Genomic DNA, 85,887 nt, shown 5'->3' with positions numbered 1-85,887 from the left:
ATAATAATTCACAATTGCCAAGTATTCAGTTCCAGGTTCAAGAGTTAGCAGGCTTATACCGAACAAATCTCACTACTAAATACTAAACCATTGATAATTGTTAAATGTTAATTGATCACTGAAAAAAACTGCCCACTGACAACTGATTACTGAATACTATAACTCCAAAGCCCGTAATGTTTCTCCCCTATTTACTTTACCGCTGCCTGTTTCAACAAAATTGGGAAGGGTGTAGATTTGCTTAGGCATTTCATATTTATCGAGGGAAGGAATCTTTTTTATTTTCTCTTGTAATATGGAAATATCCTCCTCACCTTCTACCACCAAAACCAATTTTTGTCCCAAAGTGGCATCTGGGATTCCGGTTACAAAGAATCGCTTCGTCAATAGAGTGGATAACTTGAATTCAATTTGTTCCGGCATCAATTTAATCCCACCAGAATTCACCACATTATCAAAGCGGCCCAACCATTCAAATTCGGATTTAGAAAAAAGTCTAACTATATCATTGGTAACAACCTCCTGCTCCGAAACATGGGGTGCTTTTATCACCAAACACCCGCGTTGATCTACAGAAAAGGAAACTTTGGGAAGGGCTTTAAAATTATTGGTTAGATTAGATTCACCCTCATTGACTTTCTTCGTAGTTACTCGCTTTGCGGCAATATGGGTAATGGTCTCCGTCATCCCATAGGTTTCATAGACATGTGTAGGAATTCCGGTCAACTTGGATTTAAGTTCCCCAGACATGGGAGCTCCTCCCACAATTAAAGTGCCTATTCTATCTAAGCTGACCAAAGAGTTTTCTACCTGTAGCGGTACCATGGCCCCAAAATCGTATGCTCCCTTAACGGATTGCATGGGTTGGGCATTGGGTGCTACCAACTGTATCTCCCACCCCAAGACCATGGCTCGGACCAGCATCATTTTACCTGCAATAAATCCTGTGGGCAAGCAATGTAATGCCTTGGTTCCTTCTTCAAGATTAAAGAAAGCACCGGTGGCCAATGCAGAATTGACCATGTGTTTTTTTTCTAGATTTATTTTTTTAGGAATTCCTGTAGATCCAGAGGTATTCACTTGCACAACATTGGAGGCATCCAACCAATCCAGCAAAAAATCACCTATTGCAATTTCATAATCCTCCCCTTCCTTCACCAGGCAATAGGCCTGCTCCAAAAGATCCCGGTGACCATAATGCTTCCCGTTGAGTTTAAACTTAGGGTGAATATTATAATAACTTGGATTCATCTGCTTCCACTAGTTGTAAAATTTCCTTAGACCTCACGTCCCCTGCTAATCGATCCTTCCAATTGGTCCAGCCATATTTCTTGGCAAACACATATAAGAGGATAGGGTAAATCACTAACACCGGCACCAACACATCCCAGCCCAATTCTGGTTCGGAGATATCTCTATAGATAGATTCTGTCTGAAACGCGGTCCAATCTGCCGTCACCAATAAAGCCGTTAGTAAATTATTGGCTGCGTGAAATCCTATAGCCAATTCTAGCCCTTCATCCATCAAGGTGATTATTCCCAAGAAAAATCCAGTCCCAATATAGTAGACCATAATTCCGTAACCCAGTTTTTCCACTTCAGGATTAAAGAGGTGCAAGAGACCAAAAATTAATGAAGTAACCACTAAAGGCACCCACCTCTTACCTGCCAATATACCAATCCCCTGCATTAAATACCCTCGCATAAAATACTCCTCAAAACTGGTCTGCAAGGGAATAAGGAGAATGGCAATAACAGATAGGATTAAAAAAGGTTTGAGGTTAAAATTGAATTCATAATCCTCCGGACTAAGAAAAATATCCAGCCCCAGTATAACGAGTGTAATGCCAGCCCATATGGCAAACGCATATATCACCCGGCTCCAATCTATTTTACTCCTGCTGGTAGTAAGGGATACGATGGATTGTTTATGTAATACTTTCGTTGTAACCAAGGTAGCGACCATCCCGAATGCGAAGGACAATAGCATTAAAAATAAAAACAAGTTACTCCCAAGCAGCTTAGCCATTTCCCCTATATCCGTAGGCATAGTATCTGCTTCCAAGGATTTTAAGATTAAAGCAAATAATAAGGGGATCATCCCAATAACCTGCCAACCAACAAATATGATCAAAACGCCAACTACATACCGCCAAGACTCATGTTTTCCCTTATACCCTTGCTCTATATACATATTTTCTCCAATAATTTTTCGTCCCACTTTACACCTTGCATATATCCTAAATGCCCGTTTTCAACCTTTAAAGGGCTTGGGAAGTTGTTGGTAAATAGACTCCCTGTTCCCAAACCTTGAAGCATACTGCTACCCAAGGTATACGTCCATTGTGCAATAGCATTTAATCCAACATTACTCTCTAGTGCACTCGTAACCCACCATTTAACATTAAGCCTATCGGCAATGGCTATCCACTCTTCACTACCTTTAAATCCGCCTATTAAACTCGGTTTTAAAATTATATACTGCGGACGAATAGTTTGTAGTAATTCTTCTTTCTTTGTTACATCATTAACCCCAATAAGTTCTTCATCCAAAGCAATTGGAATGGGCGTATTACTGCACAATTCTCTCATTTGGACCGTTTGTCCTGCTTTAATGGGCTGCTCTATGGAGTGGATACCATAGGATGCCAATTTTTGCAACTTCTCCATAGCCTGGGAAGGAGTAAATGCTCCGTTTGCGTCTACCCTTAATTCTATTTGATTTTGATCATAAGTCTCACGGATAGAAGCTAGAAGGGCCAATTCCTTCTCGAAGTCAATAGCCCCAATCTTCATTTTAATACATCGGAAACCCTCTTTGAGCTTTTGGGCAATCTGCTGGTGCATAAAGTCCTCATTTCCCATCCAGACCAGTCCATTAATGGGAATAAGCTGCTCTCCTTTGGTAAATTCTGAAGGAAACAAGCCAAACCTGTCGTTAGATTCCAGAGTGAGAAACGCTTGCTCCAATCCAAACTGTATACTGGGGTAGTCCCTAAGGGCTTCCCACAACGCATCTTTTCCTAGGTGGATATTGTTACAGGTCCATTTTAACTTCTCTTCATAGTTAGGAAGGTCGTCCACACTTAATCCCCTTAAGAGGCCGCATTCCCCAATACCAACCTGGCCGTCTTTTTCCAAAATTAAAAACCAGGTCTCTTTTTGGGTCATTATGCCTCTAGAGGTGCCACTGGGTTTCTTAAATTCTAGAATGTATTTATTGTAAGTTGCTTTCATAATCGATAAAGCCAAAATTAACTATCTTTTTCCTATTAGGAGGGAATTATAAGCAGAATCAAAGCTATAGAACCAACGCACCTTTCCTCTCCCCCTCTAATAGATTGATATTGAATTTAATCCCCTTATAAACCAGAACTACAAAGATCTTTATATAACGGTAGGCCAAAACTAAAAGACGGCTTTCCTCCTTAAATCTTCCATAAAAGATTCTTGACTTGCCACTTTATAAGGTAATGACAAAGGTAAAACCGGGGGACAAAACGGAATATTTTTAAGATCTTGTATAGGCATGATTGCAATAAAATAAAAGAACATCCCTAGAGCGTATTGATAGCTATCTCTAAATGGGATGTTCCTAAAAGTTTTACTGAAATGTTGGCGTGTGAAAAAAGTTCTTAAGAACCCTACACACAAATTATACCGAAAGCTCCTCTCCTATTTTTAACAACACCAGTTCTTTTCCTGTATCGGCAAAAGCCTTTTTTGCTTTTTCATGGTCTATTTCGATAAAACCAAAGGTGTCATAGTGATAACCCAGAACCTTATCACAGCCAACATAGTCTGCAGCAATCACGGCATCTTTGGGTCCCATGGTAAAATTATCACCTACTGGTAAGATGGCAAGATCTAGTTTGGCAAATAATGGGATTAGTTTCATATCCATAGTCAAGGCTGTATCTCCCGCAATATAAATGTGCTTATCTTCTGAAGATAATACAAACCCTCCTGGCTGTCCGCCATAAGTTCCATCGGGGAATGAAGAAGTGTGGATTGCATTTACATATTTTAAAACACCGAAATCAAAGTTCCAACTACCACCATGATTCATAGGGTGAACAGCAATGCCTTTGTTCTCGTAATAAGTGGCTATTTCAAAGTTACTAACCACTACGGCCTTGCTTCGTTTAGCAATGGCCTCTACATCCAAAATATGGTCTTGATGAGCATGGGTAACCAGGATATAATCCGGATTTAGCTCATTTACATCAATAATCCCTTTTGCTTTCTCGTTTCCAGATATAAATGGATCCACTAAAAGTGTTTTCCCTGCCACCATAATTTGCAGGGAAGCATGACCTAAAAAAGTAATTTGCATATTAAAGTTGTTTTCATCCAAAGTTATTTAAAATTGAACCAAAAACGAACTCCTTCCGTAGTTTTATCGATATTTAAGGTAGACTGCAACTGATTAACCAGTCGATTCATCAATCGTATTCCCATTGAGGTGTTTTTCTCTAAATCCGTATCCTCTGGCATACCTATCCCATTATCGGAATACTCAAAGTATCCTTGGTCGCCATTTTTGTTTAAATGTATATAGATTTTCTCCCCCTCTCCGTTTATCCCGCCATTGGGAAATGCATATTTAAAGGAGTTGGAAACCAACTCATTTAAGATTAATCCAAACGGAATGGCCCTATCAATATCTAGCTCTACCCCCTCGGCATCGATGGTAATATTGATCGTATGTCCGCCTTTTTTATAGACAGATTGTACACTATTGATAAGACTTTCTATATATCCCTGCATTTCAATAACGGAAAGGTCATCATTTTGATAGAGTTTTTGATGTATCAATGCCATAGCCTTTACCCTACTCTTCCCCTCTTCCAATGCTAGGATTGCCGACTTGCTTCTAGTGTTTTTGGTTTGCAGACTAAGTAGACTTGAGACCATTTGCAGGTTGTTTTTCACTCGATGGTGTATTTCCTTTAACAAGGAATCCTTCTCTACTAGGGAAGCCTCTATAATTTGCTTTTGATCTGCTATAAGCCGCTGATTTTTTATACTTTTTATATAAGCATAAACCAATCCTGCAAAGCCCATTAAAGTGAATATCAGCGAAATAAAGACAATATTAATCCGTTCTTCCTTTGCCTGAAGATCTATTTTGGATTTTTCCAGATCCCGCTTCTGCTCCTCCATCATCTTTTTGGAGTACTCTATTTCCTGCCCGGCAACGGCCGCCAATTGTTGCTTTTTCATGGAAGATTCATTCTTTTTCAACGAATCCCTAATCCTTACATTTCTTTTCAGGTAATCTACAGCGCCTTTATAATCCTTGGTTCGGTCATAATAAGCGGCCAAGAGTCCGTTTCTTCTTAATACATTTTCTACGCTAACTGGTGCAACTACTTTTAGCAGTAATTCTTTCGCTTTTTCAAATTCTTCCTTTTGCAGAAAACAGTCAGATAACTCCAGAGTGTTCATCACTAGTTCCGTGGAATAATTCCCTGTGTTGTACTTTTCAATGGTAGCTATAGAATTTTCCAATAAAGGAATCGCAAGATCAAACTCTTTTAGTCTAGCATAGCACTTCCCTATGTTCCCGTTAATGATTCCTTTTAGTAATTTTCCCTTGTTTAATTCCTGCTCTGTTTTTTGTCTAGTAATATCGATTAAAAAAATCGTTATAAAGCCCTCTGCCTTTTTATAATAGGTGAGCGCTGTGGGAGTAGACATATCTAACATTAAATAGGTCCCTACATTATTATGATACTCTGCCTGACCATAATAATCGTGCTCCTCTAGAGTTTTCAGGGTCTCCTTTATATAATCGTCCATCGCCTTTCTATGCAAGCCCAAATTGGAATAGATATCGTAAAACACTACCTTATCGGAAAGCCCTAACTCCCTTTTCTCGTTCCGAATATCAAATTGACGATCGTATAAGCCTAGTTTCGCATAGTTATCGTCTATTAAACTGAGCAATACGCTTTTAAATTTAACATCCATCCCTTCCCACTCCTCATACAGTTCATGGGCGATTGCCACACTTTTACTATAATCGCCTAGATCATAAAATAACTGCGCCTGCATTATTCGATACTTCATGAAACTTAGGGAATCATTGACCTTTAGGGCATTGCTTTGGTACTTATTCACCATTGCCTGCCAGTCATAAGCAGAATTCTTTACGTAACGATTAGAGGTATTGAAAAAGTACTGAAATCTTTCATCGGCTTTTTCCAATTCCTGAAATTCCTTGAGAAAATGGGGCTCTGCCACTGTATCTTGTGCCATGGCCAGCCACCCATTTAGGAAGCACAATGTAAAAACCAACAATTTATTACTTACAGACTTTATCATTTTCAAAGTTGAGCATCTCACTAAATTAATCCATACCCACACCCTCCTTAATCAAGGGAATGTTACTAAAGCATGAAGTTATATACCAACGTAAAAGTAGAAGCATTGTTGCGAAGATGAAGTCCACAATAACAAATCTATTATCTAGAACCTAGTTGCACTAAGCAATTATGGCTGAAGTCTTTGGCTGCTGTAAAGTATTAAAAAATCACCTGACCCACAACACAGGTCCCACAACTCACCAAAATATAGTTAACAACCTAATAATCATCCGTGCTAACAATGTAAAAAAAGGCAATACAAATAATTTGCAATGCCTTTCGATATAAGTAACATGATAAGATTTGGGATCTTTTATCGGTAGCTAATTTAAACTTTTTGGTTTATACAGCTTTTATATTGTTGTGTAATCCCAATAATTTGTGGTGTATGCCTTATTTGGCATATTTTAAGGGGTTTGGACTGCATTTAAAACGGAAGGTCAAGTAGCATTTTTCCATTAATTATTCACCCTTCTAATCTGACTTTTTAATTCCTCCATGGATTCCTGTAATTGTCGCAGCAGTCCATTTTCGGAGGTAGCGTCTACACCAAAGGTTATTTTACTGCCAACCTGCCACAATTCCTGTATCTGATTGGTCTTAACACGATAGGGAGGATAATTTTCATTTAAGGAGATAAGGGCCATCTCTGTGGGATCTGGAGTTCTTTCGAGTTTCTTAACCAAAACGGCATCATACAAGACCACCACATAAATTTTATTTGGACTAACATCTTCCAGGCCTTCAACGGCTTTTGCGAGCACCCACTCCCCTGGTCTTAAATTAGGCAACATACTGTCCCCTTCGACTTGAAAACCTCGATAGGTTGCGTTTCTGAATTCGGGAAGAGGAATGTCAAAGGCCGGTAGCTGCTTATACCAACTTGTATCCTGTATGTTTTGAGGGTAACCTGCGGCAGCTTTTGCATTTACCAATACCATATTTTCATTATCTGAAGCATCAACGGTCACAACTTTTGGCATAACACTACTGTTGGCAGGAGATAAATGCCTGTTATTGCTTTCTCCAAACAACCACAATGGATTAACGTTGAATTGTTTAAGGAGTTGAGCCACCACGGTCCCTGATAACTTGGTTCTACCACGTTCTATATCGGCAGTGGTATTGGAAACTCCCAATAACTTGGCAAATTCTGCCTGGGTAAAGCCTAGTTCCCTACGTAATTCTGTAAATCGTTTTATAGCAATCTCTGCATTATCGTTCATATCCCAAGATTTTAATTAACACTCCCACAAAGGATTATGCTTCCTAGGCGGATCTATTATTTTCAAATATACATAATTTGGAGTATATCCAATAGAATTTTTGGATTATTTCCATTTTTAGGAAAAATTCCATATATTTGGAATAACTGCAACATTATGGAGCTTATAATTTTGGAGATTTCAATAAAGATATGGATGCTATACCCTTCCGTAAAGGAAGCCCACTCCTAAGAAGATAGCCCTAAAAGGGTCTTGTGATTAGCCAAGAGGTAAAGTAGATTCAATACAAGGAAATGAAAGATAATTATAAATCAATATATTGGAACAAGTATGGAAAATGCAAAAATCTTACGATACGATGGAAGCTTCAATGGATTCCTATGTGCCATATATCGGGCCTTTGAAACGAAGATAAAGGTCATCGACATTCAAACAGCCAACGAATCGCAAAATGGGTTGTTTACAGAAACCGTAACCATTGTTACAGATTTGGATATAGCCCAGCGTGTATGGACCGGAATACGGAACAAGAACAATGGGGCCATCAAAACCGTTTATTTTTCTTTTTTAAGCGAAATTAAGGGGGTAGAACTGCTACTTTACAAGTATATCTGTTCACTCTACCGAACGCTTTCCAAGGAGGAGCTGGAAGAATTACATGCCATAAATGTAAAGCTCTATCAGTATACAGGGATGGTTGCTAGGGAGAAACTCCGAATTGAGTCTAGCGCAAAATTCGGAGTTTCTAAGGATTCAGTTTACTTCTCTGTAGTGGAGCCACACTATAATGTAATACCCTTGATTTCTAGATACTACCGATTAAAGTTTCCGCAAACAGAATTTGTTATCTACGATCGCAAAAGACAACTTGCCCTCTACAACAATCTGGAAAAAACACAGATTCTTCAGCGAGATCTTTCACAACTCCATTACAAAGGATCCCTTCCTAAAACCAACCTAAGATCCCTGCTCAACAACAAACTTTTTGTACAAGAAAATACGCCCAGCACCACTTCTTATATCCGGGCAAAAACTGCCGTCTAACAAGCTTCTGTAAGGTTGGTACCTACAATTCCTAAATTATGCTAGGACCATTGTAATATTTCCGTTGTTTTAGCCATACGAAACTATTTACTTTTAGCTCCCACAAATTGATCGCTTTGATTCTTAAACAATACATTAAAAGTTGTTAGACTACCATAAATACGGGTGATATATTGCTGTAGATCTATCTTTTCCTGATCATGCAATTTGGAATTACTATTGATTTTCTGCTCCATAACCCTTACACGATCTCTTACCATCACTATCTTATGAAAAAAAGTATCCATGGGAATTTCTTTTTCCGATAAGTTGGCATCCCCTGGTTTTAATACGATAGATCCACCTTTCCATTTATCCGCAATTGGGGTTACCGAACTTATGTCGCTCCATTTTCTAAGAATCTGAATTAACGATTGCTCCACTTCTGAAAAACTGATGGAATCTACTTCCCCCTCTAGTGACTCAATAATTTCGAAATCTGAATCTATGGCTATAGTTTCCAATCCGCTATCCATAAATGTCACCCAATAATGCTGGGAGGTGACGTTGGTCACCACTCCTTTCCCATGTTCCTTATGATTTATTCGCGATCCTATACCTAGTATTTGCATATGCTATTTTGTTTTTATTTGACACGCTAATTTATGGCTAAGCCCTTACATAACAAAAAACTAAATTAGTGCGTCTTCATTATTAATGGTCATTGTCGTAACTTCGCGTTTTGATTATACGAATGATGGCATACGAAGAAAATATTGAGGTTCAGGGAGCTCGGGTGCACAACCTTAAAAATATAGATGTTACTATCCCAAGGGAAAAACTGGTGGTAATTACCGGTCTCTCGGGCAGTGGGAAATCATCCTTAGCCTTCGACACCATTTATGCGGAAGGACAACGAAGGTATATAGAAACGTTTTCTGCTTATGCACGACAATTTTTAGGGGGACTGGAGCGACCGGACGTGGATAAGATTGACGGACTTTCACCTGTTATCGCCATAGAGCAAAAAACCACTTCTAAATCTCCTAGGTCTACAGTTGGCACCATTACCGAAATTTATGATTTCCTGAGACTGCTATATGCAAGGGCTAGCGACGCCTATAGCTTCAATACTGGGGAAAAGATGGTGAGTTATGATGATGCACAGATTAAAGATCTCATTATAAGCACCTACATGGACAAGCGAGTTAACATTCTAGCTCCAGTAGTAAGATCTAGAAAGGGGCATTATAGAGAGTTATTTGAGCAAATTGCCAAGCAGGGCTTTGTAAAAGTAAGGGTCAATGGGGAAATAAAGGATATTGTAAAGGGTATGAAAGTAGACCGTTACAAGACCCATGACATCGAAATTGTAATAGACCGACTTAAAATTGTACCCAGTCCAGATTTAGACAAACGGCTTTCCGAATCCATTAATACGGCCATGTACAGTGGGGACAATATTTTAATGGTTCTGGAGGAAGGCACCCAAGAACCTCGTTATTTTAGCAGGGATCTAATGTGCCCCACCACAGGAATTTCTTATCCTGCGCCTGAACCAAACACATTTTCATTTAACTCCCCAAAGGGAATGTGTCCGGATTGCAATGGTTTGGGCAATGTTTATGAGGTAAACGAAAATAAAATTTTCCCTAACAAAAAGCTATCGATTATCGCTGGAGGTATAGCCCCCTTGGGACCTTATAAAAAATCATGGGCTTTTAAACAGATAGAGATTATTGCACAACGCTATCAGTTTAAGTTGGACGATCCCATTGCAACCATACCGGAAGAAGCTATTAAAATATTACTCTATGGTGGCAAAGAGAGTTTTGAGGTAGATTCTAAAGCACTTGGTGTAAAAAGACAGTACAAGATAGATTATGAAGGGATATCGCATTTCATAAAAAATCAATTCCACGAAGCCAGTTCCACCAGCATTAAACGGTGGGCGAAGGAGTATATGGATAAGATTAAATGCCCAACATGCGAGGGAACACGGTTAAAACAAGCTTCCTTAAATTTTAAGATAGACAACAAGAATATTTCCCAGTTATCTAATTGGGACATTTCTGAGTTAGCGGAGTTTTTCCAGAATTTAGAATCTAGACTCACAAACAAGCAATTAAAGATTGCCGAAGAGGTAATTAAGGAAATTAGAGTCAGGATTCAATTCTTATTGGATGTAGGCCTAAATTACCTTTCCTTAAACCGAAGTAGTAAGTCATTATCCGGAGGAGAGGCTCAACGTATCCGATTGGCCACCCAAATTGGGTCTCAGCTGGTGGGCGTACTCTATATATTGGACGAGCCTAGCATTGGATTACACCAAAGGGACAATGAACGCTTAATACAATCCTTGGAATCCCTAAGAGATATTGGGAATTCGGTTATTGTAGTAGAACACGACCGGGACATGATAGAACGTGCAGACCATGTAATAGATATTGGTCCAAAGGCGGGGAGACACGGGGGTGAAATAATTTCCGAAGGAAGCCCTGCAGACCTTAAAAACCATCATACCCTCACAGCTTCCTACATTTCTGGAGAGCTAAGCATAGCGGTTCCTGGGACTAGGCGACCTGGCAATGGAAAGTCAATCAAACTTACGGGATGTACTGGGAATAATCTTAAAAACATTTCGGTTGAATTCCCCTTGGGAAAAATGATAGGCGTTACCGGAGTTTCGGGAAGTGGGAAGTCTACCCTCATCAGTGAAACCCTATATCCCATCCTAAACGCGCATTATTTTAATGGGGTAAAAAAACCAATGCCCTATAAAAAAATTAGTGGCCTGGAGCATATAGACAAGGTGATAGACATAAACCAGTCTCCCATAGGCCGTACCCCTAGATCTAATCCTGCTACCTATACGGGGGTGTTTAGCGAAATTAGATCCTTGTTTGCCAAGACACAAGAAGCTGCCATAAGGGGCTATAAGCCAGGCAGATTTAGTTTTAATGTGAAAGGCGGGCGTTGCGAAACTTGTAAGGGTGGAGGATTGCGTGTCATTGAAATGAACTTTTTGCCAGACGTTTATGTAGATTGTGAAACATGCTATGGCAAACGTTTTAATAGAGAGACCTTGGAGATTAGATACAAGGGAAAATCCATTGCAGATGTCCTTGAAATGACAATCAATGAATCGGTAGACTTTTTTGAAAACATTCCTAAAATCCATCGAAAATTAAAAACAATTCAGGATGTAGGCCTAGGTTATATTTCCTTGGGCCAACAATCTACCACCTTGTCTGGAGGAGAGGCGCAACGGATAAAGTTGGCTACGGAGTTATCCAAAAAAGATACCGGAAATACGTTTTACATCTTAGATGAACCCACTACCGGATTACATTTTGAGGATATCAGGGTACTGATGGATGTTTTAAACAAGCTAGTAGACCATGGCAATACCGTATTGATTATAGAACACAATATGGATGTTATAAAAATGATGGACTATATTATAGACATAGGCCATGAAGGAGGCAAAAAAGGAGGAATGGTAGTCGCTAAAGGAACCCCGGAAGAAGTGGCGATGGATAAGAAAAGTCATACTTCCAAGTATCTTAGAAAAGAATTAGGTTTGTAATTTTAACAGGTTTACCGGCCACAAAATTCGCCTTCCCAACAAAAGTTTGCTTGGGCTAGGGATTTTTAGCACATTTGGTAAACTATAACACAGTTTGATTTATTAAATATTATGAGAAAAGAACAACATCATAAAGGGTGGAATGAAATAAAGACCAACGATTCATGGGCCCTATTTAAAATAATGGGCGAATTTGTAAATGGATTTGAAAAAATGAGTGCGATTGGCCCATGTGTTTCCATTTTTGGATCTGCCAGAACAAAACCAGGGGATCCCATCTACGAGTTAGCCGTTAAGGTATCCAAACGGATTTCTGAGGCTGGTTATGGAATCATCACTGGAGGTGGCCCTGGGATTATGGAAGCCGGGAATAAAGGTGCTCATTTAGCCGGTGGTACTTCGGTGGGATTAAATATTGATCTTCCCTTTGAACAACACGACAACCCTTATATTGATAATGATAAAAGTTTAGATTTCGATTACTTTTTTGTTCGCAAAGTGATGTTTGTAAAGTATTCTCAAGGATTTGTGGTTATGCCAGGCGGATTTGGCACCTTAGACGAGCTTTTTGAGGCCATCACCCTAATACAGACCAATAAAATTGAGAAATTCCCAATTATTTTGGTCGGAAAAGAGTTTTGGAGTGGATTAATCGATTGGATTAAATCTTCCATGCTAGAAATAGGAAATATTAGTCCAACCGACCTAGATCTGATTAAAATTGTGGACACGGAAGAGGAAGTAGTAGATATTATTGATGCTTTTTACAAAGGCAACCTACTTACCCCCAACTTTTAAATTCCACCTTGCTTGAAGAATTTGTCAAAGAATACAACATATGCCCTTGTGATTGTATTATTATCCTGGTGCTATCTGGGGTACTCCCAGCATAGCAACAGGATAATAGCATCGTTGGATGAAGCAACAAATGTAATCAGCATCCAGCAAGAAATTAATTATTACAATCAATCCAAAGACACTCTAAACACCCTTTATTTCAATGATTGGGCAAGTGCTTATGCCGACAAGAATACGGTATTGGCCAAAAGATTTGCTGAAGAGTTTAAAAAAAGCCTGCATTTGGCAAAAGCGGAAGAACGGGGATACACTACCATCATCAGTGCGGTAGATTATGACCATCTGGGGTTAACTTGGGAGCATTCACCTGCCCGAGACATTGTAAGGATAGATCTAAATACCCCCTTGCCACCAGAAACGTCGCTTCAATTTTTTATTACCTACAAGGTTAAATTACCCCCCAATAAATTTACCCCATATGGGTATAGCAACCTCCGGGAATACTTTTTAAAAGATTGGTATTTAACCCCAGCAGTATATGATGGGGAATGGCATCTGTATTCCAACAAAAACTTGGAAGATCTCTATACCGAAATCACCAATACTACCATTACATTTACTTTTCCCAAGGATCTCTATCTAGTCTCCAATTTTCACACTTCCCAAAAATCCACCCAAGGCAATATGCAAACGCATACCCTAATAGGTACGGATCAAAAGGGTGGTGAGCTAATTATTGTTCCAAACCGACGTTTCACCAAGCATGTAACCCCAGGGCTAACGTTTATTACGGATTTAGAATCTATTAATTACGATGAAATATCCGCTGGAATTTCTATCAACCGCATCTCCAGTTTCCTTCAGGAAAGTCTCGGGGAATTTCCCCATAAACAATTATTGGTTAGTGAATGGGATTATGACAAGGAACCCCTATATGGTATAAATCAATTGCCAAAATTTATCAGACCCTACGAGGAGCAGTTTCAGTTTGAAATGAAATTTCTGAAAACAGCCCTCAACAGCTTCCTAAAGGAGACCATGTACCTTGATCCCCGAAAAGAAAAATGGGTAACAGACGCCATTACGAATTATCTGATGATTAATTTTGTAGAGCAACATTATCCAGATCAAAAATTACTGGGAAAACTATCGGGAATTTGGGGTATTCGAAACTTTCATCTAGCTAAGATGGGATTTAACGAACAGTATCCGTTATTGCATATGTTATCTGCCAGAAGAAATGTAGACCAAGCATTAACCACCCCCAATGATTCCCTAATCAAATTCAACCAAAAAATAGCGAACCGGTACAAAGCAGGTTTAGGTTTGGCCTATTTAGCGGATTATACCGGTAAAAAGAAAGTAGACCAAAGTGTTAGAGAATTTTATGAATACTATAAGTTAAAGGAATCCACCGCAGCCGATTTTAAATTTATGGTAGTAGAAAATTCGGATAAGGATATCAATTGGTTTTTTGACGAATATGTGTCCACCACCAAAAAAATAGATTTCAAGATTAAAAGGGTCAACAGAAGTGGCGACAGCTTAGCGGTGACCTTAAAAAACAAACAAGGGACTAATGTCCCCATTTCCTTATTTGGCATTAGAAATGATTCCGTAATCTCACAATATTGGTTTACCGATATCACCGACGAAAAAACGCTGTATATTCCCTATAAGGCCGAAGAGCGTTTGGTATTAAACTATGACCAAACCATTCCAGAATTTAACCAACGCGATAATTGGAAATCCCTTAATGGCTTTTTTTCCAGCAATAAACGGTTAAAACTTCAATTCTTTAAAGATGCGGAAGACCCGTACTTTAATCAGGTGTTTTATGTTCCTGTAATAGGATTCAACAAATATGACGGACTCTCTCCGGGAATGCGCCTTCACAATAAGACTTTATTAGAGCGACCCTTTGTATTTGATGTAGCTCCTTCCTATGCTCCCAACGAAAAAACCTTTGTGGGGTACGGAAGTTTTAACTTTAGACAATATCACGGGAAAAGTGGACTATACGTTACCAATTACTCCTTAAGGGGATATACCAGCCACTACCAAAAAAATTCGCGCTACACCACCCTAAGCCCCAGCATAGGCTTTGGATGGAGGCCAGATAACTTACTACTAAACAAACGCAACACCCTAGTATTAAGATCCGTCAATGTGTTTAGGACCAGAGACAGCAGTCTGGACAATATAGATTTTGAGACGGATCCAGATTACAATGTACTGAATGCAAAGTATACCCATACTACCAATAACATTCTTAACTATCTATCGTGGTCCCTAGACGCACAGCAATCCAATCTGTTTACCAAGTTGGCCTACGAAATGGAATACCGCAAGCTATTTCAGAATAACACACAATTTAATATACGATTCTTTGCAGGGAAATTTTTGAGAAACAAAACCGCTGGCAGCTCAGATTTCTTTAGTTTTTCATTGGATCGGCCTACAGATTATCTTTTTGACTATAATTATTTGGGAAGATCTGAAGGGACGGGGATTTATAGCCAACAAATCATTGTTGCTGAAGGAGGGTTTAAATCAAAATTTGAGAATCCATTTGCCAATGATTGGATGGCCACCATAAATTCCAGTGTCAACCTTTGGAGATGGGTAGAGCTCTATGGAGACCTTGGTATGTTAAAAAACAGAGGTATAAAAGAACAATTTGTTTATGATACCGGCGTGCGGCTAAACCTGTTAACCGATTACTTTGAACTCTATTTCCCTGTATACTCTAGCAATGGATGGGAAATTGCCCAACCCAATTACGATCAAAAAATAAGATTCGTCATCACCTTTAGTCCGCGTACACTAACCGGACTATTTACAAGGAAATGGTTTTAAATCATTGCCATATTCTTAGTTTGAGCGAATTTTATTGAGATATTGATAACAAATATTTTTACAATTCCCTAAATGTTAGGGAATTATTAAGAGGTATCGAATTTTATTGGTTGCAAAACCCATAATGATTTGATACTTTTGCGTAAAACCATGTATATCCAAAATGAAGATAGATTCCGAAACCAGCAGCGATATTTCTTTTGATGATTTTCAAATTCAAATTCTAAAGGATTACGAAATTGCAATTACCAGCAGGGAGTGTAGCTTATTGGGAAGAAGGGAAGTACTGACCGGAAAGGCCAAGTTTGGTATTTTTGGTGATGGGAAGGAGCTACCGCAACTCGCCATGGCGCGTTCCTTTAGGGATGGTGATTTTAGAAGTGGATATTACCGGGACCAAACGTTTATGATGGCCTTGGGACTTCTTTCCCCAAAACAGTTCTTCCACGGTCTTTATGCCACTACCGATATCACCAAGGACCCCATGAGTGCTGGAAGGCAAATGGGCGGACACTTTACTACCTTCAGTTTAAATGAAGATGGTACTTGGAAAAACCTAACTCAACAAAAAAATAGTAGTGCGGATATATCTTGTACCTCGGGCCAGATGCCCCGCCTATTAGGTTTGGCACAAGCCTCTAAGATCTATAGGAATGTTAAAGGCATCAATAGCGATCGGTTTTCAGTAAATGGAAATGAAGTTGCATGGGGTACCATAGGAAACGCTAGTACCAGTGAGGGAGCTTTCTTTGAAACAATAAATGCTGCAGGGGTATTACAAGTACCCATGGTGATTAGTATTTGGGATGATGAGTACGGTATTTCCGTCCATGCCAAACACCAAACAACCAAAGAGGACATCTCCAAGATTTTAGCTGGTTTCCAACGAGATAAGAAGGATGATGGATATGAAATTATCAAGGTAAAGGGTTGGGATTACACCGCACTGATTCACGCTTATGAAAATGCTGCGGATATAGCTAGGGAACAACACGTTCCTGTGATTATCCATGTTACTGAACTTACCCAACCACAGGGACATTCCACTTCCGGATCTCACGAACGATATAAAAGTGAGGACCGATTAACCTGGGAAAGGGAAAACGATTGCAACAAGCGATACCGTGAATGGATCCTTGCCAATAAGATTGCCACAGAAGAAGAATTACAGGCACTTGAAAAGAATATTAAAAGACAGGTGCGGTCTGCGAGAAAGGAAGCATGGGAAGAATTCCTTTCCCCACACAAGGAACATAAGAAAACCTTGGTAAACCTATTAAACAATGTTGCCAATACTAGCCCCAATAAAAACTTTATAGCCAAGCTAAAAAACGATTTGATTGCCAAGGAAGAGCCCATTAAAAAAGACTTGGCATCTACGGCAAGAAGAGCCATGCGCTATTTGTTAGGTGAAACAAGCGAAGAGAAGGAAGCTTTAGCTAGATGGACCGACAGTTTTCTGGAAGAATCCCAGGCTAAGTTTAGCACCTTCCTCTACAATGAGCAAGAAAATAGTGCCCTTCATGTTCCTGAAGTAAAACCCACCTACGATCCAGACCCTATAGCGGTAGATGGCCGGGTTATTCTACGGGACAACTTTGATCACTTGTTTGATAAATATCCGGAAGCATTGATTTTCGGGGAAGATACTGGAGCCATTGGGGATGTAAACCAAGGCTTGGAAGGTCTACAGAAAAAATATGGCAAACTTAGGGTTGCAGATACCGGCATTAGGGAGGCAACCATAATAGGCCAAGGAATAGGAATGGCCATGAGAGGACTACGTCCTATTGCCGAGATTCAATATTTAGATTATATATTCTATGCCCTTTATACCCTAACGGACGACCTAGCCACCCTACTTTACCGAACCGTGGGCAAACAACGCGCTCCGTTAATTGTTCGGACTAGGGGACATAGGCTAGAAGGTATATGGCATTCTGGGTCACAAATGGGCGGATTGATCCATTTATTAAGAGGCATGTATATTCTAACACCAAGGAACATGACCAAAGCGGCTGGCTTTTACAATACCTTAATGAAAGGTAATGAACCTGCCCTATTAATTGAAAGCCTTAATGGGTACCGCCTAAAGGAGGACAAACCCAACAACCTAGGAGAACTTTGCACTCCCATTGGCGTGGTGGAAACCGTAAAGGAAGGAAACGATATTACCCTACTCTCCTATGGATCTACCTTGCGTATTGTTATGCAAGTTGCCATAGAGCTCCAAGAGGTAGGAATAGATGCCGAAGTGATAGATGCACAAAGCTTACTGCCTTTTGATCTGGGCCAAGACATGCTTAAAAGTATTAAAAAAACCAATCGACTATTGGTGATCGACGAGGACGTCCCAGGTGGTTGTTCTGCCTATCTAATCCACGAAATTGTAGAGAAGCAGGGGGCTTATCAATATTTGGACAGTGCCCCACAAACTCTCACTGCTAAGCCCCATAGGCCGGCATACGCTACGGATGGGGATTATTTCTCCAAACCAAATGGGGAGGATATTTTTGAAAAGGTCTATTCCATCATGCGGGAAACCAACCCTAATAAATTTCCGAAATTAAGATAGTCATCCCTTGTTTGGGATAATTTTAGAAGAAACCTTAGTTTTTTATGAACATTTAATTATTTTTAGTCCGAAATAACCTAAACTAAAGTCCCCCAATGAAAGATTTTGGCCTATTACTATTACGAGTTGGTTTCGCTGTATTAATGCTAACTCACGGAATCCCTAAATTTCTTAAACTTATTCAAGGTAATTTTGAGTTTGGTGACCCCTTGGGAATCGGAGCTGCCCCCTCCCTGGTTTTAGCCGTCATCGGGGAGTTTATTTGCCCTATTCTAGTTATTATAGGTATTAGAACCCGTTGGGCCACCGTACCTACCATAATAACTATGTTGGTAGCCTTATTAATTGTGCACGCCCAAGATCCCTTATCGGTAAAGGAAAAAGCACTTCTCTTCTTGGTAGGCTTTGGCAGTATTTTACTATTGGGTCCGGGGAAGTTCAGTTTGGATAAAAGATAGCCATATCGCTATCGAAAAATCTTAACCAACAATTCTTTTAAAAGGTCTTGTTGGGAGATGCTAGCGCCTACTCCTTTCCCTTTTAGATCTAGCTCCCTGAGTTCGGATATAATTCCACTAACCCTTCTCATCGGGAAATTTCTGGCTGCGATCTGGATTTCCTCCACAAAATAGGGTCTTATTCCCAAGGCCTTGGAAACATTTTTTGGGGATTGGTCATTTAATCCATGATAGGTTAATAACTGATTAAAAAAGGAATAAAGCAGGGTAATGGTTAACACAAAGGGATTGTCTTTAGGATTTTGGCCAAAATAATTGATAATCCTTGTGGCCTTCACCACATCGCCTTCCCCAATGGCCCGCTTTAATTCAAAATTATTATAATCTTTACTAATTCCTATATTCACTTCAATGGCCTCTGGTGTAATCTGCGAGCCCTTGGGTACAACCAGACATAACTTCTCTAACTCCTTGTCTATCTTCCCCAAATCTGTTCCTAGGAACTCCACCAACAGATTGGATGCCTTAAATGTGATATCGTACCCCCTGGATTTTAGCACATTCTTAATCCAGTCTGCCACCTGGTTCTCGTAAAGCTTTTTACTTTCAAGAACTACTCCAGATTTTTTAATGGCCTTGTATAGTTTTTTACGCTTGTCCAGTTTATTGTACTTATAACAAAGCACCAATACGGTAGATGGTTGTGGATTGGCCGCATAAGAAGTTAAATTTTCAATAGTTCTAGACAAATGCTGTGCCTCCTTAACCACCACCACCTGTCTCTCGGCCATCATGGGATATCGCTTGGCATTACCTACAATATCTTCCACGCTTACCTCCCTACCGTAAAGGACCACCTGATTAAAACCGCGTTCCTCCTCGGTAAGGACGTTCTTTTCTATAAACTCCGAAATTTTATCGATATAATAAGGCTCCTCCCCTGTTAGTAAATATATGGGGGCTATATTTCCTCTTTTTATATCACCTACTATCTTTTTAACCTCATCCATTTAAAAAATATCCTCAACTTTGCATTATGGTGCCATTAAACTTTCCAACATATTCGTTTCGCTTCAAAAATAGGGAAAATAAAATCTATATTTTTGATGTCATCCGCAAAAAATTCGTGCTCCTTCAACCAGAAGAATGGGTGCGACAGCACGTGGTCCATTATTTGTTAAATGAGAAAAATTATCCCTTGAGCCACATCAATGTTGAAAAGCAACTTTTGGTCAATAATTTAAAAAAGCGCTATGACGTGGTGGTGTTTCGCCCCAATGGCGATATCCTGCTGCTGGTAGAATGTAAAGCTCCACAAATCAACATATCCCAAGATGTTTTTGATCAAATTGCCCGATACAACCTTCAGCTCAATGCAAAATACCTCATGGTTACCAACGGCCAAAATCATTATTATTGCCAAATGGATTTGGAGGATGAACTGTACACTTTTCTTAAAACCATTCCTAATTATACCCCCTAGGAGGGTAGGGCAAGCATTTATTAGGAAAAATGGGTGCCAGGGTAACACCTTTGACAGAGAAACCACTCACTTATAAAAAAATCCTTTATTTTGCGCCCTTAATCAAACCTAAAAAATCCCCTAACGTACACTGGGAGTCCTTACATGTTAAAAATTGCAGTTGTAATACTAAATTGGAACGGGGAAGCACTTCTGGAGAAGTTTTTGCCTTCAGTAACCTCATTTTCAAAAGAGGCAGATATTTATGTGGCAGACAATGCCTCTACCGATAATTCCATAGCCTTCATTAAGGAGAACTATCCGGAGATTACCATTATTCAAAACAGTAGCAATGGTGGATATGCAAAGGGTTATAACGATGCCTTGCGTCACGTAAAGGCCGATGTATATTGTTTGCTTAATTCCGACATAGCGGTAAGCAAGGACTGGTTGAAGCCCATTATCAGCGAATTTTCAAATAATCCAAAAGCCGCTATCATTCAACCTAAAATCTTAGACTATAATAAAAAGTCCTATTTTGAATACGCAGGAGCAGCAGGTGGATTTATAGATAAATTTGGATATCCTTTTTGTAGGGGACGCATTTTTCAGGAACTAGAGGAAGACCGTGGCCAGTACAATGATACCATAGAGATTTTTTGGGCAACGGGTGCCTGCATGTTTATTAAAAGCGAGGTGTTTCATCAGCTGAAGGGTTTTGATGAAGCTTATTTTGCACATCAGGAAGAAATAGATTTGTGTTGGAGGGCCAAAAACAATGGACATCATGTTTATTATGTAGGCAGTTCCGAAATTTATCATTTAGGAGGATCTACCCTAGGTAATATGAACCCCAAAAAAACGTTTCTTAACTTTAGAAACTCCTTATTTTCCATTCTTAAAAACTTACCTCCCCACAAAAGCTTTCCCATCATCTTTTTACGGTTTATATTGGATGGAATTGCTGGGATACGATTTGTGTTACAGGGAAAACCAAAGCATTGTTGGGCCATTGTACAAGCACATTTCAGTTTTTACAAGAACTTTAATAGTATGTTCAAAAAACGTGAACGACATTCGTTTATAGAGGGATATTATAGCACTACCTCCATTGTTTGGTCGCATTTCGTTAAACACATTAAATTCTTTAACATTTTAGTAAAAGATTAACTAAAATAGCCTATTAAATGTGGACTTTTTATATATTTTTGGCTTCGACTACAACCGCAGTAGAATAGTATCATAAAACCATTAATAATTATTAGAATCACTATGAAGAAAATTATTTTAAGTTGTTTAGGAGCAACGTTATTGTTATCCTCCTGTGTTTCACAGAAGAAGTACGCTAATCTAGAGGCAAAGGCAAAAGAAACACAAGATTTGCTTAACTCTGCCACCGTTAAACTTAATACTTGCTTGGAGGATAAGGCTGCGGCTCTTTCTAAAATGCAGACCTTAGAAGAACAAAACGCATTCTTGAAAGCGAACAATCAAGATTTGATCAACAATATGGGTAATCTTACCACCCTTACTACTAAAGGAGCCGATAACTTAGAGAGATCTTTGGAGAGCTTAAGGGAAAAAGATCTTACTATTAGAAAATTAAACGACGCACTTACAAGAAGGGATTCTGTGAACCTTGCCTTGGTACAAAGCTTAAAAGGTGTTCTTGGAAACTTGGATGATGAGGATATCGAAATCAGTGTTGAAAAAGGAGTTGTATTTGTTTCTATTTCAGACAAGCTATTGTTTAGAAGCGGAAGCTATACCGTTACCAACAAAGCTAAAGAAGTATTAGGAAAAGTTGCTCAGGTAGTAAACAATAAGCCAGATTTTGAGTTTATGGTTGAAGGACATACTGACCCTCGCTCTTACAGAAGTGGTGTGTTATTGGATAACTGGGACTTAAGTGTTAAGCGTGCTACCTCTGTTGTACGTATCCTACAGAACGATTACAACGTAGACCCAAAACGTATGACTGCTGCTGGTAGATCTCAGTACCTACCTGTATCAGCTACTGATAATGCCAAGAACAGAAGAACTCGTATAGTAGTACTTCCAAAAATTGATCAGTTCTATAGCATGATCGAAGAAGGAATGAAAGATCCTGCAATTAACTAAGCAGAATAGTTATAAAATTAAAAAGCGACCAAATTGGTCGCTTTTTTTTTGACTATTATTTTGATTAGTTCAAGCTGAAAAATATACCTCCCACTTAATTAATTATATGACACCGTACCCAACAGAAGTAGACACTAAAATTAACGGCTGTTGATAGCAAAAGAAACCACCAAGCGCCACCACTTATAAAACATCTAAACTCCCCTTTCCTTCCCTAACGATAATTGGTTCGTCTTGGGATAAATCTATTACTGTAGAAGCTACGTTGTCCCCATAACCTCCGTCTATAACAATATCCACTAGGTTCTTCCACTTTTCAAAAATCAGTTCTGGATCGGTGGTATACTCTAATAGCGTATCTTCATCCCTAATAGAGGTAGAAACTATTGGGTTGCCTAGAGCCTCCACTAGAGTCCTAGCTATGGAGTTGTCTGGAACCCTAATCCCCACTGTTTTCTTATTCTTAAAAGCCTTTGGCAGGCTATTGTTCCCTGGTAAAATAAAGGTATACGGACCAGGCAATGCCCTTTTTAGTATCTTGAAGGTAGCGGTATCAATTTGCCTGACATAGTCTGACATATTGCTTAAATCCGCACAGATAAAAGACCAATTTGCCTTGGCCAATTTCACCCCCTTTATCCAGGCAATCTTTTCCAAAGCTTTGGTATTGGTAATATCACACCCCAAACCATAAACAGTATCCGTTGGATAAATAATTAAGCCTCCTTTGCGAAGCACCTTCACTACCTTGTTAATTTCCCTAGGATTGGGATTCTCTGGGTAAATTTTAATGAATTCAGACATATTAAAATTAGAATAGACGTTTTGGTTTATAAAGATAATTAATTTAAATATAGACCAGTGATGTGTTCTAACATCCCTAACCAGTGGTATATACCTGAGCATGACTCCCACTTGGTGCCACAGGATGCTACCAATACTAGGAATTGGATTCCATAGCATTGCGAAGGCCTCATAAAAGGGACAATGCCTAAACTCTCAAATATACATCCGCCCTTTACCTCTTATTTATTGCCTGCTTATATAACCACCCCATTTAAAAGTAGTGGCTGCTAAAAAATTAGAACATAAACACCTACAGCGTTCCCCACGAGAGTCGTACCAGCTGTACTCTCTCATGGGGAAATATTAATATACAGCGTTATTTTCTAAAAGCAGCTTTTTCCCCGAAGAAGACCTAAAAAGCGAGGTCTAACAGCAATGGATTAAAGTAATTCTAACTTAGCAAAACGGAGCAGCAGCTTTTTTACATCGCCCTTATCAAACTTTATTTCTGCCTTTTTATCATTGCCAACTCCTTCTATTTTAATAACCTGCCCCCTACCAAACCTGGTATGGTTTACCCTTGCCCCCTCTACCAGCCCAGGATCTACCTGATTGGTGTTTCCTACAGGGACGTCTAACGTTGGTTTTAACTTGCGTAGCTTGCGCAATTGGTTCTCATTGGGAGCATTCCCTTTTGGCGGAGTCCCCTGCACCGGCTTATGCTGGCGCAATTTACTTTTATCCACATCCCCAAAAATATCAACATCTATTAACGGGGTATACCTATTACTTTTAATGGGAGTTAAGTTCTCCACATACTTCTCGTCTATCTCCTCAATAAATCTACTTGGCTCTGCATCTATTAACTTCCCCCAACGGTATCGGTTCTGGGTAAAGGTGAGATAAGCCTGCTTCTCTGCTCTGGTAAGGGCTACATAAAACAATCTACGCTCCTCTTCTAACTCACTCCTAGTACTCATACTCATGGCGGAAGGGAAAAGATCTTCCTCCATTCCTACAATATACACATACGGAAACTCCAATCCTTTGGCGAGATGTATGGTCATTAATGCCACCCTATCATCATCACCAGTATCCTTATCCAAATCGGTCGCCAAGGCTACATCTTCCAAAAACTCCCCTAGATCTCCCTTGGCATCGGCTACTTCTTTCTGACCCTCTACAAAATCTTTAATACCGTTCAGCAGCTCTTCAATGTTTTCCATTTTACCGATTCCCTCTGGAGTACCGTCTTTTTTATACTCTAGCAAGAGACCAGTTTTTTTAGCTACATTTTCTGCCAATACAAAAGCATCCTCGCTCTCGTTCATTATTTGAAAGCTTTTAATCATGCTCACAAAATCGGCCAATTTTCTCTTTGTCCCAGAATTTATCTTTAGATTTATACGATCTAGATGCTCTATAACCTCAAAAATGGATCGGTTATAGTGATTGGCGGCCACGGTGAGTTTATCCATCGTACTTTGACCTATCCCCCTAGCTGGAAAGTTAATGACCCGCTTTATAGCCTCTTCGTCCTTAGGGTTTATTACCAAACGCAAATAGGACAGTACATCTTTTATCTCTTTACGCTGATAAAAGGAGAGCCCTCCATAAATTCTATAAGGAATATCCCTTTTTCTAAGAGCGTCTTCAATAGCCCTGGATTGGGAGTTGGTTCTATATAGTACTGCAAAATGCCCATTAGGCAGCTGCTCTTGCATTTTATGCTCAAAAATAGAGCCAGCTACAAACCTACCTTCCTCCGCATCGGTGGGGCTTTGATGCACCTTTATCAAGGGTCCGTCGTCATTAGACGTCCATACCACTTTCTCCAATTGATTCTTGTTATTGGCAATGATGGAGTTGGCGGCATTTACAATATTTTTGGTAGACCTATAATTCTGCTCCAATCGGTACATGCCCACATTGTCGTAATCCTTCTGGAAGTTAAGGATGTTACTAATGTTGGCCCCCCTAAAGGAATAAATACTTTGGGCATCGTCTCCTACCACACATATATTTTGAAATTTATCGGATAGGGCTTTAATGATCAAATACTGGGAGTGATTGGTATCCTGGTACTCATCTACCAATATATACCGAAACCTATTCTGGTATTTAGACAGCACTTCGGGGAATCGGGTAAGCAACTCATTGGTACGCAATAATAAGTCATCAAAATCCATGGCCCCAGCCTTAAAGCATCGATCCACATAATTCTGATATATCTCTCCCATACGCGGCCGCTTGGCCATAGCATCGGCCTCCATCAGATCGGGATTATTATAATATGCCTTTACGGTAATTAGGCTGTTTTTATAGGAGGATATCCTATTCTGCACCTGTTTATACTTATAAATATCCCTGTCTAATCCCATCTCTTTAATGATTGCAGCGATAAGTCGCTGGGAATCTTGGGTATCGTAAATCGTAAAATTACTTGGGTAACCCAGTTTATCACCGTCGAAACGTAAAAGCTTTGCAAAAACCGAGTGGAAGGTACCCATCATCAAGTTTTTTGCTTCGGACGAACCTACAATTTGGGAAATACGACTCTTCATTTCCCGTGCTGCCTTATTGGTAAAGGTTAGGGATAAAATATTAAACGCATCTACCCCCTGATTCATAAGATAGGCAATGCGATAGGTAAGTACCCTTGTCTTTCCCGAGCCAGCACCTGCAATCACCATTAAGGGTCCATCTTTATGAAGGACAGGGGCTTTTTGGGCCTCATTCAACTCATTTAAATACTTCTCCAACTGTCTATTTAATTTTAGTCCTTTAAGGATCGGTGAAAGTAACCATTATTGGCCTTATCCAAAAGTTGATGGTTCAATAAAAAATCCAACCACTACCAAATCCTTGGCAAATTTCGATATATTTATACAATTTAAACAATAAATATTACCTATAACGATACCAGTTTTGATAAATTTAGGATTCTAAGAAAAGGCAAACTGTATTTGCACAGATTTAGTGGAAAAATATAATTTCCTATAGCAATAGGTAGTTTGCGACAGTTAGGCACCTACTTAGATTCTACCTGTTTAGCACATAATAAATCACGATAACAAAAAGACCCTTTATGAAACATTTATTAATTGCCACCATGTTCCTTGGCTGTTACAGCCTTACGGCACAAAACTATAAATTAGATAAAGAATACTCAGCAATTGAAGAACAGGTAATTGAGTGGAGGCGCGATTTTCATCAGTACCCTGAGCTCTCCAATAGAGAATTTAAAACTGCCGAGAAAATAGCCACCCACCTGCGTTCTTTAGGAATAGAGGTAGAAACAGGGGTCGCCAAAACAGGCGTCGTGGGCGTACTAAAGGGAAATAAGCCCGGAAAGGTAATCGCACTTAGGGCAGATATTGATGCACTCCCTGTAACGGAACGAAACGATCTACCCTTTAAATCTACCGAAGTCTCAGAATTTCTTGGTCAGGAAGTGGGCGTAATGCACGCCTGCGGTCATGATACCCATACTGCCATTCTAATGGGGGTCGCCGAAATCTTATCCAAAAACAAGGACAAGATCAAGGGTAGCGTAAAATTCATCTTTCAACCCGCAGAGGAAGGTCCGCCACCAGGGGAAGAAGGCGGGGCGCTATTGATGGTAAAAGAGGGGGTCCTTAAAAATCCGGATGTGGATGCCATTTTTGGCCTTCATATTAACTCCCAAACCCCAGTTGGTGTTATTCGCTATAAGTCTGGAGGTACCATGGCCGCCGCACAAAGTTTTGAAATTAAGGTAAAAGGGAAACAAAGTCATGGTTCCCAACCCTGGGCAGGGGTAGACCCCATATTGATAAGTGCAAAAATTATTGATGGGTTGCAAACCATCATCAGTAGGGAAGCGCAGCTTACCAATGAGGCCGCAGTTATTACCGTCGGCAAAATCAATTCTGGAGTGCGGTTCAATATTATTCCAGAAACTGCTGAAATGATCGGTACCATCCGTACCTTGGATTACGACATGAAGGATCTAATTAATCGCAGAATGAAGGAAATGGTTCCCACCATTGCAAAAGCCTACGGTGGGGAAGCTACGATCGAGATAAAGGAGGCCACAGAAATCACCTATAACGACCCTGACTTGGTAACCCGGATGCTACCCACTCTTAAAAGGGTCGCTGGCGAAAACAATGTGCAAACACAAAAAGCGGTAACCGGAGCCGAGGATTTCTCCTATTACCAAAAAGAAGTGCCTGGCTTCTTTTTCTTTCTGGGTGGTATGACGCCTGGAACAAAGGATTCTTTTCCGCATCACACGCCTGATTTCCGGATAGACGAAGATGGTCTATTATTGGGCGTGAAGGCGATGACAGAATTGTGTCTCGACTTTTTAAATCAATAATGGATCTACCTCATGGAAAGAGGCAGGGAATAGTGGTTAACCATTCCCTGCCTCTTGTTAATTTCCCCCGTATTTGCATCAAAAGCCAGGGGTATTCCTATCCATTTTCCCCTATTAAACTTCTTTAACTTGGACTAGCGTTAAATTAACTATATAGATTTGAACTATTTGGTTAAATTTGCTGATTGAACTATCGGAATCCGATTGAAAAAACTACCTATATAAATGAGAAAAAATATTATTACCGCCCTAATCTTATTAATGACCGTTACTATCTCCTATTCCCAAAACAGAAGGGAGTTAATGCAAGAAGTGGAAGATCTAGAATCGCGCTTACGGGAAACTGAAACCACCTTGTCTGAGGTAAGGCGACTAGAGCGAATGAGTTCTGCTAAAGTTAAATCGTACGAAGCCCAGTTGGAGGAGTTAAGGGTTACCAATAACAACCTACTACAGAGCTTAAACAATTTCACCGAAGCATCTACCAAAAGGTCCGAATATATCAATAGTACCTTAGCCAGTCTTCAGAAGAACGAAGGGCAATTAAGGGCTATTAGCGATGCTTTAACCAGCAGGGATTCTGTAACCTTTGCAACTTTAACCTTATTTAAGAAGAATCTAGGCCCAGATACAAAAATTGCGATCAGCAAAGGGGCTATTACGATTTCCTTAGACAATGCTTTCTTATTTGGAGATCCAACCAAAAGCAACAAAGTAACCCCAGAAGGTGAGGCTGTTATCAGTAAAATTGGCAGTATATTAAAGGCAGATCCCAGCTTGGACATTACCATTGTAAGCAATAGTAATTTAGTGAACAATGCACAGAAAAAGCACGACAACTGGAAAATTAGCACCCAACAAGCAGCTACCATAGCATATCTCTTGGAAGATAAATACGAAGTGGAGGCAAAAAGAATGCTTGCCACCGGCAAATCCGAACTGGGACTTTATAGCATAGACACCGCAACGGAAATTATAGTTCAGCCTAAGTTTTATGAGTTCTATAATATGGTGAAGGAAAATATGAAATAAAAATGGCGGGGCGCTAGGGCTTTAAGGGAATTGGATCGCTTAGGGACCGATTTAGTATTACCCCTTATGACTTGCAATTATTAAAGAAATTCTATAATTTTTTTGGGATTAGTCCGTTTATTCAACTATCAACCTAAACACAAAGACGATTATGACCGATGATGGAATTTTACAGCTTTTTGCCTATCTCTTACCTGCAGTGGTTACAGGGGTAGTGGCCTTTTACTTTTTTAGGCTACATACCAGGAACGAGGAAGGAAGAAGAAGATTTCTATTACATAAGGATTCACAAAAAAACACCCTGCCCATCCGGTTACAGGCTTATGAAAGAATGGCATTGTTTCTGGAAAGGATCTCCATCCCCAATTTAGTGGTGCGTGTTTCGCCTGTATCCTCCAACAAGAACGATTATGAGAAGTTGTTGATCAAGACCATTGAAAATGAATTTGACCATAACCTTTCCCAGCAGATTTATATGACAGATGAGTGTTGGAATATAATAAAGGCGGCAAAGAGCGCTACCATACAAATGATCCGTAAAGCGGGTATGAGCGAATCCGATTCTTCGGATAAATTTAGGGAGGATATCCTAAGTGCTAGTATGGACAAAGCTTCCCCATCTGCTACAGCACTTTCCTATGTAAAAAAGGAGATTAGTGACCTGTGGTAAACTTTAAGAAGACCATGGAACTTGGACAATGTATAGCTGGGTAGCGGCTTAGTTCCTTGTAGCCTTTATGGGTTGCTCTGGGGAGGCTGCAAATTTCTCCTCAGCATAACTAAAGCCCTGTTGCCACCATTTGGTCATTAGTTTTTTATTAAAGACCAAGGAGTTTTCCGTTAATCTAGTAGGTGTATAATATAAGTTTAATTGAACACCACGATGTTTTGCTGCCAAGACCCCTTCCGAAATATCGTGGTATTCTATCTGATCTAACACAAACCCGTAAATACTAAGCATTAGTGAGAATGGGTTTTTACCCAGCACCTTATTGCGTTCCATTTTCTCCGATTCCAAAACAATAGCATCTACTTCGGTTGCTCCCCGCTTAATGGCTTCCCTAATGGGCACTACGCAGCCTAGTCCCCCATCCCCGTATTCAAACCCATCTTTTTTCACCAAAGACATAAAGGGGATGTAATTGCAAGATATCCATATCCAATCACAGAATTCGGCATAGGTAAAATCTTTTATCGATTTATATTCCACCATGTTTTTAGACAGATTAGAAACGGTGACCACCACTTCCTTGCCAGATTCTCTAATCTCGTTAAAATCTTGTACGGAGAAGTTTTTCTTAATAGTTCGTCGTAAGGATTTACTCTCACCAAAGGTTCGTTTCCTTTTAATGAATTGGAGAATTGATGTTAGAAAATTAATAGATACATATTCCCTTCCTTCCTTTTTCCGTACCACGAATGGGTTTAGGCTAAAAATAGCATGTTGATTAACATTGGTGTATATCTCATGAAGTTTATCAATTTTGTTCAAGGCCAATTGTGGAATCAAAAGACTGCCGGTAGAGGTACCCACAAAAATATCATATTCACGTTTTTCCACTTCCATGAGGTACTGTGCTACGCCCCCGGCAAAAGCACCTTTACTACCCCCACCACTAATTACCAATGCTCTCATACAACTGCGCTTTCTATTTGATTGGTTTCTGCATTTTTATATTTCGCAAAATTAAAGCCACTTTCCCACCAGAGGGACATTTTTTCCTTTTCAAAAATAAGCGAGTTGGTTGTTAAAACTGTAGGTGTGTAATAAAAATTAATGATTGCGTTGTTATGGGTAGCAGCATACTTCCCAATTCGTATGTTTTGATGCTCTATTCTATCCAGCATAAAGGAAAACATATTGGTAAGTAATGAAAATACATTCTTAGAAGGCAATCTATTTAGCTGAGTCACCTCGGTTTTTAGAATAATTGCATCCACTTCCGTAGCTCCTCTTTTGATAGCCTCCTCTATAGGGACCATACTACCCAGTCCCCCATCGGCATATTCACAACCATTTCTATATGCCAAGCTCATAAAGGGGGTATAGTTACAAGAAATCCAAATCCAATCGCAAAACTCCTCATAGGTACAATCTTTAATGGATTTATATTCTACCTGATTCAAGGATAGATTGGAAACCGTGACAATAATATCGGACCGTTCCAATTTTAATTGGTCAAATTCTTTTTGTGTAAGCGTTTTTTTAATCAATTTAAGAAGGTTGTAACTTTCTCCAAACGTTTTACTTCCCTTGTAAAAGTTTTTCAATACGTTCATATGATTTATAGCAATGGTGTCTATCCCATGTTTCTTAGAGGTAACAAATGGACAGTTGCTAAAAATCTGATCCTTATCTACGGAGGTATATACTTTTTTTATTTTTTCAATTTTATTAAGGGCAAGATGTGAGATTAACAAGCTGCCGGTAGAAGTACCCAAAAACATATCATAGTTGTGGTTCATTTCCTCTATAAGGTACTGGGCAACACCACCCGCAAAGGCACCTTTACTACCTCCCCCAGATATTACCATTGCTCTCATCTCTTCTTTAATTTAGTATACATATAACGCCTTTCTTCGTCATTTAGTTTTCCCATTAAATTTTCTATTCTTTTTGGCATCCCTTCTTCTTCCAAAAGGTGATCTATCATCTTCCTGGAAAATTGTCTAAACTGCCAGGAATGATGTTGTGCTGCCTGAATAAGGTCTAGCAAGTTCTTATCGGATAAACCAATCACCTCCATTAACATCCCAAAAGCATTCTGCCTCACCTCAAAGGGGTAGCTAGGGTCTGTATATCCATTGAGTTCCTCATAATAGGACGTACGGTTTTTAGGATTATAATCCTTGGTAACCAACGCTAAGGTTAACCACAAAATCCGCATATTTCTATCCGGAAATCCAATAGTATTTATGGTATGGTTTAAATACTTTTCCCTTGCTTCAGGGAAATATATCCATAATTTATATAATATATGCTCTTGGGTTAGATAACTTTCATCATTCAGGAGCGATTCAAAATCAGCTTTCAATTCCAACGGAATTTTTTTAGCGTTAATTGCGATGGCTTGACGTATTTTTAGATTATTGGTTTCTAGTGCTTTTTTTAGAAATGCCTGGGACAAATCTTCAAAATTGGTTTCAATTATTTTGGCCCTTAGGTACTCCGACTCCGTTTTATTCCAATAATTTTCTATAATCGATTGTCGTTCTTCTTTAGTGGAGATCAACGCATCCTGCAAATGGTAGAATTGTGCCACTTCTGTGGATTCACTTACTAAAATATCCTTTACGTCCTGATAGGGAAAAGTTGTACCAGAAAGCCATTTCTTTTTAAACCAATTAAGATTAGCCCCACTAACCAGCTCCATTTCACGTAAAAATTGTTCTATATCCGCATTTTGATATTTATACCGCTCCAAAAATTGTTTCACACCGGCCTTGTATACTAAATCTCCCAGTTCTTGACGCAGCATGTGAACTGCCCAGGCTCCTTTATCATAAAAAGTAAGACTACTGGCCTTAGGATCTGTTAAGGCTTCTCCCCCATTGAGTAAGGAGTCTTGTTTTAACTTTTGTGCAGTTTCATATAGCTTCCAGTGGAAATAAGCCTCACCAAAGATTTCCTTTTCCGCCAAAAGGGCATAGTAGGTTGCAAAGCCTTCGTGTAACCAATGGGATCTACTATCTGTTTGAGTCACTAGGTTTCCAAACCATTGATGGGCCATTTCATGAGCGTTTACATTCACATAGTTCCTATCATTAAATGCAATGGAGTCCGATAGAAATCCCTCGGAAAATATGGTGAGTCCCGTATTTTCCATTCCAGCATGAAGAAAGTCGCGCACTGGCACTTGATCGTATTTTCTCCATGGAAACCCCAGTCCGATCTCATGTTCTAGAAATTGAAAAATCTCCCGAGTATACCTATAGGTGGGTTCTACTAAGAGTGAATCTCTCGGATGGTAGTAAAGATGAAGTGGGATTCCGCTAGACGACCTAAGTTCTTTTTTATCAAATTCCCCTATGGCAAAGGCCAAGAGATAGCTACTCATGGGCCGATCCATAGTAAAGACCCATTTATTAAGCTCCCCTTTCGTATAGACCCCCATCAGCTTCCCATTAGCTAGAACCTGGTAATCCTTATCAAAGTAAATATTAAGGTTAAAAATCACCTTTTCTTGCATATCATCAAAACTAGGAAGCCAATGACTGGTATATTTCCCCTGTCCCTGTGTCCATATCTGATGGGTGGTAGACAAACTGTCCCATCCTATAAAATATACGGTTTGCTTAGGTTTGGCGGTATAGGAGATTTTTAAGTTGTAGGTGCGGTTTTTACGATACGGTTTATAAACGGTTAAGGTTTTTCCGTTGTTCCTGTATTTCACCTTTTTATTGTTGAGAAGCACGGTGGATATATCCAAGTTTTGGGCATCTAGAAAAATGCTATCCACATCTTGAAGGATACGGAACTTATAGTCTACATCCCCAGCAATACTTTTATTGTAAGCATCGGGATACAATTCTACCGCTGCCTCTGTGAAATTCACCTTATCCTGATGTTGGGCGGCACCCACATAAACAAACAGCAGGAAGAAAGAAATAATGATACGGCTTATAGATGCAGCTCCAAGTCTTCCTAAATTTAGCATTTTAGTTTATTGCAGTTAATTATAGTAAGTCCTATTTTAGTCCAATATATAAAATAGCACGGCTAATACCGGACCTGTAGATACAATCCCTGGCAAAATAATTAATTTAATCCAATGAACCCCAACATACTTCAATCCCCAATAGCCTATTTGAAAGGTGTGGGCCCTAGTAGGGCAGCCACCTTAAAGTCGGAACTTGGGATAGAAACTTGCCAAGACTTGCTGCATTTATTCCCTAATAGATATATAGACAAGACGCAATATTATAAAATAAACCAACTACAACGAACCAGTGCCGAGGTACAGATAGTTGGTAAAATTGTATCTATAAAAACTGTAGAGCAAAAAAGGGGTAAAAGATTGGTTGCCAAATTTACCGATGGACATGGGGAAATGGAATTGGTATGGTTCCGTGGACATAAGTGGATCCGGGAAAATCTTAAAATAAATGTGCCCTATGTGATTTTTGGTAAGTTAAATTGGTTTAATGGCGTCTTTTCCATGCCTCATCCTGAAATGGAATTACTGGAAGAACATAAAAAGGGGTTTAAAATAGGCATGCAACCGATTTACCCTTCCACAGAAAAATTATCCAATTCTGGAATAACCAACAGGGTAATTGGAAAAATGGTGCAACAATTATTTATTGAAACCAAGGGAAGGTTTTCGGAAACACTATCCCCTGAGATTTTAGACAGGTTAAAACTACTTGCAAAAAATGAAGCCCTATTCAATATACACTTTCCAAAAAATCAAGATTTATTGGGAAAGGCGCAGTTTAGATTGAAGTTTGAAGAATTGTTCTACATCCAATTACAGCTAATTGCCAAGAACCTTAGCCACAAGAAACGAATTAAAGGTTTTACATTTGACAAGGTAGGAACACTGTTTAATGAATTCTACAAAAACCACCTTCCATTTGACCTCACCAATGCCCAAAAACGGGTTATCAAAGAAATTAGGGCAGACCTAGGGAGCAATGCCCAAATGAATAGGTTATTGCAAGGCGACGTAGGCTCTGGAAAAACTATTGTAGCGTTAATGACCATGTTATTAGCTATAGACAACGGCTTTCAAGCCTGTTTAATGGCTCCAACAGAAATACTGGCTAATCAGCATTATATGGGAATTAAAGAGCTTTTAAGCGATATAGGGGTCAACATTGCTCTATTAACCGGTTCGGTCAAGAAAAAGGATCGAAAAATAATCCATGAACAGCTAGAAAGTGGAGACCTTCATATTTTGATAGGAACGCACGCACTGTTGGAAGATAAGGTTCAATTTAAGAACCTAGGATTAGCCATTGTAGATGAACAACATCGGTTTGGCGTTGCCCAACGAGCCAAATTATGGCATAAGAACGAGATACCGCCGCATATTTTGGTCATGACCGCTACCCCCATTCCCAGAACCCTTGCTATGAGCTTATATGGGGATTTAGATATTTCCACTATTGATGAACTACCCCCAGGGAGAAAACCCATCAAGACGGTTCACCGCTACGATGCCAACCGATTAAAGGTGTTTAGATTTATAAGGGATGAGATTGAAAAAGGCCGGCAAATATATGTAGTATACCCGTTGATTCAGGAATCCGAAGCGTTGGATTATAAGGATCTCATGGATGGCTATGAAAGTATTGTACGTGATTTTCCTATGCCGAAATACCAAATCTCCATTGTTCATGGACAAATGAAACCCGCCGACAAAGATTATGAAATGGACAGATTTGTACGGGGTGAAACCCAAATAATGGTAGCTACCACGGTAATAGAGGTAGGCGTAAATGTTCCCAATGCCTCTGTAATGATCATAGAGAGCGCAGAGCGATTTGGTTTGTCTCAGCTTCATCAGTTAAGGGGAAGGGTTGGCCGTGGTGCAGATCAAAGTTTTTGTATATTGATGACCGGACATAAATTATCCGCAGATTCCAAAACCCGGTTGGAAACTATGGTAAGAACCGCCGACGGTTTCGAAATTGCCGAGGTAGACTTAAAGCTAAGGGGCCCCGGAGATCTTATGGGTACTCAGCAAAGTGGGGTTTTAAACTTAAAGATCGCGGATATTGTTAAGGATAATGAGATTTTAAAGATCGCTAGGAGTTATGCCCAAGCCCTCTTAAAAGAGGATGCTCACCTAGAACGGCATCAGGTTATTAGACAAGCCTATGCCCAGATTGTAAAACATAAGAATATTTGGAATTATATTAGTTAACATCAGGGGATCCTCCAACGATCTCTTATTCCCTACGCGGATTACCTTGAAGTAGGAAACATACTTCCTGCTCACTATCCCTCTACCTTTGACTTATTGAGGATCAATCTCAAAGTCTGGGTCTAGGAGTAATTAACTAATACCACTCTTGAGACTTTAAATAATGAAATTTTCTCGCTAAGCATTCCTTAGGACCACTTCACTTTAGGCCACAAAAAAAGCCCTATTCATTAAGAATAAGGCTTGTTATTTTTGGGTGGAAGACCGGGTTCGAACCGGCGACCTCTGGAACCACAATCCAGCGCTCTAACCAGCTGAGCTACAACCACCATTTGTAAGCGGTGGCAAAGATAGATTTTTTGTTTCATCAGACAAAATAAAATCGACCTTATTTTTCAGATATGTTGAATAATCTTACCTTTAGTGTTTAAACTTAGCTATTTACTTATAAATCCTCGATAAAAGGTGTATTTTTATGGTTGAAACAACAAGAAAGCTATCATTCACAACATTTTTTACCTAGTACATTGAAAGAAAAGTAGTTTTATCCAGCATTGAAACAAGAAAATACCCCCATGTATACCCAGCCATTAAATCACATAAAGCAGAGACGAAATGTAGTGTTCATCGTTCTGTTTCTATTTTTTAATTTTAATGGAGCGTTACTATATGGAAAGGAAAACATTGTTGCCCATCTAAAGGCATCCATTAAGAAAATTAAGGAGGACGGTAAAATAGTAAAGGATGAAGAACTATATATCGGACTTTTAAACGACTTGGCGCTTGAATTGCGGTTTGTTAATCCAGACAGCTTGTTACTGCTGGCCAAGGAGGCCGAATTGTTGAGCAAAGAAATTAATTATAAATCAGGCCAAGGCGAAGCACTAAAGAATATAGGAGACTACTATTCCGATAGAGGTAAACACACCGAGTCCATCTCCTATTTCCGAAGAGCCTTGGTATTGGCAAAATCCGATGATAACACGGATTTAATTCTGAGAATTACCAACAATTTGGCCTCCGAATATGTCTATACCGGAAACTACTCCCTTGCCTTAAAAAGATATTTGGAAAGTTTAGAACTGGCTCAGGCCCATGGAGACAAATTAATAGAAGCTGTTATCAACGAAAATTTAGCCAGTATATATGTCTACCATAAGGACTACGAACAGGCTTTATACTTTTTTCAAAAGGTAGAAAACCTCAATAAAATTGTTGGAGATCCAATTAACTCTGCCCAAACCATGAGCAATTTGGCGAATATCTATACGGAAACACAACAATATGAAAATGCACTCACACATATTGATAAAAGCATCGCCATCTTTAAACAAAATAAGGTTCAAGATTGGCTTGCCTATTCGTATATGGTAAAAGGCAGGATTTACCTAATGCAAAAAAGGCATTCCTTGGCGCTATTTTGGTATAATAAAAGTAATGAATTACATAATGAACTCCAGGATCCAAGAGGCAGCATAGACTTATATAATGGAATGGCAGAGGCGTATTTAGCACTCAATAATGACGACGCAGCTTTAAAGTACGCCCAAAAATCCTATGATATAGCCTCTAAAATAAAATCCATGGAGGGCATAAAAAGCGGATCCAAAACACTTTATAAAATATACAAGGACGAAAATGACTATGCGAAAGCTTTGGAGTACCATGAAATATTTCAAAAAATATCGGACACCTTAGCTAGGGATGAGAATAGAAACAGTTTAACCCTATTAAAAACCGAAATTGCCCATAAAGATCAGCAAGAGGCTTTAATTGAAGCGAACGAAAAAGCCTTGGCTAGGCAACAATATTATATCTACATTTCCCTATTGATAATTGCCATCATGGGAATAGTTGGATTCTTTGTGGCAAGGGCCCAGAAAATTCAGAAAAACTTAAATCATAAGCTTCAACAGCAAAAGGAAGTTTTAGAGCAAGGAAAATTGGAGTTACAGGCATCCAATGAAACAAAGAACAAACTATTTTCCATCATTGCGCACGACCTACGCGGGCCTATTGGGGCTTTGGAAAGTGTGTTGACAATGCTAAATAGTGGACAGATGGAACGGGAAGACTTTATGGCATTTGTCCCAAAGTTAAAGAATGATGTAAACAACCTATCCTTCACCTTAAATAACTTACTTAGCTGGGGTCAGTCGCAAATGAAGGTGTCTACCACTACACCATCCAATGTTATGCTTTCCAATCTGGTTCAACGAAACATTAACCTCTTAAATGAAATAAGCTCTAAAAAATCTATCGAAGTAAAAAATTCAGTTTCTGATGATATCTGGATTTATGCCGATGAAAACCAAATGAGTGTAGTGTTGCGCAATTTATTGAGCAATGCTATAAAGTTTACACCCAACCAAGGCTGTATTACCTTTGGGGCCGTGGAAAATAAGGATTATATAGAAGTATTTGTTAAGGATACCGGTCAGGGAATCCCAAAAGATATTCAAGAGAAAATCCTTCAAAAGAATTCCAATTACACCACCTATGGCACCAATAATGAGAAAGGAACCGGTTTAGGATTGTCTTTATGTAAGGAAATGATATTAAATAATGGTGGAAAGTTGTGGGTACAAAGCGAAGTGGAGAAAGGCTCCATCTTTTACTTTACCGTACCCCGTGGTAGACAGCAACAGAAAAAATCGGCTTAGATTAGACTATCCAGGTTTCTAACTGCTAAATGTCTTTCTGCGGTAAATCCTTCCCCGTACTCCACTCCTATTAATCTACCCAAGTCTCGTGCCCTGTACTCCACACTATCGGTAAAGTTTTTACTACTAATTGGTGTTTCTGGCTCCTTGCTGTTGGGATTATAGAACTGAGAACCATAGGCCATAATGGCTTTCATTTTTATGTCTAAAAATCCGGATACATCCACGATAAAATCTGGTTCCAAATTTTTCCATTGTATATAATGGTACACCCATTTTGGTCGCCAAGCATCCTGGGACTTGGAATCACCCGCCATAGAAGTCACCACTTTGGGCAATCCGCTTAAAAAACAGGCATCACTTACCAATTTACTCCCTTTGGCGTGATCTATATGGCGATCCTCAATGGCATTGCACAATACCGTATCTGGACGATATTTTCGGATCACTTTAATAACCTCTAGCTGATGTTCCTTATCGTTGGTAAAAAAGCCATCGGCAAAACCCAAATTTTCCCGAACGCTAACCCCCAATATTTTAGCAGCTTCAGCAGCTTCCTTATCCCTAATTTCCGCAGAACCACGTGTTCCCAATTCTCCACGTGTTAAATCTATTAATCCTACTTTTTTACCGTTGGCAACCTCTTTTGCAATGGTAGCACCAGCGCCTAATTCTGCATCGTCCGGATGTGCTCCGAACACTAATATGTCTAATTTCATTACTTCTTATTCTAATCCTATGTCTTGGAAAATATATGCTACTGAGCAAAAACAGTTTCCCAATTATTCAATGATAACTACCTCTTGTAACCATGGAACGATTCCCAATTAAAAACATCAACTTGCTATCGCAGTGCGACGTAATGGGTAGTTCATTCTATGCTTTGGCAGTTTTAAAAGCTTGCTCCATATCCTGTATTAAATCGGCTGTTTCCTCTATTCCCACTGAAAAACGGATTAAGCCATCGGAAATACCCTGTCTCTTACGTTCTTCCGCACTTAACAGGGAATGTGAGGTGAGTGCTGGCGATAGTGTAGTACTTTCTACCCCTGCCAGACTCATAGAGGGTTTTATCAATTTTAAAGATTTTTGAAATTGGGAGGCACAATATCCAGTTTTAAGCTCAAAAGAAAGCATTCCGCCAAAACCTTTCATCTGCAATTTGGCTATTTCATGGTCTGGATGGGATGGTAATCCCGGGTAGTAAACGGCATCCACTGCCTCATGGTTTAACAGATACTGAGCCATTTGCTGAGCATTGTCGTTTTGTGCCCGCACCCTTATACCCATTGTTTTAATACTCCTTTCTAGCAACCATACCGTGTAATCGCTTAGACTTCCGCCCAAGTTTTTTGCCAAATGGAAGATTCGTTTCATATTATCTTCAGAAGCGGCCACTGCCCCTGCACAGATGTCCGAATGCCCTCCCATGTATTTAGTAGCACTATGGATTACGATATCAATTCCAAAGTCTATGGGATTCTGATTTACTGGACTGGCAAAAGTATTATCTATCATAGATACAATTCCATGCTTTTTGGCCGTCTCCGCCACCGCTGCGATATCTGTGATGGTCAACAAAGGATTGGAAGGAGTCTCTATATACAACACCTTGGTATTCGTTTGAATTTTAGCTTCAAAGTCGCTCGCTTTCCAACCCTCCGTAAAGGAATAGGAGATACCGAATTTTTCAAATTCCTCTGTAACCAAGTTGTAAGTCCCACCGTATAAGGTGTTTTGCAGAACTATATGGTCACCGGCCCTTAAAAAAGCTAATAGGGACGTACTGATGGCCGCCATGCCACTACCAAATATTAAAGCTCCCTCGGCGTTTTCCAAGGCCGCAATTTTCTTTGCCAATCCTTGTTGATTGGGCGTATTAAAATACCGAGGATAACGCTTTACATCTACATCTTCAAAGGCATAGGAGGTAGCCATATACAAAGGGGAAATGGCCCCCTTATAAGTAAGGTCTTCCAATTCCCCTGTATGTGTACATATCGTATTTAAGCCGTTTTTATGTTGATTCATTTTTTGTTTTTAGGGATTTAAGTCCTTAAAGTTACAAAAATTGCTTACATACCATTTCATGGGAATCTATTTTCCAAACTCCCACAAAAATTACTAATGGCACATATAATCCACCATAGATAGCCAATTCCCAAGAAATATTCAACTATACCTGTAAATACTAACCGGCTTTAGGCATCGCTCCTTTCACAACCATATTCGGTCCGGCAACTATTACTTCACGTAAAACTTCTTATAACGCCAGTAACTAACAGCTCCCAAAACAAATACTCCAAATACGGTATAGTAAATAAAGGTAGGCGTAATCACCTGTGCTCCACTGGCATAACTATGCAAGCCCACCAAATAAAAGTTCACTCCAAAATAGGTCATCATAATACTGGCAAAGGCAACAACGCTTAAAAAGTTGTAGGTCCATCTCCCGCGTAGTCCCGGAACCAAGCGTACGTGTAGAACAAAGGCATATACCATAATGGAAATCAGAGCCCAGGTCTCTTTTGGATCCCATCCCCAATAACGGCCCCAACTTTCGTTAGCCCATTGTCCGCCCAAGAAGTTACCAATTGTCAACATGGCCAATCCAACGGTAAGGCAAAGCTCATTGATAATGGTCAACTCTTGAATGTTCAATTTCATTCGTTCCAAATTTCTTTCGTTGGTAACGGTCATAAGTATCAAACTCACCACCCCTAGAATCATACCTACGGTCAAGGGTCCATAGCTTCCAACAATTACCGCAACATGCACCATTAACCAATAGCTATCCAGTACCGGTTGTAGGTTGGCAATAGATGGGTCTACCCAACTCTGATGGGCAATCCATAATAGCATAGCCGTTACAAAGGTAGAAGCGGCCACGGTCATATTACTCTTTTTGGTGAATAACAGTCCCATTCCTACCGTTGCCCAGGATACATATAATATACTCTCATAGGCATCACTCCACGGGGCATGTCCTGAAATATACCAACGTAGGCCCAAGCCAATGGTGTGGACAATGAAAAACAAATACACAATCCACTTTAAGCCTTTAACACTATAACGAAGTACCTTTCTATCCTTAATAATTTGGAATACCAACAAGGTGAACATCACTAGTCCTACCAACGCATAGTACTTATAAAGTCTATTGTATATATCCGCTTTATTATAAAAGATTTCCGCTTTTATTTTACTCTTGCTAGGCAACACTTCGCTACCGTGATTCTCCTGATTCTTCTTAAAGGCCGCCAATAATTTATCTGCCTCAGTGTAATCTCCCGTCTGCACCGCCTTTTCTAGGCTCATTAAATAGAAGGGAACGGCATTTTTTACAAAGTTAGCATAGAGGGAATCTGCAATTGGGTATTGCCCTCCCCTATATTCCACGGCCGATATCCACTTATTATTTTCATGGTTTAAGAGCGGGAAAATCTTTACAATATCGCCTCCCAGCGCCCTATTCAATAAAATTAGTCGCTCATCTATACTCTTAAAGTCTTTTTGAAACTGGTTTGGCGTATTGGTACTATAGGCATCTTTTAAGTAAGGTGCCAATTTATAACGTCCTTGTGCATCAAAAAAATCGGTTGCCTTTACATACTTCTGATCATGGGGAACCCCAATAATATTCCTAAGGCTATCATTTTGCCCCTTCTTATCTAATGCAATGAACTCTGCGTTATACCAAGCCGGTGCGTTTAACATCATCGAAAGAAATACCTGGTCCGAGTTAAAGTCGGTGTACTTATCGCGTAGGCTTAACTTTCGCAATAATTCTGAGGAGAAGGTGTTAATAGGCTTCATGCGCCCTCCCTCATCTTGTATAACCAATCTGGCAAACTTTGCTGCATGTTCCTTAGAAGGCGTAATAGCATGTAGCAGCGAGTCAATCTGCTCGGCCGTTGGAGTATTGCTATGAGCATGGATGGTTACACCATCGGCATCCTGTGCCGTCATGGTCAATGCTGCTCCAAGCAACAAGACGGTTGTCAGTTTCGCCTGTTTATTTTTCAATTTTTCCAAGGCCACCCCAAGGTCCTTAAACCTTGTTTTTCCAAAGAACATAATCCCCATTAGACCCGTATACAGTAAAAAGTACCCTATATAGGTAATCCATGTTCCCCAGAAATCGTGGTTCACGGACAGTACGGTTCCCTTTTCGTCTGGATGGAAACTAGCTTGGAAAAAGCGATATCCCCTATGGTCTAAAATATGGTTCATGTATATATCGTAATCAAATGGTCTATCGTCTACAACGGTTACCTTACTCATAAATGAAGAGTAGCTATTTTCCGTCCCAGGATATCTTTCTGCAATAAAATCATTCAATTTAATACCAAATGGCAATTCGTATACCTTGGACCCGTAACTCATATGAAATTCCAGTCCGCCAACCTCAAACTTACCAGAAAAGTTAGACGTCCCTTTACTTCCCAATAATTTCTTGCGAACGGTCTCCCCATTACTGGTAATATCCAATACCAAGGCATCTAAATCGTTCTCTGTTCTATCTTCTTCAGGAATTGGTACAATCCCTTCTTCTCCTTTCACTAAAGGATCGGGGATTACAAATTGCATTCCCGCCATATTGTACAAGGATCTGAGCTGAAATTTCTGCACGCTGTCCTTGGCAACCTCTCCCTCCATCTGATCGGCCATTCGCATAAACTGACCTTCAAACGGGGATTCTATGGTATATTCATCCCCGGTAGTAGAAATATTGATAGCTCCAGGGGTATGTTTATTAAGGGCAAATAACACATTATGAATACTGGCTACAGTCCCATTCTCCAAATAGTGTTCATGTCGCTGCCCCTCACCAGATTCCACTATTTTCAGATATTCCTTTCCGTTGGGATCTTCAATCAGACCTTCCTTTGCACCCTCAATAAAACCTGCATAAGAAATGGTAAAAGGCTGTCCATTAAAATCGGAATTCCATGGTAGGTTAGATTTTTTTCCCTGTGCCGTTACTAGAATGGCATCTTGCAAAACCTTACGTTTCCGTTCTTGGTTAATTTCCCCGTCTACATAAACGGTTAAATATGTTTTGTCCGAATAAAACACATTCTCGGTCTCTCCTTCCCTGATGGGCATCATTCCTTCGTAACTGATATATCTTGTAACAAAAGCTCCTACAATAATCAATATCCAAGAAAGGTGCAACATTAAAACCGCCCATTTTTCTTTTCTCAACAATCTATATCGGGCTATGTTGCCAATAAAGTTGATTACAAAAAACCCCATTATTGCCTCAAACCACGTAGCGTTGTAAATATAGATCCTCGCAGTATCGGTACTATATTTGCTTTCGACAAAGGTTCCGATCCCCATGGCAGTGGCAAAAACAATAAATAAAATGGACATCAATCGAGTGGAAAAGAAAAACTTCTTTAAAAATTCGGTCATCTTGGAAAGATAAGGTTTGATTTAAAATCGCAAAAATACATATTTCTATAAGTTAAATAAGTGAATGTTATGTTAATTGACTCCCTATTTAAAATTCCCAAAATCAGCATAAAACTCCCATATACTTATGGATTCCAAAACATAGAACTAAGGGAACCCTATAAAATTAACAATGGATCCCAACGGGACCTCACTCCTAGCTAAGAAAGTTAAAATTACCCTTTTGGAAATGCCGTTATCCATTAGATAGATTATTCACCCCAAGGTTACATTTTAAACCCTAGCCCACCTTTTAGTAAGGGTTCAATTTCTCAAAAAATGGCGGTTACAACAATTCTTTTAGGGCAAAGCGGAGAAGTTTTCACAGATTGGTTACTTTTGATCATGATTTCTTTAGTAATACTGGGGTCGGGCAATGTAGCCAAACATATGTTCGATACTTTTATGGATGTGGAAGACGTTGAAATTCGCCAAGTAGTTGCGCGAAACAAGGAGCAACTTGCTTACTTTAAAAAAGCAGGTGCCATAGGTACCGATTTCCATAACATTGTAGATGCAGACCTATATTTGATTGCAGTTAGCGATGATGCCGTTCCTGAAGTAGCCAAATATCTCATTAACAAAAGTGGGCTAGTTGCGCATTGTTCTGGAAGCGCACCCTTAACGGCTTTGGATCCAAGAAATAGAAGAGGCGTTTTTTATCCGCTTCAAAGCTTTAGTGTAGGAAGAAAAATTGATTTTAAGTCGATTCCCCTATGTTTGGAGGCAGAGAGCGAGGGCGATTTAGAGTTGCTGAAAAAACTAGGGAACACTATTAGTGACCAGGTACAGGAAATATCCTCGGACCAACGGAAAACACTCCATTTGGCAGCTGTTTTCGTCAATAATTTCACTAATCACCTATATGATATAGGCAATGAGATTTGCAACGATCACAATATTCCTTTTCATATTTTACTCCCATTAATTAGGGAGACGGTGCAAAAGCTAGATTATATGACTCCCCATAAAGCCCAAACGGGTCCCGCACGAAGAAATGACATGACCACCATTGAAAACCACCTTAATCAACTAAAAAACAAAAATAATAAGGATATTTACAGCTTGTTAAGCAAATCGATCAGTAAGAAATATGGAAAAGAGCTATAAGGAATTATTACACAACATAACTACCTTTATATTTGACGTGGACGGTGTCTTTACCGATGGTAAAGTTGTTATTACCTCTGAGGGGGAACTATTACGGACCATGAGCGTAAAAGATGGGTATGCTTTAAAAGTAGCCATAGAGCAAGGTTATAATGTATGCATTATTTCTGGAGGTACTAATGAAGGAGTGCGAGTACGACTAAAGGGGTTGGGGGTCACGGACATCCACATGGGAGCGCATCATAAAATAGACCCTTTTGAGGAGTACCTGGACATTTACGGTATCGACCCAAAAAATGTATTGTATATGGGGGATGATATCCCAGACATTCCCCCTTTAATGGAAGCCGGGCTTCCATGTTGCCCTCAAAATGCCGTTCCAGAGGTAAAGGCTGTTTCCAAATACATTTCCCATAAAAATGGTGGTGATGGTTGCGTACGAGATGTTATAGAGCAAGTATTAAAGGTAAGGGGCCATTGGGCCGATAACTTTAGCGCCAAAAACGACTAATTTTATGATAGCCGACAAATTAAAGGGTCATTCTATAGTTTTAGCATCTGCCTCTCCCAGAAGACAACAGTATTTCAAAGAAATGGGAATACCTTTTAAGGTACAGACACTTCCCGTGGAAGAGGTTTACCCCCCGCACCTTCAAGGAGAAGAGATTTCCGAATACCTGGCCGTCCTAAAAGCTTCGCAGTTTAAAGATCAACTAAGGGATAAAACAATCGTAATCACTTCGGACACGGTAGTTTGGCATAGGGGAGTCTCCCTGGCCAAACCCCAAGACCGAGAAGAGGCAATACGCATGTTACAGACTCTATCCAATGATTGGCACCAGGTGATTACCTCGGTCTGTTTTACTACCTGCAGCACGCAAAAAACAGCAACGTATAAGACGAAAGTCAAGTTTAGAAAGCTAGCCGAGGAGGAAATCCATCATTACGTGGATCACTACAAACCTTTTGACAAGGCCGGCGGGTATGGCATACAAGAATGGATCGGATTAATTGGTATAGAAGAGATACAGGGCTCCTACTCCAATGTCGTTGGCTTGCCCACCCATTTAGTCTTTAAAACGTTAATGACCATGGTAGGTTAGCTTATTTTGAATATTTTTATAACAAATCCTATTGCCATGAGATTATTATCCACACCCATTTCTTGCTGGGCAGCTACACTCCTTGTAATGGTTTCCCTATCCTCCTGTAAGGGAGAAGGTTCATCTGCAGAAGAAGGTTTTGTTGGTAAAGCTAACACTACCCCTTCACAAAGCACTGAAACCAAAAGACCACTTTCCCAGGAGTTTAAGGAATACTGGTATGCCGGAAAGGCAGAAATTACCTCCTATAAATTAGAGCAGGCTCGTTATGGGGAATTAAGGGATGGCAAAGCGGTGCTAATCTATGTAACCGAGCCTTTTTTGAAAGACAAGCAGGTTAAACCAGATCTTCCCCAGGACGACCAAATTTCCGTTTTAAAATTAAACAGCACCAAAAAGTTTCTAACGGGCATTTACCCCTACTCCATTATGAACAGCAGCTTTTATCCGGTGCACGACAATCAGCATGCAATAAAGTTAACTTCTTCCATTCAGGAATGGTGCGGACAGGTCTTTACTCAATTAAATAACAGGTTACATTATGAGGTGAATTCCTTTTCCTATTTTGAATCTGATGGGGATCAATTCTTAAAATTGGAAAAAAAACATTTGGAGAATGAAGTATGGAATAAAATCCGAATAAATCCAGAAAACCTGCCCACGGGAAAGATGGAGATGATTCCTTCATTGGAATATGTAAGATTGGCCCATAAGCAGCTCAAGGCCTACGAGGCCCAAGGCAGTCTGGAAACATTGGATGGTATAAGTACATATACCATTACCTACCCTTCCTTGGAAAGGACCCTAGCCATCCATTTTTCCAGTAATTTCCCCTATACGGTTGAAGGTTGGACTGAAACTTTTAAAAGTGGAACTGGGGACAATGCAAAAACAGCTAGGTCTACAGCCACTAAAATAAAGACCCTAAAACGGGCATATTGGCAAGAAAACAAAAATAAAGACGTAATTTTTCGCGATAGTTTAGGATTATAGCAAATATGGAGGAGACCTTTTACCTGAAGTACATGAATCAAATATTGGGCACCATTTTATGCCTAATAGTATTAATGATATTAAAATATTTTGGTGCCAAAACCATTCGCAAGATTGGCAAAATGAGCGATATCAATGAGATAAGAACTCGTTTAATCATAAAATATGTCACTATTGGTATAACTGGGGTGGGTCTGCTTGCCCTTACGCTGATCTGGGGGGTGGATTTTGAGCAAATAGGGATTGTTTTTTCCTCTGCCTTTGCAGTAATCGGAGTCGCACTATTTGCTCAATGGTCAATTTTAAGCAATATTACAGCAGGGATTATACTGTTCTTTTCTTTTCCATTTAAAATTGGGGATAGGATTCGTGTGAAGGATAAGGAAATGGAATTACCGGATGAAATTTTTATTATTGAGGATATAAGGGCTTTCCATATTCACCTAAGAAGTAAAAATGGCGAACTCTATACCTATCCCAATAACCTGATGCTTCAAAAAGCAGTGGGACTTGTAGGGACCTATGAGGACGACTTTGATAGTAGCAGCGAGCTTTAATCCTCAAAATAGTTGTTAAACAATTTTATACCAAGTTTAAATTTAATATTGAACCAACTTCAAAAACAATAATAAATGCGCTCTTTCTGGCTATTATTCACTTTAATAATACTATCAAACAAGCTTGTTTATTCCCAGACTCCACCATCCCATAGTTCGTCTGACATTTACCAGGCGCTTCAAAAACTAAATTTTTTAGGATCGGCCCTCTATGTTGCTGCGCATCCCGACGACGAAAACACCAGGCTAATATCTTACCTGTCTAACGAAATAAAGGCGAATACCGCTTACCTTTCCCTTACCCGTGGAGATGGTGGCCAGAATTTAATAGGACCGGAATTACGTGAGCTATTGGGGGTACTACGTACCGAAGAGTTATTGGCTGCAAGGCGAATAGATGGAGGTAAACAGTTTTTTACCAGAGCCAACGATTTTGGATATTCCAAACATCCCAATGAAACCCTCGAGGTATGGAACAAGGACGAGGTACTGAGCGATATTATTTGGGTTATTCGGACTTTTAAGCCAGACGTAATTATTAATCGCTTTGACCATCGCAGCCCTGGAACAACCCACGGACACCATACCTCCTCGGCCATGTTGAGTGTCTCGGCCTTTGACATGGCTGGTAACGCAGCCCACTACCCAGAACAACTAAACAAAACCAGCATTTGGCAGCCCTCAAGATTATTTTTCAATACCTCTTGGTGGTTTTACGGAAGTGAAGAGCGATTTAAAAGTGCCGATAAGTCCAATATGCTCCAAGTAGATGTTGGCACCTACTACCCACTAAGCGGATTATCTAATAATGAGATTGCGGCGCTTGCCAGCAGTCAACACCTTTGCCAAGGATTTGGAAGATTGCGCACCCGCGGAAGCGAAATGGAGTATTTAGAGCTATTAAAAGGTGAGATGCCCAGTAAGGAGTCCGACATTTTTGAGGGCATAAATACCACTTGGTCTAGGGTAGAAGGCGGTGATGCGGTGGGGAAAATCCTCTATGATCTAGAACAAAACTTCAATTTTAAGGATCCATCCACACATTTACCTCAGCTTTTAGAAGCCCATAGCGCATTGAAAAATATTAAAGATGATCATTGGAGGAACATAAAACTAAAGGAACTGGAGGAAATCATACTTTCTGTAAGCGGATTGTTTTTGGAGGCTACTGCCTCGGAGGCTAGCTCGTACCAAGGTGGGAAGATTACCGTTTCTATTGAAGCACTTAACAGAAGTAATTCCGATATCGTCCTTAAGAGCATTGCCATGCCCAACCAGCCCTCCATTGCTAAAAATATTCCTTTGAAGGAAAATAAAAAAGAGCTAATTGAAATTGGTTTACCAATATCCAACGAGGCCCCTATTACCAATCCCTACTGGTTAAATGAAAAGTGGGACTTAGGAATGTACCAAGTTAAAGACCAAGACCTTATTGGCAAACCGGAAACCCCCGCAGCCATCAATATAAACTTTGATCTGGAGTTTAATGGATACCCAGTGCGCATAGTAAAACCACTGGTATACCGATACTCTAGACCCGATAAGGGAGAGATTTACCAGCCATTCAGTATTTTACCAAAGGCCACGGCTAGTTTCAAGGATAAGGTAATCATCTTCGCGGATAGCCAACCAAAGGAAATTGCGATTTCCGTAAAAGCCCACAAGGATCATATTGAAGGGAAGGTACAGCTTCAACTAGGAAAAGGCTGGCAGGTAGACCAAGAAAGTAAACCTTTTAAAATCTCCAACAAAGGGGATCAGCAAATTGTGCGCTTCCTTTTAAGTCCTCCTACTACCAAGAGTGAAAGCTATATAACACCTATAATTCATTTAGATGGAAAGGAAGTCTCCAAAGAATTGGTAGAAATAGATTATGACCATATCCCCAAACAATCCGTTTTATTACCCGCCGAAGCCAAGGTGGTCCGTTTAAACATTATTAAAAATGGAAACAAAATAGGATATATTAGGGGTGCGGGCGATGAAATTCCCAGCAGCTTACAGCAAATTGGGTATGATGTTTCTATCATAGACCCCGCCTCCATTCGCTCCCAGTCATTACAACATTATGATGCCATTGTAGTAGGGATTAGAGCCTATAATGTAGTAGAAGAATTAAAGTTTAAACAGCGTTTCTTATTAGAGTATGTTAGGAATGGAGGCAACCTGATTATTCAATACAATACTGCCGACCGGCAGGTAACCTCCATGGAAAATCTGGCCCCTTATCCTTTGACCCTTTCCAGAAATAGGGTAACCGATGAGGAATCTGATGTTGAAATCTTAGATAAAAATCATCCGATTGTAAACTACCCAAACAAAATAACCCAGGAAGACTTTAAAGGTTGGGTACAAGAACGAGGACTTTATTTTCCAGGCCAGTGGTCTAAGGAGTTTACCCCAATCCTTTCCATGTGGGACAAGGACGAGTCACCTTTGAAAGGCAGTCTTTTGGTTGCTCCTTACGGGGAAGGATATTATGTTTATACCGGACTAAGTTTTTTCAGGGAGCTTCCGGCAGGTGTGCCCGGTGCGTACCGACTATTTACCAACATGCTATCCCTGAAGCAGGAAAAATCAAAAAAATAAGTTAAGGATGCAGGATAAATTTATTTGGAAAAAAGCGTACACATTGGTCATTGTACTCAATGCACTATATATTATCTTATTTTATTTATTAATGACCGCAAACCAATAGCATGGCAACCATAGATTGGATTATACTCGGTGGAACCTTACTTTTTATTGTTGGTTTTGGGGTTTGGAAAACACAGGGTAGTAAAAATGTAAACGATTACGTGCTAGGCGGCAAATCTGCAAAATGGTGGACCATTGGATTATCCGTTATGGCCACACAAGCGAGTGCCATCACATTCTTATCCACCCCTGGGCAAGCATATCACGATGGAATGGGCTTTGTACAGTTCTATTTTGGGCTTCCATTGGCCATGATTATTATTTGTATTGTATTTATCCCGCTTTACCACCGACTTAAAGTTTACACTGCCTATGAATTTTTGGAGAGTCGATTCGATTTAAAGACCCGGTCTTTGGCTGCCATTCTCTTCCTAATACAGCGTGGACTTGCCGCAGGTATTACCATATACGCACCTTCCATTGTCCTATCTGCTGTGTTAGGGTGGAATCTTCATACCCTAAATGTCATTATCGGTATTTTAGTAATTATTTATACCGTATCTGGGGGAACAAAAGCGGTAAGCATCACCCAAAAACAACAAATGTTTATCATAATGACCGGAATGTTTATTGCATTCTTCTTTATTTTGAGCTATTTACCAGATAATATCACCTTTAGCAAAGCCTTGAAAGTTGCTGGGGCAAGCGATAAACTAAACATATTGGATTTCAGTTTTAACACTTCTAGTAGATATACTTTCTGGAGTGGTATAACGGGAGGGTTGTTCCTTGCTCTCGCCTATTTTGGCACAGATCAAAGTCAGGTACAACGCTATCTTTCAGGTAAATCTGTACGAGAAAGCCAACTAGGGCTAATATTCAACGGAATTCTAAAAATTCCCATGCAATTCTTTATTCTTTTGGTGGGGGTGATGGTATTTGTTTTCTTTCAATACAACCATTCTCCCTTAAATTTTAATCCCGCAGCTACCAAAGCAGTGATGAATTCTCCCTACGCCAAGGAATACCAGCTCTTGGAAAAAGAGCACCTTAGGTTGGAGACAGAAAAGAGAATAGCCCAAAACAAATTTGCGGTCGCTTTGGACTTACATGAATATGACAGCACCCAGGATGCTAAGCAACAGATCATCAATATCAACAAAAAGGAAAAAATGAACCGGGAAGCGGCTAGGGCCCTAATTTCCAAGGCAGATGATAAGGCAGAGCCCACAGACAAGGATTACGTTTTTATCCATTTCATCCTTAACTATCTTCCAAAGGGATTAATTGGACTCTTGTTAGCTGTTATTTTATCGGCTGCCATGTCCTCTACTGCCTCAGAGCTAAATGCATTAGGGACTATTACGGCTTTGGATATTTATAAACGAAATAAACGGAAGGAAGCCTCCCCACAACATTATGTAAAAGCGTCTAAGTATTTTACACTTTTATGGGGGGTAATTGCCATATTGATTGCATTTTATGCCAATCTTTTTGAGAATTTAATTCAGTTGGTAAATATTATAGGATCCATATTTTACGGCAACGTACTGGGCATATTCCTAATTGCTTTCTTCTTTAAATATATAAGGGGAAATGCCGTTTTTATAGCTGCTATCATTACCCAGGTGGTAGTTATTATAGGGTTTGATAATGATTGGATGTCCTATTTATGGCTCAATGCCTTTGGATGTAGCCTCGTTATTTTACTATCCTTTATCCTTGAGAGCTTGGACCGACTATTTAAGATATCGTAAGGGAATTACCTATAATACCTCCTGTCTATCCTCCTTCCAAAATTCTTGATCTAATAAAAGCCCGCCAAGGGACGGGCTTTTATTTACTACATTTTGTATCAGTTAGTTGGCTCCCCACTCTTTTAGGGAATCTTCATTCATCTTAACGTAATCTGCATTGCCCGCCGCTTTGGAGGCAGTCAAGGATTTCTTTGCTGTTTCTATAGCTTTTTGTTTATCACCAGCCTTGGCATAGATAAGGGATTGCTGCCTTAACTGCCAAAAAGCAGGCTCCTTGGTCATGGACAATGCCTTTTCCATCCATGCCTTAGCCTGATTGATATCTTTATCCGAATTTAGGTAATACACAGCCGCTGCATAGTAATCCCCTGCACTAGGGCCATTAAGCACCATATCTATATTCTTCATTACCTTCCGCTCTGTAGGCACCTCAATTTTAACACCTACATAGGTCTTCTCCCAAAGTATGCCCAAAGTGGCCGAGTTATCCGATAAATCATCAAAACTTATGGTAAAGGTTTCTATAGGCATGGGCATTGATTGTACCGCTGCGTTCACTTTAGCAACTACCTTATTTTGATCCAAGGTAGCGGGCGCACCGTTGCCATCGGCCTCAGAATAGAAGATAACCTCCCAATTGGAAACACCGGGTTTGGTTAGGATGGCATAAGAACCTGCTTTTAGCTCCTGGTTCCCTATCATAACGTTATCACTAAAACTAATTTTTGTTCGTGCATTGGCTCCTGTCCTCCATAATTTGTCGTAGGGCACCAAATCCCCAAAAATTGTTCTTCCTCTCATGGAAGGCCTGGAATATTCCAAGGAAACATCGGTAAGCCCTACCTTCTGTACAATTGTTGCCGAAGGGCTGGGCTGTGGAGTAGCGAGTTGTGCTTGCATGCCCATGCCCATGGCTAATACTAATGTTAAAATTAAATACTTTTTCATGTTTATCTTATTTATTGAGTTCTGGCTAATTTAACATTATTTAAGCAGATATCACAGAACAATCCCCAAACTTAGTGTGTTCTCACAAGACACTCCCCCTACCCTTTTAAACAAAAAATTTCTTTCCATTTCAAGTCTAATTAAATTTGTTTAACTTATTTACCTTTTCATTAAACAATTTTTATAACTTTACATAAATAAATTATCAATGCACTATCAACTCCGTTCCAAACAAACCCTTCCCATTTCCCAGGAAAAGGCTTGGAAATTCCTTACAGACCCAAAAAATCTCAGCATTATAACTCCAGATAGCATGGGATTTCATATCTTAACAGGAGGGGAATCCCCAATGTTTCCCGGAAAAATAATACTGTATACCGTTTCTCCATTTCCAGGGTATACCACCCATTGGCTTACAGAAATAACCCACGTACAGGAAGGTGAATACTTTGTGGATGAGCAACGGGCGGGTCCTTATGCCCTATGGCATCACAAACACTTTTTAAGGGCTGTCCCCCAAGGAGTGGTAATGGAAGATATCATTGATTACAAACTCCCTTTGGGAATTTTCGGAAGAATGGTCCATCCATTTTTGGTGAAAAATCAATTAAAGAAAATCTTTGATTATAGAAATAATAAATTAATTACCCTGTTTGGGGAAGTTGAAAACCAAGCATCGTTTGTAGAATTTAAATCATTTTAACCCTTGGGTCCAGAAAATCACTCAAAGATGAGATCTAAAATTATTGCAGTTAACAAAATATAATATCCATGAAAAAGAACATGCTACTTATTGGAGGGTCTTATGGAATTGGGCAATACTTGGCCAAAAGCTTGGTGCCAGATTTTACTATGTACGTTGCCTCTAGGACAAAAGGGGATTTAGGGAGCCTGCAATTGGTGCATATTCCTTTTGATGCCACTGCGGACACCTTAGACCTAGGTTTATTGCCCCAAGAGTTACACGGGTTTGCCTATTTACCAGGAAGCATAAGCTTAAAGCCCTTTAAAAGAATAGACCTAGAAGGTTTTAAGGAGGATATGCATATCAATTTCTTTGCTATGGTTAAGGTAGTTCAACAGATTATGCCGAGGATGGCAGAAAATTCTAGTATGGTATTTTTTAGTACCGTAGCCGTAAAGAAGGGCATGCCTTTTCATACCAGTATCGCAGCATCCAAAGGAGCCATAGAAGGTTTTGCAAGGTCACTTGCAGCTGAATACGCGCCAAAAATTCGTGTTAATGTAATAGCACCTTCCTTGGTAGATAGCCCATTAGCCTCCAAATTATTGAATACCGAAGCAAAACGCAAAAACATGGCAAGCAGACACCCCTTAAAAAAAATAGGTGACACCGCGGATATCGGTAATGCCGCACAATTTCTTTTAAGCGACAAAAGTGCTTGGATAACGGGGCAGGTTATTGGTGTAGATGGCGGACTATCAACCTTAAGTACCGACTAAAATGAGCAAAGCGATAGCAATATTTTGGTTTAGGAGGGATTTGCGATTTCAAGACAATGTTGGGCTATTTGCAGCATTGGAAAGTTCCCTCCCAGTGCTGCCTATATTTATTTTTGACCCAGAAATCCTGGATAAACTTCCCAAAAAAGATCCTCGTGTTTCCTTTATTTATGATCAACTTCAACGCATGCGCTCACAACTTCAGGAGGATTATGGTTCCTCCCTGGCTATTTATCACGGTAGGCCCAAGGACATTTTCCATAAATTAGTTCAAGAACATGAGGTAAAGCACGTTTACACCAACCGGGACTATGAACCTTATGCCCTGAACCGGGATAATGAAATAAAGGGTTTTCTCACTGAAAACAACATTAATTTTAGCACCTATAAAGATCAGGTGATTTTTGAAAAGGACGAAATTGTAAAATCTGACGGAGACCCATACCTAGTATATACACCTTACAAGAATAAATGGTTGTTTAAATTTAATAATGACGAACATTTGCAACCCAGTGCATCGGAAGATAGTTTAAAGAATTTTATGCAGCACAGCAGACTGCCCAATTTATCACTGTCCGATATAGGTTTTGAAGTCTCAACAGTTAAAATTCCCGATTACACTCTTACTTCCAACCTAATTAGTAAGTATGAGGATACCAGAAACTACCCTGCCATCAAAAACGGTACCTCCAGACTGGGTCCTCATTTACGATTCGGAACCGTTTCTATTCGCAGCATTGTAAAAAAGGCAATTTCATCGGAAAATGAAGTTTTTATGAGTGAATTGATTTGGCGCGAATTTTTTATGCAAATTTTATGGCATTATCCAAATACCGTTACAGATGCCTTTAAACCTAAGTACGACCGAATTGAGTGGCGCAATAATGAAAAGGAATTTGAAAAATGGAAGAAAGGTGAAACGGGTTACGCATTAATCGATGCCGGGATGCGACAATTAAATGCTACCGGTTATATGCACAACCGGGTACGCATGTTGGTAGCCAGTTTTCTATGTAAGCACCTTCTAATAGACTGGCGATGGGGGGAAGCGTATTTTGCGGAAAAATTACTGGATTATGAAATGAGCTCCAATGTAGGGAATTGGCAATGGGCCGCTGGAAGCGGTGTGGATGCCGCACCATATTTTCGAATTTTTAACCCTATGACCCAAGCAGATAAATTTGACAAGGAGGGTAAATACACAGAAAAATGGGTTCCGAATATTGCGGATCCAAGCTATCCCGATAAAATGGTAGACCACAAAGAAGCTCGTGAAAGGTGCCTAAGAGTATACAAGTCGGCCTTGAGTTAACGCCTTGTGTAGACGAATGGGAAAAGGGATTCCCAAAGTCATCTATTTTAAGGGCATTTAAAATTTGATTAGCTAGTTGGAAAATTCATTTTAGTTCCCATTAATTTGTTATATTTAAACAGATGTCCCATGGCATTGTGTTATATGAGGCCGAAAACCTAAAAGAATTCTGGAAGCACTGGATATGATTAGTACTTTTAAAAGTAGGTTGAATAAAATGGGAAAGCTTTTGGCCCAGTTTTGGTAAAAATATATGTCTATGCCCTATAATTTAGTGGTCAACGAAAAAGACCAACAATACGAGTTTCATGTTGCTGGTTCAGTAGCAAAAATTGAGTTTAAAAGAAAAGAGAATAAAATTTACCTTATCCACACCGAGGTGCCCCAAGAATTAGGAGGTAAAGGAATTGCCTCTGCCCTGGTAAAAGCAGTTTTGGAGGATATAGAAAAGAAAAACTTGACCTTGATACCCAAATGTCCGTTTGTTGCGGGCTACTTGGAAAGGCATCCTGAGTGGAAAAGACTGACCTAACCCCGTTGATTGCCCGAACTTTATAAGCAATACCAACTTACCTAAATTAACACCCGTCTTTTCGGAAAAGCCATTAAAAATATAGATAGTTGAAAACATTTACAATGAAAAGAATATTATGGGTGATGCTATTTGCATCGATTTTCGGGATAAGTTGCACCGAGGAAAAGAAAATAAGTCATATAGATCCTGTCAACTGGAGTAATCGCTATACTACCCTACCCAAAAATGATACTTTATTGAAAGGTAGCTCCTATCTTTCCATTTACTCCTCCATTTACGACGGTACGGAAAAGGCCCTTCACCACTTAACCGCAACTGCGAGCATGCGGAATGTAAGTATATCCGACACAGTATTTCTTTTAAAAGCATCTTATTATGATACGCAGGGAAACCTTATACGCACTTATTTTGACAAGCCAATTTTCCTAAAACCATTGGAAACAATTGAAATAGTAATAGATCAGGATGATAAATATGGAGGCACCGGAGCCAATTTCATTTTCGATTGGGCGGTTCATCCAAACGATCATGAACCTATTTTTGAAGCGGTCATGATATCTACAACGGGGCAGCAAGGAATTTCGTTTACAACCCACGGAATAAAATTATAGCTAGTCTATACCATACTTATACCCCCTGACTCCACTACCGTACTACATAGCTTTCATTATTGAGACCTATATACTTGATTGGACTAGCATAAACCATTTAAATATATATATTTGTATAAAGCTGCTCCTAGAAATGGGGGTCTGTCAATAATAAAGGAAGGACTAAAGTTCACAATGAATTTGGGCATTCCATGCCAAACTAAATTTTAAAATCCTATAATAAACCAACATCCCTGAGCTAATTTTAAGAGTAATTACCATGTAAGATAAAAAAGTTCCATTGGGCTTGGGGAAGGTAGATTTTGATCCATACCATCCCTAAAAAAAATGATAGTATAGGTTAGGTTTATAATTTTTTAATTAAATTTAAATACGCTGTGGTATGAATTTTATCTATAGTATTCCAGAACATATCTTTGAAACTATTGGTATAGTAGCTGGTTTATGTGCCTGTTTGGTTATCGCAATTCAAGTTTATAAGGAATATAGATTTAAAGGACCCAGTAGCCTGTCTAACGGATTTATCTTTGGCTGGGTTGTAATATACCTGTTTTGGTGTTTTTATGGTATTAGGTTCAATGCCATCGCACTATGGCTCACCAATGGAATTGCCATTTTATTACAGCTAACACTCTGTTTTATTGTAATTAAAAAACGTAGAATGTACCCATCTAATCCATAAAAACCTCCCCACCGCATATGAACTTTAAGTCCATATACTTCTTACTCGGTTATGTTTTTATTGTCTTTCTAGACCTTCTATTTGGCTATTTAAATTTTCATGAATATAGGCTTCTAACTAAACCGCTGATCGTTATTTCATTGATGATTCACTTTGGATTACACGGAAAGCATCTGCCCAAAAAAACATTTCAATTTACGATTCTGGCCTTGTTCTTTTCCTTAATTGGTGATATTATTTTGCTTTTTGAACTTCGTTCACCTTCATTATTCACCCTGGGATTAACTGCATTTTTATTGGCTCATTTAAGTTATAGTGTTGTTTTTACGAGTCAGCGAAATCTTAGTTATACCAGAGAATATTGGATAATACTTACCGCCATAGTTAGCTTTGGGGTTGCCATTTTTTTAATGGTGATGGAAAACTTGGGAGATTTTATGGTTCCCGTGATTATTTATATAATAGCGATTTTGGTAATGGCCATAACGTCCTCTAACCGTAAAGCAGAAGTTGGTATGAAAAGTTACTCGCTGGTATTATTGGGAGCTATCTTCTTTATTATTTCAGATAGCATCTTGGCCATCAATAAATTTAACACTCCGGTACCAATGGCCAATTTCTGGATAATGAGCACCTATGCCGCCTCTCAGTACCTAATAGTCAATGGCCTATTGGCTAGTAATGAATAAAAAGATACGACAAATACCTGCTGAGGAAACCTATGCCCTTAGGCAAAGGGTTATGTGGCCCCAAAAGCCACTTACCTTTATAATACTGCCAAATGACGCCCATGGAATTCATTACGGACTTTATGTGGATGAGGTTTTAGTCTCTGTGGTCTCCCTATTTATCGAGAATAAGATTGCACAGTTCCGAAAATTGGCAACCGATCAAAAAGAACAGCAAAAAGGCTATGGCAGCATGCTTCTCACCCATCTTTTAAATTGTGCGGAAGATTATAAGGTTAATAAAATATGGTGCAATGCCCGATTGGACAAGCAAGATTTCTATAAGAAATTTGGTTTCTCACCAACCAATACCCGTTTTAACAAAGCGGGACAAGATTATGTGATTATGGAAAAATATTTCTAAGTACGTTGGTGATAGCCCAATCCTCTGATAACTACTGTCCCAGGGAAATAGTTTAAATCTGTATAAAAAGTGGATTGGCAGGTATGAAATGAATTCGGTAAATTTGAACATTGATCTATTTTAAACGCAGATAAAACAACAGAATGCAATGTCTAACACCGTCGTAACCCCACTCTTGTCTACAAAACCCATAAATTGGGAAGAGGTATTATCTACTATCATTGCAGCCTATGGTTGCACTACAGGGACCATTCATTTCATAGAGGAAGACCCGTCCCTACTCCACCTAAAAGCACAGCAGGGAATTCCGTCTTTTTTGGTACCCAAACTTTCAAAAATACCTGTAGGAAAAGGAATGGCTGGTATTGCAGCCCAGCGCAGGAAGCCGGTGGAAATGTGTAATCTTCAAACGGACGATTCTGGGGTGGCGCGTCCTGCCGCCAAAGAGACAAAGGTAGAAGGGTCTATTGCCGTTCCCTTATTAAAGGAAAATAAGTTATTCGGCACCTTGGGGATTGCAAAACCAGTACCGTACGACTTTACGGAGGAGGAGATTACTACTCTTATGGCGATTGGTGAAGAAATCTGTGATTATGTAGGGGAGTAATGCCTAAGTTTTATTCAAATCTGTTTATCTTAACGAAGATTAAGATTTTAATTAAATGAATAGCAAAACCGCGTATAACTTATAGCTTGCCATACCAGAAAAAAATACTGTGATAGAAAATTTTATTATTATTTCTTAAATTATTGGCGATCGTTTGGATGTCTTTCTTCACAAAGAAGCAATTCCTTGAATTTATCCCATCTGTAATATTTAATATTTTCAATGTTAGAGTGGACAGAAATCGCTCCCATGTAATTGGTGTCCGGTACAAATGAAAACATTTTCCATTTCTCTTTTTCAGATGGATCCCATTTTGTTTCTAGCAATACAGCATTCTTATCGCCATCAAGGGTAACAGAAAATGAATCTAATGGAAGGGAAAGCCCTTCTCCAATTGCTTTTAAAAAGGATTCTTTCCGAGTCCAACAACGAAAAAACGCCTTTTTCTGGTCAGCTTGGGGGATTGCGCCAAGTGCATTGACTTCCATTTCTGAGAAATAATTTTCAGCTATTTCCATTACATCAAAATTGGTCTTTATCTTTTCAATATCAACTCCTATAGCTCCCTGTTTACAAAAAGCCAGCACAACCCGGCAACCTGAGTGGGAAATATTAAATTTCAATCTGTTTTCCCCATAGAGATATGGCTTACCAAATGGGCCATATTTAATCTCTATTTGAGAAGGAGTTTTGTTAAGGTAAAATGCAGACAACATTCTCAAAACTGAGCGAGCAGTTATAAACATATTTTTATCTTTAATAAACTTATACTTTTCTGCCCTTATTTTTTCGCACGCATTTAACATTTCATAATAACGACTATCTATTCTAGCTGAAGCATCAATATACCATATATGTACAGCCCCTGATTCTAAACTAGCAAGATCCAATGATTTACCCCCTATCATATTGGTGATTAATTTAAATGGCCCCAATCCGAAACCCTTGTTCATATGCCTATGTAATTCAAATAAATCCCAGATATATCAACCTGAGGCAGCTTAATATGTTTCTATTGCATTTCATGAAAGATAAAATTATCTCTCTTGTATTGTCCCTATTACCTTTTCCAATGCTTTTCTTAATAAAACTAGCATTGCAAAAGAATTTCACGTAAAACTGTATTATACCTAGCAACTAAATTTTTAACGGTGGTTTCTTTAAATAATTCGGTACTGTAACTCCAATTCATTCGCAATTGCCCATTCTCTATGATTGCATTCACTTCCAAACCATAACTACGCTCACTATTTGGATGACGACTCCACTTATTAATCATTTTGAATCCCACATTAGATCCATTCTTGTTATCACTACTTATACCCAAATAATTGAAAATTACTTGCGGCTTTTGTCTCAGTTTACTATTTCTTCTCTGATCCTGATTAAGATATTTTAATATACCATAGCCTATCCCATCGTTAGGGACCGACCTTAATTGTTCACTAACATGTTTTAATCGTGCTTTTAAAGTGGAAGTTTTTGAAATATTTATTGAAATAGGAAAATAGGAAGTGAACCATCCAACAGTATTTGAAACATCTACCTCCAAGATGCCGGCATTACGACCATGTTTTTCCAATCCGAAACATATCCGTTCCAAATTGCTCCACTCACTAAGCACAGTATGAAGAACCGTAATCAATAACTCCTCAATTTCTGTACTAAACCCCCAATCAGTTCCTTGTAACATTAGTGAGGTTTCCTCTTCACTTATTACGGCCTTTAATACTTTTATACTACACTCCTCAAAGTGATTATTCCTCTGTGTATAATCTGATGGAAACATATAGGAGTCTTCCTTCTGCATCTCCCAAAATGGCAGTTCTTTCAATATTTCGGGAGAAGTTGATAATTCCAAAAGATATTCACCCCATTGTTTAATGGAAAGTGTCTTTCCCGATAAAACTATGGGCTTCTTTTTAAATTGATGTTTTACTCCCGTATTAAAATTTTTGTTAAGTAAACTCCATGATACCGAGTCAATAACTAAATGGTGAGCCAATAAATAGATCTTATTTTCCTGTAATTCTCCACATTTAAAAAAAAGACATTTAAATAATGGGCCGTCAACCAAGCTACACTTCTCCTGAACACCCAATATAACTTCTTTAATCTCTTTATTCTGTTCAAGTACATCCTCTGTTTGGCTCAGGTCCACTAATCGAAAAACTTCCACATTTTTTTTGGGATGCAAATTTGCCTTCCAACCATCTGTATTGTTACTAAAACTGAGCCGAAGTGCATCATGTTGAAATACCAGAAAATCCAAAATTGATTTAATATTAGTCTGATCTAAAGAACCTACATTCGTTAAACGGACGATTTGATTCCAATAATGTGGTTGTCTTTTGTGCGTATCAAAAAACCAATGCTGAATGGGTGTTAACAGGATATTACTTTGAAGGTTTCGTTCAAAAGTTTTATCCAATTCATTTTCAAAATTCTCCATACAGTATTCTAAAGAGATTGCTGTGTCCCTTACCCCAACATCGGAAAATAGTTCCTCATGCTTTCCTTCAATATCTATTATATCATTCTCTTTTTCGGTGATTTTCTCCCATGATTTTATTATGTCTGAAACTAAATGCCTCCCTCCACTTTCGGTTAGTAACAATATAAATTTCCCCTTGTAGACATCCCATGAATACTTTTTATATATTTTCAAGTAGTTTAATCGAAGTCTTTCTATTTTTCTTTCTTCTTTTTCCCCTAAATATTTAACAAGTTTGGGATCTATGAAACTTTTTATTCTTTTTCTTATTAAGCCAAAAAACCTATTTACACGCCGATCTCGTAAAACCTTCAAAATATTCAAAATCCGAGTTTTAGTCCTATTCCAAGCGAACAACTGATGAAAGTGTGCTATAGTATCTACAACTATAAAATTCACCTCCTCTTTACGCTCTTCAAGAATCCTAGCGATTTCCAAACCTACAGCGGTACTAAAGCAATAGGCCATAATATGGTAGGGTCCTTTTGGTTGATTTATTTTAATTTCATCTAAAAAATCATGGGCCATTTCCTCCACGCTCTTATGGAGTTTTAGTTTTCCCGTTACTGCGGAGGCCTGCAATGCATAAATAGGCCTTTGGGAATCCATATAATCTGCCAATCGGTTATAGGAAAATAAATGGATACCCCCTGCATGAAGACAGTACAACGGAGGTTTACTGCCCGTTCCCTTAATCTCCACCAAATGCCTGTAGGTATAGGTTGGTTTTAGGGACGACTTCACTTCTGCTGATAGTGCTGCAATAGTCTGATGCTTAAATAATTGGTTGGGGGTAATATCAATACCACATTCCCGTAATTTAGCAATGATCTGAATGCTTAATATAGAATCTCCCCCTATCTCAAAAAAGTTATCGGTGGTATGGATTGGGGAAAAATTTAAAACCTTCTCCCATATGGCTACCAACTGCTCTTCTATTTTGTTCTTCGGCTTTTCAATAACCGTTCTTGGACCTACCGCTTCTTGGGTGCTGGTTTTTATTTTTCTAAAATCTATCTTGCCATTGGGCAGTTTGGGAAATTCCTCAACTTGAATGAATTTAGCCGGAATCATATGATCGGGCATCCTTTTCCCAAGAGTCATCTGAAAATCCTCCAGATTAAAATTAGGTTTGGGCCTTATATAGGCCACCAATCTCTTAGCACCCTTTTCCTTCTCCAATTCCTGTAATTTTTCCAAATACTGTGAGAGCTTCATTCGAACCATTTTAAGCTCGCTTGAAGTAAGGTTTAGGATGCTATTTTCCAAAGCTTCATTCATGAGTTACTCGCTTTTACAATCGCCATCGTATTGGCCCACCAAGTATCCTTTACATCTTCAGGCATAGACAGGCCTACCACGGCAACCGAGAAGGAATCAAAATACTTTAAAAGTAGCCGCTGATGTTCCCTGCTTAAAGAATCAACCTCATTGGAAAAGTAGGTAAAAGCCCCCCCAGGTTTCAAATGTTTTTTTGCATGTTCAAAAAAATGTTCGGCGAAAGTGATACTTCCGTTAACATAACGCATGTATTCATCCTCGTTTAAGGGGTAGGTATGAAAAAATATTCCATCGAACAATCCAAGTTCATCTATAGTATCTTGCCACAACCCATGAACACAGGTAATCTCTTTTGATTCGTGTTGCTTTTTCCACTTATAAAATCGTTCTACGACCGTGTCATTACATTCAATAATGGTGTGACTACTAAGGGGGTATTGCTGAATCATCTCGGAGGCTATTCCGCGTCCAAATCCAATTTCGAGAATATCACCCCCTTTGTTGGCAATGGCCTCGGCCATTTTAGCCATCACAGGAATTTGCCAATCCTCCATGATTTCCTGATCCTCCAAGGCCTTTTGAGTACGGTCATCAAAGGCCTGTACCGTTGCGCCAGGTACAAATGTTTTTACCTGTTGATGAAGCGCTTGTATATCGGAACCAAATTCCTTTAGCGCCCTATTGACTACCGCATTTCTTTGAGCTTCTCTTGGCGGTTTTATAAAAGTTGGATCGGGAATGGTAAGGACCACTTCAAAATCCTGAGTTCTCTTTATTCTTTTCATTTTTCCGGGCTTATTTATCTTTTATTTGTTCCAAGAGATAATTTAATTCCTCCTTGCGCAACGAAGTAACGGAGGATATAATTTCCTTAATTTGGGCCTCCTCCATATACTTATCCATAAAGGCAAGCAGCTCTTCCACAGAAAAATCAGCCACTGCAACCTCTTGTAATTCGCCTCCGGTAGATTCCAACTTCACCATCACCTCATAGACGCAATCCGTGGTGCGTATCAGACTTTCAATTTCATGTAGGGATACCCTGTGTCCCCTAATTTTTATCTGCGTATCCTTTCTGCCAAGAAACTCTAAGTTTCCATCAAACCTATAGCGACCTATATCCCCTGTTTTATACAACTTATAAGGTGCATCCATTTTAAATGGATGGGCAATAAATGCCTCTTCAGACGCTTCATCACGGTTTAAATACCCGTTAGCTACCCCTGCTCCTCCAATGTAAATCTCGCCCTTGGCACCAAAAGGCACATGGTTAAGATGATCATCCAACAACAAGATTTCCGAATTTTCAATAGGCCTCCCGATGGGGACCTTGCCGTGTTCCTCAGCACTGTTTATCCTATGAACGGTACACCATACCGTAGCTTCTGTAGGTCCGTACTCATTGTGAAGCTCTACCTGAGGCAACTTGGAGAGATGTAGACAACCGACCGCCCTACTACACTCCTCCCCTGCAACTATTACAGTGTTTAACTTAGGGAATTTCCAATTCGCCAGATTATCCAACACCAATTTGTAAACGCTCGGTAACATTAAGGTATGACTAACTTGATGTTCGGAAAGTGTCTTATAGAGCAAGTCAACTTCCTGCTCCAATCCCTTCCTAGTCACCACTAATTGACCACCAGTACAAAGCGTCCAGAAAATTCCTGCTTTGGAACTATCAAATGCAATGGACGACATCAGTAGAAACGAGGTAGGAGCGTTTTTGTAGTACGTTATTCTTGAGATGGTAGCGCTGATAATATTTTTATGTGTAATTGCCACCCCTTTAGGAGTTCCGGAACTTCCCGAGGTGTAAATTAGATAGGCAAAGTTACTTTCTCTGGCTATGGGCAAGGCAATTTCCTTCTTACTATTGGAGGTACACAGCTTGGCGATTGTTAGTGTAATTAGAGCTTCCTTATTAAATTTGGGCTTTAAATTTTTACTGGTGAGGAATACTTTTATCTTGGCGTCCTTCAGCATATAATCTATGCGCTCCATAGGATATCCAGGATCTAAGGGAAGATAAGCGCATCCTGCTTTTAGGATTCCCAGTATTCCTACGATCATATCCACGGATCGTTCTACACATAACCCCACAAATAAATTCTCTCCCCTACTATACTCTTGAAGGTTGTTGGCCAAGATGGTCGATTTCTCGTTTAATTCACCATAGGAAATCCGCTCATTTTCATAGACCACTGCAATGGAATTTGGGTTAATCCCAGCTTCGATGGATATTAACTCGTGTATTCCATGGTAGCTGTATTCCATTCTAGGCTTTGCGTCCGTCACTAATTTCTTTTCAAGTGTAGTAAGCAAGGATCCTTTACCAATGGGCAATGATGGAAACCCTACCACTTTTTCCAAAAGGAGTTGGAAGTACTGCTGCATCCTTTGAATGGTAGATTCTTTAAATAAATCTTTGGCATACTCAAAAGTAGTGGAAAGCTTCCCATTGTCCTCTTCCACGTATAGCGTAAGATCAAATTTTGCAATATCTAGATCCAATACAGCATATTCCATAGTACAATTACTATCTAGTGGCAGGGGTGATGGTACTGAATGAAAAAGAAACATCACCTGAAAAAATGGATGTAGGTTTAAAGATCTTTCAGGTTTTAACTTTTTCACCAATAGTTCAAAGGGTACGTCCTTATTATTAAATGCCTCCAAAGTGGTTTCCCTAACAGATTCTACCAATTCCAAAAATGTCATTTGGGGCGATAGCCTGGAGCGTAACACCACGGTCTCATTGAAAAAGCCTATAAGGTTTTCTACCGACTTCTCATTTCTATTGGATATAGGAGAACCAATAAGAATATCTTCCTGTCCCGAATATTTATATAACAACAGTTTAAACACTGAAAGTAATAATACATAGGGGGTAGTATTCCATTGCTTTGCCAAGGTTAGTATAGCTGAGGATAAATCATGATCTAACTTATTACTCACCAATCCCCCTTTAAAACTTGGCGTCATTTTCCGCGGATAGTCTAGCGGAAGATCCAGCGTTGGAATTTGGCCCTTTAATTGCTCCTCCCAATAGCTCAATTGATTTTCATCTATGGTTTGCTTGGATTGCCAGTAGGCATAATCACTGTATTGCAATTCCTTATCCACTGGGATCGCTATCCCTGCACGTAACCTTTGGTAATGTCCAATCAATTCTTTCCTAAAAACACCCATGGACCATTTATCCGTGATGATATGGTGCATATTGAGAATAAGTAAATGTTCAACATCGGAAAGTTTTAATAACCAACAGATGGTTAAGGGAAAGGTGGCCAGATCAAAACTGGATTTAGCCACTGTGTCGATGATCTTTTCTTTGGCGCGTTCCTTTTCTTTTTCATCCAAAGGACTGAGATCCCTATAATTAATTTTTATTTCTGAATCATGAGGTTTTTGGTAGGTAATAGCTCCCTTCATATAGAAGGTTGTTCTAAAAATAGAATTGTTTAGAAACACCGCCTGCATGCTTTGCAATAGAAACCCTGAGTGTAGTTCTCCTTTAAATCTGTATAACTCACAATAATTATAAAATGGGTTTGAAGGGTGAAGTTGTTGCAGAACCCACAGTCGTTCTTGACCCCGCGATAAAGGAACATCAATTCCATCCGGAGCCTTGGAAATAGGAACGATAGACGCATCTTTAAGGGAGTGCTCCTTCCATCTACTTAAAAGCGACTTTTTATCTATAGGGTTACTCACAATGTTTTATTTAGGTACACATTCAGCTAACTTAGTAAGCCAATAAAAACCAAAACCTTTCTCAAAGAGGATTTTAAAAATCCATACACCCCCAAGTCAATTTCAAAAGAGCGTTCCACACTCCAATTTATAGATATTAAAATCAATAGAATAGACACGCCTACCAGTAACTTGGGATAGGCCTTTGCATTTCTTAGTAGATACAACAGGGGAAAGAAGATCGCTATAATCACTATTTGTCCTAGTTCTACCCCTATATTAAATCCTAAAAGCGAGAGGGTGAGAAACTCACTAGTAAGTCCTAGATCCCCTAAAACACTGGCAAAGCCAAATCCGTGAAAAAGTCCAAATCCAAAGGCTATTACCCAATCATTTCCTTTGAAAATAGGCACTATATTATGTAGTGCCGCCAATCCTATGGATAGGGCAATCATAGACTCTACAAACCTAGAGGGTAAAACAACTAATTGGAGGGAGGCCAAACTAAGGGTAATGGTATGGGCTATCGTAAAAAAGGTTATCACCTTGATAATGTATATAAAGGCAGGTTTAAAGCCCATAACGGGTTCCCATGAATACCTTCCCAAAACTTGCCAAAGGCCGTGGCGCCCATCCTTGTTTTCATGTGGGTTTTTACGTCGTCGTACTACTGAGGGTAATATTAAGGCTATCAAAAACAGAATATGATCTAAACCTATCCAAATGTGCCACACCCCCTGCTTTACCATGGCCACAATTCCCTTCCAAATAGAAACATCTGTTAAAGACATAGTATCTATGGGTGAATTTGGAGAAAATTCCATGGAAATATTGGATTCCTCATTAATTACTCCTGCCCGCCAATTGTATTCCGTAATTAAATAGCCCTTATGGGTAGGGTCCACATCAAAGACCGGACGAAACTCCACCTCCAATGATTCAGGTAAGGTTTCCATATTATCCAAGGAAAAGTATATCTGTAGATAATCACCCAAAACACCGGGAAAAATCTGTACAGAATCCCTTAGCAACACTTGATGATGCCCTAATGGTGAGTTAAAGGAAGACCTGGAAAGCATATAGGCTTTTAAATCTTCCACATATGGATTGAGTTCTGAAAGTGTAACGCCTTTTTTAAAATCGGTATTGTATATTTTATTGATGTCGTTGGTGTTTATTTCAAATCTTCCATCAATACCATCATTCTCATAAACCCTAAGAAAGATATAACTCTGATTTGGAATGTGTGAAAGAAGTAGTAACGGGATAAGCAAAAAGAATCCCAACATGAAGGAAAGTCTATTACTCATAAGGCTATAAGTATTTAATGGTATTCATAAATTGGTCTAAAGGTTTGGTCTCCTTATGGTGAATGGCGGGTAACAACTTTGTAAATTAATGGCGCAAAATTCTTTAACCCATTAATCGTTTTCTATAAACTGTAAAATAAATATCAGCGCAGCCAAGTAATTGCTTCCTTAGTTTGATGAGGTTCGATAAAAAGCACCTTTTCCCCCTCTAAACAACAATCACATCAAATCATTATAAATATAAGACATATAATACATTTATTTTAAATTATTATCGTTATTTTTACATTTAACGCATATTTATAACCTTGTTATTATATTTTTCCAAAACTTACCTATCCCCTTTTGGAAGCCTAAACCTGACATATTGTAGTTAAAAGCCTATTTCAATACTCCCATATACTTACATAACTCCTATTGCAACATTGAGATTTATAAAATCATATTTTTAACCATCCTGAAAATGTATAAAAAAGAAAATTCCACCTTGATACTTTCCGGAAGTGATGTTTGTAGCATTGTAGAAAAATTTGGAATGGATAATATTATGGACGTCCTTATCCGTAGACTAACTACAGCCATTAAGGATTATGATCCAAAATGTACTGACGTACCCGTAAGGAGTGGTTTTAATTATACCAGTAATTATCCCGGTTTAATTGAGTGGATGCCACTACACCATAAGGATAAGGAAATTGTTATTAAGGTGGTAGGATACCACCCTAACAATCCAGAGAAGTTTAAATTACCCTCTATTCTGTCTTCCATTTCCAGCTATGACACTCAAACCGGTCATTTAAAAGGTATAGCCGATGGAGTTTTATTAACCGCCTTGCGAACAGGAGCGGCATCTGCGGTTGCAAGCAAATACCTTGCAAACCCACACAGCTCAACTTTAGGACTTATAGGATGTGGTGCACAGTCCATAACACAATTGCACGCCCTTTCCAGAATATTTGAGTTTGAAAAAGTAATGATTTATGATATTGACCCCGATGTTATAAAATCGTTCAATAAACGAATCAGTATGCTGAATCTCAATCTAGAAGTAATTCCGCTCAACGTAGGTGCCATTGTAAAGGAGGCTGATATACTATGTACCCAAACTTCTATTGGAATAGGTGAAGGCCCAATATTTTCACATTACAAAGGCCATCAAAAGCATCTTCACATCAATGCGATTGGATCGGATTTCCCTGGAAAAATTGAATTGCCCCTAGCCTTATTAAAGGATTCTTTGGTTTGTCCAGATTTCCTTGAACAGGCAAATATAGAAGGGGAATGCCAGCAGCTGAAGCCAGAAGAAATTGGACCAAGTCTGGTTCCATTAATTCAAAACCATACCGCCTATCACCTTTTTAAGGACAAATTATCCGTGTTCGATTCTACTGGTTGGGCCTTAGAGGACCAAGTTGTTTTGGAATTGTTCTTGGATCTAGCCAAGGAATTCAATATTGGTTTAAAGGTGAACTTAGAACATATCTCCTCTGATGTGAAAAATCCATATCACTTTTTATTGACTTCTGTACAAGTCTAGTTAATTTGGATAAAAATTATTAGCGTCATAAATACCTCCCGTTCCCTCAGTACTTCATAGCCCCTAGATTTCGAAAAGAAGGAGGATACCTCAATAATGGTGACCTCCGATATTTTTCCATTCCCCGTTGCCTATATTCAGCCAGCCATTTGCGTATGAATTTGATAGTAAATATACTATTGGGTCGTACCAAAGCCATTCAAAATTTAATTTTCGAATACCGGAACTAAAATAAAAAGCTGCTATAAGGCAACCTGACAAAAAAAGAAAATCTTTAAAATAGAAAATTTTTCGCAGCAATTTATAGCAGTAGAAAGCCATAAACAGGAGAGGTTTCCTGATGGAAAGAAGTGGGACTGCCAAAGAGTAAAGAGGAAGAATTTTAAATTGACCAATAATTAGTAAGAGCATCACTATATAGGGTACAATAAATATTAACCGCCAAATAAGGAGAATGATAAAGACTAAAAGAAGACCACGGTCTAGATAATGTTCCTGATTTAGATAATAATTAAAATCATACAATACATATTCCCAGCTCAATATACAGGCAACTACCAACAACAGAGATTTGATGCGATTTCCATTATCAAAGCTCTCCCAAGGTGCCAACAGTTTTCTATTGAAGACAATTATTAGAACAATGGCCAAAATAACGAGGAAAGCATTAAGGCCATTTGTTGTAATAAATTCCCAGAAAATATTCTCGCTAAAATAACACTTTGAGGGTATAGTAGTGATCCAAAACAAGATTCTTTCTATCGTTACAAAAATAAAAAGCACTTTTAAAAGTCTTGGAAAAAGATTTTTCCAATGTTCAGGATTGAATGCTATTCTACTTCAATAGCTAACCAGATTCCTCATAAACGATTTAAAGGTGGAATTCATCATATTTTTCTGGTAAAGCAAAATTAATAGGTAGGTGTAAAGAAAATTTTAGTTAAATTTAAGAAAATAAAAATTAGACCCCATCTTCTTTATTCTTCAACCCTCTGGTTAAGAGTCGGTTGAAAATACATCACTTATACTAATTAACGAGCTGAAAAATTATTTGAAATTTTGTTAGCCTAGGTTTTATCAATATAACACAAGCTACCAGAGTAATTGCTTCAGGGCAATTCCAAAAGGCTATCGTCTGGAATAATTGATTGCGCTTAGGCGCGAGCATCAAAATAAGTAAATCCCACTAAGTGGGCGTATTTAACCAACTCCCTCTATCCAAGTTTTATAGAATCATTGGATGTAGGACAAAAACCACTATAAATTTGGATTTCACTTGGACAAAAGAACAATTGGATTATAAAAGCCGGGTCATCAAGTTTGCACAGGAAGAATTAAATAATTCCATAGCAAGTAATGATGTCAGCAGTACCTTTTCCATGGAAGATTGGCAAAAATGTGCCCACTTTGGTATTCAGGCCTTGGCATGTCCATCGGCATACGGAGGGCAGGATAAAGAAATAGACATACTATCTGCCACTTTGGCTATGGAAGGACTTGGATATGGATGTAAGGACAACGGACTTCCCTTTGCGTTAAATGCACAAATGTGGACCGTACAGCTTCCTATTGCCAAATTTGGCACTGAAATGCAAAAAAAGCGATTTCTTCCCAAACTAGCATCTGGGAAATGGATTGCCTCTCACGGACTGACCGAACCCAATGCAGGATCCGATATTTTCTCCATGGAAACCACTGCCACCAAAGTCGATGGCGGATATGTTCTAAACGGAAAAAAATGCCTAATTACCTTGGCGCCAATTGCAGATGTAGCCCTTGTATTTGCTAGCACCAACAAGTCCTTAGGGAAATGGGGCGTTACTGGGTTTATAGTGGAAAATGGAATGCCAGGTTTTACCAGGGGTGAAAATCAACATAAAATGGGGCTCAGAACGGTACCAATTGGAGATTTACTATTTAAAGAATGTTTTGTACCCCTGGAAAATAGATTAGGGGGTGAAGGTGCAGGATGGAGTATTACCACCACCTCCTTGGAGTATGATCGGTGTACCATTCTTGCCAGTCAATTGGGGGCCATGGAACGCCAATTGGAGGAAACCATAAAATTTGTAAAACAACGAAAACAGTTTGGAAAATCTATCGGGGATTTTCAATCTGTATCCAACCGGATTGCCAATATGAAACTGAGACTGGAGACCTCAAGACTGATGCTCTATAAGGTAGCCTGGCTAAAAAGCATAGGGAAATCGGCCATGATGGAAGCAGCCCTCTTAAAACTTCTATTAAGTGAAAGCTTTGTACAGTCTAGCCTCGATGCCATTCGGAATCAAGGAGGAAGTGGGTATTTAACCGCCACGGAGGTAGAGCGCGACTTAAGGGATGCTGTTGGGGGGGTTATTTATGCAGGTACTTCAGATATACAAAGGAATATAATTGCCAACCTACTAGGGCTATAATGAAAAAAGTATAAATGTCAACAACAACACTGGTAGATATTATTAGCAACTCCTCGGATAAATCCCCTCACAAAGCGGCTTTTAGATTTGAGCAGGAAGCTATATCCTACCGTGAATTGGAGGTGAAAACCACTCAACTTGCAAAATACTTGGGCAGTGTTGGAGTTCAGAAGGGCGATCGGGTAGGGATTTTCATGAACCGCTGTTTGGAAAGCGTAATTGCAGTGTATGGGATCATGAAGGCCGGTGCGGCCTATGTACCCCTAGATGCCAATGCCCCCCATGCCAGAACAGTATTTCTTTTAAATGATGCCAACATTAAAATAGTGGTAGGTACCGAAACGTTTTCCAAAAAACTTCAAAAACTGTTGGAGGCCCAAAGTCCTCTGGAGCGGTTGATTGGGGTGCAGCTTAAAGTAACTTACCAGACTACCCCGTGGGAAGAGATTTATCAAGTGGAAATAAAAGGTTTTAAGCCCATTTTAATTGCCGAAGAGGATGTAGCGTACATTATGTACACCTCTGGGTCTACGGGTTTACCAAAGGGCATTGTACACTCCCATAAAAGCGGTTTAACCTATGCCGGGTTATCGGCTCAATTATTTAAGGTATCCCCGGAAGATCGGGTAGGAAACCATGCCCCATTGCATTTTGACATCTCCACATTCGGATATTTTACCGCGCCGCTAGCAGGCGCTACCACCATTATAATCCCAGAAGCTCATACCAAATTACCCGTAAGTATGTTGGCCCTAATGGAGAAGGAAAAGCTTAGCATTTGGTATTCCGTGCCTCTTGCACTGATTCAATTGCACCTCTGCGGATTAATCTCCGAATATAATCTAACATCCTTGCGCTGCGTCCTTTTTGGTGGAGAGAATTTCACTTTAAAATATTTACGGGCTTTAATGCAAGAGTGGCCACATGCCAAATTCTACAATATTTACGGTCCGGCCGAAGTAAACCAATGTACCCATTACCTTATAGATGAATTGCCTCCGCTAGACAAACCCGTTCCAATTGGCAAGGTTTGGGGTGCTAATGAGTATAAAATACTGAATGAAAATGATCAAGAGTTGAGAGGTATAGGCCAAGTTGGGGAGTTGGTTGTTAAAACAGATACCATGATGATAGGGTATTGGAATAATCCAGAATTGACCAAGAAATCGTTCTATTTAGAAAACACCTCTTCCAATAAAACAAAGAAATATTTTAGAACTGGGGATTTAGTAAAACGGAACCTTACAAACGATCTGGTATTTGTAGGACGTAACGACCGACAAGTGAAGTTTAGAGGCTATCGTGTTGAGTTGGATGAAATAGAGACGGTGCTGGAGCGACATAATTTAATCAAAAAAGCAGCAGTTTGCTTGGTGAATAGTAGTCCTTCGGACACCGTGATTTTTGCAGGTATCCAGTTGGAAAAAACAACTATGATTTCTCCTAATGCCCTAAAGTTGTACTGCAAACTACACCTCCCCCCTTATATGGTGCCTCAAAAAATAGAAATAATGAAAGAATTTCCTAAAACCAGCTCTGGTAAAATTGATCTTCTCGCTTTTAAAAACAAAATTAAGGCTATTTAATATGAATGAAATATTGATAACATATATCTGTGAGGATTTACTGAACAATGAATTGGAATCCGGGCTAAGCCCGCAGGATGATTTATTGGGGAGTGGTATTTTAGATTCTTTGGGTATGATGAAGCTGATCCTGTTTATAGAACAAAAATACAATATAACGGTTCCTCCACAGGATATGATTATTGAGAACTTTATGACCGTATCGCATATCACCAACTATTTAACTAATAAAGAACAATCCTAAAACGCCTATGGGTACTAATGAAACTTCATCATATAAGAAACTGACCAAAAGTCAGTTATCGCTATGGATCGGTCAAAAGCTACATCCAGAGGTACCCCTTTATAATATGGCCCATTCATTTGAAATAAATGGTGCCATAAATCCTGAGATATTTTCCAAGGCATTCCAGGAATTAATTAACAGAACGGATGCCTTGCGAACCGTTTTTTCAGAATTAGAGACAAGTCCGGTACAATCCATACTTCCCCATCTAACTTACAAGCTGGAAGTGTTGGATGTTAGCACGGAGACCGAACAATCCATCCAAAACTGGATGGAACATAGAAGTCGGCAACTTTTTAACCTCTCCCAACCTCTCTTCGATTCAGTCCTACTAAAAGTGTCCCCAAATAGGTATATCTGGTTTCTCAATATTCACCATTTAGTCACGGATGCAAGCTCCTCCTCTATTTTATATAGGGCAATGAGTTCTCTTTACAGACATCTACAGGAAGATACCCTTGCTGCCTTTAAGGAAATACCTTCCTATAGCAACTACATTGATTTTGAAACGGAACGGACTGCATCACAAAAGCAATCGGAAACAGCATCTTACTGGAAACAAAGACTGGCAAACCAATTAGGCCCTCCAAAGTTTTACGGTAAACACCCTGCTAAAACATCTACCAGATCCCGTCGAGTACAGTTACATATGGGAAAGGAAAGAATGAGGAAATTAACGGCATTGGCAGCGCGCCCAGATATTAGGGCATGGACAAAGGATTTAACCCTATTTCATCTCTTTACTACGCTTTTGGTGGCCTATTTGTACCGTGTGACAGAAAATCCACATATTTCCATCGGTATTCCTTCCCACAATCGTTCCACTACGGTTTTTAAGCAAACTCCAGGACTTTTTATAGCCTTGTTTCCCATGATATTTCAATTAGAGGCTACTGATAGTTTTGGCAAGCTTTTAGAACGCGTTAAATTAGAGACCGCTAATTACTTGCGGTATGCACAACCAGGGATGTCTACCCCCTCAATAAACAAAAGTTTTAATGTAATCTTGAATTTTATTAATGCACAATTCAACGACTTTAATGGTATTCCTATGCGTTCTGAATGGATACACCCCGGTCATTGCGATCCTGCACACCATTTACGATGTCATGTAATGGACTTTGATGGAACGGGCGATATAACGATGCTATTAGATTTTAATGAAAGTGTTTTTGACACTCAACTCAGGAGTCAGGCTCCTATGCACTTATTAAATTTAATGGATGGACTGCTAGACAATTTGGAGCACCCGGTAGGAATGCCCAGCATGATTACGGAAAAAGAAGAAACAACGCTATTGCGTAGTCAAACTATTAAGTTTACTAGTTTTTCGTCTGTAGTACATCAATTTAAACAACAGGTAAAATCTAAGCCAAACAAACCGGCATTATATGACAGAAATAAACAGTACACCTACCGGGAAATAGATCAAAAATCGAATCAACTTGCTACTTTATTACTGGAAAAAGGGATTATTAAAGGTAGCCGGGTTGCCTTATATATGGAAAGAAGTCCTGCCTACCTCATTGCCCTGATAGCTGTATTAAAATCCGGAGGAACCTTCATTCCAATTCCCTCCGATACCCCTATAAATCGCGTTGCATTAATATTGCAAGACTCGGAAAGCGCACTCCTATTAACTAGTAAAAACCTTGTAGAAGATAACCCCATATCCACTATTGATATTATGCATTTGGTGGTAGATCCCGATAATATGGAGGCTAATGGAGAAAAGGATATGATTCCCTCCCTTCATGCCACAGACATCGCTTATATTTTGTATACCTCAGGATCTTCAGGAAAACCAAAAGGAGTACTAATTTCCCATGCTGCCCTCACAAATTATCTTACTTGGGCTAAGGGCGCGTATGCATTGGAAGATCATATTAAAATGCCACTTTTCACCTCCATAGGCTTTGATTTAACCATCACCGCTACGTTTTTACCGCTGATTACAGGGGGTGAACTTATTATCTACCAAGAAATGGAATCGGGTCCCGATCTATCATTTTTGGATGTAATTACGGACAACCTTGTGAATGCCATTAAGCTTACCCCTTCACATTTAACGTTGATCTCTGATATGGATCTAGCAAAGTCTAACATTAAGTTGATGATTCTTGGAGGGGAAGACCTAAAGACCCAGCTTGTAAAATCGGTTTTAAACAGTTTTACTAACCCAATAAAAATCTTTAACGAATATGGACCAACCGAAGCAACGGTTGGCTGTATAGTAGCGCAATATGATGTAAGCTCACATACTAAAACTATTGTCCCTATTGGGAAACCTATAGATAATATGAAGGCCTACGTTTTAGATGCCTACCTCAATCTAGTGCCCAATGGATTAGTTGGAGAACTATTTCTTAGTGGTATTGGTCTGGCAGAAGGTTATGTAAACCTCCCCAACTTAACCCTTGAGAAGTTTATAACCAATCCCTTTATCAAGGGAGATAAATTATACTCCACTGGAGATTTAGCTCGTTGGAACGATTCCAAAGACCTAGAGTTTCTTGGAAGGAAGGACGATCAGGTAAAGCTTGGAGGTGTTAGGATTGAACTGGCGGAGGTGGAATCAAATTTACTGCAACATCCGGCCTTAAAGAATTGCGCAGTGCTACTTCTGGAAGAAGAAAATAGACTGCCAGAAAAGGACGTTGTCCACTGCACTCAATGTGGCCTTCCCTCCAACTACCCCAAAACGGATTTTGATGAAAGCGGGGTTTGTCATCTATGCAATGCTTTTAAAAGCTATAAGGACAAGGCACTTCGGTACTTTAAAACGGAAGACGAATTAGCTTCCCTGTTGATGTCTAATAGAGGAAAGAATCCTACTTATGATTGTATCTCCCTATTAAGTGGAGGTAAAGATAGTACCTACGTATTGGCACGGTTGGTGGATATGGGTTTAAAAGTACTCGCATTTACCTTAGACAATGGTTATATATCAGAGCAGGCCAAAGAAAATATCCGTAGCATTATAACCAAGCTTGGAGTAGATCATATTTATGGCAGTACCGACCAAATGAACAAAATTTTTGTGGACAGCCTTCACCGTCATCACAACGTTTGCAACGGTTGCTTTAAAACTATCTATACTCTTAGCACAAAACTTGCTCTGGAGAAAAAGGTGCCCTTTATAATCACTGGCCTATCTCGTGGTCAATTCTTTGAAACCCGTTTATCGGAGGAGCTGTTTTTGGATGAAGAAGTTCAAATAGCAACTATAGACGACACCATTTTACAGGCTAGAAAACTGTACCATCAAGAAGACGATGCTGTAAAACAATGTTTGGACGTTACCATGTTCCAAAAAGAAGACACCTTTGAAAGAGTACAATTTTTGGATTTTTATAGATATAGTGATGTACGCTTGGAAGAAATGCTTACCTTTTTAAAGGAAAAAGTAGGTTGGGTACGGCCAACCGACACAGGTAGATCTACCAATTGCCTGATAAATCAGGTAGGAATCTATGTGCATAAAAAACAACTGGGGTATAGTAATTATGCCTACCCCTATAGTTGGGATGTACGTATGGGACATAAGACGCGAACTGAAACATTAGAAGAAATCAACGAGCCTATAAATGAAAAGGAAGTAAAGCGTATCATGAACGAAATTGGATATCAAGACTCCAATACCTTTGGGATGAACCCCAAACAACTGGTAGCTTATTATACTGGAAGTGGAATTAATAACTCAAAGGATCTCTCCGATTTCCTAAAGAAACGCCTTCCTCACCACATGATTCCCAGCCGCTTTAAATTTATGAAAGAACTTCCCCTTACCGTCAACGGAAAAGTTGATAAAAAAGCATTAAAGGATCTGGATTATAAACAACTGGAAATGGAGACCCCATTTGTTTCACCAAATGGAGAAATAGAAGAGCTATTGGCTGGAATTTGGCAAGAGGTGTTGGGATTAAAGCGTTTAGGTACCCAGGATAATTTTATTGCCTTGGGCGGACATTCTTTAGCGGCCATTAGGATTACTGCGCGTTTAAAGGATGAGCTACACCTAAACTTTCCACTGAACAAAGTTTTTGAACTACCCACAATTTCAAAGTATGCGAAATACATAGAGAAAACTATAATAACACTTATGAAGGAATAGAATGAAAATGCATTTTATCATTATTTGGTTGAACCTCCTCAAATTACCTTAGGTGGCACTCGTTTAGGCAAGTTAGTTAACCCTTACTTTATTTTCTCAGGAAACTACCACGCTGCCACTTCTTTACTGGGTATGAGACTTTTCACCAAGATGTTTTACTACTCCGTACGATATTAAAACAATGCAAAATTAAAATACCTTCCAAATGAAAAACCTTATTGTCTTTATTATGCTTTTAGGTCTATTTGAGAACCTAAGAGCACATGATTTAAACGGATCTATTTTATCTGAAGACCAGACCCCATTGAGTGGAGTGGGCGTTTATAATAAAACAACCGGAGCCTATACGTATTCCAATGTATCCGGATATTTTGAATTAGATGATATCTCCCCTGGAGACCACATCTATTTTTATAGTTTAGGGTTCCATAACTACCAGCTTACCATAACCCAAGGGCATTTAGACAGTACCGTTGAAATAATAATGAAAGAGGCTGCTGTATCCTTGGATCAAGTTATTCTGGTATCCAAAGTAAATGCTCTGAGTCAATTTGTGAATGTGGATGTAAAAACCAATCCCGTAAAATCATCTCAGGAGATACTGAGAAAGGTCCCAGGACTTATTATTGGTCAACATGCCGGTGGCGGAAAGGCAGAGCAGATATTCCTTCGTGGGTTCGATATTGATCATGGAACGGATATCGCCATTTCCGTAGATGGAATTCCAGTAAATATGGTATCTCATGCCCATGGACAAGGTTATGCCGATATGCATTTCATTATTCCAGAAACCATAGATAATATAGATTTTGGGAAGGGGGCATTTTATGCGCAAAAAGGGAATTTTAATACCGCAGGATATATTGATTTACATACGAAGGACAAGCTAGAAAACAACTTGGTTTCCATAGAACTAGGACAATTTAATACTCTTAGAAATCTGGCTATGTTAAAAGTATTGGAAAGAACGCATCACAATGCTTATATCGCCTCGGAACTATTACTGTCTGATGGTCCCTTTACCTCCCCACAAAATTTTAACCGGATAAATGTTATGGGGCGTTATGCCTATAATAATAGGAGTGATCAGGAACTGCGTATTTCCATATCCCATTTTCAAAGTAAATGGGACGCTTCAGGGCAAATACCACAGCGAGCCATAGATCAGGGGTTAATTGGAAGGTTTGGGGCTATAGATGATACGGAAGGAGGGAATACAAGTAGATCAAATTTTTTGGTGAATCACAGAAAACAATTAAACGAACATGCCAGTATCACCAGCAAAGCGTACGTTTCTGCCTATGATTTTGAATTATTTTCCAATTTCACCTTTTTCTTGGAAGACCCAGAAAATGGAGATCAGATAAGACAAAAGGAAAATCGGACCCTATTTGGAGTAGAGACCAAGTATCTGCATTCCATACACGTAGGTGACCATGACTCCCAATTAAAGTACGAGGCAGGAGTTGGTTTTAGATATGATGATATTAATAAGGTACAATTATCCAAAACCAAAAACAGGAAGGAACTTTTGGACCGAATCGCTTACGGAAATATTGACGAGTTTAACGGATATGGATTTTTTGATTTAACCTACAAGAAAAACCACTGGACGTTTAATCCAGGATTGCGGATAGATTATTTCAAATTCGATTATGAAAATCTACTAACAGGGGATTATGATCTAAAAAGTGAAAACAAACTGTTTTTAGGCCCAAAATTTAACCTCCTATTCTCCGCTTCGCAAATGCTACAACTCTATTTGAAAAGTGGTATCGGTTTTCATTCCAATGACACTCGGGTTGTAACGGCCAACAATGGCGAAAAGATATTACCAGCTGCTTATTCCGTGGATTTGGGAACGATTGTAAAACCCATAGATCAACTGGTATTAAATGCAACCCTTTGGAGTTTATTTCTGGAACAGGAATTTGTCTATGTTGGTGATGCCGGAATTGTGGAACCCAGTGGGAAAACAAGGCGATTAGGGGCCGATTTGGGCCTGAGGTACCAGCTCAATGATTGGTTATACTTTAATGGGGATATAAACTATACTTTTGCTAGAAGCACCGAGGAACCCCAGGATATGGACTACATTCCATTAGCACCAGATCTTACCTCCTCCCTTGGGTTGTCCTTTAGGGATTTAAACAACTTTTCTGGAAGTCTTAATACTAGATATATAAAAAACAGACCCGCCAATGAGGACAATTCCATAGTGGCTGAAGGATATACTGTGGTCGATTTCAATGTAAATTACGCCCTTAAAAATTGGAGTGTTGGACTTATTGTAGAGAATTTACTGGATACCAAATGGAACGAAACCCAATTTGCAACAGAGAGCAGACTGTTTAACGAACCTTCCTCTGTTGAAGAAATCCATTTTACACCAGGAAGCCCATTTTATCTACGAGGCAAAATATCCGTGAAATTCTAGATTTTAGTTAACGATTGCAGTCTAGATGGTATTATTTACGGTATAAGATCACGGACTAGCTAGGAGATGGATAGCACAGAAGAAGAATGCTAAAAGCCAGCATCTTGTAGATTTTCTATGGAATTTCCTAAACTTTCACCACCATCTATTGATTCTGGTTGCAATTGCCCCTTTTCCTGGAAAAATTTATAGATCATTCTTTTCTCTTCTAGGCTAAAGTCCCGCTTGTTAAACCAATCATTGGCGGCAATTCTTTCTTCCTCCTCCTGGGCCAAGCGAAGTACTTCATCGGTAACCTCATACCAATATACCCACCTGTTATTTGCTTGGGCATAACAGATTTCGTCGTTTAAGGCAGACGTGGTCTCAACATTCCGTAACCTTTCTCCATTTTCAAGTATTGCCAAGGTCTTGGTTAATCTAACTACCTCCGAAAAGGTATATCGCATAAAGTCTGTGAACCCATTCTGACTTACATTATATAGCTTATCCCCTACTTTTAACATTGTCTTTATTTAAATCAGGGCGCAAAAATACCTTACCAAAACTACTTAAGGAACCATTGATGCTGAATTTTATAAACACTAGGAAAAAGCAATCCCTTGGTGAAAATACTATACCTCTTTATAGGTGTCTTGTCAAGTAAGATTAATCTCAAAGCCTATTCCCTTATTTATATATTCTCAATTGATAGCGATAAAACCCCAAAAAGCAGTATTTTCAGACTTAGATGAACGCCATTAATGCAATTGGTGTAATTTTGTTGCCTAAAACTTTTTGGAATGAATATTCAGCGAGAATTGGAGAAAAGAAGCAATAATAGCTGTGAGCTATGTACTAGCACCGAAAACTTAGTAGTCTTGGAGGTACAGCCTGTAAAGAATAACGGTCTAGATGGAAGTCTATTGGTTTGTGGTATATGTAAAGAACAGATTGAAGACTCTGATAAAACAGAACCCAATCATTGGAGGTGTTTAAATGACAGCATGTGGAGCGAGCATACTCCTGTTAAAGTGATTGCTTGGAGAATGTTAAATAGAATTCGTCAGGAAGGTTGGCCACAAGACCTTTTGGATATGATGTACCTGGAGGAGGAAGAGTTGGAATGGGCCAAAGCTACCGGCGAAGGTGCTCCCGAAGAGAATCAAGTTGTTCATCGCGACAGCAATGGTGTTATTATTGAATCTGGGGACAGCGTGGTACTTATTAAAGATTTACCTGTAAAGGGATCTAGTATGGTTGCCAAAAGGGGTACCGCTGTAAGACGCGTCTCCTTAGATCGGGATAATGCCGAGTTTATAGAAGGAAGAGTGGACGGACAGCAAATAGTGATTCTTACCAAGTACGTGAAAAAATTATAGGGTAAGGCAGTATTAGATACTGCTTAACACGTTTTTGCATGGTTTCATAACTGGTTAGGATTCATTATAGGATTTTTTCCATTTCAAATCGGAAATCAGTCAACTTTTATAAAACCAATAAGAAGTAACCAATGGCCAAGAACGATGCTTATGCCGCGTTAAGATTTAGGGAATTCAACATTTTCTTGATAGTCCGTTTCGCTATGGTATTTGCTTGGTCTATGCAGTTTATTGTCATAGAATGGGAGGTATACTCTTTAACCAAGAATCCATTATCCCTAGGGATAATAGGGCTTATGGAAGTAATTCCTGCTGTATCCATGGCACTTTTTGCTGGGCATATTGTTGACCAAAAGGAAAAAAAAGGATTGCTTTTAAAATGCATTTTAGGGTTTTCTGTAATCAGCTTAGGACTTTTTTTATTGACTTGGCCAAAATTGGTGGGCAGTTGGTCCAAGAATGAAATTTTATACTCCATCTATTTTCTGGTATTTTTAGGGGGAATTGTACGTGCTTTTCTAGGACCTACTATATTCTCCCTTTTTGCATTGATAGTACCAAAAAGTGTGTATCCCAATGCTGCTACTTGGAGTAGTTCGGTTTGGCAAATGGGGGCAGTGTTGGGGCCAGCCCTCGCCGGATTCAGTATTCACTGGATCGGGGTACATTGGTCCATGTGCCTTATATTCTTCTTTTCCTTAATTGCTATTATAACGCTTACCCAAATCAAAAGAAAACCCATTCTAAATCCTAAATTAGGTGAGCCTGTATTACAAAGTCTTAAAGAGGGCGTGAAGTTTGTTTTTAGTACAAAGGTTATTCTAGGGGCTTTAAGCCTGGATATGATTGCCGTACTTTTTGGCGGAGCGGTGGCTCTCCTTCCTATTTATGCGCAAGATATTTTAAAGGTAGGTCCGGAAGGCTTTGGAATATTAAGAGCAGCCCCCGCGGTGGGCGCCTTGATTATTATGTTTACCTCTGCCCATTTTCCCCTAACTAAAAATGCCGGCATGAAATTACTGGGAGCTATTTTTGGATTTGGAATATGTATTATCGTTTTTGGAGTATCCACTTGGTTCTGGGTATCGGTCGTAGCACTATTCCTAAGCGGGGCCACGGACGGAATCTCCATGGTAATACGTCAAACCATTTTACAATTAAGGACACCAGACCACATGCGTGGAAGGGTGGCTTCCGTTAACTCTATGTTTGTGGGATCATCCAACGAGTTAGGAGCTTTTGAAAGTGGACTTGCTGCCAAACTGATGGGTACCGTCACCTCAGTGGTCTTTGGAGGTTGTATGACTTTGGCAACTGTTTTATTTACCGGGGCTGTCTCCCCCACTTTTAGAAAGTTAGATTTACGCAAGGATATGGAGGAGCATGGAACGGCAGATAGTAAGCGAAATTAAATTTCATAAAACAGAAATAAGAACTTACTTATCTACTATTGTTTTAAAATACACTATATATCCTTATATATTGATCTTCATGGATTATACACTAAAATCCATTCGGGAGCATCTACATCCTCGCTTTGCTGCACAACTTCAAAACCGTTTTTTATATAAAAGTGTTTCAATGCCTCTTCCTCAATAGTTAACCAATACCCTTGAGTTGGGAATTGAATCTTTAGAGCGGAGAGCCAGCGGGAACCTAAGGCTTCATTTCTTCTATCTAAATCCACATATAAAAAACCTATATAATGATACCCTTTGGAGGAGTACCGGTCACCTATTAAAATTTCGAAATCCGTTCTATTTGGAGGGGTGGTCTTAAAAACGATTCCTCCAGCAACAATCATATTATTATCCAATAAGGCATATATATTGGCTGTATCAGCATAGAACTTCCATAATGGGCTGATAATTTCCTGCCAATCCATGGGCAGCATATTAAAAAAATCCTGGTAGTTACTCCTTATTTCCTGGAATTCCATAATACCTATTTTTTACCAACTACAGTCTTTCATATTCTTGGGAATCAGGTATTATCTAATGAAGTGTATGGTCTTTTTAAACCCCATTCAATTTTTCTACAACAAGCCCCAGGACCATAATCTATCAAAATCATCGGACCACCGGTCACCAATGTCCGTACGGTAATACACATTATTAATTATAATATTCCCAATCCTATTTTTCATCATCCGTTGGGCATCCTTCATGGTAAGCCCTGTTCCACTTACCATTAAAGCGATCCCTGTATTCCCAGTAATCAACCATTCTCCATTTACTTTTTTAAGGTGCATTGGGTGAATGCCTTCCTTCATTTCCTTTTTAAATACTATTACAGAGTCTTTGGAGAACAGTTCAAAAGACTTTTTATCTTCAAAGGGAAAGGGAGGAACCACCATATAGGCACCTACTTGAAATCCCTTTCTAACATTAATCTTAAAGTGTTCACCCGCAGCCAATTTATAGAACATATTTCCTATGGGTTCTACGATTCCTGCACGCTGAATGTATATTTGCGGATAGCCAAACCTAGCAGTAAATTCTAATGGATAAATGCCATTTCCGTTTACAATACAGTTGATATCTAACTGTCCTACGAATCCCCCTTTTGCCAAAGACTTTTCAAACTTTTTTAGAGTTGCGTCAAAAATAGGCGAATCTTTGGTCCAAAACATGCTAGAGCCCATTTCACCAGTGGAAATTCCCAATTCTTTGGGGAATAACTTTTTATGTTCGAAGGTTACGTTAATTGGGTAAATAAATTCTTTTCCGTTAAAATAAGCAGAAACAGATACCTCTACCCCTTTTACCTTCCGTTGTAATTGGAAGTTGCCAAAATCATTGCCCCAAGATTTCTCGTAGGCCTTTAACACTCGAATAACATCCAAGCCTTCATCGTCGTTACCCACAAATAATAATTGCTTGTATTCTTGGGTTTCCCCGGAGGGTTTTATTACATATGAATTTGGATTGCTTTTCACATAATCTATAGCATCCTGAAAATTAAAAAACTCCTTGGATGGCAGTATTTTTATTCCGTGTTTCTTAAGTTCGTCTTGACCAAAATTACGATCCAATTCCAATAAGTCTGAATATTCGGTACCTCCAATTACCAATTTTCCCTGAGCCCTTAATTCGGCACATATTTTACCATAACCAGTATAGTCAAAAATTAGCACATCGGCCCAGGCTACATGTTTTTTCCAATCCCTGACTTTTTTCACAAAGCCGTAGCCTATTTCTCGGGAGGGTTTATCCTCAATATACATCTTCAACTCGTGGCCTTCGTTTAAAATTGCCAAAGCCAAATCTAGAGTTTCACCCCATCGGGAGATGATTAAAAAATTGCGTTTTATTACGGTCTTATTGTTCTTAGGTTGTTCCTTATTCAAAGTAGGAATGGTTTATTTGGTTAATGTGAAAATTGCGAATGGCAGATTTAAATTGGAAGCCCAAAAAGTCTTGCCCATAGCGAGGTGACGAAGTAAAGGTCTGTCAGTATTTCTTATTTAAGTATAAATGTGGTTTGGAAAAGGCTCAAAAAACTGGTAAAACATGTTTAGGGACTGCAATGCACAAAACTTTATGTCCTAACATAATCATGGTAACAATAGATTTACCCCATCTCCCTCTTGCATTAAGTTTAATCAAAGATATACGAAAAATTGACACAAAAATTAAAAATATCCCTCAGCCTAATAAATCTCTAAACCCCTTATATCACAGGAGTTTACCTAATATTTGAGCTAGCTTTACTACTGAAGAGTACCACCAACATTACAATATGATAAGGGTATAGAGGGCAAAACCAAGCTACATTATAAAGTTTGCTTTTGGCTTTAACTTGCTATTATTAATTCTTTTACAATTATCTGCTCCGCTACTTCTTGATTATTAATTTATGCCTAGATCTATTGCCATCATTGGTGGTAATATTAAGAATGTAGAATCCACTTTCCAGAGCGGAAACGTCAAAACGATATATTCCATTCATCGATTTGGACTCTAATGGTTGAAGGCTTCCTATATATCGTCCACTAACATCGTGGATTTTAAAATCCCTAATTTCCAAAGACTTATCCCATAAGCTAACTGCAACCTCCCAACTTGCAGGGTTGGGGGTTATGCTTACCATATTCATTTCTGGATTTATTTCAGTTTCAGCAATAGCACTAGTTGAAGTTCTCGTTGATACTCCTTTCCCAGCAGCTCCTTGTGGACCCGCTGGACTGCTATTTCCTAAGACCTCAATCCCATTTATAATAGGGTGGCGAACACCACCATCGGCAACCAAAGAGGAGAAGTCAATATCCAAAACCCCGTCCGTAACGGTTACTGTATGCGA

64 protein-coding genes and 1 tRNA gene are annotated in these 85,887 nt (G+C 39.3%); 38 read left to right on the top strand and 27 right to left on the bottom strand.

Translation table 11 applies throughout. The features are described 5' to 3' along the window. Positions 1-156 precede the first annotated feature (156 nt). From BV214_RS14825 to BV214_RS14800, 6 genes are all read right to left on the bottom strand, one after another. Positions 157-1,251: an AMP-binding protein gene (locus BV214_RS14825; RefSeq protein ID WP_086478290.1), complete on the bottom strand. Its 1,095-nt coding sequence runs from the start codon at positions 1,249-1,251 to the stop codon at positions 157-159. Beyond that, positions 1,232-2,194, bottom strand: coding sequence for a CPBP family intramembrane glutamic endopeptidase (locus tag BV214_RS14820; protein ID WP_086478289.1), 963 nt, complete (start codon positions 2,192-2,194; stop codon positions 1,232-1,234). Before BV214_RS14820 ends, BV214_RS14825 begins: the two co-directional genes overlap by 20 nt. Next, positions 2,185-3,237: an o-succinylbenzoate synthase gene (menC, locus tag BV214_RS14815; protein WP_086478288.1), complete on the bottom strand. Its 1,053-nt coding sequence runs from the start codon at positions 3,235-3,237 to the stop codon at positions 2,185-2,187. The genes BV214_RS14820 and menC overlap by 10 nt, the downstream gene beginning before the upstream one ends. Positions 3,238-3,655: 418 nt before the next feature. Further along, positions 3,656-4,336 carry a metal-dependent hydrolase gene (locus BV214_RS14810; protein ID WP_086478294.1) on the bottom strand — a complete coding sequence of 227 codons (681 nt, stop codon included), beginning with the start codon at positions 4,334-4,336 and terminating at the stop codon, positions 3,656-3,658. A 23-nt stretch (positions 4,337-4,359) separates the two neighbouring features. Further along, positions 4,360-6,264, bottom strand: coding sequence for a sensor histidine kinase (locus BV214_RS14805; protein WP_245806807.1), 1,905 nt, complete (start codon positions 6,262-6,264; stop codon positions 4,360-4,362). Between the two features lie 565 nt (positions 6,265-6,829). Next, positions 6,830-7,597 carry an XRE family transcriptional regulator gene (locus BV214_RS14800; protein WP_086478286.1) on the bottom strand — a complete coding sequence of 256 codons (768 nt, stop codon included), beginning with the start codon at positions 7,595-7,597 and terminating at the stop codon, positions 6,830-6,832. Positions 7,598-7,927: 330 nt separating this feature from the next. Here BV214_RS14800 and BV214_RS14790 point away from each other — a divergent pair, with 330 nt between their 5' ends. Then, positions 7,928-8,641 (top strand): TIGR03915 family putative DNA repair protein, encoded by a 714-nt coding sequence (locus tag BV214_RS14790; protein WP_086478284.1) that lies wholly within the window; start codon positions 7,928-7,930, stop codon positions 8,639-8,641. Between the two features lie 83 nt (positions 8,642-8,724). Here the strand turns inward: BV214_RS14790 and BV214_RS14785 are convergent, their stop codons facing one another. Continuing rightward, positions 8,725-9,252: a hypothetical protein gene (locus BV214_RS14785; protein WP_086478283.1), complete on the bottom strand. Its 528-nt coding sequence runs from the start codon at positions 9,250-9,252 to the stop codon at positions 8,725-8,727. A 122-nt stretch (positions 9,253-9,374) separates the two neighbouring features. Between BV214_RS14785 and uvrA the strand changes: the two genes are divergently transcribed. The 5 genes from uvrA to BV214_RS14760 all read left to right on the top strand — a co-directional run bounded on the left by uvrA (position 9,375) and on the right by BV214_RS14760 (position 18,899). Next, positions 9,375-12,209 carry an excinuclease ABC subunit UvrA gene (gene uvrA / locus BV214_RS14780; RefSeq protein WP_086478282.1) on the top strand — a complete coding sequence of 945 codons (2,835 nt, stop codon included), beginning with the start codon at positions 9,375-9,377 and terminating at the stop codon, positions 12,207-12,209. Between the two features lie 111 nt (positions 12,210-12,320). Then, positions 12,321-13,007 (top strand): LOG family protein, encoded by a 687-nt coding sequence (locus tag BV214_RS14775; protein WP_086478281.1) that lies wholly within the window; start codon positions 12,321-12,323, stop codon positions 13,005-13,007. Between the two features lie 48 nt (positions 13,008-13,055). Beyond that, a complete protein-coding gene (locus BV214_RS14770; RefSeq protein WP_245806806.1) occupies positions 13,056-15,866 on the top strand; it encodes a gluzincin family metallopeptidase in 2,811 nt (936 codons plus the stop codon). A 163-nt stretch (positions 15,867-16,029) separates the two neighbouring features. Then, entirely contained in the window at positions 16,030-18,441 is a 2,412-nt protein-coding gene (locus BV214_RS14765) for an alpha-ketoacid dehydrogenase subunit alpha/beta (protein ID WP_086478280.1), read from the top strand. Between the two features lie 95 nt (positions 18,442-18,536). Then, on the top strand, positions 18,537-18,899 hold the full coding sequence (locus BV214_RS14760; RefSeq protein WP_086478279.1) for a DoxX family protein: 363 nt from the start codon (positions 18,537-18,539) through the stop codon (positions 18,897-18,899). 8 nt (positions 18,900-18,907) lie between these two features. Here the strand turns inward: BV214_RS14760 and holA are convergent, their stop codons facing one another. Then, positions 18,908-19,909 (bottom strand): DNA polymerase III subunit delta, encoded by a 1,002-nt coding sequence (gene holA, locus BV214_RS14755; RefSeq protein WP_086478278.1) that lies wholly within the window; start codon positions 19,907-19,909, stop codon positions 18,908-18,910. Between the two features lie 26 nt (positions 19,910-19,935). Between holA and BV214_RS14750 the strand changes: the two genes are divergently transcribed. From BV214_RS14750 to BV214_RS14740, 3 genes are all read left to right on the top strand, one after another. Then, positions 19,936-20,382 (top strand): type I restriction enzyme HsdR N-terminal domain-containing protein, encoded by a 447-nt coding sequence (locus BV214_RS14750; RefSeq protein ID WP_086478277.1) that lies wholly within the window; start codon positions 19,936-19,938, stop codon positions 20,380-20,382. A 144-nt stretch (positions 20,383-20,526) separates the two neighbouring features. Next, entirely contained in the window at positions 20,527-21,531 is a 1,005-nt protein-coding gene (locus tag BV214_RS14745) for a glycosyltransferase family 2 protein (RefSeq protein WP_086478276.1), read from the top strand. 102 nt (positions 21,532-21,633) lie between these two features. After that, positions 21,634-22,482 (top strand): OmpA/MotB family protein, encoded by an 849-nt coding sequence (locus BV214_RS14740; RefSeq protein ID WP_086478275.1) that lies wholly within the window; start codon positions 21,634-21,636, stop codon positions 22,480-22,482. A 183-nt stretch (positions 22,483-22,665) separates the two neighbouring features. Here BV214_RS14740 and BV214_RS14735 read toward each other — a convergent pair whose 3' ends face one another. Both BV214_RS14735 and BV214_RS14730 read right to left on the bottom strand, forming a co-directional pair. After that, entirely contained in the window at positions 22,666-23,286 is a 621-nt protein-coding gene (locus BV214_RS14735) for an L-threonylcarbamoyladenylate synthase (RefSeq protein WP_086478274.1), read from the bottom strand. A 422-nt stretch (positions 23,287-23,708) separates the two neighbouring features. Further along, positions 23,709-26,030 carry an ATP-dependent helicase gene (locus BV214_RS14730; RefSeq protein WP_086478273.1) on the bottom strand — a complete coding sequence of 774 codons (2,322 nt, stop codon included), beginning with the start codon at positions 26,028-26,030 and terminating at the stop codon, positions 23,709-23,711. Positions 26,031-26,356: 326 nt separating this feature from the next. Between BV214_RS14730 and BV214_RS14725 the strand changes: the two genes are divergently transcribed. From BV214_RS14725 to BV214_RS14715, 3 genes are all read left to right on the top strand, one after another. After that, complete coding sequence (locus BV214_RS14725) at positions 26,357-27,631, top strand: amidohydrolase (RefSeq protein ID WP_086478272.1); 1,275 nt, start codon at positions 26,357-26,359, stop codon at positions 27,629-27,631. Between the two features lie 225 nt (positions 27,632-27,856). Then, positions 27,857-28,663 carry an OmpA family protein gene (locus BV214_RS14720; protein ID WP_086478271.1) on the top strand — a complete coding sequence of 269 codons (807 nt, stop codon included), beginning with the start codon at positions 27,857-27,859 and terminating at the stop codon, positions 28,661-28,663. A gap of 151 nt (positions 28,664-28,814) precedes the next feature. Then, positions 28,815-29,333, top strand: a complete 519-nt coding sequence (locus tag BV214_RS14715) for a DUF7935 family protein (protein ID WP_086478270.1) — start codon at positions 28,815-28,817, stop codon at positions 29,331-29,333. A 48-nt stretch (positions 29,334-29,381) separates the two neighbouring features. On the opposite strand, the gene BV214_RS14710 is transcribed toward BV214_RS14715, so the two are convergent. Genes BV214_RS14710 through BV214_RS14700 form a run of 3 tightly spaced genes read right to left on the bottom strand, consistent with a single transcriptional unit; the run spans position 29,382 to position 33,321 of the window. After that, on the bottom strand, positions 29,382-30,299 hold the full coding sequence (locus BV214_RS14710) for a patatin-like phospholipase family protein (protein WP_086478269.1): 918 nt from the start codon (positions 30,297-30,299) through the stop codon (positions 29,382-29,384). Next, positions 30,296-31,207 carry a patatin-like phospholipase family protein gene (locus tag BV214_RS14705; protein ID WP_086478268.1) on the bottom strand — a complete coding sequence of 304 codons (912 nt, stop codon included), beginning with the start codon at positions 31,205-31,207 and terminating at the stop codon, positions 30,296-30,298. Before BV214_RS14705 ends, BV214_RS14710 begins: the two co-directional genes overlap by 4 nt. Continuing rightward, positions 31,204-33,321 (bottom strand): M1 family metallopeptidase, encoded by a 2,118-nt coding sequence (locus tag BV214_RS14700; RefSeq protein ID WP_086478267.1) that lies wholly within the window; start codon positions 33,319-33,321, stop codon positions 31,204-31,206. The genes BV214_RS14705 and BV214_RS14700 overlap by 4 nt, the downstream gene beginning before the upstream one ends. A gap of 114 nt (positions 33,322-33,435) precedes the next feature. Here BV214_RS14700 and recG point away from each other — a divergent pair, with 114 nt between their 5' ends. Then, entirely contained in the window at positions 33,436-35,535 is a 2,100-nt protein-coding gene (gene recG / locus BV214_RS14695) for an ATP-dependent DNA helicase RecG (protein WP_086478266.1), read from the top strand. A gap of 254 nt (positions 35,536-35,789) precedes the next feature. Here recG and BV214_RS14690 read toward each other — a convergent pair. Continuing rightward, positions 35,790-35,865, bottom strand: a tRNA-His gene (locus BV214_RS14690). Between the two features lie 224 nt (positions 35,866-36,089). Between BV214_RS14690 and BV214_RS14685 the strand changes: the two genes are divergently transcribed. Next, entirely contained in the window at positions 36,090-38,198 is a 2,109-nt protein-coding gene (locus tag BV214_RS14685; protein WP_086478265.1) for a tetratricopeptide repeat-containing sensor histidine kinase, read from the top strand. Here the strand turns inward: BV214_RS14685 and bshB1 are convergent. From bshB1 to ccsA, 3 genes are all read right to left on the bottom strand, one after another. Beyond that, entirely contained in the window at positions 38,195-38,917 is a 723-nt protein-coding gene (gene bshB1, locus BV214_RS14680) for a bacillithiol biosynthesis deacetylase BshB1 (protein ID WP_086478264.1), read from the bottom strand. The genes BV214_RS14685 and bshB1 overlap by 4 nt on opposite strands. Positions 38,918-39,074: 157 nt before the next feature. Next, positions 39,075-40,229: a trans-sulfuration enzyme family protein gene (locus BV214_RS14675; RefSeq protein ID WP_086478263.1), complete on the bottom strand. Its 1,155-nt coding sequence runs from the start codon at positions 40,227-40,229 to the stop codon at positions 39,075-39,077. Between the two features lie 213 nt (positions 40,230-40,442). Then, positions 40,443-43,619, bottom strand: a complete 3,177-nt coding sequence (ccsA, locus tag BV214_RS14670) for a cytochrome c biogenesis protein CcsA (protein WP_086478262.1) — start codon at positions 43,617-43,619, stop codon at positions 40,443-40,445. Positions 43,620-43,937: 318 nt separating this feature from the next. On the opposite strand from ccsA, the gene BV214_RS14665 reads away from it, so the two are divergent. The 7 genes from BV214_RS14665 to BV214_RS14635 all read left to right on the top strand — a co-directional run bounded on the left by BV214_RS14665 (position 43,938) and on the right by BV214_RS14635 (position 51,815). Continuing rightward, positions 43,938-44,768, top strand: coding sequence for a Rossmann-like and DUF2520 domain-containing protein (locus BV214_RS14665; RefSeq protein ID WP_317045191.1), 831 nt, complete (start codon positions 43,938-43,940; stop codon positions 44,766-44,768). Then, positions 44,752-45,279 (top strand): KdsC family phosphatase, encoded by a 528-nt coding sequence (locus BV214_RS14660; protein ID WP_086478261.1) that lies wholly within the window; start codon positions 44,752-44,754, stop codon positions 45,277-45,279. Before BV214_RS14665 ends, BV214_RS14660 begins: the two co-directional genes overlap by 17 nt. Before the next feature lie 4 nt (positions 45,280-45,283). Further along, on the top strand, positions 45,284-45,871 hold the full coding sequence (locus BV214_RS14655) for a Maf-like protein (RefSeq protein WP_086478260.1): 588 nt from the start codon (positions 45,284-45,286) through the stop codon (positions 45,869-45,871). Positions 45,872-45,907: 36 nt separating this feature from the next. Then, positions 45,908-46,864 carry a septum formation inhibitor Maf gene (locus tag BV214_RS14650; RefSeq protein WP_086478259.1) on the top strand — a complete coding sequence of 319 codons (957 nt, stop codon included), beginning with the start codon at positions 45,908-45,910 and terminating at the stop codon, positions 46,862-46,864. A 32-nt stretch (positions 46,865-46,896) separates the two neighbouring features. Beyond that, positions 46,897-47,421 (top strand): mechanosensitive ion channel domain-containing protein, encoded by a 525-nt coding sequence (locus BV214_RS14645; protein ID WP_223883363.1) that lies wholly within the window; start codon positions 46,897-46,899, stop codon positions 47,419-47,421. A gap of 75 nt (positions 47,422-47,496) precedes the next feature. Then, entirely contained in the window at positions 47,497-50,010 is a 2,514-nt protein-coding gene (locus tag BV214_RS14640) for a PIG-L family deacetylase (protein WP_086478257.1), read from the top strand. A 110-nt stretch (positions 50,011-50,120) separates the two neighbouring features. Beyond that, on the top strand, positions 50,121-51,815 hold the full coding sequence (locus tag BV214_RS14635) for a sodium:solute symporter (protein ID WP_086478256.1): 1,695 nt from the start codon (positions 50,121-50,123) through the stop codon (positions 51,813-51,815). 102 nt (positions 51,816-51,917) lie between these two features. Here BV214_RS14635 and BV214_RS14630 read toward each other — a convergent pair whose 3' ends face one another. After that, a complete protein-coding gene (locus BV214_RS14630) occupies positions 51,918-52,763 on the bottom strand; it encodes a DUF2911 domain-containing protein (protein ID WP_086478255.1) in 846 nt (281 codons plus the stop codon). Positions 52,764-52,971: 208 nt separating this feature from the next. Between BV214_RS14630 and BV214_RS14625 the strand changes: the two genes are divergently transcribed. The 9 genes from BV214_RS14625 (at position 52,972) to BV214_RS14585 (ending at position 59,066) form a co-directional block, all read left to right on the top strand. Then, entirely contained in the window at positions 52,972-53,466 is a 495-nt protein-coding gene (locus BV214_RS14625) for an SRPBCC family protein (RefSeq protein ID WP_086478254.1), read from the top strand. A 68-nt stretch (positions 53,467-53,534) separates the two neighbouring features. Further along, complete coding sequence (locus tag BV214_RS14620) at positions 53,535-54,227, top strand: SDR family NAD(P)-dependent oxidoreductase (protein WP_086478253.1); 693 nt, start codon at positions 53,535-53,537, stop codon at positions 54,225-54,227. A 1-nt stretch (position 54,228) separates the two neighbouring features. Next, positions 54,229-55,539 carry a cryptochrome/photolyase family protein gene (locus BV214_RS14615; protein WP_086478252.1) on the top strand — a complete coding sequence of 437 codons (1,311 nt, stop codon included), beginning with the start codon at positions 54,229-54,231 and terminating at the stop codon, positions 55,537-55,539. A 259-nt stretch (positions 55,540-55,798) separates the two neighbouring features. After that, positions 55,799-56,071, top strand: a complete 273-nt coding sequence (locus BV214_RS14610; RefSeq protein WP_223883364.1) for a GNAT family N-acetyltransferase — start codon at positions 55,799-55,801, stop codon at positions 56,069-56,071. Between the two features lie 104 nt (positions 56,072-56,175). Beyond that, positions 56,176-56,685, top strand: a complete 510-nt coding sequence (locus BV214_RS14605) for a DUF3124 domain-containing protein (RefSeq protein WP_086478250.1) — start codon at positions 56,176-56,178, stop codon at positions 56,683-56,685. 382 nt (positions 56,686-57,067) lie between these two features. Next, positions 57,068-57,367, top strand: coding sequence for a hypothetical protein (locus tag BV214_RS14600; protein WP_086478249.1), 300 nt, complete (start codon positions 57,068-57,070; stop codon positions 57,365-57,367). Between the two features lie 17 nt (positions 57,368-57,384). Next, positions 57,385-58,056, top strand: a complete 672-nt coding sequence (locus BV214_RS14595) for a lysoplasmalogenase (protein ID WP_086478248.1) — start codon at positions 57,385-57,387, stop codon at positions 58,054-58,056. Continuing rightward, positions 58,049-58,459 carry a GNAT family N-acetyltransferase gene (locus tag BV214_RS14590; RefSeq protein WP_086478247.1) on the top strand — a complete coding sequence of 137 codons (411 nt, stop codon included), beginning with the start codon at positions 58,049-58,051 and terminating at the stop codon, positions 58,457-58,459. The genes BV214_RS14595 and BV214_RS14590 overlap by 8 nt, the downstream gene beginning before the upstream one ends. Positions 58,460-58,607: 148 nt before the next feature. Then, positions 58,608-59,066, top strand: a complete 459-nt coding sequence (locus tag BV214_RS14585; RefSeq protein WP_086478246.1) for a GAF domain-containing protein — start codon at positions 58,608-58,610, stop codon at positions 59,064-59,066. Between the two features lie 140 nt (positions 59,067-59,206). Here the strand turns inward: BV214_RS14585 and BV214_RS14580 are convergent, their stop codons facing one another. From BV214_RS14580 to BV214_RS14560, 5 genes are all read right to left on the bottom strand, one after another. Then, positions 59,207-60,019, bottom strand: a complete 813-nt coding sequence (locus BV214_RS14580; RefSeq protein ID WP_086478245.1) for a 4'-phosphopantetheinyl transferase family protein — start codon at positions 60,017-60,019, stop codon at positions 59,207-59,209. A gap of 137 nt (positions 60,020-60,156) precedes the next feature. After that, positions 60,157-62,778: a condensation domain-containing protein gene (locus tag BV214_RS14575; protein ID WP_176328531.1), complete on the bottom strand. Its 2,622-nt coding sequence runs from the start codon at positions 62,776-62,778 to the stop codon at positions 60,157-60,159. 59 nt (positions 62,779-62,837) lie between these two features. Beyond that, positions 62,838-63,626 (bottom strand): class I SAM-dependent methyltransferase, encoded by a 789-nt coding sequence (locus BV214_RS14570; protein ID WP_086478243.1) that lies wholly within the window; start codon positions 63,624-63,626, stop codon positions 62,838-62,840. A gap of 10 nt (positions 63,627-63,636) precedes the next feature. Further along, on the bottom strand, positions 63,637-66,558 hold the full coding sequence (locus BV214_RS14565; protein WP_086478242.1) for a non-ribosomal peptide synthetase: 2,922 nt from the start codon (positions 66,556-66,558) through the stop codon (positions 63,637-63,639). Positions 66,559-66,584: 26 nt separating this feature from the next. Then, on the bottom strand, positions 66,585-67,847 hold the full coding sequence (locus tag BV214_RS14560; RefSeq protein WP_086478241.1) for a HupE/UreJ family protein: 1,263 nt from the start codon (positions 67,845-67,847) through the stop codon (positions 66,585-66,587). A 463-nt stretch (positions 67,848-68,310) separates the two neighbouring features. Here BV214_RS14560 and BV214_RS14555 point away from each other — a divergent pair, with 463 nt between their 5' ends. The 6 genes from BV214_RS14555 (at position 68,311) to BV214_RS14525 (ending at position 80,224) form a co-directional block, all read left to right on the top strand. Beyond that, positions 68,311-69,384 (top strand): ornithine cyclodeaminase family protein, encoded by a 1,074-nt coding sequence (locus tag BV214_RS14555; protein ID WP_086478240.1) that lies wholly within the window; start codon positions 68,311-68,313, stop codon positions 69,382-69,384. 1,190 nt (positions 69,385-70,574) lie between these two features. Continuing rightward, positions 70,575-71,801 (top strand): acyl-CoA dehydrogenase family protein, encoded by a 1,227-nt coding sequence (locus BV214_RS14545; protein WP_245806805.1) that lies wholly within the window; start codon positions 70,575-70,577, stop codon positions 71,799-71,801. Between the two features lie 14 nt (positions 71,802-71,815). Further along, positions 71,816-73,387: an amino acid adenylation domain-containing protein gene (locus tag BV214_RS14540; protein WP_086478238.1), complete on the top strand. Its 1,572-nt coding sequence runs from the start codon at positions 71,816-71,818 to the stop codon at positions 73,385-73,387. A gap of 1 nt (position 73,388) precedes the next feature. Then, positions 73,389-73,631 (top strand): acyl carrier protein, encoded by a 243-nt coding sequence (locus tag BV214_RS14535; RefSeq protein WP_086478237.1) that lies wholly within the window; start codon positions 73,389-73,391, stop codon positions 73,629-73,631. Between the two features lie 7 nt (positions 73,632-73,638). Further along, on the top strand, positions 73,639-77,787 hold the full coding sequence (locus BV214_RS14530) for a non-ribosomal peptide synthetase (protein WP_086478236.1): 4,149 nt from the start codon (positions 73,639-73,641) through the stop codon (positions 77,785-77,787). A gap of 205 nt (positions 77,788-77,992) precedes the next feature. Beyond that, entirely contained in the window at positions 77,993-80,224 is a 2,232-nt protein-coding gene (locus BV214_RS14525) for a TonB-dependent receptor (RefSeq protein ID WP_086478235.1), read from the top strand. Between the two features lie 89 nt (positions 80,225-80,313). Here BV214_RS14525 and BV214_RS14520 read toward each other — a convergent pair whose 3' ends face one another. Further along, positions 80,314-80,730: a pyruvate kinase gene (locus BV214_RS14520; protein ID WP_176328530.1), complete on the bottom strand. Its 417-nt coding sequence runs from the start codon at positions 80,728-80,730 to the stop codon at positions 80,314-80,316. 276 nt (positions 80,731-81,006) lie between these two features. Between BV214_RS14520 and BV214_RS14515 the strand changes: the two genes are divergently transcribed. Both BV214_RS14515 and BV214_RS14510 read left to right on the top strand, forming a co-directional pair. After that, positions 81,007-81,585, top strand: a complete 579-nt coding sequence (locus tag BV214_RS14515; RefSeq protein ID WP_086478234.1) for a PhnA domain-containing protein — start codon at positions 81,007-81,009, stop codon at positions 81,583-81,585. Positions 81,586-81,716: 131 nt separating this feature from the next. After that, positions 81,717-82,997 carry an MFS transporter gene (locus tag BV214_RS14510; RefSeq protein WP_086478233.1) on the top strand — a complete coding sequence of 427 codons (1,281 nt, stop codon included), beginning with the start codon at positions 81,717-81,719 and terminating at the stop codon, positions 82,995-82,997. Positions 82,998-83,074: 77 nt separating this feature from the next. Here the strand turns inward: BV214_RS14510 and BV214_RS14505 are convergent, their stop codons facing one another. The 3 genes from BV214_RS14505 to BV214_RS14495 all read right to left on the bottom strand — a co-directional run. Next, a complete protein-coding gene (locus tag BV214_RS14505; protein ID WP_086478232.1) occupies positions 83,075-83,524 on the bottom strand; it encodes an N-acetyltransferase in 450 nt (149 codons plus the stop codon). A gap of 96 nt (positions 83,525-83,620) precedes the next feature. Then, a complete protein-coding gene (locus BV214_RS14500) occupies positions 83,621-84,934 on the bottom strand; it encodes a phosphoribosylamine--glycine ligase (RefSeq protein ID WP_086478231.1) in 1,314 nt (437 codons plus the stop codon). Positions 84,935-85,422: 488 nt separating this feature from the next. Then, a partial coding sequence (locus BV214_RS14495) for a T9SS type A sorting domain-containing protein (protein ID WP_140157774.1) occupies positions 85,423-85,887 on the bottom strand: 465 nt, incomplete at its 5' end.

Source organism: Arenibacter amylolyticus (genome assembly GCF_002150785.1).
Taxonomy (GTDB): Bacteria; Bacteroidota; Bacteroidia; order Flavobacteriales; family Flavobacteriaceae; genus Arenibacter; species Arenibacter amylolyticus.
This window is presented reverse-complemented; position numbering and strand designations above follow the sequence as displayed.

Bases quoted from the DNA above. Each gene is read 5' to 3' on its own strand.
- BV214_RS14715 (WP_086478270.1), top strand. From the start codon at position 28,815: ATGACCGATGATGGAATTTTACAGCTTTTTGCCTATCTCTTACCTGCA.
- BV214_RS14785 (WP_086478283.1), bottom strand. From the start codon at position 9,252: ATGCAAATACTAGGTATAGGATCGCGAATAAATCATAAGGAACATGGG.
- BV214_RS14625 (WP_086478254.1), top strand. From the start codon at position 52,972: ATGCACTATCAACTCCGTTCCAAACAAACCCTTCCCATTTCCCAGGAA.
- BV214_RS14745 (WP_086478276.1), top strand. From the start codon at position 20,527: ATGTTAAAAATTGCAGTTGTAATACTAAATTGGAACGGGGAAGCACTT.
- BV214_RS14710 (WP_086478269.1), bottom strand. From the start codon at position 30,299: ATGAGAGCATTGGTAATTAGTGGTGGGGGTAGTAAAGGTGCTTTTGCC.
- BV214_RS14705 (WP_086478268.1), bottom strand. From the start codon at position 31,207: ATGAGAGCAATGGTAATATCTGGGGGAGGTAGTAAAGGTGCCTTTGCG.
- BV214_RS14655 (WP_086478260.1), top strand. From the start codon at position 45,284: ATGATAGCCGACAAATTAAAGGGTCATTCTATAGTTTTAGCATCTGCC.
- BV214_RS14505 (WP_086478232.1), bottom strand. From the start codon at position 83,524: ATGGAATTCCAGGAAATAAGGAGTAACTACCAGGATTTTTTTAATATG.
- BV214_RS14575 (WP_176328531.1), bottom strand. From the start codon at position 62,778: ATGAAGCTCTCACAGTATTTGGAAAAATTACAGGAATTGGAGAAGGAA.
- BV214_RS14650 (WP_086478259.1), top strand. From the start codon at position 45,908: ATGAGATTATTATCCACACCCATTTCTTGCTGGGCAGCTACACTCCTT.
- BV214_RS14630 (WP_086478255.1), bottom strand. From the start codon at position 52,763: ATGAAAAAGTATTTAATTTTAACATTAGTATTAGCCATGGGCATGGGC.
- BV214_RS14740 (WP_086478275.1), top strand. From the start codon at position 21,634: ATGAAGAAAATTATTTTAAGTTGTTTAGGAGCAACGTTATTGTTATCC.
- BV214_RS14590 (WP_086478247.1), top strand. From the start codon at position 58,049: ATGAATAAAAAGATACGACAAATACCTGCTGAGGAAACCTATGCCCTT.
- BV214_RS14800 (WP_086478286.1), bottom strand. From the start codon at position 7,597: ATGAACGATAATGCAGAGATTGCTATAAAACGATTTACAGAATTACGT.
- bshB1 (WP_086478264.1), bottom strand. From the start codon at position 38,917: ATGAAATTAGACATATTAGTGTTCGGAGCACATCCGGACGATGCAGAA.
- BV214_RS14735 (WP_086478274.1), bottom strand. From the start codon at position 23,286: ATGTCTGAATTCATTAAAATTTACCCAGAGAATCCCAATCCTAGGGAA.
- BV214_RS14560 (WP_086478241.1), bottom strand. From the start codon at position 67,847: ATGAGTAATAGACTTTCCTTCATGTTGGGATTCTTTTTGCTTATCCCG.
- BV214_RS14720 (WP_086478271.1), top strand. From the start codon at position 27,857: ATGAGAAAAAATATTATTACCGCCCTAATCTTATTAATGACCGTTACT.
- BV214_RS14760 (WP_086478279.1), top strand. From the start codon at position 18,537: ATGAAAGATTTTGGCCTATTACTATTACGAGTTGGTTTCGCTGTATTA.
- BV214_RS14530 (WP_086478236.1), top strand. From the start codon at position 73,639: ATGGGTACTAATGAAACTTCATCATATAAGAAACTGACCAAAAGTCAG.
- BV214_RS14820 (WP_086478289.1), bottom strand. From the start codon at position 2,194: ATGTATATAGAGCAAGGGTATAAGGGAAAACATGAGTCTTGGCGGTAT.
- BV214_RS14595 (WP_086478248.1), top strand. From the start codon at position 57,385: ATGAACTTTAAGTCCATATACTTCTTACTCGGTTATGTTTTTATTGTC.
- BV214_RS14585 (WP_086478246.1), top strand. From the start codon at position 58,608: ATGTCTAACACCGTCGTAACCCCACTCTTGTCTACAAAACCCATAAAT.
- ccsA (WP_086478262.1), bottom strand. From the start codon at position 43,619: ATGACCGAATTTTTAAAGAAGTTTTTCTTTTCCACTCGATTGATGTCC.
- BV214_RS14665 (WP_317045191.1), top strand. From the start codon at position 43,938: ATGGCGGTTACAACAATTCTTTTAGGGCAAAGCGGAGAAGTTTTCACA.
- BV214_RS14775 (WP_086478281.1), top strand. From the start codon at position 12,321: ATGAGAAAAGAACAACATCATAAAGGGTGGAATGAAATAAAGACCAAC.
- BV214_RS14610 (WP_223883364.1), top strand. From the start codon at position 55,799: ATGCCCTATAATTTAGTGGTCAACGAAAAAGACCAACAATACGAGTTT.
- recG (WP_086478266.1), top strand. From the start codon at position 33,436: ATGAACCCCAACATACTTCAATCCCCAATAGCCTATTTGAAAGGTGTG.
- BV214_RS14600 (WP_086478249.1), top strand. From the start codon at position 57,068: ATGAATTTTATCTATAGTATTCCAGAACATATCTTTGAAACTATTGGT.
- BV214_RS14580 (WP_086478245.1), bottom strand. From the start codon at position 60,019: ATGAACAAGGGTTTCGGATTGGGGCCATTTAAATTAATCACCAATATG.
- BV214_RS14635 (WP_086478256.1), top strand. From the start codon at position 50,121: ATGGCAACCATAGATTGGATTATACTCGGTGGAACCTTACTTTTTATT.
- BV214_RS14525 (WP_086478235.1), top strand. From the start codon at position 77,993: ATGAAAAACCTTATTGTCTTTATTATGCTTTTAGGTCTATTTGAGAAC.
- BV214_RS14620 (WP_086478253.1), top strand. From the start codon at position 53,535: ATGAAAAAGAACATGCTACTTATTGGAGGGTCTTATGGAATTGGGCAA.
- BV214_RS14605 (WP_086478250.1), top strand. From the start codon at position 56,176: ATGAAAAGAATATTATGGGTGATGCTATTTGCATCGATTTTCGGGATA.
- BV214_RS14510 (WP_086478233.1), top strand. From the start codon at position 81,717: ATGGCCAAGAACGATGCTTATGCCGCGTTAAGATTTAGGGAATTCAAC.
- holA (WP_086478278.1), bottom strand. From the start codon at position 19,909: ATGGATGAGGTTAAAAAGATAGTAGGTGATATAAAAAGAGGAAATATA.
- BV214_RS14555 (WP_086478240.1), top strand. From the start codon at position 68,311: ATGTATAAAAAAGAAAATTCCACCTTGATACTTTCCGGAAGTGATGTT.
- BV214_RS14810 (WP_086478294.1), bottom strand. From the start codon at position 4,336: ATGCAAATTACTTTTTTAGGTCATGCTTCCCTGCAAATTATGGTGGCA.
- BV214_RS14615 (WP_086478252.1), top strand. From the start codon at position 54,229: ATGAGCAAAGCGATAGCAATATTTTGGTTTAGGAGGGATTTGCGATTT.
- BV214_RS14750 (WP_086478277.1), top strand. From the start codon at position 19,936: ATGGTGCCATTAAACTTTCCAACATATTCGTTTCGCTTCAAAAATAGG.
- BV214_RS14540 (WP_086478238.1), top strand. From the start codon at position 71,816: ATGTCAACAACAACACTGGTAGATATTATTAGCAACTCCTCGGATAAA.
- BV214_RS14660 (WP_086478261.1), top strand. From the start codon at position 44,752: ATGGAAAAGAGCTATAAGGAATTATTACACAACATAACTACCTTTATA.
- BV214_RS14700 (WP_086478267.1), bottom strand. From the start codon at position 33,321: ATGCTAAATTTAGGAAGACTTGGAGCTGCATCTATAAGCCGTATCATT.
- BV214_RS14805 (WP_245806807.1), bottom strand. From the start codon at position 6,264: ATGGCACAAGATACAGTGGCAGAGCCCCATTTTCTCAAGGAATTTCAG.
- BV214_RS14825 (WP_086478290.1), bottom strand. From the start codon at position 1,251: ATGAATCCAAGTTATTATAATATTCACCCTAAGTTTAAACTCAACGGG.
- BV214_RS14790 (WP_086478284.1), top strand. From the start codon at position 7,928: ATGGAAAATGCAAAAATCTTACGATACGATGGAAGCTTCAATGGATTC.
- BV214_RS14675 (WP_086478263.1), bottom strand. From the start codon at position 40,229: ATGAATCAACATAAAAACGGCTTAAATACGATATGTACACATACAGGG.
- uvrA (WP_086478282.1), top strand. From the start codon at position 9,375: ATGATGGCATACGAAGAAAATATTGAGGTTCAGGGAGCTCGGGTGCAC.
- BV214_RS14520 (WP_176328530.1), bottom strand. From the start codon at position 80,730: ATGTTAAAAGTAGGGGATAAGCTATATAATGTAAGTCAGAATGGGTTC.
- BV214_RS14725 (WP_086478272.1), top strand. From the start codon at position 26,357: ATGAAACATTTATTAATTGCCACCATGTTCCTTGGCTGTTACAGCCTT.
- BV214_RS14645 (WP_223883363.1), top strand. From the start codon at position 46,897: ATGAATCAAATATTGGGCACCATTTTATGCCTAATAGTATTAATGATA.
- BV214_RS14535 (WP_086478237.1), top strand. From the start codon at position 73,389: ATGAATGAAATATTGATAACATATATCTGTGAGGATTTACTGAACAAT.
- BV214_RS14515 (WP_086478234.1), top strand. From the start codon at position 81,007: ATGAATATTCAGCGAGAATTGGAGAAAAGAAGCAATAATAGCTGTGAG.
- BV214_RS14640 (WP_086478257.1), top strand. From the start codon at position 47,497: ATGCGCTCTTTCTGGCTATTATTCACTTTAATAATACTATCAAACAAG.
- BV214_RS14765 (WP_086478280.1), top strand. From the start codon at position 16,030: ATGAAGATAGATTCCGAAACCAGCAGCGATATTTCTTTTGATGATTTT.
- BV214_RS14570 (WP_086478243.1), bottom strand. From the start codon at position 63,626: ATGAAAAGAATAAAGAGAACTCAGGATTTTGAAGTGGTCCTTACCATT.
- menC (WP_086478288.1), bottom strand. From the start codon at position 3,237: ATGAAAGCAACTTACAATAAATACATTCTAGAATTTAAGAAACCCAGT.